This is a genomic window from Pseudomonas guangdongensis (genome assembly GCF_900105885.1).
GTDB lineage: Bacteria > Pseudomonadota > Gammaproteobacteria > Pseudomonadales > Pseudomonadaceae > Geopseudomonas > Geopseudomonas guangdongensis.
Map to the genome: position 1 here is coordinate 2,012,578 of NZ_LT629780.1, position 112,092 is coordinate 2,124,669.

96 protein-coding genes, 1 tRNA gene and 1 pseudogene (2 of these 98 cut by a window edge) are annotated in these 112,092 nt (G+C 69.7%); 54 read left to right on the forward strand and 44 right to left on the reverse strand.

Going from position 1 to position 112,092, the window contains the following annotated elements:
• A protein-coding gene (sbcB, locus tag BLU22_RS09535) for an exodeoxyribonuclease I (protein ID WP_090213927.1) crosses the window boundary here: on the forward strand, positions 1 to 1,307 show its 3' portion. 127 nt of this gene lie to the left of the window's left edge; the window shows 1,307 of its 1,434 coding nt (coding positions 128–1,434); the start codon falls outside the window, past its left edge; it ends in the stop codon at positions 1,305 to 1,307.
• 77 nt (positions 1,308 to 1,384) lie between these two features.
• Here sbcB and mvaT read toward each other — a convergent pair whose 3' ends face one another.
• On the reverse strand, positions 1,385 to 1,771 hold the full coding sequence (gene mvaT, locus BLU22_RS09540; protein WP_090213930.1) for a histone-like nucleoid-structuring protein MvaT: 387 nt from the start codon (positions 1,769 to 1,771) through the stop codon (positions 1,385 to 1,387).
• A gap of 239 nt (positions 1,772 to 2,010) precedes the next feature.
• Between mvaT and purU the strand changes: the two genes are divergently transcribed.
• The 5 genes from purU (at position 2,011) to BLU22_RS09565 (ending at position 6,912) form a co-directional block, all read left to right on the forward strand.
• The gene (purU, locus tag BLU22_RS09545) at positions 2,011 to 2,862 is read left to right on the forward strand and encodes a formyltetrahydrofolate deformylase (protein WP_090213931.1); all 852 of its coding nucleotides are present in this window, start codon (positions 2,011 to 2,013) and stop codon (positions 2,860 to 2,862) included.
• 49 nt (positions 2,863 to 2,911) lie between these two features.
• Entirely contained in the window at positions 2,912 to 3,331 is a 420-nt protein-coding gene (locus BLU22_RS09550; RefSeq protein ID WP_090213932.1) for a CBS domain-containing protein, read from the forward strand.
• A gap of 73 nt (positions 3,332 to 3,404) precedes the next feature.
• Entirely contained in the window at positions 3,405 to 4,877 is a 1,473-nt protein-coding gene (locus tag BLU22_RS09555; protein ID WP_090213934.1) for a helicase HerA-like domain-containing protein, read from the forward strand.
• 141 nt (positions 4,878 to 5,018) lie between these two features.
• Positions 5,019 to 5,093, forward strand: a tRNA-Gly gene (locus BLU22_RS09560).
• 430 nt (positions 5,094 to 5,523) lie between these two features.
• On the forward strand, positions 5,524 to 6,912 hold the full coding sequence (locus BLU22_RS09565; protein ID WP_090213936.1) for a PhoH family protein: 1,389 nt from the start codon (positions 5,524 to 5,526) through the stop codon (positions 6,910 to 6,912).
• 67 nt (positions 6,913 to 6,979) lie between these two features.
• Here BLU22_RS09565 and nadC read toward each other — a convergent pair whose 3' ends face one another.
• Positions 6,980 to 7,828, reverse strand: coding sequence for a carboxylating nicotinate-nucleotide diphosphorylase (nadC, locus tag BLU22_RS09570; RefSeq protein WP_090213938.1), 849 nt, complete (start codon positions 7,826 to 7,828; stop codon positions 6,980 to 6,982).
• Positions 7,829 to 8,038: 210 nt separating this feature from the next.
• On the opposite strand from nadC, the gene ampD reads away from it, so the two are divergent.
• On the forward strand, positions 8,039 to 8,599 hold the full coding sequence (gene ampD, locus BLU22_RS09575; RefSeq protein ID WP_090213939.1) for a 1,6-anhydro-N-acetylmuramyl-L-alanine amidase AmpD: 561 nt from the start codon (positions 8,039 to 8,041) through the stop codon (positions 8,597 to 8,599).
• Positions 8,596 to 9,435: a regulatory signaling modulator protein AmpE gene (ampE, locus tag BLU22_RS09580; RefSeq protein WP_090213941.1), complete on the forward strand. Its 840-nt coding sequence runs from the start codon at positions 8,596 to 8,598 to the stop codon at positions 9,433 to 9,435. The genes ampD and ampE overlap by 4 nt, the downstream gene beginning before the upstream one ends.
• On the opposite strand, the gene BLU22_RS09585 is transcribed toward ampE, so the two are convergent.
• The 9 genes from BLU22_RS09585 to BLU22_RS09625 form a co-directional block, all read right to left on the reverse strand.
• Positions 9,432 to 10,328 (reverse strand): ROK family protein, encoded by an 897-nt coding sequence (locus tag BLU22_RS09585; RefSeq protein ID WP_090213943.1) that lies wholly within the window; start codon positions 10,326 to 10,328, stop codon positions 9,432 to 9,434. The genes ampE and BLU22_RS09585 overlap by 4 nt on opposite strands.
• Before the next feature lie 58 nt (positions 10,329 to 10,386).
• Positions 10,387 to 11,172, reverse strand: a complete 786-nt coding sequence (locus BLU22_RS09590; RefSeq protein WP_090213945.1) for a TatD family hydrolase — start codon at positions 11,170 to 11,172, stop codon at positions 10,387 to 10,389.
• Positions 11,173 to 11,323: 151 nt separating this feature from the next.
• Positions 11,324 to 11,953: a CoA transferase subunit B gene (locus BLU22_RS09595; RefSeq protein ID WP_090213947.1), complete on the reverse strand. Its 630-nt coding sequence runs from the start codon at positions 11,951 to 11,953 to the stop codon at positions 11,324 to 11,326.
• Between the two features lie 3 nt (positions 11,954 to 11,956).
• Positions 11,957 to 12,667 (reverse strand): CoA transferase subunit A, encoded by a 711-nt coding sequence (locus BLU22_RS09600; protein ID WP_090213948.1) that lies wholly within the window; start codon positions 12,665 to 12,667, stop codon positions 11,957 to 11,959.
• 44 nt (positions 12,668 to 12,711) lie between these two features.
• On the reverse strand, positions 12,712 to 13,611 hold the full coding sequence (locus BLU22_RS09605; RefSeq protein ID WP_090213950.1) for a hydroxymethylglutaryl-CoA lyase: 900 nt from the start codon (positions 13,609 to 13,611) through the stop codon (positions 12,712 to 12,714).
• Between the two features lie 97 nt (positions 13,612 to 13,708).
• Entirely contained in the window at positions 13,709 to 15,661 is a 1,953-nt protein-coding gene (locus tag BLU22_RS09610; RefSeq protein ID WP_090213951.1) for an acetyl/propionyl/methylcrotonyl-CoA carboxylase subunit alpha, read from the reverse strand.
• Complete coding sequence (locus BLU22_RS09615; protein WP_090213953.1) at positions 15,658 to 16,458, reverse strand: gamma-carboxygeranoyl-CoA hydratase; 801 nt, start codon at positions 16,456 to 16,458, stop codon at positions 15,658 to 15,660. The genes BLU22_RS09610 and BLU22_RS09615 overlap by 4 nt, the downstream gene beginning before the upstream one ends.
• A gap of 11 nt (positions 16,459 to 16,469) precedes the next feature.
• Positions 16,470 to 18,077 (reverse strand): carboxyl transferase domain-containing protein, encoded by a 1,608-nt coding sequence (locus tag BLU22_RS09620; RefSeq protein WP_090213954.1) that lies wholly within the window; start codon positions 18,075 to 18,077, stop codon positions 16,470 to 16,472.
• 112 nt (positions 18,078 to 18,189) lie between these two features.
• On the reverse strand, positions 18,190 to 19,353 hold the full coding sequence (locus tag BLU22_RS09625; protein WP_090213956.1) for an isovaleryl-CoA dehydrogenase: 1,164 nt from the start codon (positions 19,351 to 19,353) through the stop codon (positions 18,190 to 18,192).
• A 273-nt stretch (positions 19,354 to 19,626) separates the two neighbouring features.
• On the opposite strand from BLU22_RS09625, the gene BLU22_RS09630 reads away from it, so the two are divergent.
• On the forward strand, positions 19,627 to 21,306 hold the full coding sequence (locus BLU22_RS09630) for an AMP-binding protein (protein WP_090213957.1): 1,680 nt from the start codon (positions 19,627 to 19,629) through the stop codon (positions 21,304 to 21,306).
• A gap of 105 nt (positions 21,307 to 21,411) precedes the next feature.
• Here BLU22_RS09630 and BLU22_RS09635 read toward each other — a convergent pair whose 3' ends face one another.
• Positions 21,412 to 22,995 (reverse strand): peptide chain release factor 3, encoded by a 1,584-nt coding sequence (locus BLU22_RS09635; protein ID WP_090213959.1) that lies wholly within the window; start codon positions 22,993 to 22,995, stop codon positions 21,412 to 21,414.
• Positions 22,996 to 23,359: 364 nt separating this feature from the next.
• Between BLU22_RS09635 and BLU22_RS09640 the strand changes: the two genes are divergently transcribed.
• The gene (locus BLU22_RS09640) at positions 23,360 to 24,523 is read left to right on the forward strand and encodes a type III PLP-dependent enzyme (protein WP_090213961.1); all 1,164 of its coding nucleotides are present in this window, start codon (positions 23,360 to 23,362) and stop codon (positions 24,521 to 24,523) included.
• Between the two features lie 91 nt (positions 24,524 to 24,614).
• Here BLU22_RS09640 and BLU22_RS09645 read toward each other — a convergent pair whose 3' ends face one another.
• From BLU22_RS09645 to BLU22_RS09665, 5 genes are all read right to left on the reverse strand, one after another.
• On the reverse strand, positions 24,615 to 26,105 hold the full coding sequence (locus BLU22_RS09645) for a sulfite reductase subunit alpha (RefSeq protein ID WP_090213963.1): 1,491 nt from the start codon (positions 26,103 to 26,105) through the stop codon (positions 24,615 to 24,617).
• A complete protein-coding gene (locus BLU22_RS09650) occupies positions 26,105 to 27,022 on the reverse strand; it encodes a DUF4198 domain-containing protein (RefSeq protein ID WP_090213964.1) in 918 nt (305 codons plus the stop codon). Before BLU22_RS09650 ends, BLU22_RS09645 begins: the two co-directional genes overlap by 1 nt.
• A gap of 15 nt (positions 27,023 to 27,037) precedes the next feature.
• Positions 27,038 to 27,550, reverse strand: coding sequence for a DUF2271 domain-containing protein (locus tag BLU22_RS09655; protein WP_090213966.1), 513 nt, complete (start codon positions 27,548 to 27,550; stop codon positions 27,038 to 27,040).
• An 11-nt stretch (positions 27,551 to 27,561) separates the two neighbouring features.
• A complete protein-coding gene (locus BLU22_RS09660) occupies positions 27,562 to 28,161 on the reverse strand; it encodes a PepSY-associated TM helix domain-containing protein (RefSeq protein ID WP_090213968.1) in 600 nt (199 codons plus the stop codon).
• A 140-nt stretch (positions 28,162 to 28,301) separates the two neighbouring features.
• Positions 28,302 to 30,527: a TonB-dependent receptor domain-containing protein gene (locus tag BLU22_RS09665; protein WP_090213970.1), complete on the reverse strand. Its 2,226-nt coding sequence runs from the start codon at positions 30,525 to 30,527 to the stop codon at positions 28,302 to 28,304.
• Between the two features lie 314 nt (positions 30,528 to 30,841).
• Here BLU22_RS09665 and BLU22_RS09670 point away from each other — a divergent pair, with 314 nt between their 5' ends.
• Positions 30,842 to 33,046 carry a TonB-dependent receptor gene (locus BLU22_RS09670; protein ID WP_090213972.1) on the forward strand — a complete coding sequence of 735 codons (2,205 nt, stop codon included), beginning with the start codon at positions 30,842 to 30,844 and terminating at the stop codon, positions 33,044 to 33,046.
• A gap of 63 nt (positions 33,047 to 33,109) precedes the next feature.
• Entirely contained in the window at positions 33,110 to 33,790 is a 681-nt protein-coding gene (locus tag BLU22_RS09675; RefSeq protein ID WP_090213973.1) for a Fe2+-dependent dioxygenase, read from the forward strand.
• 73 nt (positions 33,791 to 33,863) lie between these two features.
• Here the strand turns inward: BLU22_RS09675 and rhlB are convergent, their stop codons facing one another.
• The 3 genes from rhlB to BLU22_RS09690 form a co-directional block, all read right to left on the reverse strand.
• A complete protein-coding gene (gene rhlB, locus BLU22_RS09680; RefSeq protein ID WP_231975232.1) occupies positions 33,864 to 35,348 on the reverse strand; it encodes an ATP-dependent RNA helicase RhlB in 1,485 nt (494 codons plus the stop codon).
• 79 nt (positions 35,349 to 35,427) lie between these two features.
• Positions 35,428 to 36,093 (reverse strand): alpha/beta hydrolase, encoded by a 666-nt coding sequence (locus BLU22_RS09685; RefSeq protein WP_090213976.1) that lies wholly within the window; start codon positions 36,091 to 36,093, stop codon positions 35,428 to 35,430.
• Between the two features lie 78 nt (positions 36,094 to 36,171).
• Entirely contained in the window at positions 36,172 to 36,882 is a 711-nt protein-coding gene (locus BLU22_RS09690; RefSeq protein WP_090213978.1) for an SIMPL domain-containing protein, read from the reverse strand.
• A 147-nt stretch (positions 36,883 to 37,029) separates the two neighbouring features.
• Here BLU22_RS09690 and BLU22_RS09695 point away from each other — a divergent pair, with 147 nt between their 5' ends.
• Complete coding sequence (locus tag BLU22_RS09695; protein WP_090213979.1) at positions 37,030 to 38,289, forward strand: ATP-binding protein; 1,260 nt, start codon at positions 37,030 to 37,032, stop codon at positions 38,287 to 38,289.
• 40 nt (positions 38,290 to 38,329) lie between these two features.
• Positions 38,330 to 38,890, forward strand: coding sequence for a response regulator transcription factor (locus tag BLU22_RS09700; protein WP_090213981.1), 561 nt, complete (start codon positions 38,330 to 38,332; stop codon positions 38,888 to 38,890).
• A gap of 92 nt (positions 38,891 to 38,982) precedes the next feature.
• Here the strand turns inward: BLU22_RS09700 and BLU22_RS09705 are convergent, their stop codons facing one another.
• The 5 genes from BLU22_RS09705 to gatC all read right to left on the reverse strand — a co-directional run bounded on the left by BLU22_RS09705 (position 38,983) and on the right by gatC (position 43,870).
• Complete coding sequence (locus BLU22_RS09705; protein ID WP_090213982.1) at positions 38,983 to 40,068, reverse strand: calcium/sodium antiporter; 1,086 nt, start codon at positions 40,066 to 40,068, stop codon at positions 38,983 to 38,985.
• 102 nt (positions 40,069 to 40,170) lie between these two features.
• Positions 40,171 to 40,542, reverse strand: coding sequence for a septal ring lytic transglycosylase RlpA family protein (locus tag BLU22_RS09710; RefSeq protein ID WP_090213984.1), 372 nt, complete (start codon positions 40,540 to 40,542; stop codon positions 40,171 to 40,173).
• 128 nt (positions 40,543 to 40,670) lie between these two features.
• Positions 40,671 to 42,119: an Asp-tRNA(Asn)/Glu-tRNA(Gln) amidotransferase subunit GatB gene (gene gatB / locus BLU22_RS09715; RefSeq protein ID WP_090213985.1), complete on the reverse strand. Its 1,449-nt coding sequence runs from the start codon at positions 42,117 to 42,119 to the stop codon at positions 40,671 to 40,673.
• 12 nt (positions 42,120 to 42,131) lie between these two features.
• Positions 42,132 to 43,586 carry an Asp-tRNA(Asn)/Glu-tRNA(Gln) amidotransferase subunit GatA gene (gene gatA / locus BLU22_RS09720; RefSeq protein ID WP_173867175.1) on the reverse strand — a complete coding sequence of 485 codons (1,455 nt, stop codon included), beginning with the start codon at positions 43,584 to 43,586 and terminating at the stop codon, positions 42,132 to 42,134.
• Positions 43,583 to 43,870: an Asp-tRNA(Asn)/Glu-tRNA(Gln) amidotransferase subunit GatC gene (gatC, locus tag BLU22_RS09725; protein ID WP_090213987.1), complete on the reverse strand. Its 288-nt coding sequence runs from the start codon at positions 43,868 to 43,870 to the stop codon at positions 43,583 to 43,585. Before gatC ends, gatA begins: the two co-directional genes overlap by 4 nt.
• 207 nt (positions 43,871 to 44,077) lie before the next feature.
• Between gatC and mreB the strand changes: the two genes are divergently transcribed.
• The 8 genes from mreB (at position 44,078) to tldD (ending at position 55,113) form a co-directional block, all read left to right on the forward strand.
• The gene (mreB, locus tag BLU22_RS09730; RefSeq protein ID WP_090213989.1) at positions 44,078 to 45,115 is read left to right on the forward strand and encodes a rod shape-determining protein MreB; all 1,038 of its coding nucleotides are present in this window, start codon (positions 44,078 to 44,080) and stop codon (positions 45,113 to 45,115) included.
• A 130-nt stretch (positions 45,116 to 45,245) separates the two neighbouring features.
• On the forward strand, positions 45,246 to 46,190 hold the full coding sequence (gene mreC / locus BLU22_RS09735) for a rod shape-determining protein MreC (protein WP_231975234.1): 945 nt from the start codon (positions 45,246 to 45,248) through the stop codon (positions 46,188 to 46,190).
• Entirely contained in the window at positions 46,190 to 46,678 is a 489-nt protein-coding gene (gene mreD, locus BLU22_RS09740) for a rod shape-determining protein MreD (protein WP_090213991.1), read from the forward strand. The genes mreC and mreD overlap by 1 nt, the downstream gene beginning before the upstream one ends.
• Before the next feature lie 29 nt (positions 46,679 to 46,707).
• Positions 46,708 to 47,298: a Maf family protein gene (locus tag BLU22_RS09745; RefSeq protein ID WP_090213992.1), complete on the forward strand. Its 591-nt coding sequence runs from the start codon at positions 46,708 to 46,710 to the stop codon at positions 47,296 to 47,298.
• Between the two features lie 46 nt (positions 47,299 to 47,344).
• A complete protein-coding gene (gene rng / locus BLU22_RS09750; RefSeq protein WP_090213994.1) occupies positions 47,345 to 48,802 on the forward strand; it encodes a ribonuclease G in 1,458 nt (485 codons plus the stop codon).
• 20 nt (positions 48,803 to 48,822) lie between these two features.
• Positions 48,823 to 52,644 carry a YhdP family protein gene (locus tag BLU22_RS09755; RefSeq protein WP_090213995.1) on the forward strand — a complete coding sequence of 1,274 codons (3,822 nt, stop codon included), beginning with the start codon at positions 48,823 to 48,825 and terminating at the stop codon, positions 52,642 to 52,644.
• A 178-nt stretch (positions 52,645 to 52,822) separates the two neighbouring features.
• On the forward strand, positions 52,823 to 53,677 hold the full coding sequence (locus BLU22_RS09760) for a carbon-nitrogen hydrolase family protein (protein WP_090216379.1): 855 nt from the start codon (positions 52,823 to 52,825) through the stop codon (positions 53,675 to 53,677).
• Positions 53,674 to 55,113 carry a metalloprotease TldD gene (tldD, locus tag BLU22_RS09765; RefSeq protein WP_090213997.1) on the forward strand — a complete coding sequence of 480 codons (1,440 nt, stop codon included), beginning with the start codon at positions 53,674 to 53,676 and terminating at the stop codon, positions 55,111 to 55,113. The genes BLU22_RS09760 and tldD overlap by 4 nt, the downstream gene beginning before the upstream one ends.
• 146 nt (positions 55,114 to 55,259) lie before the next feature.
• Here the strand turns inward: tldD and yjgA are convergent, their stop codons facing one another.
• Positions 55,260 to 55,781 carry a ribosome biogenesis factor YjgA gene (yjgA, locus tag BLU22_RS09770; RefSeq protein WP_090213999.1) on the reverse strand — a complete coding sequence of 174 codons (522 nt, stop codon included), beginning with the start codon at positions 55,779 to 55,781 and terminating at the stop codon, positions 55,260 to 55,262.
• Between the two features lie 94 nt (positions 55,782 to 55,875).
• Here yjgA and pmbA point away from each other — a divergent pair, with 94 nt between their 5' ends.
• From pmbA to BLU22_RS09805, 7 genes are all read left to right on the forward strand, one after another.
• Complete coding sequence (gene pmbA, locus BLU22_RS09775) at positions 55,876 to 57,225, forward strand: metalloprotease PmbA (protein ID WP_090214001.1); 1,350 nt, start codon at positions 55,876 to 55,878, stop codon at positions 57,223 to 57,225.
• Between the two features lie 93 nt (positions 57,226 to 57,318).
• A complete protein-coding gene (locus BLU22_RS09780) occupies positions 57,319 to 57,582 on the forward strand; it encodes a YeaC family protein (protein WP_090214003.1) in 264 nt (87 codons plus the stop codon).
• Positions 57,582 to 58,415, forward strand: coding sequence for a DUF2797 domain-containing protein (locus tag BLU22_RS09785; RefSeq protein WP_090214004.1), 834 nt, complete (start codon positions 57,582 to 57,584; stop codon positions 58,413 to 58,415). Before BLU22_RS09780 ends, BLU22_RS09785 begins: the two co-directional genes overlap by 1 nt.
• A 147-nt stretch (positions 58,416 to 58,562) precedes the next feature.
• A complete protein-coding gene (pepN, locus tag BLU22_RS09790; RefSeq protein ID WP_090214006.1) occupies positions 58,563 to 61,220 on the forward strand; it encodes an aminopeptidase N in 2,658 nt (885 codons plus the stop codon).
• A gap of 54 nt (positions 61,221 to 61,274) precedes the next feature.
• Positions 61,275 to 61,484 carry a hypothetical protein gene (locus tag BLU22_RS09795; RefSeq protein WP_090214008.1) on the forward strand — a complete coding sequence of 70 codons (210 nt, stop codon included), beginning with the start codon at positions 61,275 to 61,277 and terminating at the stop codon, positions 61,482 to 61,484.
• A 113-nt stretch (positions 61,485 to 61,597) separates the two neighbouring features.
• Complete coding sequence (locus BLU22_RS09800) at positions 61,598 to 62,632, forward strand: WD40/YVTN/BNR-like repeat-containing protein (protein WP_090214009.1); 1,035 nt, start codon at positions 61,598 to 61,600, stop codon at positions 62,630 to 62,632.
• Entirely contained in the window at positions 62,629 to 65,052 is a 2,424-nt protein-coding gene (locus BLU22_RS09805; protein ID WP_090214011.1) for an efflux RND transporter permease subunit, read from the forward strand. Before BLU22_RS09800 ends, BLU22_RS09805 begins: the two co-directional genes overlap by 4 nt.
• On the opposite strand, the gene BLU22_RS14965 is transcribed toward BLU22_RS09805, so the two are convergent.
• The 7 genes from BLU22_RS14965 to BLU22_RS09845 all read right to left on the reverse strand — a co-directional run bounded on the left by BLU22_RS14965 (position 64,981) and on the right by BLU22_RS09845 (position 72,796).
• Positions 64,981 to 65,916 carry a hypothetical protein gene (locus BLU22_RS14965; protein ID WP_157718987.1) on the reverse strand — a complete coding sequence of 312 codons (936 nt, stop codon included), beginning with the start codon at positions 65,914 to 65,916 and terminating at the stop codon, positions 64,981 to 64,983. The two genes, BLU22_RS09805 and BLU22_RS14965, sit on opposite strands and share 72 nt — an antisense overlap.
• Positions 65,917 to 65,991: 75 nt before the next feature.
• Entirely contained in the window at positions 65,992 to 67,644 is a 1,653-nt protein-coding gene (locus tag BLU22_RS09820) for a BatD family protein (RefSeq protein ID WP_090214017.1), read from the reverse strand.
• A complete protein-coding gene (locus tag BLU22_RS09825; RefSeq protein WP_090214019.1) occupies positions 67,641 to 69,377 on the reverse strand; it encodes a tetratricopeptide repeat protein in 1,737 nt (578 codons plus the stop codon). Before BLU22_RS09825 ends, BLU22_RS09820 begins: the two co-directional genes overlap by 4 nt.
• Positions 69,374 to 70,384, reverse strand: a complete 1,011-nt coding sequence (locus BLU22_RS09830) for a vWA domain-containing protein (RefSeq protein WP_090214020.1) — start codon at positions 70,382 to 70,384, stop codon at positions 69,374 to 69,376. Before BLU22_RS09830 ends, BLU22_RS09825 begins: the two co-directional genes overlap by 4 nt.
• Positions 70,377 to 70,880, reverse strand: coding sequence for a DUF4381 domain-containing protein (locus BLU22_RS09835; protein ID WP_090214022.1), 504 nt, complete (start codon positions 70,878 to 70,880; stop codon positions 70,377 to 70,379). Before BLU22_RS09835 ends, BLU22_RS09830 begins: the two co-directional genes overlap by 8 nt.
• Positions 70,877 to 71,827 carry a DUF58 domain-containing protein gene (locus tag BLU22_RS09840; protein ID WP_090214024.1) on the reverse strand — a complete coding sequence of 317 codons (951 nt, stop codon included), beginning with the start codon at positions 71,825 to 71,827 and terminating at the stop codon, positions 70,877 to 70,879. Before BLU22_RS09840 ends, BLU22_RS09835 begins: the two co-directional genes overlap by 4 nt.
• 9 nt (positions 71,828 to 71,836) lie before the next feature.
• Positions 71,837 to 72,796 (reverse strand): AAA family ATPase, encoded by a 960-nt coding sequence (locus BLU22_RS09845; RefSeq protein ID WP_090214025.1) that lies wholly within the window; start codon positions 72,794 to 72,796, stop codon positions 71,837 to 71,839.
• 112 nt (positions 72,797 to 72,908) lie between these two features.
• On the opposite strand from BLU22_RS09845, the gene BLU22_RS09850 reads away from it, so the two are divergent.
• The 14 genes from BLU22_RS09850 (at position 72,909) to BLU22_RS09915 (ending at position 84,822) form a co-directional block, all read left to right on the forward strand.
• The gene (locus BLU22_RS09850) at positions 72,909 to 74,252 is read left to right on the forward strand and encodes a glutamine synthetase family protein (protein WP_090214027.1); all 1,344 of its coding nucleotides are present in this window, start codon (positions 72,909 to 72,911) and stop codon (positions 74,250 to 74,252) included.
• A 207-nt stretch (positions 74,253 to 74,459) separates the two neighbouring features.
• Entirely contained in the window at positions 74,460 to 75,926 is a 1,467-nt protein-coding gene (locus BLU22_RS09855; RefSeq protein ID WP_090214028.1) for a sigma-54-dependent transcriptional regulator, read from the forward strand.
• Positions 75,927 to 75,976: 50 nt separating this feature from the next.
• Complete coding sequence (locus tag BLU22_RS09860) at positions 75,977 to 76,813, forward strand: P-loop NTPase (RefSeq protein ID WP_090214030.1); 837 nt, start codon at positions 75,977 to 75,979, stop codon at positions 76,811 to 76,813.
• Between the two features lie 156 nt (positions 76,814 to 76,969).
• On the forward strand, positions 76,970 to 77,617 hold the full coding sequence (gene ccmA / locus BLU22_RS09865; protein WP_090214031.1) for a cytochrome c biogenesis heme-transporting ATPase CcmA: 648 nt from the start codon (positions 76,970 to 76,972) through the stop codon (positions 77,615 to 77,617).
• The gene (gene ccmB, locus BLU22_RS09870) at positions 77,610 to 78,281 is read left to right on the forward strand and encodes a heme exporter protein CcmB (protein WP_090214033.1); all 672 of its coding nucleotides are present in this window, start codon (positions 77,610 to 77,612) and stop codon (positions 78,279 to 78,281) included. The genes ccmA and ccmB overlap by 8 nt, the downstream gene beginning before the upstream one ends.
• 31 nt (positions 78,282 to 78,312) lie before the next feature.
• Entirely contained in the window at positions 78,313 to 79,056 is a 744-nt protein-coding gene (locus BLU22_RS09875; RefSeq protein ID WP_090214034.1) for a heme ABC transporter permease, read from the forward strand.
• A complete protein-coding gene (gene ccmD, locus BLU22_RS09880) occupies positions 79,053 to 79,229 on the forward strand; it encodes a heme exporter protein CcmD (protein WP_090214036.1) in 177 nt (58 codons plus the stop codon). Before BLU22_RS09875 ends, ccmD begins: the two co-directional genes overlap by 4 nt.
• Positions 79,226 to 79,705 (forward strand): cytochrome c maturation protein CcmE, encoded by a 480-nt coding sequence (gene ccmE / locus BLU22_RS09885; RefSeq protein WP_090214037.1) that lies wholly within the window; start codon positions 79,226 to 79,228, stop codon positions 79,703 to 79,705. The genes ccmD and ccmE overlap by 4 nt, the downstream gene beginning before the upstream one ends.
• Positions 79,702 to 81,675 (forward strand): heme lyase CcmF/NrfE family subunit, encoded by a 1,974-nt coding sequence (locus BLU22_RS09890; protein ID WP_090214039.1) that lies wholly within the window; start codon positions 79,702 to 79,704, stop codon positions 81,673 to 81,675. The genes ccmE and BLU22_RS09890 overlap by 4 nt, the downstream gene beginning before the upstream one ends.
• Positions 81,672 to 82,214 carry a DsbE family thiol:disulfide interchange protein gene (locus BLU22_RS09895; RefSeq protein ID WP_090214041.1) on the forward strand — a complete coding sequence of 181 codons (543 nt, stop codon included), beginning with the start codon at positions 81,672 to 81,674 and terminating at the stop codon, positions 82,212 to 82,214. The genes BLU22_RS09890 and BLU22_RS09895 overlap by 4 nt, the downstream gene beginning before the upstream one ends.
• On the forward strand, positions 82,211 to 82,720 hold the full coding sequence (locus BLU22_RS09900) for a cytochrome c-type biogenesis protein (protein ID WP_090214042.1): 510 nt from the start codon (positions 82,211 to 82,213) through the stop codon (positions 82,718 to 82,720). Before BLU22_RS09895 ends, BLU22_RS09900 begins: the two co-directional genes overlap by 4 nt.
• Entirely contained in the window at positions 82,720 to 83,922 is a 1,203-nt protein-coding gene (gene ccmI, locus BLU22_RS09905) for a c-type cytochrome biogenesis protein CcmI (protein ID WP_090214044.1), read from the forward strand. Before BLU22_RS09900 ends, ccmI begins: the two co-directional genes overlap by 1 nt.
• 116 nt (positions 83,923 to 84,038) lie before the next feature.
• The gene (locus BLU22_RS09910; protein WP_197676751.1) at positions 84,039 to 84,485 is read left to right on the forward strand and encodes a nucleotidyltransferase substrate binding protein; all 447 of its coding nucleotides are present in this window, start codon (positions 84,039 to 84,041) and stop codon (positions 84,483 to 84,485) included.
• On the forward strand, positions 84,472 to 84,822 hold the full coding sequence (locus BLU22_RS09915) for a nucleotidyltransferase family protein (protein WP_090214046.1): 351 nt from the start codon (positions 84,472 to 84,474) through the stop codon (positions 84,820 to 84,822). The genes BLU22_RS09910 and BLU22_RS09915 overlap by 14 nt, the downstream gene beginning before the upstream one ends.
• Positions 84,823 to 84,912: 90 nt before the next feature.
• Here BLU22_RS09915 and BLU22_RS09920 read toward each other — a convergent pair whose 3' ends face one another.
• From BLU22_RS09920 to guaD, 6 genes are all read right to left on the reverse strand, one after another.
• On the reverse strand, positions 84,913 to 85,821 hold the full coding sequence (locus BLU22_RS09920) for a LysR family transcriptional regulator (RefSeq protein ID WP_090214047.1): 909 nt from the start codon (positions 85,819 to 85,821) through the stop codon (positions 84,913 to 84,915).
• A 151-nt stretch (positions 85,822 to 85,972) separates the two neighbouring features.
• Positions 85,973 to 87,286, reverse strand: a complete 1,314-nt coding sequence (locus BLU22_RS09925; RefSeq protein ID WP_090214049.1) for an OprD family outer membrane porin — start codon at positions 87,284 to 87,286, stop codon at positions 85,973 to 85,975.
• Between the two features lie 160 nt (positions 87,287 to 87,446).
• Positions 87,447 to 89,912 (reverse strand): penicillin acylase family protein, encoded by a 2,466-nt coding sequence (locus BLU22_RS09930; RefSeq protein ID WP_090214050.1) that lies wholly within the window; start codon positions 89,910 to 89,912, stop codon positions 87,447 to 87,449.
• A 154-nt stretch (positions 89,913 to 90,066) separates the two neighbouring features.
• Positions 90,067 to 90,282: a hypothetical protein gene (locus BLU22_RS09935; protein WP_090214052.1), complete on the reverse strand. Its 216-nt coding sequence runs from the start codon at positions 90,280 to 90,282 to the stop codon at positions 90,067 to 90,069.
• On the reverse strand, positions 90,279 to 90,491 hold the full coding sequence (locus tag BLU22_RS09940) for a DUF4177 domain-containing protein (RefSeq protein WP_090214053.1): 213 nt from the start codon (positions 90,489 to 90,491) through the stop codon (positions 90,279 to 90,281). Before BLU22_RS09940 ends, BLU22_RS09935 begins: the two co-directional genes overlap by 4 nt.
• 69 nt (positions 90,492 to 90,560) lie before the next feature.
• Complete coding sequence (guaD, locus tag BLU22_RS09945; protein WP_090214054.1) at positions 90,561 to 91,862, reverse strand: guanine deaminase; 1,302 nt, start codon at positions 91,860 to 91,862, stop codon at positions 90,561 to 90,563.
• Positions 91,863 to 92,036: 174 nt separating this feature from the next.
• On the opposite strand from guaD, the gene BLU22_RS09950 reads away from it, so the two are divergent.
• A complete protein-coding gene (locus tag BLU22_RS09950; RefSeq protein ID WP_157718988.1) occupies positions 92,037 to 92,798 on the forward strand; it encodes a hypothetical protein in 762 nt (253 codons plus the stop codon).
• Here the strand turns inward: BLU22_RS09950 and BLU22_RS09955 are convergent, their stop codons facing one another.
• The 5 genes and pseudogenes from BLU22_RS09955 to BLU22_RS09975 all read right to left on the reverse strand — a co-directional run bounded on the left by BLU22_RS09955 (position 92,799) and on the right by BLU22_RS09975 (position 98,219).
• Positions 92,799 to 93,650, reverse strand: coding sequence for an ion transporter (locus tag BLU22_RS09955; RefSeq protein ID WP_090214057.1), 852 nt, complete (start codon positions 93,648 to 93,650; stop codon positions 92,799 to 92,801).
• A 34-nt stretch (positions 93,651 to 93,684) separates the two neighbouring features.
• Positions 93,685 to 94,889: pseudogene (gene chrA / locus BLU22_RS09960) on the reverse strand (chromate efflux transporter).
• Between the two features lie 285 nt (positions 94,890 to 95,174).
• Entirely contained in the window at positions 95,175 to 95,459 is a 285-nt protein-coding gene (locus BLU22_RS09965) for a hypothetical protein (protein WP_090214060.1), read from the reverse strand.
• Between the two features lie 163 nt (positions 95,460 to 95,622).
• Positions 95,623 to 96,345, reverse strand: coding sequence for a response regulator transcription factor (locus BLU22_RS09970; protein ID WP_090214062.1), 723 nt, complete (start codon positions 96,343 to 96,345; stop codon positions 95,623 to 95,625).
• On the reverse strand, positions 96,318 to 98,219 hold the full coding sequence (locus BLU22_RS09975; RefSeq protein WP_090214064.1) for a sensor histidine kinase: 1,902 nt from the start codon (positions 98,217 to 98,219) through the stop codon (positions 96,318 to 96,320). The genes BLU22_RS09970 and BLU22_RS09975 overlap by 28 nt, the downstream gene beginning before the upstream one ends.
• A gap of 412 nt (positions 98,220 to 98,631) precedes the next feature.
• Here BLU22_RS09975 and smc point away from each other — a divergent pair, with 412 nt between their 5' ends.
• From smc to BLU22_RS10025, 10 genes are all read left to right on the forward strand, one after another.
• Positions 98,632 to 102,120, forward strand: a complete 3,489-nt coding sequence (gene smc / locus BLU22_RS09980) for a chromosome segregation protein SMC (protein ID WP_090214065.1) — start codon at positions 98,632 to 98,634, stop codon at positions 102,118 to 102,120.
• Between the two features lie 150 nt (positions 102,121 to 102,270).
• Positions 102,271 to 103,098: a cell division protein ZipA gene (gene zipA, locus BLU22_RS09985; RefSeq protein ID WP_090214067.1), complete on the forward strand. Its 828-nt coding sequence runs from the start codon at positions 102,271 to 102,273 to the stop codon at positions 103,096 to 103,098.
• A 91-nt stretch (positions 103,099 to 103,189) separates the two neighbouring features.
• Complete coding sequence (ligA, locus tag BLU22_RS09990; protein ID WP_090214069.1) at positions 103,190 to 105,565, forward strand: NAD-dependent DNA ligase LigA; 2,376 nt, start codon at positions 103,190 to 103,192, stop codon at positions 105,563 to 105,565.
• Between the two features lie 310 nt (positions 105,566 to 105,875).
• Positions 105,876 to 106,971 (forward strand): peptide chain release factor 2 gene (prfB, locus tag BLU22_RS09995; RefSeq protein ID WP_157718989.1). Its coding sequence is split into 2 segments (ribosomal slippage): positions 105,876 to 105,947 and positions 105,949 to 106,971, totalling 1,095 coding nucleotides; the frame shifts between segments, so codons are not numbered across the junction.
• A gap of 94 nt (positions 106,972 to 107,065) precedes the next feature.
• A complete protein-coding gene (gene lysS, locus BLU22_RS10000) occupies positions 107,066 to 108,571 on the forward strand; it encodes a lysine--tRNA ligase (RefSeq protein WP_090214072.1) in 1,506 nt (501 codons plus the stop codon).
• Positions 108,572 to 108,670: 99 nt separating this feature from the next.
• Complete coding sequence (locus BLU22_RS10005; protein WP_090214074.1) at positions 108,671 to 109,237, forward strand: hypothetical protein; 567 nt, start codon at positions 108,671 to 108,673, stop codon at positions 109,235 to 109,237.
• Positions 109,234 to 110,526 (forward strand): flavohemoglobin expression-modulating QEGLA motif protein, encoded by a 1,293-nt coding sequence (locus BLU22_RS10010; protein ID WP_090214075.1) that lies wholly within the window; start codon positions 109,234 to 109,236, stop codon positions 110,524 to 110,526. The genes BLU22_RS10005 and BLU22_RS10010 overlap by 4 nt, the downstream gene beginning before the upstream one ends.
• A 68-nt stretch (positions 110,527 to 110,594) precedes the next feature.
• Positions 110,595 to 110,915, forward strand: a complete 321-nt coding sequence (locus BLU22_RS10015; protein ID WP_090214077.1) for a hypothetical protein — start codon at positions 110,595 to 110,597, stop codon at positions 110,913 to 110,915.
• A 51-nt stretch (positions 110,916 to 110,966) separates the two neighbouring features.
• Positions 110,967 to 111,344, forward strand: a complete 378-nt coding sequence (locus BLU22_RS10020; RefSeq protein ID WP_090214079.1) for a DUF488 domain-containing protein — start codon at positions 110,967 to 110,969, stop codon at positions 111,342 to 111,344.
• On the forward strand, positions 111,341 to 112,092 hold the 5' portion of the coding sequence (locus BLU22_RS10025) for a PQQ-dependent sugar dehydrogenase (protein WP_090214080.1). Its footprint extends 403 nt past the window's final position; the window shows 752 of its 1,155 coding nt (coding positions 1–752); it begins with the start codon at positions 111,341 to 111,343; the stop codon falls past the right edge of the window. The genes BLU22_RS10020 and BLU22_RS10025 overlap by 4 nt, the downstream gene beginning before the upstream one ends.

The following is a 112,092-nucleotide window of genomic DNA, read 5'->3' on the forward strand; positions in this document are numbered from 1 at the left end:
TCTATTGTCGTCCGGCCGACGACATCCTGCCGCATCCGCAGTCGTGCCTGATCACCGGCATCGGCCCGCAGCAGCTGCAGCGCGAGGGGCTGGTCGAGGCCGAGTTCGTCACCCGCCTGCACGCCGAACTGGCGCGTCCCGGCACCTGCAGCGCCGGGTACAACACCCTGCGTTTCGACGACGAGATGACCCGGCACAGCCTGTACCGCAACTTCTTCGATCCCTATGCCCGCGAATGGCAGGGCGGCAACAGCCGCTGGGATTTGATCGATCTGGTCCGCGCCGCCTATGCGCTGCGCCCCGAGGGCATCGAATGGCCGCAGGAGGACGGGCGGGTGAGCCTGCGCCTGGAGCGCCTGACCGCCGCCAACGGCATCGACCACGGCCAGGCCCACGACGCCCTGGCCGACGTGCGCGCTACCCTGGCGCTGGCGCGCCTGCTGCGCGCCCGCCAGCCGCGTCTCTACGACTGGTGCTACCGCCTGCGCAGCAAGGCGCAGGTGATGGAGCAGATCCGCCTGCTCGAACCGCTGCTGCATATTTCCGGACGGTTTGCCGCTGCCCGTCATTTCGCCGCGGTGGTATTGCCGCTGGCCTGGCACCCGCGCAATCGCAATGCGCTGATCGTCTGCGACCTGCAGGCCGATATTGCGCCCTTGCTGGAATTGCCCGCCGAGGTACTGGCCCGGCGCCTGTATACCCGCCGCGACGAACTGGCCGAAGGCGAGTTACCGGTGCCGCTGAAACTGGTGCAGATCAATCGCAGTCCGGTATTGGCGCCGCTCAAGGTATTGCGCGACAGCGACCGTCAGCGTCTGCAGTTGGACATGACGCTCTGCGAGGCGCGTGCCCGGCAACTGCGGGACAACCTGCCGGTATGGCAGGGCAAGTTGTCGTTGATCTATGCCGAGGGCGATTTCGCGACGACTATCGATCCGGAGCAGCGCCTGTATGACGGTTTTATCGGCGACCGCGATCGCGGCATCTGCGTGCGGGTGCGCGAGAGCGACCCGGCCAAGTTGCGCGAGTGGCATGGCCAGTTCAGCGACGAGCGTCTCGAGGAGTTGTTGTTCCGTTATCGGGCGCGCAACTTCCCGCAGCTGCTGGCGGCCGACGAACAATTGCGCTGGCAGGAATTCTGCCGCCTGCGCCTGAGCGATCCGGCGCAGGGCGCGCCCAATACCCTGGAGGCGTTCGCGGCGGCGACCGCCGAGTTGCTGGCCACCGCCGATCCCGCGCAGCAGACGCTGTTGCAGCAATGGCAGGCGCATGCCGACGATCTGCGCCGGCGCTATGTGCCGACCTGACGCCGCGGCTATCCCGATAAACAAAAAAAACGCCGAAAGTTTCGGCGTTTTTTTATGGCGTCATGCAGTTGCCGCGATCAACCGATAGTGGTCGACCAGCTTTCCACGGTATCGCTGCCCCACTGGGCTTTCCACTCTTTGAGGATCTTGTGGTTGCCGCCCTTGGTTTCGATGACTTCATGGTTATGCGGGTTGGTATAGACCTTGACGCGACGGGTGCGCTTGACCGGCGCCTCGGTCTTGGCGGCACGCACCTGACGGGCAGCCTTGCTCGCCTTGCCGTCGTTGTCGAGCAGGGCGAGGATATCCGGCAGCGACTTACCATATTGGGCGAGCAGTTCGCGGAGTTTGGTTTCGAATTCCAGCTCGTGCTGCAGTTTGCCGTCGTCCTGCAGGGCCTGCAGGCGGGCTTGCAACTCTTCGATGGCGGCCTTGGTGGCGCGGTACTCATTGATCAGGGACATGTGCATATACCTTGTAAGTCGTTAGGCAGAAAGTGCTGACGTGAAACAATAATAGGTAGTGCGCAATTGCAAGTAAATGCTCCGGACAAGCTCTTTTGGCAACTTGTGATAAATATTTCCAAGTATCGGCATGTTACTCCGGGGTGCCGCGGCGGATTCGCCGCGCCCGCAAGGTGTATGCAGTCTGGCGTCGCTGTGGATAGAATCGGCGCCTTCTGATGTTTGCGGAGTCAAACCCCATGCGCACCTTCCGCCTGGTCATCGCCTGCCCCGACCGCGTGGGCATCGTGGCCAAGGTCAGCAACCTGCTGGCGACCTACAACGGCTGGATCACCGAGGCGAGCCACCATTCGGACCTGGACAACGGCTGGTTCTTCATGCGCCACGAGATCCGCGCCGACTCGCTGCCGTTCGATCTCGACGGTTTCCGCCACGCCTTCGCGCCGATCGCCCGCGAGTTCGGCATGCGCTGGGAAGTCTACGATTCGGCGGTGAAGAAGCGCGTGGTGCTGATGGCCAGCCGCGAGTCGCACTGCCTGGCCGACCTGTTGCACCGCTGGCACAGCGGCGAGCTGGAGTGCGAGATTCCCTGCGTGATTTCCAACCACGACGACCTGCGCAGCATGGTCGAGTGGCACGGCATTCCCTACGTGCATGTGCCGGTCGATCCCAAGGACAAGGCGCCGGCCTTCGCCGAGGTCAACCGCCTGATCGCCGAGCACCGCGCCGACTGCGTGGTGCTGGCGCGCTACATGCAGATCCTGCCGCCGGAGCTGTGCCAGGAGTACGCCGGCCGGGTGATCAACATCCACCACAGCTTCCTGCCCTCGTTCGTCGGCGCCAAGCCCTACCACCAGGCGGCCAAGCGCGGCGTCAAGCTGATCGGCGCCACCTGCCACTACGTCACCGAGGAGCTGGACGCCGGCCCGATCATCGAGCAGGATGTGGCCCGCGTCACCCACCGCGAAGGTGCCGAGGACATGGTGCGCATCGGCAAGGATGTCGAGCGGAGGGTGCTGGCCCGTGGTCTACGCTATCACTTGGAAGATCGGGTGCTGGTCCACGACAACAAGACGGTGGTGTTCGACTGACGCACCGCCCGCGCACCCGGCCCGCGTCGACGACAGAGGAGGGGTGCGCATGCTCAAGTCGATCAAGGTACAGGCCTACATGACCCGGCGGCTGGTGACCTTCCGCCCGGAAATGGACCTGTTCACCGCCATCAACCGTCTGCTCGAACACGGCATTGCCAGTGCCCCGGTGATCGACTCCGAGGGCTATCTGATCGGCATGCTGTCGGAGAGCGACTGCCTGCGGGCGATCCTGTCCGGCGCCTATTTCGAGGACGCCCACGGCACGGTCGGCAACTACATGACCAGTGCCGTCGACACCATCGCCGGCGAAGCCGACATCATCGAGGCGGCGGAAACCTTCCTGCGCGGCCAGCGTCGCCGCCTGCCGGTGCTGGAGAGCGGCCGGCTGGTGGGCATGATCGCCCGCAGCGACGTGCTGCGCGCGGTCAAGGAGTTCGCCCAGCACGACGAAGGCCGGCGCAACTGAGCGTCCCGATGGCGGCCGCCGCGCTGCCTTTTTGACGGGCGCTAGCCCGTCCCAGCGTTTTCGGGGAGGCGCCATGCCCGTATCCGTACCCGCGCAACTGTTGCTCGGCGCCGATCCCGCCGGGCAGCCCGTCGGCCAGCGCTTGCGCCTGGCCAACCGTCACGGACTGATCGCCGGCGCCACCGGCACCGGCAAGACCGTCACCCTGCAGCGGCTGATCGAACAGTTCAGTGCGGCGGGCGTTGCGGTGTTCGCCGCCGACATCAAGGGCGACCTGTGCGGCCTCGGCGCGCCCGCCACGCCGAGCGGCAAGGTTGCCGAGCGCATCGCCGCCATGCCCTGGCTCGACTATCGCCCGCAGGCCTGGCCGCTGGTGCTCTGGGATGTGGCCGGGCAGAGCGGCCATCCGCTGCGCACCACCCTCAGCGAAATGGGCCCGTTGCTGCTCGGCGCGCTGCTGGTGCTGACCGACAGCCAGCAGGCGGCGCTGCATGCCGCCTTCCGGGTTGCCGACCGCGAGGGTCTGCTGCTGCTCGATCTCAAGGACCTCAAGGCGCTGCTCAACCACCTGCAGGCTCATCCCGAACTGCTCGGCGAAGAGCGCGCGCTGTTCACCGCGGCTTCCGCCCAGGCGCTGCAGCGCAAGCTGGCCGGCCTGGAGCAGCAGGGCGCCGAGGCGCTGTTCGGCGAGCCGGCACTGCAACTGGAAGACCTGCTGCGCCCGGCGGCGGACGGTCGGGGCGTCGTCCACCTGCTCGACGCCAGCCGGCTGGTCCACGCCGCGCCCAAGGTCTACGCCACCTTCCTGCTCTGGCTGCTGGCCGAGCTGTTCGAGCAACTGCCCGAGCGCGGCGATGCCGACAAGCCGCTGCTGGCGCTGTTCTTCGACGAGGCGCACCTGTTGTTCGCCGACACCCCCAAGGCGCTGCAGGAGCGCCTGGAGCAGGTGGTGCGGCTGATCCGCTCCAAGGGCGTCGGCGTCTACTTCGTCACCCAGTCGCCGGGCGACCTGCCCGATGCGGTACTGGCCCAGCTCGGCCTGCGCATCCAGCACGGTCTGCGTGCCTACACCGTGCGCGAGCAGAAGGCGCTGCGCGCGGTCGCCGACGGTTTCCGCGCCAATCCGGCCTTCGACAGCCTGGGTGTGCTCACCGAACTGGGCATCGGCGAAGCGCTGGTAGGCACCCTGGAGGACAAGGGCACACCGGCGCCAGTACAGCGGGTGAGCATCGCACCGCCACAGTCGCGCATCGGCCCGCTGGATGCGGCCGAGCGCGCGGCGCTGATCCGCCAGTCGCCGCTGGCCGGACGCTACGAGCGGGCGGTGGATCGCGAGTCGGCCTACGAGCTGCTTGGCGCCCGCGCGGCGCAGGCCGAGGCCGCCTCGGCTCCGGCCCAGTCTCCGGCGACGGGTGCGGTGGGCGAGCTGCTGGGTGGTGCGCTGGGTCAGGCGATGAAGAGCGCCGTGCGCCAGGCGGCCAGTCAGGTCGGGCGCGAACTGGTGCGTGGCCTGCTGGGCTCGCTGCTGGGCGGCCGCAAGCGCTGAGGACTGCGACACGATGCGGAGCACCAGGCTGTCAACCCGGTGCTGTCTATGCCGGGGACGCGAACAACGCCCCGCCGATGGCCATCCGGTGAAATCGGGCTTCACCTGGGCTGCATCTTCTGGTAAAAAGTCGCCCTGCAAGCGGGTGTCGTATAATGGCCATTACCTGGGCTTCCCAAGCCCATGACGTGGGTTCGATTCCCATCACCCGCTCCAGCTTTCTCCGCGCCGTCCGGCGCACCCGGCAGATACAGCCGTCTGCCTCTTTCTCCCCTTCAGGATCGGCCCTCCGAGCGAAGACTTCGCCGCGAAGGCCCTCGTTGCCCGATCCTGCGTCGCTACAGCGCCATCGTTCCTCGACAGCCAGCAGCCCATTCGGCAACGCGGTCGCGAGGCCGGTCCTGCGCGCCAGACGCTCGGGGCGACTAGACTGCACGACAGGAGGGGAGGAAAAAGCGCGGGCTCTGCGCCGGGCCTGTGCGAGGCGCGAGGACGACAATGCCGGGCATGTCTTCCAATCGTCACGGGTTTGGCGCTAAGTGGTTACCAGGTCGTCCGCGTTGATCGAGCAGCCAGGGCGGCCCTTGTTGGCGGAGCGCCTGCGGGCATTCCGTCGCCTGACCCACAGGATTCGAGGTAAGCGAACATGGACAAGAGCGGGCATGACGTCGCGCAGACCAAGCTGTACGTACTCGATACCAATGTCCTGATCCACGATCCGAACGCCTTGCTGAACTTCCAGGAACACATGGTGGCGATTCCGATGACCGTGCTGGAGGAGCTGGATCACCTCAAGACCGGCAAGCACAGCGTCGCCGCCGAATGCCGCCAGGCCATCCGCCTGATCGATCAGCTGCTCGGCGCCGCCACCCCCGAGCAGGTCGAGCGCGGGGTGCCGATCCAGCGCGGCAAGGGCGGGCCGCGCGGCAGCCTGTCGATCCTCATGAGCCGCTTGGACATGGTGCCCAGCGGCCTGCCGGAGCACCTCAACGACAACAAGATCATCAACCAACTGGTGGAGTTGCAGGGCCGGCGCCCCGAACTGCTGGTGGTGCTGGTCAGCAAGGACATCAACATGCGCCTGAAGGCGCGGGCCTGCGGGGTGGCCGCCGAGGACTACCACACCGACCAGCTGGTCGACGACGTGGCGCTGCTGCCGCGCGGCTATCACCACTTCCCCGGTTCTTTCTGGAACAAGGTCGGCAAGGTGGAGACCCGTCAGGAGATCGGTCGTACCCTGCACCGCGTGCTGCTCGGCGAGGGCATGCCGCAGGTGCACGTCAACGAGTTCATCGTCGACGAGCAGGGCTTCGTCGGCTGGGTCAAGCAGGTGGACAAGCGCCACATGCTGCTGCTCGACCTGCATCAGGAACCGCTACTGCACCAGGAGGCCTGGGGGCTGCGCCCGCGCGACATCTACCAGGCGCTGGCACTCTATGCGTTGCTCGACCCGGACATCCACCTGGTCAACCTGACCGGCGCGGCCGGTTCGGGCAAGACCATCCTCGCCCTGGCCGCGGCCATCGAGCAGACGGTGGTCAGCAAGCGCTACCGGCGCATCATCGCCACCCGCAGCGTGCAGGGGCTGGACGAGGACATCGGCTTTCTGCCCGGCACCGAGGCGGAGAAGATGGAGCCCTGGCTGGGCGCCATCACCGACAACCTGGAAGCGCTGCACATGGACGACGAGAACACCCACGGCAGCGTCGACTACATCCTGCAGAAAGTGCCGCTGCAGTTCAAATCCCTCAACTACATCCGCGGGCGCAGCTTCCAGCAGAGCCTGATCCTCATCGACGAGTGCCAGAACCTCACTCCGCACCAGATGAAGACCATCATCACCCGCGCCGGCAACGGCTCGAAGGTGGTCTGTCTGGGCAACCTGGCGCAGATCGACACGCCCTACCTGTCGGCGCCCAGCTCGGGTCTGACCTACCTGACCGAGCGCTTCAAGGACTTCCCGCAGGGCGTGCACATCACCCTGCAGGGCGTGCCGCGCTCGGTGCTGGCCGAGTACGCGGAGGCGCACCTGTAAGGGGCCGCAGGCACTCCCGCAGCGCGCGTGAGTCGGGTGCTGCGGGAGCCCTGCCGGCCTGCTGCGCTCAGAGGCTCAGGCGCATCGACAGGTCGATGGCCTTGACGTCCTTGGTCAGGGTGCCGATGGAGATGTAGTCGACGCCGGTCTCGGCATAGCTGCGCAGGGTGTCGCGGTTGATGCCGCCGGAGGCTTCCAGCTTGGCGCGGCCGGCGGTCAGGGCCACGGCGGTGCGCATGTCGTCGTGGTCGAGCTCGTCGAGCATGATGATGTCGGCGCCGGCGTCCAGTGCCTGGCGCAGCTCGTCGAGGTTCTCCACTTCCACTTCCACCGGCCGGCCGGGGGCGATCTGCCGTGCGCTGGCCACCGCCTGGGCGATGCCACCGCAGGCGGCGATGTGGTTTTCCTTGATCAGGAAGGCGTCGTACAGGCCGATGCGATGGTTGTGGCAGCCGCCGCAGGTGACCGCGTATTTCTGCGCCAGACGCAGGCCGGGCAGGGTCTTGCGGGTGTCGAGCAGCTGGACCGCGGTGCCCTCGACCAGGTCGGCGTATTCGCGGCAGCGGGTGGCGACTCCGGAGAGCAGCTGCAGGAAGTTCAGCGCGCTGCGCTCGCCGCTGAGCAGGGCACGCGCCGGGCCTTCGAGGCTGAACAGCGTCTGGTCCTGGATGACCCGCTCGCCGTCGGCGACCTGCCACTGCACCTGCACGCGCGGGTCGAGCTGGCGGAACACCTCGTCGACCCAGGCGGTGCCGCAGACGGTGGCGGCCTCGCGGGTGATGATCCGTGCCCGGGCCACGCGCTCGGCGGGGATCAGCTGGGCGGTGAGGTCGCCGCTGCCGATGTCCTCGGCGAGCGCGGTGCGCACGTTGGCGGTGATTTCGGCGCCGAGATCGGCAAGACGAAGATTGGGCATGGCAGGCTCCCTGGGCTGTGTGGCGGCGATTATAGGCGCTTTGCCGCCCGCGGGGCTGGCGCTGCGGCGGGCTGGCCGTGCCGTGCGCGGTCGCCGGCCAGCGGTCGCGGGCCGCGCCGGCGCCTTGGCCGTGGCGCCCGGCTGTTCTAGAGTGGCGACCGGTTTCCCGCGCGGCCTGACCCGCGCGCTGCGGTCTTTTCAGGAGTTGCGATGCAGATCGATCCCTCGACGGGCTGGTGCGCGGAAGCGCGCCGGCGCCCCTCGCCCAATTGCAATGCGCGGCCGGAAGGCGAGGTGTCGCTGCTGGTCATCCACAACATCAGCCTGCCGCCGGGGCAGTTCGGCACCGGCGAGGTGGAAAATCTGTTTCTCAACCGCCTCGATCCCCAGGCCCACCCGTACTTCGCCGGCATCGCCGGGCTGCGGGTGTCCGCGCACTTCCTGATCGAGCGCGACGGCCGGCTGACCCAGTTCGTGCCCTGTGGCGCGCGCGCCTGGCATGCCGGCGTGTCGTGCTTCGAGGGGCGCGAGCAGTGCAACGATTTCTCCCTCGGCATCGAGCTGGAGGGCACCGACGAGCTGCCCTACAGCGAGGCCCAGTACTGCGTGCTGGTGGCCCTGACCCGTGCGCTGCTGCGCGCCTATCCGGGGCTCGCGGCCGAGCGCATCTGCGGGCACAGCGACATCGCCCCCGGGCGCAAGAGCGATCCGGGGCCGGCCTTCGACTGGGCGCGCTATCGCCGGGCGCTGGCGGCGGAGGTGGTGCGATGAGTTTTCTGGTGATGCTGGTGGTCGTGCTGCTGGAGCGCTTCGGCCGCTGGCGCCTCGCCGTGCAGCGCGATGCCCTGGCGCTGCGCCTGCTCGACTGGCTCGGCGCGCGGCCCGGCGTCGCGGGGCGCGCGGGTCTGCAGCTGGCGCTGTGGTTGCTGCTGACGCTGCTGCCGGTAGCCGGGCTGCTGCTGGCGCTGGCGCCGCTGGCCTACGGCTGGCTGCTGCTGCCGCTGCATGTGCTGGCGTTACTGTGGAGCTTCGGGCGTGGCGACCTGCCCCGGGCGCTGGCGCCATTTCGCGCCAGCTGGCTGCGCGGCGATGCCGAAGCGGCCTGCCTGGACGCCGAGCGCGACCTGGGCGTGCAGGCCGAGGACGGCGGCAGCCTGCTCCGTCAGGTGCAGGGCTACCTGATCTGGCAGGCCTACCAGGGTTTCTTCGCCGTGGTGTTCTGGTACGTGCTGCTCGGCCCGCTGCCGGCGCTGGCCTACCGTCTGCTGGCGCTGGCCGGCGAGCGGGGCGGCGGCGACCCGCTGCAGCGCCGCGCCGTGCAGCTGCGCCATCTGCTCGACTGGCTGCCGGCCCGCGCGCTGGTGCTGACCCTGGCGCTGGCCGGCAACTTCGTCACTGTCGGCCGCGTGCTGTGGCCGCGGCTGCTGGATACCCAGACCGAGGCCAGCCGTCTGGTGGTGGAGGGCGGCCGGGCGGCGGCCGAGCTGGGCGCGCAGCCGGTCGCCGGCCGCGATGGGCTGGCCAGCCTGGATGCCTTGCAGAGCCTGCTGCTGCGCGCCGGGCTGGTCTGGTTCAGCGCCTGGGCGCTGTGGGTGCTGCTGGGCTAGTCGGGCTGCTCCGGCCAGAGCCAGGCCGCGCCGCGCACCCCGCTGGAGTCGCCGTGGCGGGCTGGCAGCAGCCGTGTGGCGAGCACGTCGGAGAACACGTGGCGGGCCAGCAGCGGCGGCAGTTCGCGGTACAGCGCGGTCATCTGCGACAGCCCGCCGCCGAGGACGACCACCTCCGGGTCGAGGATGTTGATCACGCTGGCCAGCGCTCGGGCCAGCTGCTCGCAATAGCGCGCGAAGGCCGCCTGCGCCGCCGGCTCGCCGGATTCGGCGGCGCGGTAGAGAGCACCGGCGTCCCGCTCCGGGTCGCTGCGCGCCGCCCAGCCGGGGCCGCTGAGAAAGGTTTCGATGCAGTCGTCGCGCCCGCAGTAGCAGCGCCGCACCGCGCCGTCGGCGGCGCTGCGGCCGGGCAGCGGGTTGTGGCCCCATTCGCCGGCGATGGCGTTAGGGCCGCCGAGCAAACGGCCGTCGACGACGATGCCGGCGCCGACCCCGGTGCCGAGGATCGCCCCGAACACGCTGCGCGCGCCAGCCCCAGCACCGTCGCTGGCCTCGGAGAGGGCGAAGCAGTCGGCATCGTTGGCCAGGCGCAGCGGACGCTCCAGCAGGCGTTCGAGGTCGCCCTGCAGGTCCCGGTCGATCAGGCACACCGAGTTGGCGTTGCGGATACGCCCGTGCAGCGGCGAGCGGCTGCCGGGAATCCCCACGCCGACGCTGCCCGCGCGGCCCAGGGTGCGCTCGGCCTGAACGACCAGTGCGGCGATGGCGGCGAGGGTGGCCGGGTAGTCGCCCTGGGGGGTGGGTACGCGCCGGCGCAGCACCTCGCGCGCGCCGTCGAGGGCGATGATCTCGATCTTGGTGCCGCCGAGGTCGATGCCGAAGCGCAGGGACATGGGGAAGGACTCGTGCCGGAGGAGGGCGGCGATTATGCCAGCCGCCAGTGCCGGAGCGTCAGTGCGGCGCGGGCCAGCCGAACAGGGCGCAGGCGTTGCGGCTGCTGGCGGCAGCCAGCGCCTCGGGCGTCATGCCGCGCAGTTCGGCCAGCACGGCGCAGATCTCGCCCAGGTATTCCGGGCTGTTGCGGCCGTAGGCGTGCATGCTCGGCGCCATGTCCGGGGCGTCGGTTTCCAGCACGATGGCCTCCTCCGGCAGCTGCGCGACCAGACGGCGCAGGCGTCTGGCCTGCGGCCAGGTGGCGGCGCCGCCAAGACCCAGGCGGAAGCCGAGCTTCAGGTATTCCCGGGCCTCTTCCAGGCTGCCGGAAAAAGCATGGACGATGCCGCCGCGTCCGGGCCGGTAGCGCTTGAGGGTGGCGATGCTTACCGCGTGGGCGCGGCGCACGTGCAGCAGCGCCGGCAGCTCGAACTCCACCGCCAGCTGCAGCTGCGCCTCGAACAGCGCCTGCTGGCGCAGCGGATCGAGCCCTGCGACGAAGCCGTCCAGGCCGAACTCGCCGAGGGCGCAGAGCTTGGGATGCCCGGCGAAACGGCTCAGCCAGTCGCGCAGTTCGGTCAGGTGCTCGGGGCGATGCTGGTCCAGGTAGACCGGGTGCAGGCCGAAGGCGGCGTACAGACCGTCCTCGGCCATGACCAGCTGCCACAGGCGCTGCCAGTTGTCGCGCTGCACGCCGAGCACCACCAGCCTCTCCACCCCCTGCGTCCGGCTGCGCGCCAGCACGGCGTCGCGGTCGGCGTCGAAGTCGGGGAAGTCCAGATGGGTGTGGGTGTCGATCAGCATGGGGCGTCTGCCGCTGGGGCCGGGGATGATCCCCAGCCTACTGGCGCCGGCGCTGGCCGTGAAGCCTGGCGTTCGCAGGCCGAGGCGGTGCCGGCGCGCGGCGCACCCTGCGAGCCGGCGGCTCGGGCAGGATGCGCCAGGGGCTGCACGCTCAGCGCTGGATCGGGCAGCCGGTGGCGGCCTGCAGTTCGTCGAAGTCGACGCCCTCGGCCAGCTCGACCAGCTTCAGGCCCTCTGCGGTGACGTCCAGCACGGCCAGGTCGGTGATGATGCGGTCGACCACGCCGACGCCGGTCAGCGGCAGATCGCAGCGCGCGAGGATCTTGTGCGCGCCGCCCTTGGCGGTGTGCTCCATCAGCACCACCACGCGCTTGACGCCGGCCACCAGGTCCATCGCCCCGCCCATGCCCTTGACCATCTTGCCGGGGATCATCCAGTTGGCCAGGTCGCCCTGCTCGGATACCTGCATGGCGCCGAGGATCGACAGGTTGATGTGGCCGCCGCGGATCATCGCGAAGGAGTCGGCGCTGTCGAAGAAGCTGCTGCCGGGCAGGGTGGTGATGGTCTGCTTGCCGGCGTTGATCAGGTCGGGGTCGACCTCGTCCTCAGTGGGGAACGGGCCGATGCCGAGCAGGCCGTTCTCGCTCTGCAGCCAGACGTCCATGCCTTCGGGAATGTAGTTGGCCACCAGGGTCGGCAGGCCTATGCCGAGGTTGACGTAGAAGCCGTCCTGCAGCTCGGCGGCGGCGCGCTGCGCCATCTGTTCGCGGGTCCAGGCCATGGTTCAGCTCCTCCCTGCTTTTGTAGAAAGTGTGCGTTGCTCGATGCGCTTCTCGGGCGTGGCGTTGACCACGATGCGCTGCACGTAGATGCCCGGCAGGTGGATCTGGTCGGCGTCCAGGGCGCCGGTCTCGACCAGCTCCTCGACCTCGACCACGCAGACCTTGCCGGCCATCGCGGCCAGCGGGTTGAAGTTGCGCGCGGTCTTGTTGAACACCAGGTTGCCGGCCTTGTCGGCCTTCCACGCCTTGACCAGCGCCACGTCGGCGGTCAGCGAACGCTCCATGACGTACCACTGCCCGTCGAACTGGCGGGTCTCCTTGCCCTCGGCGACCAGGGTGCCGTAGCCGGTCTTGGTGAAGAACGCCGGGATGCCGGCGCCGCCGGCGCGCAGCTTCTCGGCCAGGGTGCCCTGCGGGGTGAACTCCAGCTCCAGCTCGCCGGCCAGGTACTGGCGCTCGAACTCCTTGTTCTCGCCGACGTAGGAGGAAATCATCTTGCTGATCTGCCGGGTGGCGAGCAGCTGGCCGAGGCCGAAGCCGTCGACGCCGGCATTGTTGCTGATCGCGGTGAGGTTCTTGCGGCCGCTGTCGCGCAGGGCGGCGATCAGCGCCTCGGGGATGCCGCACAGGCCGAAGCCGCCGACGGCGATGGTCATGCCGTCTTCCACCAGCCCGTCGAGGGCAGCGTGGGCGTTGGGGTAGAGCTTGTTCATGGATGTGCCTCTCTTGTTGTTCTGGTTGGCGGTGTAGGAGCGAATCAGGCGCCGCGCCAGGCGCGCGCCACCCGCGAGCCGTTGTCGCGGCCGAGCACCTGGCAGATGCGCTCGCCGGCCTGAACCAGCGCCGCCAGCTCGATGCCGGTGTGGATGCCCAGGCCGTCGAGCAGATAGAGCACGTCCTCGCTGGCCACGTTGCCGCTGGCGCCCTTGGCGTAGGGGCAACCGCCGAGGCCGGCGACCGAGCTGTCGAACACGTGGATGCCTTCCAGCAGGCTGGCGTAGATGTTCGCCAGCGCCTGGCCGTAGGTGTCGTGGAAGTGACCGGCCAGCTTGTCGCGCGGAATGTCGCGGCCGACCGTCTCGAACAGCGCGCGGGTCTTGCCGGCGGTGCCGGTGCCGATGGTGTCGCCCAGGGAGATCTCGTAGCAGCCCATCTCGAACAGCTCGCGGGCCACCGCGGCGACCTGCTGCGCTGGTACCTCGCCCTCGTAGGGGCAGCCGAGCACGCAGGACACGTAGCCGCGCACGCGCACGCCCTGCTCGCGGGCGGCGTCCATCACCGGCACGAAGCGCTGCAGGCTCTCGCTGATCGAGCAGTTGATGTTCTTCTGCGAGAAGGCCTCGCTGGCGGCGGCGAACACCGCGACTTCCTTCACCCCGGCGAGCATGGCCGCTTCGAAGCCCTGCATGTTGGGAGTCAGCGCGGCGTAGGTGACGCCGGGTTTCTGCTGGATCTGTGCGAACACCTCGGCGGAGCCGGCCATCTGCGGCACCCACTTGGGCGACACGAAGCTGCCGACCTCGACGTATTCGACGCCGGCGGCGCTCAGGTCGTCGACCAGGCGCACCTTGTCGGCGACGCTGATCGGCTGTTTCTCGTTCTGCAGGCCGTCGCGCGGGCCGACTTCGACCAGGCGGACGTGGCGGGGCAGGTTCATGCAAATCTCCTTGGCTGGGGACGCGGTGTTGTAGGGTGCGCCGTGCGCACCAGCGGTGGCCAATGGTGCGCATGGCGCACCCTACGTTTCCAGAGGCTTACGCCTCCTCCAGCTCCACCAGCGCGGCGCCTTCGCTGACCAGCTCGCCCTCGCTGCAGTACAGGCCCTTGACCACCCCGGCCTGCGGCGCGCGGATGCTGTGCTCCATCTTCATCGCCTCCAGCACCACCAGGGCGGTGCCGGCCTCGACGTGCTGGCCAGCCTCGACCAGCACGCGGACGATGCTGCCGTTCATCGGCGCGGTCAGCCCGCCGTGGTGGGCGTGGCTGGCCTCGGCCTCGGCGATCGGGTCGACGCGCTGCACGCCGCGCAGCTCGCTGCCCCACTGCAGGTACAGGCTGTCGCCGCGGCGGATCGCCAGGTGCTGGCGGCGCAGGCCGTCCTGCTCGACCAGCAGCTGCTCGCCGACCAGCCGCGCCTGCGGCGCGCTGCCGGCGCGCAGGCGCACCACGCGCTGGGTGTCGCCGCAGCGCAGGGCGAGGTCGGTTTCCGCCGGCAGGCCGGCGCGCCAGCCGCAGCTGCCCTGCCAGGGCGAGTGCGGGTCGTCGCCGCGCACGCGCTCGGCCTCGCCCTGCACGAAGGCGCTGGCGGCCAGCTGCCAGAAGCTGTCCGGCAGCTCGCCCGGCGGCGGCAGCAGCTGCGCCTGGTGGCGCGGGATGAAGCCGGTGTCCAGCTCGGCATTGGCGAACGCCGGGTGGGCCAGCACGCGGCGCAGGAAGGCCAGGTTGGTCCTGACCCCGCCCACCGCGGTCTCGGCGAGCATGGCCAGAAGGCGCTGGCGCGCTTCCTCGCGGTTCTCGCCCCAGGCGATCAGCTTGCCGAGCATCGGGTCGTAGAAGGGGGAGACGGTGTCGCCCTCGGCCACGCCGCTGTCGACGCGGCGGCCGGGGCCGGTGCTCGGCTCGCGGTACAGCTCCAGGGTGCCGGTGGCCGGCAGGAAGTCGTGGTCCGGGTCCTCGGCGTACAGGCGCACCTCGATGGCGTGGCCGAGCAGCGGCACCTGCTCCTGGCTGATCGGCAGCGGTTCGCCGCGGGCGACGCGGATCTGCCAGGCGACCAGGTCGAGGCCGGTGATCGCCTCGGTGACCGGGTGCTCGACCTGCAGGCGGGTGTTCATCTCCATGAAGAAGAACTCGCCGCGCGCATCCAGCAGGAACTCCACGGTGCCGGCGCCGACGTAGCCGATGGCCTGGGCCGCCTTGACCGCCGCCTCGCCCATGGCGCGGCGCAGCGCCGGCGACAGGCCCGGGGCCGGGGCTTCCTCGACCACCTTCTGGTGGCGGCGCTGGATCGAGCAGTCGCGCTCGTTGAGGTACAGGCAGTTGCCGTGCTGGTCGGCGAACACCTGGATCTCCACGTGGCGCGGCTTGAGCACGTACTTTTCCACCAGCATGCGCGCGTCGCCGAAGGCGGCTTGCGCCTCGCGCTGGGCGGAGGCCAGCGCCTCGGCCAGCTCGCTCTCGCGCTCGACCACCTTCATGCCCTTGCCGCCGCCGCCGGCGGCGGCCTTGAGCAGCACCGGGTAGCCGATCACCTCGGCGGCGGTGCGGAAGGTCTCGTAGTCCTGGGCTTCGCCGTGGTAGCCGGGCACCAGCGGCACGCCGGCGGTCTCCATCAGCGCCTTGGCCGCCGACTTGCTGCCCATGGCGTCGATGGCGCTGGCCGGCGGGCCGAGGAAGATCAGCCCGGCCGCCTCGATGGCGCGGGCGAAGCCGGCGTTCTCGGAGAGGAAGCCGTAGCCGGGGTGGATGGCCTGGGCGCCGCTGGCCTTGGCGGCGGCGATCAGCTTGTCGACCAGCAGGTAGCTGTCGGCCGGCTTGGCGCCGCCGAGGTCGACGCGGATGTCGGCCTCGCGGGCGTGGCGGGCGTCGGCGTCGATGGCGCTGTGCACGGCCACGGTGGTCAGGCCCAGGGCCTTGGCGGTGCGCATCACCCGGCAGGCGATCTCGCCGCGGTTGGCCACCAGCAGGGTGTCGATGTGTCGGGTCATGCGTGCTTCTCCTGCCAGGCGGGGCTGCGTTTCTCGAGGAAGGCGCGCAGGCCCTCCTGGCCTTCCTGGCTGACGCGCAGGCGGGCGATGGCGCTTTCGGTGTGGCGGCGCAGGGCCGGCGACAGCTCGGCGCTGCCGACCTCGCCGAGCAGGTCCTTGGTCGCCTTCATCGCCTGCGGGCTGTTCAGCTGCAGGTCGGCGATCCAGCGCTCCAGCGCGGCGTCCAGCTCGGCGGCCGGGTAGCACTCGGCGAGCAGGCCCAGTTCGCGGGCGCGGGGGCCATTGAAGCGCTCGGCGGACAGCGCGTAGCGGCGCGCGGCGCGCTCGCCGATGGCCTTGACCACGAACGGGCTGATCACCGCCGGGGCCAGGCCGATGCGCACCTCGGACAGCGAGAACAGCGCGTCCTCGGCGCCGATGGCGATGTCGCAGCAGGCGGCCAGGCCCACCGCGCCGCCGAAGGCCGCGCCCTGCACCACGGCCAGGGTCGGCAGGGACAGGTGGTAGAGGTTGTACATCAGCTCGCCCAGCTCGTGGGCGTCCGTCAGGTTGGCGTCGTAGTCCAGCTCGGCGGCCTCGCGCATCCAGGCGAGATCGGCGCCGGCGGAAAAGTGCTTGCCGCGCCCGCGCAGGATCAGGAAGCGCAGTTCGGGGTGGTCCTTGACCCGGTCGAGGGCGTCGATCAGCTCGCGGATCATGGTGGCGTTGAAGGCGTTGTTCTTGTCGGCGCGGTCCAGCCACAGGGTGGCGAAGCCGCGCGGATCGAAGTCGAGCTGGATGGTCTGGAAGTCGCTCATCTCGGGGCCTCTTACATCCGGAACACGCCGAACGGGGTCGGCTCGATGGGGGCGTTCAGGCTGGCCGACAGCGCCAGCGCCAGTACCTGCCGAGTCTGCGCCGGGTCGATCACGCCGTCATCCCACAGCCGCGCGCTGGAGTAGTAGGGGTGGCCCTGGCGCTCGTACTGCTCGAGGATCGGCTGGCGGATGGCTTCCTCCTCGGCGGCGGAGAAGGTCTTGCCGCTGCGCTCGACCTGCTCGCGCTTGACCTGGGTGAGCACGCCGGCGGCCTGGGCCGCGCCCATCACGCCGATCCGCGCGTTCGGCCACATCCACAGGAAGCGCGGGTCGTAGGCGCGGCCGCACATGCCGTAGTTGCCGGCGCCGAAGCTGCCGCCGATGATCACGGTGAACTTCGGCACCTTGGCGCAGGCCACCGCGGTGACCAGCTTGGCGCCGTGCTTGGCGATGCCGCCGGCCTCGTACTTCTGGCCGACCATGAAGCCGGTGATGTTCTGCAGGAACAGCAGGGGGATGCCGCGCTGGCAGGCCAGCTCGATGAAGTGCGCGCCCTTCTGCGCCGCTTCGGCGAACAGGATGCCGTTGTTGGCGAGGATGGCTACGGGATAGCCGTGCAGGCGGGCGAAGCCGCACACCAGGGTGGTGCCGAACAGCGCCTTGAACTCGTCGAACTCGCTGCCGTCGACCAGCCGGGCGATCACCTCGCGCACGTCGAACGGCTGCTTGGCGTCGGCGGGGATGATGCCGTACAGCTCCTCGCCGGCGTACAGCGGCGCGCGCGGGGCGGCGCTCTGCACCTCGCCCAGCTTGCGCCAGTTGAGGTTGGCCACGCAGCGGCGGGCGATGGCCAGGGCGTGGGCGTCGTTCTCGGCGTAGTGGTCGGCCACCCCGGAGGTCTTGCAGTGCACGTCGGCGCCGCCCAGTTCCTCGGCGCTGACCACCTCGCCGGTGGCGGCCTTCACCAGCGGCGGGCCGGCGAGGAAGATGGTCGCCTGGTTGCGCACCATGATGGTCTCGTCGGCCATCGCCGGCACGTAGGCGCCGCCGGCGGTGCACGAGCCCATCACCACGGCGATCTGCGGGATGCCCTGGGCGCTCATGTTGGCCTGGTTGAAGAAGATGCGGCCGAAGTGCTCGCGGTCGGGGAACACCTCGTCCTGGCGCGGCAGGTTGGCGCCGCCGGAGTCGACCAGGTAGATGCACGGCAGGCGGTTCTGCTGGGCGATGGTCTGCGCGCGCAGGTGCTTCTTGACGGTCAGCGGGTAGTAGCTGCCGCCCTTCACGGTGGCGTCGTTGCCGATGATCATGCACTCGACGCCCTCGACCCGGCCGATGCCGGCGACCACGCCGGCGGCCGGCACGTCCTCGCCGTACACCTCATGGGCGGCCAGCGCGGAGACCTCGAGGAAGGCCGAGCCGGGGTCGAGCAGGGCGTTGATGCGCTCGCGCACCAGCAGCTTGCCGCGCGCGGTGTGACGCTGCTGGGCGGCGACGCCGCCGCCCTCGCTGATGCGCCCGAGCAGGGCGCGCAGGTTGTTCACCTGTTCGAGCATGGCCGCGCTGTTGGCGGCGAACTCCGGCGAACGGGTGTTGATCTGGGTATGCAGGATGGCCATGGGGCTCACTCCGTCGGGATCGATCGCTCCCACGCTCCGGCGTGGGAGTGCCGCTTGAGGACGCTGAGCGTCCGTTCGGGGTGCCCACGCCGGAGCGTGGGCACCATCATGCTCATTTCGACTCGTTGAACAGCTCGCGGCCGATCAGCATGCGGCGGATCTCGCTGGTGCCGGCGCCGATCTCGTAGAGCTTGGCGTCGCGCAGCAGGCGCCCGGTGGGGAACTCGTTGATGTAGCCGTTGCCGCCGAGGATCTGGATCGCCTGCAGGGCCATCTGGGTGGCGTTCTCGGCGGTGTAGAGGATCACCCCGGCGGCGTCCTTGCGGGTGGTCTCGCCGCGGTCGCAGGCCTGCGCCACGGTGTACAGGTAGGCGCGGCTGGCGTTGAGCTGGGTGTACATGTCGGCGACCTTGCCCTGGATGAACTGGAACTCGCCGATGGCCTGGCCGAACTGCTTGCGGTCGTGGATGTAGGGCACCACCACGTCCAGGCAGGCCTGCATGATGCCGGTCGGGCCGCCGGCCAGCACCACGCGTTCGTAGTCCAGGCCGCTCATCAGCACGCGCACGCCGCCGTTGAGCTGGCCGAGGACGTTCTCCTCCGGCACCTCGACGTCGTCGAAGAACAGCTCGCAGGTGTTGGAGCCGCGCATGCCCAGCTTGTCGAACTTGCTGCCGCGGGTGAAACCCTTCCAGTCGCGCTCGACGATGAACGCGGTGATGCCGTGCGGGCCCTTGTCCAGGTCGGTCTTGGCGTAGATCACGTAGGTGTTGGCGTCCGGGCCGTTGGTGATCCAGGTCTTGCTGCCGTTGAGGACGAAGCGGTCGCCCTTCTTCTCGGCGCGCAGCTTCATGGATACCACGTCGGAGCCGGCGTTCGGCTCGCTCATCGCCAGCGCGCCGACGTGCTCGCCGCTGATCAGCTTGGGCAGGTACTTCTGCTTCTGCGCCTCGCTGCCGTTGCGCTTGATCTGGTTGACGCACAGGTTGGAGTGCGCGCCGTAGGACAGCGCCACCGAGGCCGAGGCGCGGCTGATCTCCTCCATGGCCACCACGTGGGCCAGGTAGCCCATGCCGGCGCCGCCGTACTCCTCCGGCACGGTGATGCCGAGCAGGCCCATCTCGCCGAACTTCTTCCACATGTCCATGGGGAAGGTGTTGGTGGCGTCGATCTCGGCGGCACGCGGCGCCAGCTCGGCGTCCACGAAGGCGCGCACCTGGTCGCGCAGCATGTCGATGGTCTCGCCGAGAGCGAAGTTGAGGCTGGAGTAAGTCATGGAACCACCTTTTGTCTGTCTTGTAGTTGTGCGGTTTGCGGTGTACTAGGTTGCCGGAGCGCATGTTCCCGGCCTGCTCGCCCGCCGCTCCGGCACGCTGTTCCGGAGCCCCATTCCAGCGTAGCGCTTGCCGCTCTGGAGTGGGTTGCCAGGCTGTGACCTTTACGTTAACGTAAACAAACCCCGCGGCTACTGTCAACAACCCCAGTCGCCCCGGGACAGCAAGTCTCAGAAGTGGCAAACCTCATAACAAACATAAGACTGAGGGATTCTATGAATCTTCCGAGCTACACCTGCGGACCGCAGGAGAAACCGCTGCTGGCCATGACCATCGGTGCAGCCTTCGATCAGACGGTTTCCCGTTTCCCCGAGCGCGAGGCGCTGGTGGTGCGCGACCAGGGCCTGCGCTACAGCTGGGCCCAGCTGGGCGAGGCGGTCGACCGCTGCGCGCGTGCCTTCATCGCCCTCGGCCTGCAGCCGGGCGAGCGCCTCGGCATCTGGTCGCCGAACCGTGCCGAGTGGACCATCGCCCAGTTCGCCAGCGCCAAGGCCGGTGTCATCCTGGTCAACATCAACCCCGCCTACCGGCTCAACGAGCTGGAGTACGCGCTCAAGCAGTCCGGCTGCCGCTGGCTGATCTGCGCCGACACCTTCAAGACTTCCGACTACCACGCCATGCTCGGCGAGCTGCTGCCGGAACTGGAAACCTGCGCCATCGGCGCGCTGCAGAGCCACATGCTCCCCGAGCTGCGCGGGGTGATCAGCCTCGGCGCGCAGCCGGCCGGCGGCATGCTCGGCTGGCAGCAGCTGCAGGCGATGGCCGAGCAGGTCGGCCCCGAGCAGCTGCGCCAGTGCGGCGAGCAGCTGCAGTTCGACGAGCCGATCAACATCCAGTACACCTCCGGCACCACCGGCTTCCCCAAGGGCGCCACCCTCAGCCACTACAACATCCTCAACAACGGCTACATGGTCGGCGAGAGCCTCGGCCTGAGCGAGCACGACCGCCTGGTCATCCCGGTGCCGCTGTACCACTGCTTCGGCATGGTGATGGGCAACCTCGGCTGCCTGACCCACGGCAGCACCATGATCTACCCGAGCGCCGCCTTCGAGCCGCTGGCCGCCCTGCAGGCGGTGGCCGAGGAACGCGCTAGCGCGCTGTACGGTGTGCCGACCATGTTCATCGCCATGCTCGACCATCCCGAGCGCGACGGCTTCGACCTGTCCAGCCTGCGCACCGGCATCATGGCCGGCGCCACCTGTCCGATCGAGGTGATGAAGCGGGTGATCAATGAGATGCACATGAGCGAGGTGCAGATCGCCTACGGCATGACCGAGACCAGCCCGGTATCGACACAGACGGGACCTGCCGACGATTTGGAGCGTCGGGTCACCAGCGTCGGCCGCACCCAGCCGCACCTGGAGAGCAAGATCGTCGACGAGCAGGGGCGCATCGTGCCGCGCGGGCAGATCGGCGAGCTGTGCACCCGCGGCTACAGCGTTATGCTCGGCTACTGGAACAATCCCGAGGCGACCCGCGAGGCCATCGACGGCGCGCGCTGGATGCACACCGGCGACCTGGCGGTGATGGACGACGAGGGCTACGTGAAGATCGTCGGGCGCAACAAGGACATGATCATCCGCGGCGGCGAGAACGTGTACCCGCGCGAGATCGAGGAGTTCCTGTTCACCCACCCGGCGGTGGCCGACGTGCAGGTGATCGGCGTGCCGGACAGCAAGTTCGGCGAGGAGATCGTCGCCTGGGTCAAGCTGCACCCCGGCCACGAGGCCCAGCCCGAGGCGCTGCGCGAGTACTGCAAGGGGCGCATCGCCCACTTCAAGATCCCGCGCCACGTGAAGTTCGTCGAGGACTTCCCGATGACCATCAGCGGCAAGGTGCAGAAGTTCCGCATGCGCGAGATCAGCGTGGTGGAGCTGGGCATCAATCCGCACTGAGCGGCGGCAGGAAACCGGGGGAGGGCACGACGGCGCGGGGAGGGCGGGCGATGGCTGCGGCGAGGCAGCAGATCGCCCGCCGCTCCCTGCGCGGGAGCGGCGTGATCAGTGATGTTCGCGGGTGGCGCGGAATGTCACGTCCGGCCAGCGCTCTTCCATCAGGCCGAGGTTGACCCGGGTCGGCGCCAGGTAGGTGAGGTGGCCGCCGCCGTCGATGGCCAGGTTCTCGAAGGCCTTGTCCCTGAACTCCTTGAGCTTCTTCTCGTCGCTGCACTCGATCCAGCGCGCCGACCAGACGTTGATCGCCTCGTAGGCGCACTCGACCTTGTATTCCTCCTTGAGACGGCTGGCGACCACGTCGAACTGCAGCACGCCGACCGCGCCGAGGATGATGTCGTTGTTGCGCTCGGGGAAGAACACCTGGGTGGCGCCTTCCTCGGCCAGCTCCTGCAGGCCCTGGCGCAGTTGCTTGGACTTCAGCGGGTCCTTCAGGCGCACGCGGCGGAACAGCTCCGGAGCGAAGTGCGGGATGCCGGTGAAGCCCAGCAGCTCGCCTTCGCTGAAGGTGTCGCCGATCTGGATGGTGCCGTGGTTGTGCAGGCCGATGATGTCGCCGGCGTAGGCTTCCTCCAGCTGCTCGCGCTCGCTGGAGAAGAAGGTCAGCGCGTCGGCGATCTTCAGGTCCTTCTTCAGGCGCACGTGGCGCATCTTCATGCCCTTCTCGTACTTGCCCGAGCAGATGCGCATGAAGGCGATGCGGTCGCGGTGTTTCGGATCCATGTTCGCCTGGATCTTGAACACGAAGCCGCTGAACTTCTCCTCGGTCGGCTCCACCACCCGCTCGTGGGCGGCACGGGGCAGCGGCAGCGGCGCCCAGTCGACCACCGCATCGAGCACCTGGTCGACGCCGAAGTTGCCCAGCGCGGTGCCGAAGAACACCGGGGTCATCTCGCCCTTGAGGAAGGCGCCCTTGTCGAATTCGTGGCAGGCGCCCTGCACCAGTTCCAGTTCCTCGAGGAAGCGTTCGTACAGGTCGCCCAGGTGATCGCGGGCCTCGGGGGAGTCGAGCTTGTCGATGACCTTGGTGGCGATGCGCTCGTGGCCGTGGCCCGGCTGGTAGACGATGATCTTGTCTTCGCTGAGGTGGTAGACGCCCTTGAACTCGCGGTAGCAACCGATCGGCCAGGTGATCGGCGCGGCCTTGATCTTCAGCACCGCCTCGATCTCGTCGAGCAGCTCGATGGGGTCGCGGATGTCGCGGTCGAGCTTGTTGATGAAGCTGACGATGGGGGTGTCGCGCAGCCGGCAGACGTCCATCAGAGCGATGGTGCGCGGCTCGACGCCCTTGCCGCCGTCGAGGACCATCAGCGCCGAGTCCACTGCGGTCAGGGTGCGGTAGGTGTCCTCGGAGAAGTCCTCGTGGCCGGGGGTGTCGAGCAGGTTGATCATGTGCTCGCGGTAGGGGAACTGCATCACCGAGGTGGTGATCGAGATGCCGCGCTGCTTCTCCATCTCCATCCAGTCGGAGGTGGCATGGCGGTCGGACTTGCGCGATTTCACCGTGCCGGCGACGGCGATCGCCTGGCCCATCAGCAGGAGTTTTTCGGTGATGGTGGTCTTGCCGGCGTCGGGGTGGGAAATGATGGCGAAAGTGCGGCGTTTCGCCACTTCGGCGGCCTGGGTGGTCATACGGGGGGAACGCCTCGGCGTGTGGTCGGTCTGTCAAGAAAGGCGACGATTATAGCGGATGCGCCTCCCCTTCGGACCGCCTGTGACGAGCGGGGCGAAATCGGGGCAACTTTTGGTTGATTCTGCACCCCCTTGGTCCTAAAGTTCGCGCCCGAACGCTCATGCTGGAAACGATCCATCCGGCTCAAGTACTGACGACGAGACAGCAAGGTCAACCCGCCCCCCGATCACGACGCGCGGTTGGCCTTTTTGCTTTCGGCGACATGCCTTGGGAAGTAGGCGAACCAAAGTGGGGATACGGATTAGGCGTTCAGTTGCAGTCCCTTGAATCTTTTGTGTTTCTTGCCATTTGGAGCCCCCAAGCATGCCCATCAAGGTTGAAGACTATTACGACCGCGCGACCTTCCAGCGCATGAAGACGTTCGCCGATCAGAAGGAAACCCCCTTCGTGCTGATCGACACCGCGATCATCGACAAGGCCTACGACGACCTGCGCGCCGGCTTCGAGTTCGCCAGCGTCTACTACGCGGTCAAGGCCAACCCGGCGGTGGAGATCATCGACCTGCTCAAGGAGAAGGGCTCGAACTTCGACATCGCCTCGATCTACGAGCTGGACAAGGTGATGAGCCGCGGCGTCGGCCCGGAGCGCATCAGCTACGGCAACACCATCAAGAAGTCCAAGGACATCCGCTACTTCTACGACAAGGGCGTGCGCCTGTTCGCCACCGACTCGGAAGCCGACCTGCGCAACATCGCCAAGGCCGCGCCGGGCTCCAAGGTCTACGTGCGCATCCTCACCGAAGGCTCGACCACCGCCGACTGGCCGCTGTCGCGCAAGTTCGGCTGCCAGACCGACATGGCCATGGACCTGCTGATCCTCGCCCGCGACCTGGGCCTGGTGCCCTACGGCGTGTCCTTCCACGTCGGCAGCCAGCAGCGCGACATCTCCGTGTGGGACGCGGCCATCGCCAAGGTCAAGGTGATCTTCGAGCGCCTGAAGGAAGAAGACGGCATCGAGCTGAAGATGATCAACATGGGTGGTGGCTTCCCGGCCAACTACATCACCCGCACCAACAGCCTGGAAACCTACGCGGAAGAGATCATCCGCTTCCTCAAGGAAGACTTCGGCGACGACCTGCCGGAAATCATCCTTGAGCCCGGCCGCTCGCTGATCGCCAACGCCGGCATCCTGGTCAGCGAAGTGGTGCTGGTGGCGCGCAAGTCGCGCACCGCCGTGGAGCGCTGGGTGTACACCGACGTGGGCAAGTTCTCCGGCCTGATCGAAACCATGGACGAGTCGATCAAGTTCCCGATCTGGACCGAGAAGAAGGGCGAGATGGAAGAAGTCGTCATCGCCGGCCCGACCTGCGACAGCGCCGACATCATGTACGAGCACTACAAGTACGGCCTGCCGCTGAACCTGGCCATCGGCGACCGCCTGTACTGGCTGTCCACCGGCGCCTACACCACCAGCTACAGCGCGGTGGAGTTCAACGGCTTCCCGCCGCTGAAGGCCTACTACATCTAAGTCGCCCTGCGCCCTGGATGAAAAAACGCCGCGACCTGTCGCGGCGTTTTTGTCTGTGCCGTTCGGCCGTGGCTGGCGGGCGTGCCGCCGTTCAGTACAGGTCGCGGCGGTAGCGCCCGGCCTCGCGCAGGCGCTCCACCTCGGCCGCGCCGAGCAGGCCATGCAGCAGGGCGTCCACTTCGCGGCCCATGCCCCGCAGGCTGCCGCAGACCAGCAGGGTCGCGCCGCGCCCGATCCAGGCGCGCAGCTCGTCGGCGGCGTCGCGCAGCCGGTGCTGCACATAGACCGGCGTGTCGCCGTCGCGGGAGAAGGCCAGGTCGAGGCGGGCCAGATGGCCGCTGTCCCGCCAGCGTTCCAGTTCCTCGGCGAAAGGACGGTCGTGGGCGGCGTTGCGCTCGCCGAACAGCAGCCAGTGGCCGTGCTGGCCGAGCCGCTGGCGCTCGCGCAGGTGGGCGCGCAGGCTGGCCAGGCCGCTGCCGTTGCCGATCAGGATCAGCGGGCCGCAGTCGCCGGGCAGGCGGAAGGCCGGGTTGGCGCGGATGCGCAGGTCGATGGTCGCGCCCGGCGCGGCCTGCCGGCACAGCCAGCCGGAGGCGAGGCCGAGGCGTTCGTCGGTGTGCCGCACCTGGCGGACCAGCAGCTCCAGGCCGCCGTCGACGGGCAGCGAGGCGATGGAGTAGGCGCGGTGGGCGAGTCGCGGCAGACGCTCCAGCAGTTGCTCGTGGCTCAGGCCGTGCAGCTCGCCAGGCTCGTCCGGCAACTGGCGGCGGCTCAGCGCCTCGCTCAGCGTGCCGCCGTCGGCCAGCGGCGCGGCGCCCTCCAGCTGCAGGGCGGCGAGCAGGGCGGCGACCCGCTCGGCGGGCTGGCGCGGGCCGATCTCGGCGATGTCGCCGGCCTGCCAGTCCGGCGTGCCGCTGGCGGGTGTCAGGTGCAGGTGGAACAGGGGCGCGCCCTGGCTGCCGGGGTTCAGGCAGCGGCGCCGGGTCAGGCGCCAGGACTGGTAGTCGGCGCCCTGCCAGTCGCTGAACTCGGCGTGGCCGGCCAGCTGGCCGAGCTGCTGCTGCCAGTGGCGCAGCACCGCCGGATCGGCGCCGTCGGCTTCCAGGCGGTCGAACAGTGGCGTGGCGCCGCGTGCCCGCAGATGCCGGTCGAGCTGCCGGGCAAAGGCGCAGAACCGCGGGTACTGGCGGTCGCCCAGGCCGAGCAGGGCGTATTCCAGGCTGCGCAGGTCGAGGCCGGGCTGCTGCAGGCGCTGGGCGAAGCGCGCGGCATGGTCGGGCGCCTCGCCGTCGCCGTAGGTGCTGGCCACCAGCAGCAGGCGTGGCGGCGGGCTTGCCAGATCGAGCGCTTCCAGCGGCACGGCGCGGGCGGGCAGGCCGGCGCTGCTGAGCTGCGCGGCGCTGCGTTCGGCGATGGCCCGCGCCTGGCCGCCCTGGCTGGCATAGGCGACCGGCAGGTGGTCGGCGCCGGCAGCCGTGACCCGTCCGGCCCGCCAGCCGCGCCAGGCCTGCAGGCAGATGCCCAGCCAGGCCAGCACGACGAGTGCGGCCCAGACGGTGCGGGACGGTTCGGGCCAGGGCATCAGGGCGCCAGCACTTCCAGGGTCGCGCTATAGGTCGCGCGGCGCTCGGTGGCCGGCTGGGCGACGCCTTCCCGGCTGCTCAGTTCGGCTTCCAGCCAGTACATGCCGGCCGCCGGCCAGGTGATGGCGACCTTGCCGGCGGCATCGGTCTTCGCCTTGATCTCGCCGGTGGCGTCGCGGTAGCGGTTGCCGCCGGGGATCACGGTGACGTCCACGTCCCTGGCCGGCTTGCCGTCGATCAGGAAGGCGAACTCGGCGGCTTCGCCGGCGAACAGGTCGTTGGGGTGGGTGACCGGCACCAGCTCCAGGCCCTGGTTGCTGGGCTTGAGGACGGTGGCGGTGGGCTGGCCGGCGGTGACGAAGGTCTCCATGCGGTTGCTGGTCTGGATCACCCGCAGCTCCGCGGCGTCGGCCGGGACGGCCTTGTGCAGGTCCTCGGCCTTGCCCATCCAGCGCCGGCGCTCCTCGCCGTCCTTCCAGGTGGCCATCAGGCCGCCGCCGGCCACCGCCAGCTTGTAGGTGCCCTTCTGGGTCAGGTGCACATCGAAGGTGCTGCGGTAGCGGCCGACGCTGCCGTTCTCGGCCTTGATCTCGCTGCCGTCGGGGGCCAGCACCAGCAGTTTGTTGGCCGGGCGGCGCATCGGCGGCTGCGCCGGCTTGCCGTCGGCGCCGGCCTGCGGGGCGCGGGGGGCGAGCTGCAGCGGCTGGCCGATGCCTTCCAGTTGCAGCGGGAAGTGCTCGAAGTAGAACAGGTCGTTGGACACTGCGGCGTCCACGGTGACCCACGGGTCCTCGCCGGACAGCACGGTGGCCGAGGGCAGCATCCAGGCGCGATGGGCCTGGGCGGACAGCGGCAGGCAGACGGCGAGGGCCAGGGCGGCCCACTTGAACAGCGGTTTGTTGAGCAGCGGTTGCATGACGGCTTCCTTGGGTCAGGGGTTGAGCTGGAGGGTGACGGTGCCCAGTTCGGTCTTGCCCTGGGCCTGATGGTGCGCGCTCTGTTGCGGCGGCCAGCTGAACGGCACGCGCAGCAGTTCGCGGCCGCCGACTTCGCGGGCCGCCTCGACCACCAGGCGGTACTCTCCGGCCGGCAGATCCTGCAGGCGCGGATCGTCGCCGGCGAAGCTCAGGCGATGAGTGCCGACCGCGCGGGTTGCGCCGCTGATGCCGTCGGCCGGCAGCTCCAGGCCGCGGCCGCTGCGCCGCCACCACTGGCGCAGGTCCTTGAGCCACTTCTCGCCTTCCTTGTCCTTCATCTTCAGGTCGTACCAGACCGCCAGGTCGGCGACGTGCTGCTGGTCGGGCTTTTCCAGCCAGAGGGCGACGTAGGGGCGGTGGTACTCGGCGACGTCGAGGCGGGGAATCTCCACCTCGACGGTCAGGTCGGCGGCGAAGGCCGGCGCGGCGAGCAGCGAGCAGAGCGGGAGGAGCAGGCGTGGGCGCATGGGGCGATCCTTCAGTGGATGAACAGCAGGGCGAGCAGCACGGGCAGCAGCAGGCCCAGGCCGGTGAGCGGCCAGGTGGTCGGCCGGGCCTGGGCCTGGCGCTGGAGCAGCAGCAGTCCGGTGAGGCTGAAGATCACGCAGACCGCGGCGAAGATGTCGATGAACCCGCTCCAGGCCGTGCCGGTGTGGCGGCCCTTGTGCAGGTCGTTGAAGTAGGCGATCCAGCCACGGTCGGTGTCCTCGTATTCCAGCGCGCCGGACTCGATGTCCAGGCTCAGCCAGGCGTCGCCGCCGGGGCGCGGCAGGCCGATGTACAGCTCGCCGTCGCTCCATTCGGCCTCGCGGCCGTCCAGGCGGATGTCCAGTTGCTCCTCCAGCCAGGCCTGCAGCGCGTCCGGCAGGCCTGCCTCGTGGGCCTCGGCGAGCAGGGCGGCGTGCAGCGCCTCGGGTAGCTGCGCCGTGCGGTTTTCCACCTGCGGGCGGCTTTCGATTTGCGCGGCGTGGTTGAGGGTGATGCCGGTGACGGCGAACAGCAGCATGCCGGCCAGGCACAGCGCGGAGCTGATCCAGTGCCATTGGCGGAGGGTACCGAGCCGGGGAGTGCGAGGCATGGAGCGGTCCTGCACGGAGAGGGTGGGAGGGTCTGGCGGGGGATTCTATTGGCTCTTCGCGCTGTGTGCGAAAAATTTACCAATAATATACGTTCGCGTTTAAGGCCTGGCCCGCCGGGCGGCGGGCCAGGTGTTCAGGCTCAGAAGTCGACGGTGGCGGACAGCCAGAGGCGACGGCCTTCTTCCAGGGTGCCGGTGGTGGCGGCAGCGCTCTGGATGTAGTCGGAGGCCCAGTCGGTGCTGCCGGTGTTGGTGACGTAGCGCTTGCCTTCGAGGAAATCCTTGTCCAGCAGGTTGTAGATGCTGGCGTTCAGGGTCACGTTGTCGGCGGCCTTGAACGAGGCGCCGAGGTGGAACACCTCGTAGGCCTTGAGATCGCCGGCCGCATCCTGAAGGGCCTTGTTGGCGGCGGTCAGGTTGGCGTAGCGGTTGGTGAAGCGGGTGCGCTCGCTGCGGTACTCGCCCTTGAGCCACAGGGCCAGACGCTCGGTGGCCTGCCAGTCGAGGCTGGCGTTGAGCATGTGGCGCGGAGTGTTGGTCAGCGGGGCGCCCTTGTCGGCACCGCTCTGCTGCTCGCTGTCGCTGAAGGTGTAGTTGCCGCTCAGGCTCCAGCGCGGGGCGAACTGCCAGCGCCCGGCCACTTCGACGCCCTGGGTGACGGCCTCGCCGATATTCACGCTCTGGCCGAAGCTTTCCTGGGTGAAGCCGCTGCCGTAACTGACGCAGCCCGGTTGGTTGGGGTTGGCGGTGTAGAAGCAGTTGGGCAGCGGCGCGCCGTCGTCGATCTTGTCCTGGAACTTGTTGTGGAACAGGGTGACGTTGGCGTTGAAGCCGGCGAGGTTGTCGAAGTAGGCGCCGAACTCGGTGTTGGTGGTGGTTTCCGGCTCCAGGTGCGGACTGCCGATGGTCAGGGTGCGACCCTGGGCGGTCACGCCACTGATGCCGTCGTGCAACTGGTTGAGGCTCGGCGTCTTGTAGCCGCGGCTGACGCCGCCCTTGAGGGTCCAGTTGTCGTTGGTGTTCCACACCAGGTAGGCGCGCGGGCTGACGTGGCCGCCGAAGGCCTCGTGGTCTTCGTAGCGGGCGCCGAGGGTCAGGGCCAGGTCGTCGCGCAAGCGCCACTCGTCCTCGGCGAACAGGGCCCAGGAGGTCTGCTGGAACTTGTCCGAGGCGATGCCGTCGATCACTTCGGCGTCCCAGTACTGGCCGCCGAGGGTGGCGATATGGTGCTCGCCGAGCGGTGCGACCAGCTTGCTGTCGAAGATCAGGTCGGTGGACTTGAGCTCGCGGTCGGCGCCGCCGACGATCGATGGGTAACCGGTGTAAGCGCGGCCCACGGTGCCGGGGATGCTGCGGCCGATGGTTTCGGTGGTGTTGTGGGTCAGGCTGCTGTCCAGGGTGCCGACGGGCAGGCGTGCGGTATGACCGACCACGAACTGGTCGCGCTCGAAGCGCAGTTCGTCCTTGTAGCCGTTGGCCACGGTCGGTGCGTCCGTGGTGCAGCCGGCGGTGGCGCTGCCGCCGGTCTTGCCGTCGAGGTTGCCGAGCTGGCAGTCGTCGTTGTTGTAGACCTGGCGGCCGAGTTCGGCATCCAGATAGAAGTCGTGGTCTTCGTGCGGGGTCAGGCTCAGGCGTGCGCCGAAGGTGTTGTTGCGGCCCTCGACCGGGGCCGCGCCGCGCTTGCTCACGGTGCTGTCGTTGTCGAAGCTCAGGTCCGACTCGCCGCGGTCGTACAGGCTGCCGCGCACGGCCAGGCCGAGCAGGCCGTCAATCAGCGGGCCGCTGGCGTACAGACTGCTCTTGCTGGCTTCGCCGTAGTCGCGGTTTTCCTGGAAGGTGTGGTCGACACTGACCGAGCCGCTCCACTGGTCGGCGACCTTCTTGGTGATGATGTTGACCACCCCGCCCATGGCGTCGGAGCCATACAGGGTGGACATCGGCCCGCGGATCACCTCGATGCGTTCGATAGCCGACATCGGCGGCATGAAGCTGGTCGAGGTTTCGTTGAAGCCGTTGGGGGTGACGTTGCCGGCGGTGTTCTGCCGGCGGCCGTCGATGAGGATCAGGGTGTATTCGCTGGGCAGGCCGCGGATGCTGATGTTCAGGCCGCCGGTCTTGCCGGTGCCCTGGCGCACGTCCACGCCTTCGACGTCCTCCAGGGCCTGGGCCAGGTTGGCATAGCGCTTTTTGCGCAGGTCTTCCTGGCCGATCACGCTGATGCTGGCCGGCGCGTCGGTGACCTTCTGCTCGAAGCCGGCGGCGCTGACCACCACGTTGTCGAGCTGGACCGGAGCTTGCTCGGCCAGAGCGGCCTGGCTGCAGCAGGCAATGGCGATGGCAAGGGCGGAGCGGGAGGGCAGGGACATGGCGGGCTCGCTTCTTCCTGAAAGATGGTTGCGGATAGATGTGCAGGTGCCAATGGTATGGATTCTCAAATAAAAGTCACCTTTTTTACCTTTTGTTGACGTTGCGTGTGCTTTGGCGGGCTGGCGTATGACCCTGGCCATTGCCTATACCCCTCGGCAGATGGCCTGTAAATGGCTGATGTACAGGCGCGGTGGCGTCAGTGGGGATCGAGGTTCCCTGCTTTTTGTAAAGTTAATGTAAATTATGTGAGCGGCTATTTACTGATACTAATTCTCAAATAGAATCGCCTCCCATTAAAACGGGAGACATTCTCATGCGTGCATTCATCAAGTCCTCTCAGCATCAACCGCAACGCCTGCTGGCCTCGGCCGTCGGCCTGGCGGTGGCGTCGCTGGCCATGCCGGCACTGGCCGACGAGCCGGCGCAACTGGGCAGCGTGACCGTCAAGGGCGAGCAGAGCGGCTACAAGGTCGAGCGCTCGGCCTCGGCCAAGTACGCCGCGCCGCTGCTGGATACGCCGCAGACCGTCAGCGTGGTGCCGCAGGAGGTGATACGCGAGCAGCAGGCGCTGAGCCTGCGCCAGGTGCTGTCCAACGTCTCGGGGATCACCTTCAATGCCGGCGAAGGCGGCGGCGGCTCCGGCGACAGCATCAACATCCGCGGCTTCAGCGCCAACGCCAACATGCAGGTCGACGGTCTGCGCGACAGCAGCCAGAGCAACCGTACCGACACCTTCAACATCGAGCAGGTGGAGGTGATCAAGGGGCCGAACTCGGTGTTCGGCGGCGCCGGCACTACCGGCGGCAGCATCAACCAGATCAGCAAGACGCCGCGCCAGCGCGACTTCACCGAGATCGGCGCGAGCCTCGGCACCGACAGCTACCATCGCCTGACCCTGGACACCAACCAGACCCTTGACGGCGTCGGCGAAGACAGCGCGTTCCGCCTCAACCTGATGGCCCACGAAAACGACGTCCCGGGTCGCGACCAGATCGACCGCCAGCGCTGGGGCATCGCACCGTCCCTGGCCCTTGGGCTGAGCGAGGACACCCGCCTGACCCTCAGCTACTTCCACCAGAGCGACGACAACCTGCCCGACTACGGCGTGCCGGCCTTCGACGGCAAGCGTCTGACCGGGGTGGATCGCGACGGCTATTTCGGCTTCAGCAACATCGACAAGGAAGAGATCGAGAGCGACGCCTTCACCGCCAAGCTGGAGCATCGCTTCAACGACCGTCTGAGCCTGCAGAACCTCACCCGTTACAGCCGCATCGCCCGCGATACGGTGATCTCCGCGTCCCACGTCAACCTGGTCGGCAGCGCCGCCGATCCGGTGGCCCCCGGCCGCTATCGTCCGGCCGGCCCGCAGGGCTATGGCCGCGATGCGACCAGCGAGATGCTGATCAACCAGACCAACCTGAGCGCCGATTTCGACACCTTCGGCCTGGGGCACCGCCTGGTCGCCGGCGCCGAGTTCTCCCGCGAGGATTACGAGCGCATCACCTATGCCTACGGGCTCAACTTCGCCGGTCGCGACTTCGACCTCGGCAATCCGCCGGGTTACTACAGCGGTCCGCTCGACAAGGCGCGCTCGGCCGACACCTCGACCCGCCTGGACAATCAGGCTGTATATGTCTTCGATACCATCGCGCTTGATCCGCAGTGGGATCTGAGCCTGGGCCTGCGCTACGACTGGATCGACGGCGAGTCGAAGAACACCGCGCTGCCGGCCGGCACCGTCACCCGTCTGGACAGCCGCGACCGCGAATTCAGCGGGCGTGCCGGCCTGGTCTACAAGCCGACCGACAACGGGCGCATCTATGTTGCCTACGGCACCTCGTTCAACCCGGCCGCCGAGAACCTGGCCTCCAGCGGCGCGCTGAACGCCGCCGCCGCCGATCTGGCGCCGGAGAAGAACAAGACCTGGGAGCTGGGCAGCAAGTGGGAGCTGCTGGACGGACGTCTGCAGCTGGACGGTGCGCTGTTCCGCGTCGAGAAGACCAACGCCCGCGAAACCATGGCCGACGGCTCCACCCAGCTGGCCGGCGAGCAGCGGGTGCAGGGCGTCGAGCTGGGGGTGACCGGCAAGCTCAGCGCGCAATGGAACGTCTACGCCAACTACACCTTCCTCGACAGCGAAACCCTCAAGGCAGCCGACACCGCAGCCGGCATCGCCCGCGAGGGGCAGGCGCTGGGCAACACCCCGCCGCACTCCCTCAACCTGTGGACCACCTACGAGCTGCCGGCCGGCTGGCGTCTGGGCTACGGCGCCCGCTACGTCAGCGAGCGCAACGTGACCTCCAGCGACCGGGCCAAACTGGACGCCTACTGGCTGCACAACGCCATGGTCGGTTACAAGGTCAACGAGGAAATCGACCTGCAGCTGAACCTCAACAACCTGTTCGACGAGGAGTATGTGCAGAACGTGCGGCAGAACGTCGGCCTGAACACCCGTTCTTCGGCCGTCGAGTATGGCGATGCCCGTTCGGCGATCCTCTCGGCCACCTACGCCTTCTGATCCTTGTCACCCGACGAGCCCCGCCCTTCGGCGGGGCTTCGTCGTCAGCGGAGACCGCTTGCCATGATGCTGCACATTCCCCAGGTTCTCAGTCCCGAACAGGTCGCCGACTGCCGCCGTCTGCTGCAGCAGGCGCCCTGGGCGGACGGCCGGAGCACCGCCGGCTTCCAGTCGGCGATGGCCAAGGACAACCTGCAACTGCCCGAGGACTGCGCCGAGGCGCGGCAGATCGGTGCGCTGATCCTCCAGGCGCTGGAGCGCAATCCGCTGTTCATCGCCGCGGCCCTGCCGAGCCGGATCTTCCCGCCGCTGTTCAACTGCTACCAGGGCGGCCAGTCGTTCGGCATCCATGTCGACAACGCGATCCGCACCGAGCGCGGCAGCGGCGAGCGAATCCGCACCGACCTGTCGGCCACGCTGTTCTTCACCGCTCCCGACGAGTACGACGGCGGCGAGCTGGTGGTCGAGGACACCTACGGCGCGCACAGCGTCAAGCTGCCGGCCGGCGACATGATCCTCTACCCCTCGACCAGCCTGCACCAGGTCATGCCGGTCACCCGCGGTGCACGGGTCTGCTCGTTCTTCTGGATGCAGAGCATGGTGCGCGACGATGGCCAGCGCAGCCTGCTGTTCGATCTGGACACCGGCATCCAGCGGATCAACCAAGAACTCGGCGCCGAGCATGCCGCCAGCGTGCAGCTCACCGGCGTCTACCACAACCTGCTGCGGCGCTGGGCGCTGTAGCCGCGGGCCGCCGGCGCGGCAATAAAAAAGGCGAAACCCATGGGTTTCGCCTTTGCTCGTCGCCGCTGGCGGCTCAGTGCTTGCGCGGCACCGGCTTGAGCAGCTCGGCCGGGGGCATCTCGCACTGGATCTTGCGGCCGATCAGCGCCTCGATCGGCGGCAGGGCGAAGGCATCGTCCTCGCCGGCGAAGCTGATCGAGGTGCCGCTGGCGCCGGCACGGCCGGTACGACCGATGCGGTGCACGTAGTCGTCCGGATCTTCTGGCAGGGTGTAGTTGATCACATGGCTGACGCCGTCGACGTGAATGCCGCGACCGGCCACGTCGGTGGCCACCAGCACGCGGATCTTGCCTTCGCGGAAGCCTTCCAGGACCTTGATGCGCTTGTGCTGCGGCACGTCGCCGGACATCTGCGCGGCGCTGATGCCGTCGCGGGTCAGGCGCTCCTCGATGCGCCGCACTTCGTCCTTGCGGTTGGCGAAGACCATCACCCGGATCCAGTCGTTCTGCTCGATCAGGTTGTACAGCAGCTTGTACTTGTCGCTGCCGGCCACCGCGTAGACATGCTGTTCGACGGTGTCGCTGGCCACGTGCTCCGGCTCGATCTCGACGATGGCCGGGCTGGTGGTCCACTGCTTGGCCAGGTGCATCACGTCGTCGGTGAAGGTCGCCGAGAACAGCAGGGTCTGCCGTTCGCTCTTCGGCGGAGTCTGGCGGATGATCTGCCGCACCTGGGGGATGAAGCCCATGTCGAGCATGCGGTCGGCCTCATCCAGCACCATCACCTCGACCATGTCCAGGTGCACCTCGCCGCGCTGGTTGAAGTCCAGCAGGCGGCCGGGGGTGGCCACCAGGATGTCGCAGTAGCGCGCTTCCAGCTGCTTGAGCTGCTTGTCGAAGTCCATGCCGCCGACGAAGCTCATCACGTTGAGGCCGGTGTGGCGGGTCAGGTCGCGGGCGTCGTTGGCGATCTGCACCACCAGCTCGCGGGTCGGCGCGATGATCAGCGCGCGCGGCTCGCCCATGTAGCGCTCCTTGGGCGGCGGGGTGATCAGCAGCTGGGTGATGGTGGAGATCAGGAACGCGGCGGTCTTGCCGGTGCCGGTCTGCGCCTTGCCGATGGCGTCGCGGCCGCGCAGGGTGTGGCCGAGCACCTGGGCCTGGATCGGCGTGCAGTAGGTGAAGCCGAGGTCGTGGATGCCGTGCATCAGGCGCGCATCCAGGTTGAAGTCGTGGAAGCGGGTCTTGCCTTCCTGGGGCTCGACCACGAAGTCTTCCGGCTTCCAGGCGTCGACCGCCGGCTTGCGCGGGCCGCGTGCGCGCCGCGGGCCTTCGGTCTTGGGCTGGCGCGGCTTGTCGGCGTTCTTTTCGCCGCGCGGCTTGCGCGTGCGTTCGCCTTCCTCAGGCGCCGGGCGCTGCTCGTCGGCGCCGGGAGTGTTCGGGATGTTCTGGGCTGCGGCGTCTGCCGGACTTGCGCCCTGGCCGCTGGTCGGGCTGGCGTTCTGGGCCAACTGGGCCTCCGGGTCTTTGCTGAATGGGGTCGTGGGTGCCTTGAGCACGGGTGATCTCGATCTGGACTAAGAAAGAACGAACTGCAGTGTAAAGCAAGATGGGGGGCGGGGCGAAGCCGTGGGGCACTCAGGCGGCCAGGCGCTCGCTCAGCCACAGGGCGATGTCGCGGATTTCCGCGTTGCCGACCTCGTGGCCCATCGGGTAGCTGCGCCACTCGACCGCCACGCCGCGTTCGGCGAGCCAGTCGTGGGCGCGGCGGCCGAGGGCCGGGTCGACCACCGCATCCTCGCTGCCGTGCAGGCAGAGCACCGGGTGGGCCTGCTGGATGGCGCCGAGTGTCTGGCCTGGCTCGAAGGCGGGCGCGTAGGTGGACAGCGCCAGCACGCCGCCCAGCGCGCCGGCCCAGCGGCGGAAGGCGGCATGCAGGACCACGGCGCCGCCCTGGGAAAAGCCGGCGAGGAAGATCCGCTCGGCAGGGATGCCGCTGGCGCGTTGCGCCTCGATCAGTTCCAGCACCCGGCTGGCCGAGTCCTCCAGTTGCGCCAGGTCGAGGGCGCGCTCGGGTTCGAGGGCGACGATGTCGTACCAAGAGGGCATGCTCCAGCCGCCGTTGAGGGTCACCGGACGGGTCGGCGCCTGCGGCAGCACGAAGCGCACGCCGGGCAGCACGCGCTGCAGCGCTTCGGCCACCGGCTGGAAGTCGTAGCGGTCGGCGCCCAGGCCGTGCAGCCAGATCACGCAGGCGCTGGCGGGCTGGGCGGGTTCGAGGATCAGGGGGGCGACGCTGGACATGCGGGAAACTCCGGTGGCGGGACGGCGCGATTATCGCCCGTCGCGCGGCGCCGGCAACAGGGCGCCGCGCGCAGTCCTTCACGGGGCGGGCTGCACCTCGATCACGCCGTCGGCGCTGATGCGCAGCTCGCTGTTGCCGGCCTCGATTTCCGCGGCCGGGGCGCCGGTGGCCATCGCGCTGTCCTTCATCGCCATGGCGCGCAGCAGCGGCGGACGGGCGAAGCCGGTGCTGTTGAGGTCCAGGCGCACCAGTTGGTAGCGGCTGGCGCCCAATGCCTCGCTGAGCAGTCGGGCGCGGGCCTGGAAGGCCTGTACCGCCTCGCGCAGCAGTTCGTCCTCGTGGCGCTTGCGGCTGGCCTCGGAGAGGCTGAAGCTCATGTCGGCCATCTGCAGCTCCTCCTGCAGCTCGCCGGCCAGACGGGCGAGGGCGGCGAAGTCGGCGCTCTCCAGGCGCAGTTCGGCGCGTTCGCGCCAGCCGATGATCTTGCGCCCCTTGTCTTCGTAGACCGGGTAGCTGTGGCGGCTGCCCAGGCTGGCGCTGATCGCCTTGACCGTGCGGCTGCGCGCGACGGCGCGGTTGAGGGCTTCGGTGATGCGCCCGGCCAGCACCGCCGGGTCGCCGTGCTGCTCCTCGCGATAGAGGGTGACGTGCATGCGGTCGTGGGGCACTTCGCGGCTGACCTCGGCGCGCAGGCCGATCTGGTTGTAGCGCGGCTCCTCGGCCTGCGCCGGCAGGGCCAGCAGGCCGGCGGCGAGGGCGAGCAGGGAGAGGGTGGGGCGCAGCATCATGGGTGACTCCTGTCCGTAACGGGGCGATGGCGCTATGACCGGATGGCGGCCCTGGCGGTTCCCCATCATGCCCCAGGGCTGTGCAGTTTTGCCGCAGCCGTGGCCGTCGTGGCGCAGGTATACTCTGCCCAGTTTCCGGAATCCGCTATGCAAGCACCTGCCCAGCTCCTGTTTTCCGCCAGCCTGCAGAACCTCGGCCGGCTGGTCCTGATCCGTCTGCTCGTGCTGGCCGCCCAGGCCGGCTCGGTGGGTTTCGCCTGGCTGTCCGACCTGCTGCCGCTGCCGTGGACCCAGCTCGGCATCACCCTGGCGGTCTCCGCGCTGCTCTGTCTGGGCACCGCGCTGCGCCTGCGCGGGCCCTGGCCGGTCACCGAGCAGGAGTACGCGCTGCAGCTGGTCTGCGACCTGATCATCCACAGCGTGCTGCTCTACTACTCGGGCGGTTCGACCAACCCCTTCGTCTCCTACTATCTGGTGCCGCTGACCATCGCCGCGGCGACCCTGCCGTGGCTGTATTCCATGGTGCTCAGCGGCCTGGCGCTGACCGGCTACACCCTGCTGCTGATCTGGTACCACCCGCTGCACATGAGCAACGTGCAGCACGAGGCGATGCTGATCAACCTGCACCTGTTCGGCATGTGGCTGAACTTCGCCCTGTCGGCGGCGTTCATCACCTTCTTCGTGGTGAAGATGGCCGATGCGCTGCGCACCCAGGACCGCCTGCAGGCCGAGCGCCGCGAGGAGGGCATGCGCGACCAGCAGTTGCTGGCGGTGGCCACCCAGGCGGCCGGCGCGGCCCATGAGCTGGGCACCCCGCTGGCGACCATGAGCGTGCTGCTCAAGGAGCTGCGCCAGGAGTACCGCGACGAACCGGTGCTGCAGGAGGATCTGGCCCTGCTGCAGGAGCAGGTCAAGCTGTGCAAGGACAGCCTGCAGCAGCTGGTGCGCGCCGCCGAGGCCGAGCGGCGCCAGTCGATCAAGGAACAGACCGCCGGCGAGTGGCTGGAGAGCGTGCTGCGTCGCTGGCACCTGATGCGCCCGGAAGCCACCTACCGCTACCAGTGCCAGGGCATCGGCGCGGCGCCGCTGCTGATGCCGCCGGCCGATCTCAGCCAGGCGCTGCTCAACCTGCTCAACAACGCCGCCGATGCCTGTCCGGAGAACCTCGACATCCGTCTCGACTGGGATGCCCGCGAACTCTGCCTGAGCATCCGCGACCACGGCGCCGGCGTGCCGCTGGCGATCGCCGAGCAGCTCGGCAAGCCGTTCTTCACCACCAAGGGCAAGGGATTCGGCCTCGGCCTGTTCCTCAGCCAGGCCAGCGTCAGCCGCGCCGGTGGTACAGTGAAGCTCTACAACCACGAAGACGGCGGCACGCTCACCGAGCTGCGTCTGCCGCGTATCTGAGGCGTCGTTCGAGCGCCAGTTTCGCCTTGCGAGGTATTTGATGAGCGAAGAAGCGTTATTCGATGTGGAGGAGCAGCCCCACCTGCTGCTGGTGGATGACGACCAGACCTTCACCCGCGTGCTGGCGCGGGCGATGACCCGCCGCGGCCTGCGGGTGTCGGTGGCCTCCTCGGCCGAGGAAGGACTGGCGCTGGCCGAGCAGGACCTGCCCGACTATGCGGTGCTCGACCTGAAGATGGACGGCGACTCCGGGCTGGTGCTGCTGCCCAAGCTGCTGGAGCTGGACGGCGAGATGCGCGTGGTGATCCTCACCGGCTATTCGAGCATCGCCACCGCGGTGGAGGCGATCAAGCGCGGCGCCTGCAACTACCTGTGCAAGCCGGCCGACGCCGACGACGTGCTGGCCGCGCTGCTCTCCGAGCACGCCGACGTCGACAGCTTGGTGCCGGAAAACCCCATGTCGGTGGATCGCCTGCAGTGGGAGCACATCCAGCGCGTGCTGGCCGAGCACGACGGCAACATCTCCGCCACCGCCCGCGCCCTGGGCATGCACCGCCGCACCCTGCAGCGCAAGCTGCAGAAGCGCCCGGTACGCCGCTGAGCGCCCGCCCGGCGCCATGGTCGCCAGCAAAGCCAAACGCCGTTTCCCCGCAGGGGGAAACGGCGTTTTTCATGACGCGCGGCAGGCGGGTTTCAGCGCTGCAGTTTCCAGGCCCGGCCGCCGATCACCAGCAGGGTGATGGCGGTCAGCGGCAGCACGAACCACAGCATCGCCTGGCTGAACAGGCCCAGGCCCGGCGCGGCGGTGCTGTGCATGATCAGCCAGACGGTGTAGATCGCGTAGTAGGCGACGAACAGCGCACCTTCCCAGCGCTTGATGCAGTAGCCGGCGAAGAAGATCGGCAGGCAGGCCACGGCGACGGCGATCATCACCGGGAAGTCGAAGGCCAGCGCATTGGCCGACACGTTGATAGGCAGCGGCGAGACCAGCGAAGCCAGACCCAGCACGCAGAGTAGGTTGAACAGGTTGCTGCCCACCACGTTGCCGACGGCGATGTCGCGCTCGCCCTTGAAGGCGGCGATCATCGAGGTGGCCAGCTCCGGCAGCGAGGTGCCGACGGCGATGATGGTCAGGCCGATCACCAGCTCGGACAGCCCCAGCGCCTTGGCCAGGGTCACCGCGCCTTCCACCAGCAGGTTGGAGCCGCCGACCAGCAGCACCAGGCCGGCCACGACCAGCGCGAGGTTGAGCGCCCAGGCGTAGGGCTTGGGCGCCTCGTGCAGGCCGAACTCCTCGGCGAACTCGTCGCCGTTGCTGGCAGCCTTGTCCTTGCGGCTGCTGACGATCAGGAACGCGGTGTAGGCGACCACGCCGCCGAACAGCAGCGCGCCGTCCAGGCGGCCGAGCTGGCCGTCCATCGCCAGCGCCCAGGTGACCAGGCTGGCGCCGATCATCAGCGGCACGTCGAGACGGATCAGCTGGCGCGATACCAGCAGCGGCGCGACCAGCGCCGACAGGCCGAGGATCAGCAGCACGTTGGCGATGTTGCTGCCGACCACGTTGCCGATGGCGATGTCGCCGCTGCCGTCGAGGGCAGCCTGCACGCTCACCGCGGTTTCCGGCGCGCTGGTGCCGAAGGCCACCACGGTCAGGCCGATGATCAGCGGCGGAATGCCGAACTGCGCGGCCAGGCGCGCGGCGCCGCGCACCAGCACCTCGGCGCCGGCGACCAGCAGCACCAGGCCGGCGATCAGGTAGACGAAGGTCATCAGGGTCATGCTTGGAGGGCTCCGGGAAAAATTTGCGCAAGCTTAGCCGTTTGTCGGCGCCCTGGCAGCCTCGCAGCAGAGCCGATTGTTACCACGTGCTGCGCTGCGGTTTCAGTCGGCGATGCGCTCCACGCGCACCGGTGCCACGCCGCTGCGCAGCATGCCGAGGCGCTCGGCGGCGGCGCGCGACAGGTCGATGATCCGTCCGCGTCCGTAGGGGCCGCGGTCGTTGATGCGCACCACCACGCTGCGCTGGCTGCGCAGGTGGGTGACCTTGACCCGGCTGCCGAACGGCAGGCTGCGATGGGCGGCGGTCAGCGCGTGCTGGTCGAAGCGCTCGCCGCTGGCGGTACGCCGGCCATGATGGCGCTGGCCGTACCAGGAGGCCTGGCCTTCGGCGCGGTAGACGGGCGTGCCGGCGGGCGGCGGGCTGGCGCAGCCGGCCAGCAGGACGAGAATGGCGGTCAGGACAAGACGGTGCATCGCGAGGCTCCCCGTGGACGGCGCAACGCCGGGCGAACCCGGCGTTGCGTGGCGCTGTTTCGATTCGCCGGGCGGCGCGCGGTTCGCGACCGTCCGGCGGAAAGCCCGCGCCGCGCCGGCGCCGCGGTTCAGCCTTCGAGCTTCTTCTTCAGCAGCTCGTTGACCTGCCCCGGGTTGGCCTTGCCTTTGGAGGCCTTCATCGCCTGGCCGACGAAGAAGCCGAACATCTTGCCGCGCTTGGCCTCGTCGCTGGCGCGGTACTGCTCGACCTGGGCGGCGTTGGCGGCCAGTACCTCGTCCAGCATCGCCTCGATGGCACCGGAGTCGGTGACCTGCTTGAGGCCCTTGGCCTCGATGATCGCATCGGCGGACTCGCCTTCGCCGGCGGCCAGCGCCTCGAACACCATCTTGGCGATCTTGCCGCTGATGGTGTTGTCCTTGATGCGCAGGATCATCCCGCCCAGCTGGGCGGTGGACACCGGCGACTGCTCGATCTCCAGGCCTTCCTTGTTGAGCAGGCTGGACAGCTCGCCCATTACCCAGTTGGCGGCCAGCTTGGCATCGCCGCAGACCTGCTGGACGGCCTCGAAGTAGTCGGCCAGCTCGCGGCTGGCGGAGAGTACCGAGGCGTCGTAGGTGGACAGGCCGAACTGGCTCTCGAAGCGCGCGCGCTTTTCGCCCGGCAGCTCCGGCAGCTCGCTGCGGATCTGCTCGATGAAGTCGTCTTCCAGCACCACCGGCAGCAGGTCCGGGCAGGGGAAGTAGCGGTAGTCGTTGGCTTCCTCCTTGCTGCGCATCGAACGGGTCTCGTCCTTGTTCGGGTCGTACAGGCGGGTTTCCTGCACCACCTGGCCGCCGTCCTCGATCAGCTCGATCTGCCGCTGCACCTCGTGATTGATCGCCTTCTCGATGAAGCGGAACGAGTTGACGTTCTTGATCTCGGCGCGGGTGCCGAATTCGGCCTGACCCTTGGGGCGCACCGAGACGTTGCAGTCGCAGCGCAGCGAGCCTTCGGCCATGTTGCCGTCGCAGATGCCCAGGTAACGCACCAGCGCGTGGATCGCCTTGACGTAGGCCACCGCCTCCTTGGCCGAGCGGATGTCCGGTTCGGAAACGATCTCCAAGAGCGGCGTGCCGGCGCGGTTGAGGTCGATGCCGGACATGCCGTGGAAGTCCTCGTGCAGGCTCTTGCCGGCGTCCTCTTCCAGGTGCGCGCGGGTGATGCCGATGCGCTTGACCGTACCGTCTTCCAGGGTGATGTCCAGGTGACCCTTGCCGACCACCGGGTGGTCCATCTGGCTGGTCTGGTAGCCCTTGGGCAGGTCGGGGTAGAAGTAGTTCTTGCGCGCGAACACGTTGGTGCGGCCCAGCTCGGCGTCGATCGCCAGGCCGAACTTCACCGCCATGCGCACCGCCTGTTCATTCAGCACCGGCAGGGTGCCGGGCATGCCCAGATCGACCAGGCTGGCCTGGGTGTTCGGCTCGGCGCCGAAGGTGGTGGCGCTGCCGGAGAAGATCTTCGATTGGGTGCTGAGCTGGGCGTGGATTTCCAGCCCGATCACGGTTTCCCATTGCATTGTGCGTGTTCCTCAGAATCCGGCCGGGGTGCGGGTGTGCCAGTCGCTGACCTGCTGGTACTGGTGCGCCACGTTGAGCAGGCGTGCCTCCTGGAAGTACGGCGCCAAGAGCTGCACGCCCACCGGCAGGCCGTCGACGAAGCCGGCCGGCATGGACAGGCCGGGGATGCCGGCGAGGTTGGCGGTGATGGTGTAGATGTCTTCCAGATAGGCCGACACCGGATCGGCGCTCTTTTCGCCGAGCTTCCACGCCGGGTTCGGGGTGGTCGGGCCGAGGATCACGTCGACCTCGCCGAATGCCTGGACGAAGTCGTTCTTGATCAGGCGGCGGATCTTCTGCGCCTTCAGGTAGTAGGCGTCGTAGTAGCCGGCCGACAGCGCGTAGGTGCCGACCATGATGCGGCGCTTGACCTCGGCGCCGAAGCCCTCGCCGCGCGAGCGCTTGTACAGGTCTTCGAGGTTGACCGGGTTCTCGCAGCGGTAGCCGAAGCGCACGCCGTCGAAGCGCGACAGGTTGGAGCTGGCTTCGGCCGGGGCGATCACGTAGTAGGCCGGGATCGCGTGCTGCATGTTCGGCAGCGAGATGTCCTTGACCGTGGCGCCGAGCTTCTTCAGCTCCTCGACCACCGCCAGCACCGCCTCGGCGATGCGCGCGTCGAGGCCGGCGCCGAAGTATTCCTTCGGCAGGCCGATGCGCAGGCCGGCCAGCGGCTGGTTCAGCGCCGCCAGGTAGTCGTCCACCGGGGCGTCGACACAGGTGGAGTCCTTGGTGTCGAAGCCGGCCATGGCGCCGAGCAGCAGGGCACAGTCCTCGGCGGTGCGGGCGATGGGGCCGCCCTGGTCGAGGCTGGAGGCGTAGGCGATCATGCCCCAGCGCGATACCCGTCCATAGGTCGGCTTGAGACCGGTGAGGTTGGTCAGCGCCGCCGGCTGGCGGATCGAGCCGCCGGTGTCGGTGCCGGTGGCGGCCGGAATCAGTCCGGCGGCCACCGCGGCGGCCGAGCCGCCGCTGGAGCCGCCCGGCACGCGGGTCAGGTCCCAGGGGTTCTTCACCGCGCCGAAGTGGCTGGATTCGTTGGCCGAGCCCATGGCGAACTCGTCCATGTTCAGCTTGCCGAGGCTGACCGCGCCGGCCGCGGCGAGCTTCTCGACCACGGTGGCGTCGTAGGGCGCCTTGAAGTTGTGGAGGATCTTCGAGGCGCAGGTGGTCAGCACGTCTTTGGTGCAGAACAAGTCCTTGTGCGCGATCGGCGCGCCGAGCAGCGTGCCGTTCTCGCCGGCCGCGCGGCGTGCGTCGGCGGCGGCCGCCTGGGCGCGGGCCTGCTCGGCGGTGACGCTGATGAAGCTGTTGAGCTGCGGGTCGAGCGCTTCGATGCGCGCCAGCAGCGCCTCGCTCAGCTCGACGGAGGAAAAGTCCTTGGCGGCCAGGCCGCGGGCGATTTGCGCCAGAGTCAGTCGATGCATCACTCGATCACCTTGGGAACCAGATACAGGCCGTTTTCCACGGCCGGGGCGATGGCCTGGTAGGCGTCGCGCCGATTGCTTTCGGTCACCGCGTCGGCGCGCAGGCGCTGGGTGGTTTCCAGCGGGTGGGCCAGCGGTTCGATGCCGTCGGTGGCGACCGCCTGCATGTGGTCGATCAGGCCGAGGATGTTGTTGAGGGTCTCGGTGGTGCGCGGAATGTCCGCCTCCTCCAGCCCCAGGCGGGCCAGGTGGGCGATTTTTTCCACGTCGGAGCGTTCGAGCGCCATCGGGAGTCTCCAGCGGAAAGCGACGAGTGACCGCCAGGGCACGGGAGCGGAACTCATGGCGGAAAAGGCGGCCAAACGCAGCGATTGAGGGGCTTTCACAGCCCGGAAAGGGCAGCAATCTAACATATGTGCGCCTTGCCCAAAATCCCTGCCGTTGTTAGAGTCTGCCGCACTTTTACCCACGCGATCCCCCAGGGTTCCTGTCCCATGTTGAAAAAACTGCGCGGCATGTTTTCCAGCGATCTGTCGATCGACCTGGGCACTGCCAACACCCTTATTTATGTGCGTGAGCGCGGGATTGTGCTCAACGAACCGTCCGTGGTTGCCATCCGCAGCAGCGGCAACCAGAAGAGCGTGGTCGCCGTCGGTAGCGAGGCCAAGCGCATGCTCGGCCGTACCCCGGGCAATATCTCCGCCATTCGTCCGATGAAGGACGGCGTGATCGCCGACTTCAGCGTCTGCGAGAAGATGTTGCAGTACTTCATCAACCAGGTGCACGAGAGCAGCTTCCTGCAGCCTTCGCCGCGCGTGCTGATCTGCGTGCCGTGCAAGTCGACCCAGGTCGAGCGCCGGGCGATCCGCGAGTCGGCCCTCGGCGCCGGTGCGCGCGAGGTGTTCCTGATCGAGGAGCCGATGGCCGCGGCCATCGGCGCCGGCCTGCCGGTGGAAGAGGCGCGCGGCTCGATGGTGGTCGACATCGGCGGCGGCACCACCGAGATCGCGCTGATCTCCCTGAACGGTGTGGTGTATGCCGAGTCCGTGCGCGTCGGCGGCGATCGTTTCGACGAGGCCATCGTCACCTACGTGCGGCGCAACTACGGCAGCCTGATCGGCGAGGGCACCGCCGAGCGCATCAAGCAGGAAATCGGTACCGCCTATCCGGGCGGCGAAGTGCGCGAGCTGGACGTGCGCGGCCGCAACCTGGCCGAAGGCGTGCCGCGCAGCTTCACGCTGAACTCCGCCGAGGTGCTGGAAGCGCTGCAGGAGTCCCTGGCGACCATCGTCCAGGCGGTGAAGAGCGCCCTGGAGCAGTCGCCGCCGGAGCTGGCCTCGGATATCGCCGAGCGCGGCCTGGTGCTGACCGGCGGTGGCGCGCTGCTGCGCGATCTGGACAAGCTGCTGGCCCAGGAAACCGGCCTGCCGGTGATCGTCGCCGAGGATCCGCTGACCTGCGTCGCCCGTGGCGGTGGTCGCGCCCTAGAGATGATCGACCGTCACGCCATGGATCTGCTGTCCACCGAGTGACCGATCTGCGGTCGACCCGTCGCCCTCTGGCGTGCGGGTCGCTATCGCCGACCCGCTGCCTGATCCTGCGAGGGGGCTCGCCATCAAACCGCTTTTTGCCAAGGGGCCGTCGCTGGGTGTCCGTCTGCTGGTGCTCGCCGTGCTGTCGGTGGCGCTGATGGTGGTGGACGCGCGCTTCGACACCCTCAAGCCGCTGCGCAGCCATCTGGGCCAGGTGCTCACGCCCTTCTACTGGCTGGCCGAGCAGCCGGTACGCCTGTGGCGCGGGGTCAGCCAGCAGTTCAGCAGCCGCGACGAGCTGATCGCCGAGAACGAGAAGCTCAAGGCCGAGGCCCTGCTGCTGCAGCGCCGCCTGCAGAAGCTGGCCACCCTCACCGAGCAGAACGTGCGCCTGCGCGAACTGCTCAACTCCGCCGCGCTGGTCGACGACAAGGTGCTGGTCAGCGAGCTGATCGGCGTCGATCCCAATCCGTTCACCCACCGCATCCTGATCGACAAGGGCGAGAAGGACGGCGTGTTCCTCGGCCAGCCGGTGCTCGACGCCCTCGGCCTGATGGGCCAGGTGGTCGAGGTGATGCCCTATACCGCGCGGGTGCTGCTGCTCACCGACAGCACCCACAGCATCCCGGTGCAGGTCAACCGCAACGGTCTGCGCGCCATCGCCATCGGCACCGGCAACCCCGAAAGCCTCGAACTGCGCCATGTCGCCGATACCGCCGACATCAAGGAGGGCGACCTGCTGGTCAGCTCCGGCCTCGGCCAGCGTTTCCCGGCCGGTTACCCGGTGGCGACGGTCAGGGAAGTGATCCACGACCCGGCGCAGCCCTTCGCGGTGGTGCGCGTGCAGCCTACCGCCCGGCTCAATCGCAGCCGCCATCTGCTGCTGGTGTTCAGCGATCCGCGCAGCCCCGAGCAGCGCGCCGCCGAGGCGGCGCTGGCCCAGGAGGCGGCGGATCGCCAGGCTGCCGGCGCGCCCGCCCCCGAATCCGTGCCGCCGGCTCCCGTGCCGGATGCCGCCGAGTCGCCGGCGCCGGCCGCTGCGCCCGCCGGCCCGTCCACCCAAGGAGTCCGCTGATGGTCGAGGGTCGTTCGCGCAACGGCTGGTTCGTCTGGTTCAGCCTGGCCTGCGCCCTGTTGCTCAGCGTGGCGCCGATGCCCGAGTTCATGGCCATCGGCCGGCCGCTGTGGCTGGCGCTGCTGATCGCCTTCTGGCTGCTGGTGGCGCCGTCGCGGATCGGCATGACCCGGGTCTGGCTGCTCGGTCTGGCCGCCGACGTGCTGTACGGCACGCTGCTCGGCCAGAACGCCCTGGTCCTGAGTCTGCTGGTGTTCATGCTGCTGTCGCTGCACCAGCGCCTGCGGGTGTTCCCGGTGTGGCAGCAGAGCCTGGTGCTGCTGGTGGTGTTCGGTCTGGCCCAGCTGGTACAGCTGTGGCTCGACAGCCTGAGCGGCAACCGCCCGCCGACCCTGGCCTTCCTGCTCCCGGCGCTGGTCAGTGCGCTGCTCTGGCCCTGGGTATACACCATCATGCGCGGCTTCAGCCGGCGCCTGGGCGTGCGCTGAGGCGTCGCCCGTCTTCGGAGAATCGTCTCGTGACTACCCTCTATCTGGCCTCCGCCTCGCCGCGGCGCCGCGAACTGCTGCAGCAGATCGGCGTGGCCCACTGCCTGGTGGCGGCTTCCATCGACGAGCGCGTCCTGCCGGGCGAGGCGCCGGCCGCCTATGTCGAGCGCCTGGCCCGAGAGAAAGCCGCGGCCGGGCTGGCCGCGCTCGGCCACGGCAACGCCTGCGTGCTGGGCGCCGATACTTCGGTGGTGCTCGACGGGCGGATCCTCGGCAAACCCGAGGGTCGCGCCGATGCGCTGGCCACCCTGGCGGCGCTGTCCGGTCGCGCCCATGAGGTGTACACCGCAGTGGCGGTCTGCGACGGCAGCCGCAGCCGGGTCCGGGTGGTCTGCAGCCGGGTGCATTTCCGCGCCTTGAGCGCGGTCGAGCGCGAGGCCTACTGGGCCAGCGGCGAGCCGTGCGACAAGGCCGGCAGTTATGGCATCCAGGGCCTGGGCGCGGTGTTCGTCAGCCACCTCGAAGGCAGTTATTCGGCGGTGGTCGGTCTGCCGTTGTGCGAAACTTCCGAGCTATTGGCCGAGTTCGGCATCCCCTGTTGGCAAGCGCTGCCGGCCTGAGCGGGGCTGCCACCGGGCCACGGTTTCCCGTCTAGAGAAGTGGCAGATGAGCGAAGAGATCCTGATCAACATCACCCCGATGGAGTCGCGCGTCGCGGTGGTGGAAAACGGCGTGCTGCAGGAAGTCCATGTCGAGCGCACCCAGAAGCGCGGCATCGTCGGCAACATCTACAAGGGCAAGGTGGTGCGCGTGCTGCCGGGCATGCAGGCGGCCTTCGTCGATATCGGCCTGGAGCGCGCGGCGTTCATCCACGCCTCGGAAATCTCCACTCGCGAGGGCAGCGCGGTGGAGTCGATCAGCGCGCTGGTCCACGAAGGGCAGAGCCTGGTGGTGCAGGTCACCAAGGACCCCATCGCCAGCAAGGGCGCGCGGCTGACCACCCAGCTGTCGATTCCCTCGCGCTATCTGGTGTACATGCCGCGCACCCGCCATGTGGGCATCTCGCTGAAGATCGAGGGCGAGGGCGAGCGCGAGCGGCTCAAGCAGGTGGTCGCCGACTGCGTGGCCGCCGAGGGCGTCGAGGACCAGGGCGGGTTCATCCTGCGCACCGCCGCCGAGGGTGCCGGCGCCGACGAGATCCTCGCCGACATCCGCTACCTGCGCCGCCTGTGGGAGCAGATCGGCGCGCAGATGCAGAGCGCCCCGGCGCCCTCGGTGATCTACGAGGACCTGTCGCTGGCCCTGCGCACCCTGCGCGATCTGGTCAGCCTGCGCACCGAGAAGATCCGCATCGACTCGCGGGAAACCTTCCAGAAGGTCGGGCTGTTCGTCGCCGAGCTGATGCCCGAGGTCGCCGACCGCATCGAGCACTACCCCGGCGAGCGGCCGATCTTCGACCTCTACGGCGTCGAGGACGAGATCCAGAAGGCCCTGGAGCGCAAGGTGCTGCTCAAGTCCGGCGGCTACCTGATCGTCGATCCGGCCGAGGCGATGACCACCATCGACGTCAACACCGGCGCCTTCGTCGGCCACCGCAACCTCGAGGAAACCATCTTCAAGACCAACCTCGAGGCTGCCACCGCCATCGCCCGCCAGCTGCGCCTGCGCAACCTCGGCGGGATCATCATCATCGACTTCATCGACATGGAAGACGAGGAGCATCGCCGCCAGGTGCTGCGTACCCTGGAGAAGATGCTCGAACGCGACCACGCCAAGACCAACATCATCGGCATCACCGAACTGGGCCTGGTACAGATGACCCGCAAGCGCACCCGCGAGAGCCTGCAGCAGGTGCTCTGCGAGCCTTGCCCGAGCTGCCAGGGGCGCGGCCGGCTGAAGACCGCGGAAACCATCTGCTACGAGATCTTCCGCGAGATCCTCCGCGAGGCGCGCGCCTACCAGGCCGAGTCCTACCTTGTGCTGGCCAACCAGGGCGTGATCGACCGCCTGCTGGATGAGGAGTCGGGCAACGTCGCCGACCTGGAGGCCTTCATCGGCCGACCGATCCGCTTCCAGGTCGAGGCCAAGTACTCCCAGGAGCTCTACGACGTGGTGCCGCTCTGAAGACAGCTGACGCACCGGCCCTGCGCCGGACCGAACGCCTGCTGCGCGGCCTGTTCGCGCTGCTGGCGCTGGGCCTGCTGCTGGCCGCCGCCTGGGTCAGCCTCGGTCGTGCACTGGTGCCGCTGGTCGGCGAATACCGAGCCGAACTGGAGCGCCGCGCCGGCGCCGCGCTCGGCCAGCCGCTGCACCTCGGTGCGCTGGAAGGCCGCTGGCGCGGCTTCGCGCCGCTGCTGCTGCTGCGCGACATCGAACTGCGCGACGGCGACCAGGCCGTGCATCTCGACCAGCTGCGCCTGGTGCCCGACCTGTGGGCCAGCCTGCGCAGCCGCAGCCTGCGGATCGCCCGGGTCGAACTGGAGGGCCTGCAGCTGGGCCTGCGCCAGCAGGCCGACGGGCAGTGGCAGCTCAAGGGCCTGCGCGCCGCGCCGGCAGCGGCTGCGTTCGATCCGGCGCCGTGGCTGGCGCGGCTGGCCCAGCTGCGCCGGGTGGTGGTGCTGGATGCGCGGCTGAGCGTCGAGCCCTGGCAGCAGGCCGCGTTCAGCGTCGGCGACATCGACCTCGATCTCGACAGCACGCCGTCGGCGCAGCGCCTCGACGCCCGCCTGCGCCTGCCCGACGGTCAGCCGCTGGCCGCCCAGCTGCGCACTCAGGGGCTGGCCCAGGACTGGCGGCAGGCCTCGGCCAGCCTCTATCTCAGCCTGCCGCAGAGCGACTGGGCGCCCTGGCTGCCGGCGCGGTTGCTGCCCGAGGGCTGGCAGCTGCAGCGCCTCGACGCCGGCGGCGAGGTCTGGCTGGAATGGGCCGCCGGTGCCGCGCAGCGGGCCGCGCTGCGCCTGCACGCGCCGCAGCTGACCCTGGTCGGCAACGGCAGCAGCGAGGCGTTCAGCGATCTGGCGCTGAGCGCCTGGTTCAGCCGCGAGGCGCAGGGCTGGCGCCTGCAGGTCGGCGATCTGGCGGGCAACTTCGGCGCGGTACGGATCAACCCCGGGCAACTGGCGCTCGCCTGGCAGGACGGCGAGGCCTGGCCCCGGCAGCTGCGTGCCGAGCGACTCGACCTGGCGCCGCTGGCGCAGCTGGTCACCCGCCTGGCACCCCTGCCGCCGCTGGCCCGCGAGGTGCTCGCCAGCCTGGCGCCGCACGGCGAGATCCACGATCTCCGGGCGCGGCTGCAGCCGCGCGAGGGGCAGTTGCCCGCGCTCGACTACCGCATGCGCCTGCAGCGGGTCGGCGTGCAGGGCTGGCAGAACGTGCCGGCGCTGGACAACGTCAGCGGCAGCCTGAGCGGCAGTCTGGAAGGCGGCGAGCTGCGTCTGGATGCCGACGACTTCATGCTTCATCTGGCCACCCTGTTCCCCGAGCCCTGGCGCTACCGCAAGGCCCGCGCGCGGCTGAACTGGAGCCTCGACGCCGAGGCCTTCAGCCTATCCAGCGCGCTGATGCGCCTGTCCGGCGAGGAGGGCGAGCTGGCCGGCAACATGCTGATCCGCCTGCGCCGCGACCCCGCCGCCGAGGACTACATGGACCTGCAGGTCGGCCTGCGCGAGGGGCGCGCCCGCTACACCGCGCGCTACCTGCCGACCCGTTCGCCGGGGATGAGCCCGGCGCTGGCCGACTGGCTGAAGGCGGCGATCGGCGACGGCGCCATCGAGCAGGGCCTGTTCCTCTACCAGGGCTCGCTGAACAAGGGCAGCGCGCCGGAATCGCGGGCGCTGGGGCTGTACTTCAAGGTGCATGACGCCAGCCTGGCCTACCAGCCGGACTGGCCGCCGCTGCGCGAGGTACGCGGCGAGGTGTTCGTCGAGGATCGCGGCGTGCGGGTGATCGCGCCGCAGGCGCGGGTGCTGGGCAGCCGTCTGGAGCAGGTCAGCGCCGAGGTGGCGCTCGGCGGTGCGGTGCCGCAGCTCAAGGTGCGCGGACAGGTGCGCAGCAGCCTCGGCGACGGCCTGAAGATCCTTCAGGACAGCCCGCTGGGGCGCGACCGGCTGTTCGCCGGCTGGCAGGGCGAGGGTCCGCTGGACGGTGCCCTGCAGCTGGACATTCCGCTGGCGCGCGCCGGCGGTGCGCTGCGCGCGGTGGTGGACTTCGCCACCGAGGGTGCGCGGCTGCAGATCGCCGAGCCGGCGCTGCAGCTCCAGCAGTTGCAGGGCCGCTTCCGTTACGACAGCGCGCGCGGATTGAGCGCCGAGGCGGTGCGCGCGCAGCTGTTCGAGCAGCCGGTGCGCGGGCGGATTCGCGCCCTGGGCCGTCCCGGTCGCCCCCACAGCCAGCTGGAGTTCGGCGGCGCGGTGGCGGTCGAGCGCCTGGCCGGCTGGCTGGGCGCCACCCCGGCCAGCCTGCCGGTTCGCGGTATGTTGCCGTACCGGCTGTGGCTGGACCTGGACGGTGCGGACAGCCGCCTGCGGGTCGAGTCCGACCTGCGCGGCACCGCCATCGACCTGCCGGCGCCCTTCGGCAAGGCGGCCGAGGACCGCCGCGCCAGCCAGTGGCGCATGACCCTGGCCGGGCGCGAGCGCCGCTACTGGCTGGAGCATGCCGGGCTGGCCAGCCTGAGCCTGGCGATGCCGCCGGGCGAGCTGGCCCAGGCGCGCGGCGAGCTGCGTCTGGGCGGCGAGCCCGCACGGCTGCCGACGGCGCCGGGGTTGTACCTGCGCGGCCGCCTGGCGCAGGTCGAGGCCGCCGCCTGGCAGGCCTGGTGGGCCGGGCAGAGCGCGCTCGGCGCCGGCACCAGCGCATCGTTGTTGAGCGGGCTGCGGGCGGTGGAGCTGCAACTGGGCCGCCTGCAGCTGGGCAGCCTGCGTCTCGACGACCTGCGCCTCGACCTGCGCCCGGCCGACGCCGGCTGGCGCCTGCGTCTGGACGGTCCGCAGCTCGCGGGGCTGGTGTCCGTGCCGGCCGCCCGCGCCGCGCCGCTGCAGGTGGACCTGCAGGCGCTGCGCCTGCCAGCGCGGGAAAGCGCCGAGGACAAGGCGCGCCGCGAAGCCGCCGGGCAGCCGCCGGTCGATCCGCTGGCCGGCGTCGATCCGCGTACGCTGCCGGCCATGGACGTGAACGTCGCTGCGCTGTACTTCGGCAACGAGCGTATGGGTCGCTGGGCCTGGAGCGCCCGGCCCATCGAGGGCGGCACGCGCTTCGAGCGCCTGGCCCTCGACCTCAAGGGGCTGCGCCTGGACGGTCGCCTGGACTGGCAGGGCAGCGGTCTGCAGGCGCGCAGCCGCTACCGCGGGCGCCTGCAGGGCGAGGACCTGAGCGATGTGCTGCTGGCTTGGGGCTTCGCGCCGAGCCTGAGCAGTCGCGACTTCCGTCTCGACGTCGACGGCGACTGGCCCGGTTCGCCGGCCATGGCCGGCCTGCGCCGCTTCAGCGGCAGCCTGGCGGCGCGCGCGCGCCAGGGCCAGTTGCTGGAAGTGGAGGGCGGCGCCAATGCGCTGCGGGTGTTCGGCCTGCTCAACTTCAACGCCATCGGCCGGCGCCTGCGCCTGGACTTTTCCGATCTGCTCGGCCAGGGCCTGAGCTACGACCGTATCGAGGGGCGTCTGCAGGGCATCGACGGGGTGTTCCTGACCCGCGAGCCGCTGCTGCTGGAGGGGCCGTCGACCCGCCTGGAGCTGGACGGCCAGCTGGACATGGCGGTGGACCGCATCGCCGCGCGCCTGCGGGTGACCCTGCCGCTGTCCAACAACCTGCCGCTGGCGGCGCTGCTGGCCGGCGCCGTGCCGGTGGCCGGCGCACTACTGATCGTCGACCAGCTGGTGGGCGACCGCCTGTCGAAGGTGGCCAGCGTCGAATACCGTGTCGACGGTCCCTGGCAGGACCCGCAGATCAGCCTGTTCGGCAAGCCGTGAGCGCCCGGTCGCGGCATATAGACTGTGGAGAAGCGGCCCGCGCAGTGCCGCGCCTCGCCGCGTGCGAGCGGCTGCGCCGCGGGCTGGCGCGTGCCGCATCGGGCGCGGGCGATGTGCGCGGACGCGCCGGGCGAGGGCGTTCCGGGTTAGGATGGCGCGGTCTGCAAGGGGGATGTCGATGACGCGCGTAGCAGTGATCCAGATGGTCAGTCAGTCCGATGTCGCGGCCAATCTGGCCAGCGCGCGGGCCTTGCTCGCCCAGGCCGCCGCCGGTGGCGCGCGGCTGGCGGTGTTGCCGGAGAATTTCGCCGCCATGGGGCGCCGCGACCAGGCGCTGCTGGCGGCTGCCGAGGCGCGTGGCGAGGGTCCTTTGCTGCCCTGGCTGCGCGCGGCGGCCCGCGATCTCGGCTTGTGGATCGTCGCCGGCACCCTGCCGCTGCTGCCGCCGGGGCAGCAGGGCGGCAAGCCCTGCGCCAGTTCCCTGCTGGTCGACGACGAGGGGCGGATCGCCGCCCGTTACGACAAGCTGCACCTGTTCGACGCCGAGGTGGCCGACAGCCGCGGCCATTACCGCGAGTCCGACGATTTCGCCCATGGCGAGCGCATCGTGGTAGCCGACACCCCGGTCGGGCGCCTGGGGCTCACGGTCTGCTACGACCTGCGCTTCGCCGAGCTCTACGTGGCGTTGCGCGCGGCCGGCGCCGAGCTGATCAGCGCGCCGTCGGCCTTCACCGCGGCGACCGGCGCGGCGCACTGGGAGGTGCTGGTGCGCGCGCGGGCCATCGAGACCCAGTGCTACCTGCTGGCCGCCAACCAGGGCGGCCTGCATCCCGGGCCGCGGGAAACCTATGGCCACTCGCTGATCGTCGATCCCTGGGGCCTGCCCCTGGCTTGCCGGGCGAGTGGCGAGGCCGTGCTGCTGGCCGATCTCGATCGCTCGCAGCAGGCCGCGATTCGCCAGCGCATGCCGGTCGACGCGCACCGTCGCCTGCGTTCCGGCACGCTGCAACCCCTGTCCAAGGAGTACGCATGAATACCCTGTCATCCGTCAGCGCCCGTCTGCTCGAACCGGCGGGCCTGAGCCTTGAGCGCCTGCCGGTGCTGCTCGGCGAACTGGCCGGTCCGGGCATCGACGCCGCCGACCTGTATTTCCAGAACATCGTCTCCGAGTCGTGGCTGCTGGAGGACGGCATCGTCAAGGAAGGCAGCTTCCACCTCGACCAGGGGGTCGGCGTGCGCGCCCAGTCCGGCGAGAAAACCGGCTTCGCCTACAGCAACAGCCTAGAGGAGCAGGCCCTGCGCCAGGCCATCGGCGCCGCCCGCTCGATCGCCCGCGCGGGGCGCCAGGGCAGCGTGTGCGCCGCGCGCAGCTGCGTGCCGCCGCGCCTGTACGGCGCCGACAATCCGCTGGAAGTGCTCGACCGCGCCGAGAAGGTCGAACTGCTCAAGCGCATCGACCGTGCCACCCGCGCCCTCGATCCGCGCATCTCACGGGTCACCGTGAGCCTGGCCGGGGTCTGGGAGCAGGTGCTGGTGGCCGCCGCCGACGGCAGCCTGGGCGCCGACATCCGCCCGCTGGTGCGCTTCAGCGTCAGCGTGATCGTCGAGCAGGGCGGGCGTCGCGAGCGCGGCTCCCACGGCGGCGGCGGGCGCACCGACTACCGCTACTTCCTGGAGAACGACCGCGCCCTGGACTACGCACGCGAGGCGGTACGCCAGGCGCTGGTCAACCTGGAGGCCATGCCGGCGCCGGCCGGCAGCCTGCCGGTGGTGCTCGGCAACGGCTGGAGCGGCGTGCTGCTGCACGAGGCGGTCGGCCACGGTCTGGAGGGCGACTTCAACCGCAAGGGCAGCTCGGCCTACAGCGGCCGGATCGGCCAGCCGGTGGCTTCCAGCCTGTGCACCATCGTCGACGACGGCACCCTGGCCGGGCGCCGCGGCTCGCTGAGCATGGACGACGAGGGCATCCCGACCCAGTGCACCACGCTGATCGAGAACGGTGTGCTCAAGGGCTACATGCAGGACAAGCTGAACGCCCGCCTGATGGGCGTGGCGCCGACCGGCAACGGCCGCCGCGAGTCCTACGCGCACCTGCCGATGCCGCGCATGACCAATACCTACATGCTGGCCGGGCAGAGCGAGCCGGAGGAGATTATCCGCTCGGTGAAGCGCGGCCTGTACTGCGCCAGCCTCGGCGGCGGCCAGGTGGACATCACCAGCGGCAAGTTCGTGTTCTCCACCAGCGAGGCCTACCTGATCGAGGACGGCAAGATCACCGCGCCGGTCAAGGGCGCCACCCTGATCGGCAATGGTCCGGAGGCGATGAGCCGGGTGTCGATGGTCGGCAACGACCTGGCGCTGGACAGCGGCGTCGGCACCTGCGGCAAGGACGGCCAGTCGGTGCCGGTGGGTGTCGGCCAGCCGACCCTGAAGATCGAGGCGATCACCGTCGGCGGAACCGGCGGCTGAGAACGCGGGCGGGCGATTCGCGCAGCGATGGCCCGCCTGGTCTGCGGCACGGAAGACCGCTGAGCAGGCGTCGCGCGAGTGTGCTGGCGGCGCCAGAGGCAGGGAACGGGGTGGAAACGGCGATATCCCCGCCGGTGGTACGGGGCTCAGCGCAGGCCGCGGCGCAGCTCGTCCATTTCGCGCAGGTACTTGAACACCTTGCGTGCGGCTGCCGGCGGCTTGCCGCGGGCGGCTTCGAACTGGGCGTGGCGGATCAGCTGGCGCAGGTGCTGGATGTCGGCTTCGGGGTATTCGCCGAGCAGCGCTTCGAGATCGCTGTCGTTACCGCCGACCAAGCGGTCGCGCCAGCGCTCCAAAGCGTGGAAGCGCTCGTTGTACTGGCGGGTCGAGGAGTCCATCTGGTCGAGCAGCGCGACGATGGCCTCGATGTCCTGGTCGCGCATCAGCTTGCCGATGTACTGGATGTGGCGTTTGCGGGCGGCGTGCACCTTGTGCTTCGGCGCTTCGAGCAGTGCCTTGAGCAGCGCCTCGGAGAGCGGCAGGCGGGCGAGCATGTCCGCCTTGAGGGTGGTCAGGCGCTCGCCGAGATCCTGCAGGGCATGCAGCTCGCGCTTGACCTGGGATTTGCTCTTCTCTTCGGAGAAGTCGTGGTCGAATTGTTCAGACATGGGGCGGGTCCGCTGGGAAACGCCGCCATGATAACCAGTCAGGGGCCGCTTGTCCGGCCCGGCCGGCGTGCCGGCGGGAAAAGAGGAAAGTCGCATGAATTCAGCCGTGGAAAGCGTGGGGCCGCAGGCCCTGCCGGGGTTGCAGGAGCAGGTCGAGGCGATCCTCGCCGAGGCGCGCCGCCAGGGCGCCAGCGCCTGCGAGGTGGCGGTATCGCTGGAGCAGGGGTTGTCCACCAGCGTGCGCCAGGGCGAGGTGGAGACCGTGGAATTCAACCGCGACCGCGGTTTCGGCATCACCCTCTATCTGGGCCAGCGCAAGGGCTCGGCGAGCACCTCGGCGCAGGGGTCCGAAGCGATCCGCGAGACGGTGGCCGCCGCGCTGGCCATCGCCCGGCACGCCTCCGAGGACGACTGCGCCGGGCTGGCCGACGCGGACCTGATGGCTCGCGAGCTGCCCGACCTGGATCTCTGGCATCCCTGGGCGATCGGCCCGGAGCAGGCCATCGAGCAGGCGCTGGCCTGCGAGGCGGCAGCCTTTGCCTGCGATCCGCGAGTCACCCGCGCCGACGGTACTACCCTCAATACCCACCTGGGTTGCCGGGTCTACGGCAACAGCCACGGTTTTGTCGGCGGCTACGCCTCCAGCCGGCACAGCCTGAGCTGCGTGATGATCGCCGAGGGCGAGGGGCAGATGCAGCGCGACTACTGGTACGACGCCCAGCGCATCGGCAGCCAGCTGGCCAGTGCCGAGTCGATCGGCCGGCGCGCCGCCGAGCGCGCCGTGGCGCGCCTCGGCGCACGGCCGGTGCCGACCTGCGAGGTGCCCGTGCTGTTCGCCGCGGAGCTGGCTGGCGGGCTGTTCGGCCACCTGCTGGCGGCGATTTCCGGCGGCAGCCTGTACCGCAAGGCGTCCTTCCTCGAAGGTGCGCTGGGCGAGCAGATCTGCCCGGACTGGCTGACCCTCGACGAGCGTCCGCGCCTGCCGCGCGGCATGGGCAGCGCCAGCTTCGACGGCGACGGGCTGGCCACCTATGCCAAGCCGTTCGTCGAGAACGGTCGGCTGGTGTCCTATGCGCTGGGCACCTACTCCGGCCGCAAGCTGGGCATGCCCAGCACCGCCAATGCCGGCGGGGTGCATAACCTTTTCGTCAGCCACGGCGCGGACGATCAGGCGGCGCTGATCCGGCGTATGGGGCGAGGCCTGCTGGTCACCGAGCTGATGGGGCAGGGCGTCAATCTGGTCACCGGCGACTACTCGCGCGGTGCGGCGGGCTTCTGGGTGGAGAACGGGGTGATCCAGTTCCCGGTGCAGGAGGTGACTATCGCCGGCAACCTGCGCGACCTGCTGCGCGGTATCGTCGCCGTCGGCAGCGATGTGGAAACCCGCGGCAACGTGCGCAGCGGCTCGGTGTTGATCGAGAAGATGACGGTTGGCGGCAGCTGAGGAGGCCAGGCGCGGCGCCTGCCAAGTGAGGCGGCTCGCCCTTGACTGGGCCGCCCCGCTAGAATCATCACTCTTTTCCCTGGAGGCACCCCCATGACGTCCTTCGTCGAAATGATCGAGAACATCACCCCCGAGATCTACCAGAACCTCAAGCTGGCCGTGGAGATCGGCAAGTGGCCCGATGGCCGCAAGCTGAGCCAGGAGCAGAAGGAGCTGTGCCTGCAGGCGATGATCGCCTGGGAGCAGGAGAACCTGCCTGAGGAGGAGCGCACCGGCTACATGGGCCCGCAGGAGTGCAAGTCCAAGTCCTTCGAGGTGCCGAACATCCTGTTCAAGAGCTCGGACACCCTGCACTGATGAACGAACTCGCACGCGGCGCACTGACCAAGATGACCGTGCGCCTGGGCGCCCCGGCGCAGTACAGCCTTCGCCTGGGCGAGGCCGAGGTGGCGGTCAACCCGCTGCTCGGCCAGCGCCTGCGCCTGGAGTTCCTCGGCGCCATCCACTGCAGCCATTGCGGCCGTAAGACCAAGAAGAGCTACGCCCAGGGTTACTGCTACCCGTGCATGACCCGGCTGGCGCAGTGCGACAGCTGCATCATGAGTCCGGAGAAGTGCCACTACGACGCCGGCACCTGCCGCGAGCCGGGCTGGGGCGAGCAGTTCTGCATGACCGACCATGTGGTCTATCTGGCCAATTCCAGCGGTGTGAAGGTCGGCATCACCCGCGCCACCCAGATGCCGACCCGCTGGCTCGACCAGGGCGCGCGTCAGGCCCTGCCGATCCTGCGCGTGGCCACCCGCCAGCAGTCCGGACTGGTCGAGGACCTGCTGCGCAGCCAGGTTGCCGACAAGACCAACTGGCGCGCGCTGCTCAAGGGCGATGCCGAGCCGGTGGATCTTGTCGCGGTACGCGAGCGGCTGTTCGACAGCTGCCGCGAGGGGCTCGAAGTGCTGCAGCAGCGTTTCGGTCTGCAGGCGATCCAGCCGCTGGCGGATGCCGAGGTGCTGGAGATCGACTATCCGGTCGAGCGCTATCCGACGAAGATCGCCAGTCTCGACCTGGACAAGACCCCGGTGGTCGAGGGCACCCTGCAGGGCATCAAGGGCCAGTACCTGATCCTCGATTGCGGGGTGATCAACATCCGCAAGTACACCGCCTACCAGGTGGCCATCGCCGCCGACGCCTGAGCGTGCCTGCCGCCCCGCCGCACTTGAGTTGCACGTCGCGTGCAGGCAGTCTGGAGCCACGAATCGTCACGGCCGGCGTCTGCGCCGGCCCTTTCCCCTTGCGTGCTTGAAGCCCGCCGCTTGAAGCCGATGCCGAGAGGTCGCCCCATGCGCAGCGAACAACCCCAGACCATCCACCTCAAGGACTACCGGGCTCCCGACTACCTGATCGACGAGACCCACCTGACCTTCGAGCTGTTCGAGGATCACACCCTGGTCCATGCGCAACTGGTCATGCGCCGCAACCCCGCAGCCGGCGACGGGCTGCCGCCGCTGGTGCTCGACGGCCAGCAGCTCGAACTGCTCGACCTGCACCTCGACGACGTGCCGCTGGCCGCAGGCGACTACCAGCTGACCGATAGCCACCTGAGCCTGCAGCCGACCCAGGCGCGCTTCGTCATCGACAGCACGGTGCGCATCCATCCGGAGAGCAACACCGCGCTGGAGGGGCTGTACAAGTCCGGCGGGATGTTCTGCACCCAGTGCGAGGCGGAGGGTTTCCGCAAGATCACCTTCTACCTCGATCGTCCCGACGTGATGAGCGTGTTCACCACCACCCTCAGCGCGGACAAGCAGGCTTATCCGATCCTGCTCTCCAACGGCAACCCGATCGCCAGCGGCGAGGAAGAAGACGGCCGCCACTGGGCCACCTGGCAGGACCCGTTCAAGAAACCGGCCTACCTGTTCGCCCTGGTCGCCGGCGACCTGTGGTGCATCGAGGACAGCTTCCGCACCCTGAGCGGCCGCGACGTCGCCCTGCGCATCTACGTCGAGCCGGAGAACATCGGCAAGCTGCAGCACGCCATGGACAGCTTGAAGAAGTCGATGAAGTGGGACGAGGAGGTCTACGGCCGCGAGTACGACCTGGACATCTTCATGATCGTCGCGGTCAACGATTTCAACATGGGCGCCATGGAGAACAAGGGCCTCAACATCTTCAACTCCAGCTGCGTGCTGGCCCACCCGGACACCGCCACCGACGCCGCCCACCAGCGCGTCGAGGCGGTGGTCGCCCACGAGTACTTCCACAACTGGTCGGGCAACCGCGTCACCTGCCGCGACTGGTTCCAGCTCTCCTTGAAGGAAGGCTTCACCGTGTTCCGCGACGCCGAGTTCTCGGCCGACATGAACTCGCGCACGGTCAAGCGCATCGAGGACGTGGCCTTCCTGCGCACCCACCAGTTCGCCGAGGACGCCGGCCCCATGGCCCATCCGGTGCGCCCGGATTCCTACATGGAAATCTCCAACTTCTACACCCTGACCATCTACGAGAAGGGCGCGGAAGTGCTGCGCATGATCCACACCCTGCTCGGCGCCGAGGCGTTCCGCAAGGGTTCGGATCTGTACTTCGAGCGCCACGACGGCCAGGCGGTGACCTGCGACGACTTCGTCCAGGCCATGGAGGACGCCAGCGGCCAGGATCTCACCCAGTTCAAACGCTGGTACACCCAGTCCGGCACCCCGCGTCTGGCCGTCGAGGACTGCTACGACGCCCACGCCAAGACCTACACCCTGACCTTCCGCCAGAGCTGCCCGGCCACTCCCGGCCAGGAGCGCAAGGAGCCCTTCGTCATCCCGGTGGCCATGGGTCTGCTCGACAGCCATGGCCGCGAACTGCCGCTGCGTCTGGCCGGCGAGGCCGAAACGGCCGGCACCTCGCGGGTGCTGGCGGTGACCGAGGCGGTGCAGAGCTTCACCTTCGTCGAGGTGCCGGTCCAGCCGCTGCCGTCGCTGCTGCGCGGCTTCAGTGCGCCGGTGAAGCTGCATTACCCCTACGGCCGCGACCAGCTGATGTTCCTCATGCAGCACGACAGCGACGGCTTCAACCGCTGGGAGGCCGGCCAGCAGCTCGCCGTGCAGGTGCTGCAGGCGCTGGTCGAGCAGCAGCAGCGCGGCGAGCCGCTGCACCTCGACGGCCGGCTGATCGAGGCGCTGCGCGCGGTGCTGGCCGACGAGACGCTGGATCAGGCCATGGTCGCCGAGATGCTCTCGCTGCCGGCCGAGGCCTATCTGGCCGAGCTGAGCGAGATGGCCGATGTCGACGCCATCCATATCGCCCGCGAATTCGCCCGCGAGGCCATCGCCCGCGAGCTGTTCGACCTGCTGTGGGCGCGCTACCAGCGTTGCCGCGAGGCCTCGCGCAGCACCCCCTACGCCGCCGATGCCGCACAGATCGCCCGGCGCAGCCTGCAGAACATTGCCCTGTCCTACCTGATGCTGGCGCGCAGCGAGGAAGCGCTGGACGTCTGCGTCGAGCAGTTCGAGCACGCCGACAACATGACCGAGCGCCTCGCCGCCCTGGCGGTGCTGGTCAACTCGCCGTTCGACGCCGACAAGGCCAACGCCCTGGCCAAGTTCGCCGAGCACTTCAAGGACGATGCCCTGGTGATGGACCAGTGGTTCGCCGTGCAGGCCGCCTGCTCGCTGCCGGGCGGTCTGGAACGGGTGCAGGCGCTGATGCATCACGGCGCCTTCACTTTGAAGAACCCCAACAAGGTGCGTGCGCTGATCGGCGCCTTCGCCAACCAGAACCACGTCAACTTCCACCGCATCGACGGCGCCGGCTACCGCTTCCTCGCCGATCAGGTGATCGCCCTCAACGCCCTCAACCCGCAGATCGCCTCCCGCCAGCTGACTCCGCTGACCCGCTGGCGCAAGTTCGACCAGACCCGTCAGGTGCTGATGCGCGCCGAGCTGGAGCGCATCCTGGCCAGCGGCGAGCTGTCCGGCGATGTCTACGAGGTGCTCAGCAAGAGCCTGGCCTGACCCTGCCCCCGGCCCGTCCGGCGGGCCGGGCGGCACCTGTCCCGGGAGGTTGCCATGTCCCATTCGGCGCCGCGCCTGTCGCGCGCGGCCTTCCACGCCCTCAACGCCCCGCGGGCGCGTGCCGAGGCGCAGCGCCTGCTGGCCGAGCGCGAGCGCCTGCAGGGGCGCTGGCTCGACTGGGTCGCCGCCGAGCTGTACGCCCTCGGCCCGCCGCCTTTCGTCGCCATGGTGCGCCGCGAGCTGCAGGCCGCCCTGGCGCAGTGAGCGTCCGCCGCTGGGCTATGCTGCGCTGAAGGCCTGAGCGACGGCCGGCGGTGTCGCGCGCAGCGACAGGTGCGGCGCGGGCCCGCAGCTCACAAGGACAAGGGAGGGGCGCTATGGACGGGTCCGTCTGGCGTTTGGGCAGCCCGGCTGGACGGGCATCGCGAGCGGGGCGCGCGCTGCTGCAAGGCTTCTGCCTCGCCGCCGCGCTGTGGCTGGCGGCGGCGCAGGCCGAGCCGGCGCTGCCCTCGGCGCTGGCCAGCCGCAGCCTGCTGCTGGACATCGCCCAGGCCGGCACGCGGCTGGTGGCGGTCGGCGAGCGCGGGCACATCCTCTATTCCGACGACCGCGGGGCGAGCTGGCAGCAGGCCGAGGTGCCGAGCCGCCAGCTGCTCACCGCGCTGTTCTTCGTCGACGCCCGCCACGGCTGGGCGGTCGGCCATGACACGCAGATCCTGCACAGCGCCGACGGCGGCGCCCATTGGCAGTTGCAGCACGAGGACCCGCCGCGCGAGGCGCCGCTGCTCGACGTCTGGTTCGCCGATGCCCGCCGCGGCCTGGCGGTCGGCGCCTACGGGACCCTGCTGGCCACCGAGGACGGCGGGGCACACTGGGCGGATGCCGGCGCGCGGCTGGACAACCCCGACGGCCTGCACCTCAACGCCATCGCCGCGATTCCCGGCGCCGGGCTGCTGGTGGTCGGCGAGGCCGGGCTAGCGCTGCGCTCGGCCGACGGCGGAGCCACCTGGGAGCGCCTGCCGGCGTTCTACGAAGGCTCGCTGTTCGGCGTGCTGGGCAGCGGCGAGCCCGGCGTGGCGCTGGCCTTCGGTCTGCGCGGCCATCTGTTCCGCTCCACGGACGGCGGCGCCAGCTGGACGCCGCTGGCCTTGCCGGTGCCCGGCAACGGCCCGCTGCAGGCCGGGCTGTCCGGCGGTACGCGGCTGGCCGACGGCAGCCTGCTGATCGTCGGCCACGGCGGCACGCTGCTGCACAGCCGCGACGGCGGTGATCACTTCGCACTGCGCATCCGCCCCGACCGGCTGTCCCTGTCGGCCGTCGCCGAGGCCGGCGACGGGCGCCTGCTGCTGGTCGGCCAGGGCGGGGTACACGAGGAGTCGATGGTTCGGGAACTGCGGGGAGGGCCGCCATGAAGCGTCATCCGCTCAGTGTCGCCTTCATGGAGCGGCTGGTGTTCGCCCATCGCCCGCAGGTGCTGCTGCTCGGCCTGCTGGTCACCCTGCTGCTGGGCTGGCAGGCCGCACAGCTGCGCCCGGCGACCAGCTTCGAGAAGATGATCCCGCTCGGCCACCCCTACATTCGCACCCTGCTGGAGCACCGCGACGACCTGGCCAACCTGGGCAACAGCCTGCGCATCGCGGTGGCGGTGCGCGAGGGCGACATCTTCAGCCCCGCCTACCTGGAAACCCTGCGGCAGATCCACGACGAGCTGTTCTACCTGCCCGGCGTCGAGCGCGCCGCGCTCCGCTCGCTGTGGAGCGCCAGCGTGCGCTGGACCGAGGTCACCGAGGAGGGCTTCGACGGCGGCACGGTGATCCCCGACGATTACGACGGCTCGCCGCAGAGCCTGGAAGCGCTGCGTGACAACCTGCTCAAGTCCGGGCAGATCGGCCGGCTGGTGGCCAACGACTTCCGCTCCAGCATCGTCGAGGTGCCGCTGCTCGACCGCTATCCCGATCCCGACGATCCCGGCCGCCTGCGGCCCCTCGACTACCGCGAGTTCTCCCACCAGCTCGAAGCGCGGATCCGCGACAAGTACCAGGCCCAGGACCCCAACCTGAGCATCCACATCGTCGGCTTCGCCAAGAAGGTCGGCGACCTGATCGACGGGCTGATCGAGGTGGCGGGCTTCTTCGTGGCCGCCGTCCTCGTCACCCTGGCGCTGCTCTACGCCTTCACCCGCTGCATCCGCGGCAGCCTGGCGGTGCTGCTGACCACCCTGATGGCGGTGCTCTGGCAGCTCGGCCTGCTGCATCTGCTGGGCTTCGGCCTCGATCCCTACTCGATGCTGGTGCCCTTCCTGGTGTTCGCCATCGGCATCTCCCACGGGGTGCAGAAGATCAACGGCATCGCCATCGAGGCGCTGAGCGCCGCCGACGTGCTGCTGGCCAGCCGGCGCGCCTTCCGCCAGCTGTTCCGCCCCGGCATGGTGGCGCTGCTCTCCGATGCGGTGGGCTTCCTCACCCTGCTGCTGATCGATATCGGGGTGATCCGCGAGCTGGCCATCGGCGCCTCCCTCGGCGTGGCGGTGATCATCCTCAGCAACCTGATCGTGCTGCCGGTGGTGGTCAGCTACATCGGGATCGGTGCCGGCGCGCTGCGGCGCTGCCGCGCCTATGCCACGCGCGAGCATCCGCTGTGGCGACGCTGCAGCGCCTTCGCCACGCCCAGGGTGGCGGCGCTGTCGCTGGGGCTGGCCGTGCTGGCCCTGCTCGGCGGGCTCTGGTACGGCCAGCGCCTGCAGATCGGCGACCTCGACCAGGGCGCCCCGGAGCTGCGCCCAGACTCGCGCTACAACCGCGACAACGCCTTCATCATCGAGCACTACTCGACCAGCTCCGACGTGCTGGTGGTGATGGTGCGCACCCCGCCCGAGGGCTGCGCCAGCCATGCCGCGCTGAGCGCCATGGACGAGCTGGGCTGGCGCCTGCAGAACACCGAGGGGGTGCAGTCGGCGCTGTCGATGGCCACGCTGTCCAAGCAGGTGATCAAGGGCATGAACGAGGGCAGCCTGAAATGGGAGGCGCTGTCGCGCAACCCGGATGTGCTCAACCACTCCATCGCCCGCGCCGAGGGGCTGTACAACGCCGACTGCTCGCTGGCGCCGCTGCTGGTGTTCCTCGAAGACCACCGGGCGGCGACCCTGGCCCGCGCCGTCGCGGTGGTCGAGGCCTTCGACGCCGAGCGCGGCAGCCCGCAGCTGCGCTTTTTGCTCGCCGCCGGCAACGCCGGGATCGAGGCGGCCACCAACCAGGTGATCGCCGCCGCCGAGCGCAGCATGCTGCTGGCGGTGTACGCGGCGGTGATCGCCATGTGCCTGCTGACCTTCCGCTCGCTGGCCGCCACCGCCTGCGTGATCCTGCCGCTGGTGCTCACCTCGGTGCTCGGCAATGCGCTGATGGCGGCGCTGGGCATCGGCGTCAAGGTCGCCACTCTGCCGGTGATCGCCCTGGGCGTGGGGATCGGCGTGGACTACGGGATCTACATCTACAGCCGGCTGGAGAGCTACCTGCGCCAGGGGCTGGCGCTGCGCGAGGCCTACTACCTGACCCTCAAGTCGACCGGTCGGGCGGTGCTGTTCACCGGCGTGTGCCTGGCCATCGGCGTGGCCACCTGGATCTTCTCGGCGATCAAGTTCCAGGCCGACATGGGCCTGATGCTGACCTTCATGTTCCTCTGGAACATGCTCGGCGCGCTCTGGCTGCTGCCGGCGCTGGCCTGTTTCCTGATCCGCCGGCCGCCGCCGGGCGCGGCGCGCGCCTCAGGCGTTCACGTCGACGTGGTTGCCGAGCGGCGTGCTCAGGCTGGGCAGCCCCCGGGCCTCGGCGACTAGCGCCGGCAACGCTCCGGCGCCGTCGCCGGCCAGTTGCCGGTCGAGCTTGTGCAGCTGCGCCTCGGCCTTGCGGATGTCGCGACGGGTTTCCTCGTCGGCTTCGCGCAGCTTGGCCTTGAAGGCGCCCAGGGTTTCCGCCAGTTGGCGCCGCGCCTCGGCCAGTGCCGCGCGCAGCGAACCGCGCTGATTGCCGGCGGTGCCGGAGGCGGCGGGGGCAGCGCTCGGGGCGAGGGCGCCGAGCGCCTTGCCGAGGGCGGCGAGAATGCCGCTGCGCACGCTGCCCCGCTCGTGCCGGGCCGCCGGGTCCTCGCCCGGCGGCGTCGCGGCGCCGGTGGTGGGCGTGGAGTCTGGCGTCGTGGCGCTGTCGCTCGTCGCCGCATCCGCCGGCACACTGGCCACCGAAGCCGAAGCCGAAGCCGAAGCCGAAGCCGAAGCCGAAGCCGAAGCCGAAGCCGAAGCCGAAGCCGAAGCCGAAGCCGAACCAGCCGCGCCGGACAGGGCGAGGCCGCCTCCGGGTGTGGCGGGGGTGCCCGAGCCGCTGCCGCCTTCCAGGCTCTTGCCCAGTTCGCCCAGCTCGCTGGCGATCTGCTTGAGTTCGCTGGCGAAGGCCTTGAGCTGCTTGGGCGAGGCGAACATCAGCAGTTGCTTGAGGGTTTCCAGGCGCTGCTTGAGCAGGGCGACGCGCTCCTCCTCGACCTGGCGCGCGCTGTCCTCCAGCGCGCTGGGGATTGCCTTGAGGCGCTGCAGGTTTTCCGACATCCGCTCCAGACGCTTGAGGGTGCTGTCCTCGCGGCTGGCGCGCGGGCCGCTGGAGGCGATCGGCAGGCCGGGCAGGCCGCCCGTGCTGTTCAGGGGCGTTGGCATGGGGGCACTCCTTGTGCGCAAGCGACGATATCCGGATATCGGCCCGCTCGGCGCCGGGCTTGAGCGCCCGCTGGCTCAGCGCGGGTAGAGCGGCGGCAGCGGGTTGCCGTCGGCGGCGAGCGCAGTGTCGGACGGTGCCGGCAGCCGGCCGATGGCCTGCCAGAGCGCCTCGCCCTGCCAGTGCTGGCCGCTCTCGCTGTACAGGGCGCCGTTGAGGTCGTCGAGGGCGGCCGACAGCGGTACATAGCGGGCGGCCATGGCCGCCAGGGTTTCCGGCTGCTGGCGCGCCCAGGCGTCGAGCGCCTGGCGGGTGGCGTGCGGGTCGTTGCTCTGGCAGGCGCGGCGCAGGTCGTCCTGCAGGGTGCGCGGGCTGGGGCCGCTGCTGGCGGCGCGGATCACCGCCGGCTGGCGGCGGGCGCGCCACCAGAGGACCAGGGTCAGCAGGTTGCCGGCCAGCAGCAGCATGCAGGCCAGCTGCCAGGGCCACAGGGGCGAAGGCGCCTGCGCCGCGCCGCGTGGCATGTCGGCCGGCACCGGCATCTCGGCCAGGGGCGCGGCCTGCACCTCGATGCGCCGCGCCGGCAGGCTGGCGCGCTCCAGGCGCTCCTCGCGGGTGTTCCACCACACCACTTCCAGGGCCGGCAGCTCGATGGTGCCGGCGGCGGTGGGCACCAGGGCGATGCTTTCCTCGCGGCTGCCGACCAGCCCGCCGGCGTTGCTGCGGCTGCGCAGGCGCGGCTGGTCGGGGTAGCTGCGCAGCCCCGGATGGGCGAGCGGCCGGCTCAGGTCGGGCAGCTGCGCGCCGCCCAGTCCCTCGGCGCGCAGCAGCAGGTTGCGGGTCAGCGAGTCGCCGACCTGCGGCCGTTGCGGCTCGGGCGTCCAGGTTTCGCTGAGGCTCAGGCTGTGCGCCGGCAGCCAGGGCGCGTCGGCCGGATAGCTGGCCGGGCGCGGCTTGACCTGCAGGGCCAGGGCCGGCGAGCGCACCTGCAGCGGTCGCCCGCTGCGCGGGCCGAACGGCTGGCCGGCCGCGTCCTGGCTGGCCAGCGCGGTGGCGCTGAACAGCTGCGCGGGAATCTGCAGGGTGCCGCTGCGCTGCGGGAAGATCGCGTAGCGCACTTCCTGCACGCCGTGCCGCACGCCGTCGATCTCCTGCTCGTAGGTGCGCCGTGCGCCGAGCGGCTCGACCCGGGCGTCCTCCATCTCCAGCGGGCTGAGCTGGCTGTCGTCGTACAGCGCCACCGAATGGAACACCCGCAGAGTGAGCACCGCCTGGGCCTGCACATAGACGCTGTCCTGATCGAGGCTGGCGTCGATGAACACCGGCGCCAGGGCGTTGTCGGCGGCGACCGGGCGCGGTTCGTGGACCTGCAGGACGATGGCCTGGGAGCGCTCGGCGCCGAGACTCAGCGGCGGGATGGTCAGGCGTCCGGCCAGCCGCGGCTGCAGGGCGATGACCAGCCGGTCGTGGCGCTGCGTCTCGCCGTCGGCGAGCACCTGACGGCTGAGCAGGCGGGTGTCGAGGATCTCGAACTGCGCCGCGAGCGGGGTCAGGTCGGGCCGCCCCTCCAGGGTCGGTGCGCTGCTTTCCAGGCTCAGCTCGACGATCTCGCCGAGGTTCAGGCTGCTGCGGTCGACGCTGGCGGTGAGGCCGGCGGCCTGGGCGGCGCCGCACAGCAGGGCGAGCAGGCCGGCCAGCAGCGGCAGGCGGCGGAGCGGAAAACGGATCATCGCGGGGATTCCTGCTGTTGTTGCAGCTCGTTCCAGAATTTGCGTCGCAGCAGCTCGGCCGGGTCGTCGGGAATCTGCCGCAGCCAGTGCTCCAGCGCCTGCTGGCGTTCGTCTGGTGCGCGCGCGGGTCGCGGGGGCGGCGGCGCCGGCTCGTCGCGGGCGCGCTGCGCCTCGGCCGGGGCGCTGGGTGGCGAGTCGCCGGCGCTGTGCTCGACCGCGCTGGCGGCGGGCGGGCGTGGCGGCTGGGGCGTGGCGGGGCGCGGCGCCTCGGCCTGTGCGCTGCTGGCCGGGGTGTCGGGAGGGCGTTGCTCGGTGTCGGCGGCATCGCTGCGCTCGGCCGGCGGCGCTGCGGCGGCGCGGGCGGCCTGTTCGCGTTGCTGCTGCAGGCGCTGCTCGACGCGGGCGCGGTTGTCGCGGGCGACGTGCAGCTGCGGGTCGCGCTGCAGGGCCTGGTCGTAGGCCTTGAGCGCTTCCTCCAGCTCGCCGCCCATGGCCAGGGCGTTGCCGCGGTTGTAGTGGGCGGCGGCGTCGTGGCCGGCGGCGAAGGCGCGGGCCGCCGCCGCATAGTCGCCGGCCTGGTAGTGGGCGATGCCGCGCCACTGCGGATCGACGAAGCGCTGCGCGGCCTGCTCCGGCTGGCCGGCAGCGAGCAGGCGGCGGCCCTGCTGGTCGGCGCGCCACCAGAGGTCGGCCAGTTCGAAGGCCATGGCCGGCGGCGGCACGACCAGCAGCAGGGCGAAGGCGAACAGCCAGCCGCGCCGGGCGGCGCAGGCGGCCAGCAGGAGCAGCGGCAGCAGCAGCCAGTGGCCCTGGTCGGCCCAGCGCTCCAGCGTGCGTGGCGCGCCCGTGCTGCGCTGCACGGCGGCGGGACGCAGCAGGCCGAGGGCGTCGAGGTCGCCGTCGTCGAGGCCGAGCGGGCGGTAGGCGCCGCCCGACTCGGCGGCGCTGGCGGCGAGGGCCTCGGCCTGCAGGCGCGGCAGCAGGATGGCGCCGTCGGCGTCGCGCAGGAAACCGCCGCCTGCGCGGGGCACCGGCGCGCCGGCGGGGGTGCCGACGCCGAGCACCGCCAGGGGCAGCTGCCGGCCCTGCAGGGCGGCGCGGATGCCGGCCTGCTCGCTGGCGCTCAGGCTGCCGGTGAGCAGCAGCAGGCGGCCGCGGCCGTTGGCGCCTTGGTCGAGCAGCTGCACGGCGCGCTGCACGGCGAGGTCGGCGCGGCGGCCGGGCAGCGGCATCAGTTCGGGGCTGAGCGCGCCGAGCAGGTTGTGGGCGGTCAGCGGGTCGTCGGACAGCGGCACCAGCACGTGGGCGCTGCCGGCGTAGACGACGATGGCGGTCGGCGCGTTGCCGCGCGCGTCGAGCAGATCGAGCAGCTTGCGCCGCGCGGCTTCCAGGCGGTTGGGCGGCAGGTCGCCGGCGAGCATCGCCGGGGTCAGGTCGAGGATCGCCACCAGCGGATCGCTGCGCTGCTGCGGCGGCTGTTCCAGACGCTGCCAGCCGGGGCCGACCAGCACCAGGATGGCGAGCAGCCAGGCCAGGCCGAGCAGCAGCCAGGGCAAGCGGCTGCGCCGTCCGCGGCCGCCGACCAGCAGCCAGGGCTGGAAGGCCGCGGGAAGGATCTGCTGCCAGCGGCCGAGGCGCTGGCGGCGGTGCCAGAGGCGCCACAGCAGCCAGCCGAGCAGCGGCAGCAGGAGCAGCCAGAGGGGGCGGGCGAGGTGCGGCAGCAGCGCGTTCATCGCTGCCTCCGCAGGCGCAGCGCCAGCCCGTGGGGCCACAGCTCGCGGCTCGCCAGCAGCACGCTGAGCAGCAGCGCGGCGGCCAGCAGCCAGGGGTGCAGCGCGGTGGCCTGGAAGGCCTGGGTCGGCGCCTGGCTGACCGGCTCCAGGTGGTCGAGGACCTCGGAGATGGCGGCCAGTTCGTCCGCCGAGCGGGCGCGGAAGTAGCTGCCGCCGCTGAGTTCGGCGATCTCGCGCAGCAGCGGTTCGTCGAGGTCGAGGCCGGGGTTGAGGCCGTACAGGCCGATGGCGCCGGCCTGCTCGGCGTCGGCGCCGATGCCGATGGTGTAGATGCGCACGCCCTCGCCGGCGGCCAGCCGCGCGGCGGTCAGCGGCGGCACTTCGCCGGCGGTGTTGGCGCCGTCGGTGACCAGGATCAGCACCCGGCTGTCGGCCGGGCGCTGGCGCAGGCGCTTGAGGGCCAGGCCGATGGCGTCGCCCAGCGCGGTGTCCTTGCCGGCGATGCCGATCTGTGCCTGCGCCAGCCAGGTGCGCACGGTCTGCCGGTCGAAGGTCAGCGGGGCCTGCAGGTAGGCGCGGCTGCCGAACAGGATCAGCCCGAGGCGGTCGCCCTGGCGGCTGGCGATGAAGTCGCCGAGCAGCGTCTGGACCAGGCTCAGGCGGCTGACGGTCTGCCCCTGCCAGCGCATGTCGGGGTAGTCCATGGAGCCGGAGACATCCACCGCCAGCAGCAGGTCGCGGCCGCTGGAGGGCAGCGGCAGCGGCTCGCCGAGCCACTGCGGGCGGGCCGCGGCGAGCACCAGCAGCAGCCAGAGCAGGACGAACGGCAGCTGCCGGCGCCAGTCCGGCAGGCGCGGCCGCGCGCGGCGCCCGGCGAGGTTTTCCAGTTCGGCGAGAAAGCTCACCTTGAGCGCCGCCTCGCCGCTGGCGGCGGGCGGCAGCAGGCGGCGCAGCAGCCAGGGCAGCGGCAGGAGCAGGAAGACCCACGGCCAGGCGAACTCAAACATGCTTGCGTACCCAGGTTTCCACCGCTTGCTGGAGGCCGTCGATGGCCTTGTCGTCCAGCCGGCAGTCGGCGCGGTAGGTGCCTTCGACGAGGATCATCCAGCGGGTCAGGCCGGCGGCCGGGCAGCGGTTGTCGAGAAACGCCAGCCAGGCGCGACCGCTCAGGGTGTGGCTGGCGCTGTCCGGATAGCGCGCCCGGCACAGGCGCTTGAGCAGGGCGTTGAGGGCCTGCAGCCAGGGGCCGGCGGGAGCGCCGTCGTAGGGTCGCGGCAGGCGCGCCAGCTCCTCCAGCGCGGCCTGGCGCTGCGGCTCCAGGCCGGTTTCGGCCGGCGGCGCAGCGTGCAGCCGGCGCCAGTGCTCCAGTAGCGCGGCGCGCCAGTGCCAGAGCGCGGCGCACAGACCCAGCAGCAGGGCGGCGAGCAGCCACCAGCCGGGCGCCGGCGGCCACCAGCCGGGTTCGGCCGGCAGCAGCGGCGCGGCGAGGTCGAGGCCGTTCATGGCTGGCGGCTCCGCTGCGCCGGCTGTACCTGTTCGCGCAGCTGGGCGAGCAGCTCGTGCTGGGTACTCAGCGGCAGCAGTAGGATGCCCAGGCGCTGGGCCAGGCGTTGCCAGCGCTCGGCGCGCTCCGCGCCGCGCGCATGCCAGGCCTGGCGCAGGGCGGCATCGCCGCTGTCCAGCTCCAGACGCGCGTGACGGTCGGCGAAGCGCAGCAGGCCGGCGGCCGGCAGGGCGTGGTCGAGGGGGTCGCTGACCGGCAGCAGGATCAGGTCGCAATGGCGGGCGAGCAGGCCGAGCTGCAGCTCGGCGCCGTCGTCGAGGCTGCGCTCGTCGCAGACCGCCAGCGCCAGGCTACCCGGGCGCAGCACCTCGCGGGCGCGGCGCAGGGCCAGGGCCAGGCCGCTGCCAGCGGACTCGGTGCTGGCCGGTGTGCCGGCCAGCGCCTGGTTGGCGCGCACCAGCAGGCCGAGCAGCTGCAGCAGGCTCTGCTTGCTGCGTCGCGGGCGCACCTCGCTGCACTGTGCGGCGTTGAACACTAGGCCGCCGATGCGGTCGTTGTGGGCCAGCGCGGCCCAGCCGAACAGCGCGGCGACCTGGGCGGCGAGCACCGACTTGAAGCACAGGCCGCTGCCGAAGAACAGTTGCGGGCTCTGTTCGACCAGCAGGAACACCGGGCGCTCGCGCTCCTCGTGGAACAGCTTGGTGTGCGGTTCCTGGGTGCGTGCGGTGACCCGCCAGTCGATGTTGCGCACGTCGTCGCCGGCCTGGTAGACGCGCACCTGGTCGAAGTCCACGCCGCGTCCGCGCAGCTTGGAGTGGTGCAGGCCGACCAGCGGGCTGCGCCGTCCCGGCGCGGAGAACAGCTGCAGCTCGGCGAGGCGGTGACGCATCTCCAGCAGCGCGTTGAGGCCGACGGTGACGCCGGGGACCAGCAGTTCGGCATGCATGGCGGCGCCTCAGGCCACGGCGACCACGTCGAGGATGCGCTGCACCACGCGGTCCTGGTCGACGCCGGCGGCCTCCGCCTCGAAGGACAGGATGACCCGGTGGCGCAGCACGTCGAACAGCACCGCCTGGATGTCCTCGGGACTGACGAAGTCGCGCCCGGCCAGCCAGGCGTGGGCGCGCGCGCAGCGGTCCAGGGCGATCGAGCCGCGCGGGCTGGCGCCCCAGGCGATCCACTCGCCCAGCTCGGCGTCGAAGCGCGCCGGGTGGCGGGTGGCCATGATCAGCTGCACCAGGTATTCCTCCACGGCGTCGGCCATGTACAGGCCGAGGATATCTCGGCGCGCGGCGAAGATCGCCTGCTGGCTGACCCGCTGCTCGGGCTGCGCCTCGCCGGACAGCGCCTCGCCGCGTGCCTGCTGGAGGATGCGCCGCTCCACCGAGGCGTCCGGGTAGCCGATCTTCACGTGCATCAGGAAACGGTCCAGCTGCGCCTCGGGCAGCGGGTAGGTGCCTTCCTGCTCGATGGGGTTCTGGGTGGCCATCACCAGGAACAGCGGCGGCAGCGCGTAGGTGCTGCGGCCGATGCTCACCTGGCGCTCGGCCATGGCTTCGAGCAGCGCCGACTGCACCTTGGCCGGGGCGCGGTTGATCTCGTCGGCCAGCACCAGGTGGTGGAAGATCGGCCCGCGCTGGAACACGAAGCTGCCGTCCTCGGGACGGTATATCTCGGTGCCGGTGATGTCCGCCGGCAGCAGGTCGGGGGTGAACTGGATGCGGTGGAATTCGGCTTCCAGGCCGGCGGCCAGGTCCTTGATCGCCTTGGTCTTGGCCAGTCCGGGGGCGCCCTCGACCAGCAGGTGGCCGTCGGCGAGCAGGGCGATCAGCAGCCGGTCGACCAGCCGCTCCTGACCGAGGATCTGGGTGGTGAGGTACTGGCGCAGGGCGAGCAGGGCGTCACGATGGGGCATGGCGAACTCGGCAGGGATGAGGAAACGGCGGGTCGGCAGTGCTCACTTTAATGCATCCGCCCCGCCGGCGACTAACCTGAGCACAGGGCGCGCAGGGGAGGAGGGGATGGCGATGCGCAGTGCGGAACAGTTGCTGGCCTTTGCCGAACGGCTGGCCAGCGTGGAGGAGGTCGAGTGCGTGACGCCGGATCTCAACGGCATCGCCCGCGGCAAGACCATGACCGCCGAGAGCTTTCTCGCCGGCCGGCGCCTGCAGATGGCGCGCGGCGTGCTGCTGCAGTGCGTGATGGGCGGCTATCCGCCGCCGCGCTTCTACGGCGGCGACGACGGCGATCTGCTGCTGTGCAGCGATCCCTGCCAGGTGCATGTGCTGCCCTGGGGCACGCCGGGGCGGGCGCTGGCGATCTGCGATGCCCTCGAACTGGACGGCCGTCCCTGCGCGCTGTCGACCCGCGGGCTGCTGCGCGGGGTGCTGGAGCAATACGCGCAGCTCGGCCTGACGCCGGTGGTGGCCACCGAGCTGGAGTTCTTCGTGTTCGCCGCCAACCCCGACCCCCATCAGCCGTTCCAGCCGCCGGTGGGCCTCGACGGGCGCCGCGAGATCGGCACCTCGGCGTTCGGCGTCGGCTCGGCCCATGGCCTGCGGCCGTTCTTCGCCGCGGTCTATCGCTGCATGGCGGCGCTGGGCCTGCCGCGCGACACCTTCATGCACGAGATGGGCATCAGCCAGTTCGAGATTAACTTTCCCCACGGCGACGCCCTGCGCCTGGCCGACCAGACCTTCCTGTTCAAGCACCTGCTGCGCGAGGTGGCCCTCGAACACGGGCTGCTCGCGGTGTGCATGGCCAAGCCGCTGGGCGGCGTGCCGGGCAGCTCGATGCACATCCACCAGAGCGTGCTGGATGCCGACGGGCGCAACATCTTCAGCGATGCCCGGGGCGCGCCGAGCGCCGCCTTCGGCCACTTCATCGCCGGCCTGCAGGCCACCCTGGCCGAGTTCACCGCGCTGCTGGCGCCCAACGTCAACGCCTACCAGCGCCTGGCGCAGCCCTGCGCCTCGCCCAACAACGCCTGCTGGGCCTACGACAATCGCGCCGCCGGGCTGCGCATCCCGGCCAGCGCGCCGGTCGACCGGCGGGTCGAGAACCGCCTGCCGGGCGCCGACGCCAATCCCTATCTGGCGCTGGCCGCCAGCCTCGGCGCCGGCCTGCACGGCCTGCTCGTCGGCCGGCCGCCCGGCCCGCCGGTGCAGGGGCAGTTCGCCGTGCCGGAAGCGCTGCGTCTGCCGACCGGAATGGGCGAGGCGCTGCACCGCCTGGCGCACAGCCAGGTGGCCGAGGCGCTGTTCGGGCGCGAGTTCATCGACGGCTACCTGGCCTGCAAGCAGCTGGAGCTGGCGGACTTCCTCGCCGAGATCACCCCCTGGGAGCGTCGCGTTCTCGCCGCTCAGGTCTGAACGCCTGTGCCCGACATAGCCCCGGCCGGCTCTGCACTGGGCATCAGCGCGGGCCGGCTTGTTGGCGCACGGCATGGCGCGACTGCGCCATAAATTTGACTGTGGCGGCGCTTTTGGGTTTACTGCGCGCACTTTCGGGCTGCGCCATTTTTGTGCGCCGGTCCTTCCGGCCTTCCGAGGCCCTCCCTTCCAGCCGAATGACTGAACATGTGGCGCGAATCCCGACTGCTACTGATAGACGACAACCCGCAACGCCGTCACGACATGACGGTGATCCTCGACTTCCTCGGTGAGGAATACACCGCCTGCGCGAGCCAGGACTGGGCCGCCGAACTGGCCGCCATCGAGTCGCCGCAGCTGGTCTGCATCCTGCTCGGTCAGGTGGACGGCCGTGGCGGCGCGCTGCGCCTGTTCAAGCAGCTCAGCGCGCAGTTCGAGCGCGTGCCGCTGCTGCTGCTCGACGACCAGGACACCGCCGCCTGGCCCGACGAGCTGCGCCGCCGGGTGCTGGCGCGCCTGGACATGCCGCCCAGCTACAACCAGCTGATCGACTCGCTGCACCGCGCGCAGGTCTACCAGCAGGTGTTCGATGCCGCCCGCGAGCGCGGCCAGCAGCGCGAGTCCAACCTGTTCCGCAGCCTGGTCGGCACCAGCCGGGCGATCCAGCAGGTGCGCCAGCTGATGCAGCAGGTCGCCGAGACCGAAGTCGGCGTGCTGCTGCTCGGCGAGGCCGGCAGCGGCAAGGAAGTGGCCGCGCGCAATCTGCACTACCATTCCTCGCGCCGCGAGCGGCCGTTCGTGCCGGTCAGCTGCACCGCCATCGAGGCCGAGCTGCTCGAAGGCGAGCTGTTCGGTTACGAGCAGGGCGCCTTCCCCGGCGCGCTGACCAGCCGCAAGGGGCGTCTGGAGCTGGCGGCCGGAGGCACGCTGTTCCTCGACGAGGTGGCGCACCTGCCGCTGGCCCTGCAGGGCCGCCTGCTGCGCGTGCTGCAGGAAGGCTGCTTCGAGCGTCAGGGCGGACAGGAAGCGCTGCCCATCGACGTGCGGGTGATCGCCGCCAGCCAGGAAGACCTGGAGTGCCTGGTCGCCGAGGGGCGCTTCCGCGACGACCTCTACTACCGCCTCAACCAGTTCTCCATCGAGCTGCCGCCGCTGCGCGAGCGGGTCGAGGACATTCCGCTGCTGATCAACGAACTGATCGCGCGGATGGAAAACGAGAAGCGCGGCTCGATCCGCTTCAGCTCGGCGGCGCTGATGTCGCTGTGCCGCCACGACTGGCGCGGCAACGTGCGCGAGCTGGCCAACCTGGTCGAGCGTCTGGCGATCATGCACCCCTACGGGGTGATAGGCGTCGGCGAGCTGCCGAAGAAGTTCCGCCACCTGGCCGACGACAGCGGCCAGGCGGTCGAGGCGCTGCGCAACGAGCTGGAGGAGCGCGCGGTGCGCCACAGCGCGCTGCCCGGCCTGGACATGCCGGCGCTGCTGCCGGTCGGCGGGCTGGACCTCAAGGACTACCTGGGCAACCTGGAGCGCTCGCTGATCCAGCAGGCCCTCGACGATGCCGGCGGAGTGGTGGCGCGCGCCGCCGAGCGCCTGCGCGTGCGCCGCACTACGCTGGTGGAGAAGATGCGCAAGTACGGCATGAGCCGTCGCGACGAAGATGGCGACGAGTGATGGCGCGCAGCGATCGTGGAATGCCCCGCAGGGCCGGTGAGGAAGACAACATGGGTGCGCCAGCTCCGGTACAGGTGATCGCCATCGCCAGCGGCAAGGGCGGTGTCGGCAAGACGCAGGCGGCGATTAACCTCGCCTGGACGCTGGCCGCGCGCGGCCGGCGGGTGATGTTGCTGGACGCCAGTTTCGCGCTGCCCGGCGTCGATGTCGCGCTCGGCCTGACCCCGCAGCTGACCTTGGTGGATGTGCTGGAAGGCCGCTGCCGGCTGGCCGAGGCGGTATTCACCGTGGCGGGCGGCTTCCAGGTGCTGGCCGGCTCGGCCGGGCGCCTGCCGGGCCAGTTGCCGGCGCTGCAGCTGGCCGGCCTGATCCAGGCGTTCAGCGAGCTGCCGGCGCCGCCGGAGGTGCTGCTGATCGACTGCGCGCCCGGCATCGGCAGCGACGTGCTGGGGCTGCTGCGCGCCTCCAGCGAGGCGCTGTTGGTGGTCAACGACGAGCCGGCGGCCGCCGCCGACGCGCTGACCCTGCTGCGCCGACTCAACCAGGACTTCGCCATGAGCCGTTTCCGCCTGCTGGCCAGCATGACCCTGTCGGCGGCCGAGGGGCGCGCCCTGCACGAGCGCCTGCTGCGCCAGAGCGAGAGCCTCGGCGGGGTGTCGCTGGACTACGTCGGGGCGATTCCACTCGACGATTCGCTGCGCCGCGCGGTACAGCGCCAGCGCACGGTATGCGAGGTGTTGCCGCGCAGCCGGGCGGCCAACGCCTACCGCGAGCTGGCCGAGAAGGTCGACGCCTGGCCGCTGCCGGCCAATCCGCGCGGGCATCTGGAATTCTTCGTCGAGCGGCTGATCTTCGCCCAGGCCGCGCCGCGCCCGGCGCGTCCCTGAGGCGCGGCGGCGCTTGCGCCGCCTCCTCCTCAAGCCGGTCATAACCTGTCGAAAATACGATCTCCGGCCCTTCGGGGGCGCATGTATAATGCCGCCCGATTCGGCCGGGATAGACCGGCTGCGCCCTGAATCGGATTGCCGACGGATAGCCATGCTGTGACCAGTCCCTTCCTCGAAGCCGTTGCGCTCGCCTGCGAGCGGGACCTGCGCGTGCTGTTCGAGCGGCTCGACTTCGCCCTGCACCCCGGGCAGATGCTGCAGATCGCCGGGCCCAACGGCAGCGGCAAGACCAGCCTGCTGCGCCTGCTGGCCGGGCTGATGCAGCCGACCGAGGGGGAAATCCGCCTGGCCGGCAGGCCCCTGGCCGAGCAGCGCGGCGAGTTGACCCGCAATCTGCTGTGGATCGGCCATGCCGCCGGCATCAAGGGCCTGCTCAGCCCCGAGGAGAACCTCGCCTGGCTGTGCGCCCTGCACACTCCCGAACCGCGCACCGCGCTCTGGACCGCGCTGGAGGCCGTCGGCCTGCGCGGTTTCGAGGACGTCCCCTGCCATACCCTGTCCGCCGGTCAGCAGCGCCGCGTGGCGCTGGCGCGCCTGTACCTGGATGCGCCGCCGCTGTGGGTGCTCGACGAGCCCTTCACCGCCCTCGACAAGCACGGCGTGGCCCAGCTCGAGGAGCATCTGGCCCGCCACTGCGAGAGCGGCGGCATGGTGGTGCTGACCACCCACCACAGCCTGACCCGCAAGCCAGCCGGCTACCGCGAGCTGGACCTCGCCCGCGCCGGGAGCCTGGCCGATGAGTAACCTGTTCACCCAGTTGCTGGCACGCGAGGCGCGCCTGCTGTGCCGCCGTCCGGCCGAGCTGCTCAATCCGCTGGTGTTCTTCGCCATCGTGGTGGCGCTGTTCCCGCTGGCCGTCGGTCCGGAGAGCAAGCTGCTGGAAACCCTGTCGCCGGGTCTGGTGTGGGTCGCCGCGCTGCTCGCCGTGCTGCTGTCGCTGGACGGCCTGTTCCGCAGCGACTTCGAGGACGGCTCGCTGGAGCAGTGGGTCCTTTCGCCGCACCCGCTGCCCCTTCTGGTGCTCTCCAAGGTACTGGCACACTGGCTGTTCTCCGGCCTGGCGCTGGTGCTGCTGGCGCCGCTGCTGGCGTTGATGCTCGGCCTGCCGGCGCGCTGCCTGCCGGTGCTGCTCGGCTCGCTGCTGCTCGGCACGCCGATCCTCAGCCTGCTCGGCGCGGTCGGCGCGGCGCTCACCGTGGGGCTCAAGCGCGGCGGCCTGCTGCTGGCGCTGCTGATCCTGCCGCTGTACATCCCGGTGCTGATCCTCGGCAGCGGCGCCCTGCAGGCGTCCCTGCAGGGTCTGCCGGCCGCCGGCCAGTTGCTCTGGCTGGCCAGCCTCACCGCCCTGACGGTGACCCTGACTCCCTTTGCCATCGCCGCCGGTCTGAAGATCAGCGTCGGCGAATGATTGAACACGCAGCAGTTTCGAGGCGGTTTGCATGAACTGGACATGGTTTCACAAGCTGGGCTCGCCCAAGTGGTTCTACGAGATCAGCGGTCGCTGGCTGCCCTGGCTGGCCGCCGCCGCGGCATTGCTGCTGACCGTCGGCACGGTCTGGGGACTGGCCTTCGCCCCGGCCGACTACCAGCAAGGCAACAGCTTCCGGATCATCTACATCCATGTGCCGGCGGCGATCCTCGCCCAGTCCTGCTACATCATGCTGGCGGTCGCCGGGGTGGTCGGCCTGGTGTGGAAGATGAAGCTGGCCGACGTCGCCCTGCAGTGCGCCGCGCCGATCGGCGCCTGGATGACCTTCGTCGCGCTGTTCACCGGCGCGGTATGGGGCAAGCCGACCTGGGGCGCCTGGTGGGTGTGGGACGCGCGACTGACCGCCATGCTGATCCTGCTGTTCCTCTACTTCGGGGTGATCGCCCTCGGCCAGTCGATCAGCAACCGCGACAGCGCCGCCAAGGCCTGCGCGGTGCTGGCCATCGTCGGGGTGATCAACATCCCGATCATCAAGTACTCGGTGGAGTGGTGGAACACCCTGCACCAGCCGGCCACCTTCAAGCTCACCGAGAAGCCGGCGATGCCGCCGGAAATGTGGGTGCCGCTGCTGATCATGGTGCTCGGTTTCTACTGTTTCTTCGCCGTCAGCCTGCTGCTGCGCATGCGCCTGGAAGTGCTCAAGCGCGAATCGCGGGCCAGCTGGGTCAAGGCCGAAGTGGAGCGCAGCCTGTGAGTTTCGAGTCCTTCAGCGATTTCCTGGCCATGGGCAAGCATGGTCTCTACGTGTGGACCGCCTTCGGCGTCAGCCTGGCGGTTCTCGCCCTGAATGTGGTGCTGCCGATCCTGGCGCGCCGGCGTTACCTGCAAGACGAGGCGCGCCGTCTGCGCCGGGAGGGCAAGCAATGAATCCGCAACGCAAGAAACGCCTGTTGATCATCCTCGGCCTGCTGGCCGGGGTCGCGGTGGCGGTGGGCCTGGCCCTCAGCGCCCTGCAGCAGAACATCAACCTGTTCTACAACCCGACGCAGATCGCTGCCGGCGAGGCGCCGCAGGATGCGCGGATCCGCGCCGGCGGGATGGTCAAGGAAGGTTCGGTCAAGCGCACCGGCGACTCGCTGGACGTCGAGTTCGTGGTCACCGACTACGCCGCCGACGTGACCATCCGCTACCGCGGCATCCTCCCCGACCTGTTCCGCGAAGGGCAGGGCATCGTCGCGCTCGGCCGGCTCAACGCCGACGGCGTGCTGGTCGCCGACGAGGTACTGGCCAAGCACGACGAGAACTACATGCCGCCGGAAGTCACCCAGGCGCTGGAGAAGAGCGGCAAGCTGCCGGGCGGCATGCCGGCCGGTGCCATGAGCGGCGCGGAGGCCAAGCAATGATCCCCGAACTCGGCCATCTGGCCATGATCCTCGCCCTGTGCCTGGCTGCGGTGCAGGCGACCCTGCCGATGATCGGCGCCTGGCGCGGCGACCGCCTGTGGATGGGCCTGGCGGCGCCTGCGGCCTGGGGGCAGTTCCTGTTCCTGCTGTTCTCCTTCGCCTGCCTGACCCACGCTTTCCTGATCGACGACTTCTCGGTGGCCTACGTGGCCAACAACTCCAACAGCGCGCTGCCCTGGTTCTACAAGTTCAGCGCGGTGTGGGGCGCCCACGAGGGCTCGCTGCTGCTGTGGGCGCTGATCCTCGCCGGCTGGACCTTCGCCGTGGCGGTGTTCTCCCGCCAGCTGCCGGAAGTGATGCTGGCCCGCGTGCTCGGCGTGATGGGCATGATCAGTGTCGGCTTCCTGCTGTTTTTGATCGTCACCTCCAACCCCTTCGAGCGCCTGCTGCCCAACGCGCCGATGGACGGCCGCGACCTCAACCCGCTGCTGCAGGACTTCGGCCTGATCGTCCACCCGCCGATGCTCTACATGGGCTACGTCGGTTTCTCGGTGGCCTTCGCCTTCGCCATCGCCGCACTGCTCGGCGGGCGCCTCGACGCCGCCTGGGCGCGCTGGTCGCGGCCCTGGACCATCGTCGCCTGGGCCTTCCTCGGCATCGGCATCGTGCTCGGCTCCTGGTGGGCCTACTACGAACTGGGCTGGGGCGGCTGGTGGTTCTGGGACCCGGTGGAGAACGCCTCGTTCATGCCCTGGCTGGTCGGCACCGCACTGATCCATTCGCTGGCGGTCACCGAGAAGCGTGGCGTGTTCAAGAGCTGGACGGTGCTGCTGGCCATCGCCGCCTTCTCCCTGAGCCTGCTCGGCACCTTCCTGGTGCGCTCGGGCGTGCTGACCTCGGTGCACGCCTTCGCCGCCGACCCCGAGCGCGGCACCTTCATCCTGATCTTCCTGCTCTGCGTGGTGGGCAGCTCGCTGACCCTGTTCGCCCTGCGTGCGCCGGTGGTCAAGAGCAAGGTCGGTTTCGCCTTGTGGTCGCGCGAGACCCTGCTGCTGGCCAACAACCTGATCCTGGTGGTGTCCTGCGCCACCATCCTGCTCGGCACCCTCTACCCGCTGGTGCTCGACGCGCTGAGCGGCGCCAAGCTGTCGGTCGGCCCGCCGTACTTCAACGCGCTGTTCCTGCCGCTGATGGCGATCCTCATGGCGGCGCTGGGCGTCGGCGTGCTGGTGCGCTGGAAGGACACCCCGCTCAAGTGGCTGTCCGGCATGCTGCTGCCGGTGCTGGTCGCCGCCGGCGCGCTCGGCCTGCTCGCCGCCTTCCTGTTCGGCGACTTCCACTGGGCGGTGCTGGCCACCTGCGTGCTGGCCGCCTGGGTGGTGCTCACCGGCCTGCGCGACCTGCTCGACAAGACCCGCCACAAGGGCCTGCTCAAGGGCATCGCCGGCCTGTCGCGCAGCTACTGGGGCATGCAGGTCGCCCACCTGGGCATCGCCGTGTGCGCCCTGGGCGTGGTGCTGTCCAGCCAGTACGCGCTGGAGCGCGACCTGCGCATGGCTCCGGGCGAGTCGGTGGAGCTGGGCGGCTACCAGTTCGTCTTCGACGGCGCCAGGCACCATGAGGGGCCCAACTACAGCTCCGACAAGGCCACCGTGCGGGTCCTCGACGACGGTCGCGAGATCGCCGTGCTGCACCCCGAGAAGCGTCTGTACACCGTGCAGCAGATGCCGATGACCGAGGCCGGCATCGATCCGGGCTTCACCCGCGACCTCTACGTGGCCCTCGGCGAGCCGCTGGAAGACGGCGCCTGGGCCGTGCGTCTGCACGTCAAGCCCTACGTGCGCTGGATCTGGCTGGGCGGCCTGCTGATGGCCTTCGGCGGCTTCCTCGCCGCCCTCGACCGTCGCTACCGGGTCAAGGTGACCGGCAAGGTCCGCGACGCCCTCGGCATGACTGGAGCGCAAGCATGAATCGACGTCTGTTGCTGTTGCTGCCGCTGGCCGGCTTCCTGGTGCTAGCCGGCTTCCTCTACAAGGGGCTGTTCCTCGACCCGCGCGACATCGGTTCGACGATGATCGGCAAGCCGCTGCCGGCGTTCTCCCTGCCGTCGCTGGAAGACCCGGCGCGCAGCCTGAGCGCCGAGGACTTCAAGGGCCGGCCGGCGCTGCTCAATGTCTGGGCCACCTGGTGCCCGACCTGCAAGGCCGAGCACGAAATGCTCAACCGTTTGGCGGCGCAGGGCGTGCTGGTCTACGGGGTCAACTACAAGGACAACGGTGACGCCGCCCGCCAGTGGCTGGACAAGCTGGGCAATCCCTACCGCGCCAACGTCGAGGACCCGCAGGGCAGCCTGGGCATCAACCTCGGCGTCTACGGCGCGCCGGAAACCTTCCTTCTCGACAAGGACGGCATCGTCCGCCACAAGCACGTCGGCGCCATCGACGAGCGCGTCTGGCGCGAGCAACTGGCGCCGCTGTACCGCGAGCTGCTCGACGAGGCCGGCCTATGAAGCGTCTGCTGAGCGCGGGCCTGCTGGGCCTGGCCCTGTCGCTGGGCGCCCAGGCGGCCGTCGACACCTACGAGTTCAAGGACGACGCCGAGCGTGCCCGCTACCGGGTGCTGATCGAGGAACTGCGCTGCCCGAAGTGCCAGAACCAGAACATCGCCGACTCCGACGCGCCGATCGCCATGGACCTGCGCCGCGAGATCTATCGCATGCTCGGCGAAGGCAAGAGCAACGAGGAGATCGTCGACTTCCTGGTCGACCGCTACGGCGACTTCGTGCGCTACAACCCGCCGGTCAACGCGCGCACCTGGCTGCTCTGGTACGGCCCCTGGCTGATGCTCGGCGGTGGCGTCGGCGTGTTGGCGCTGATCGTCCTGCGTCGCCGTCGTCCGGCCGGCGCCGAGGCGTCCGCCCTGCCGGGCGAAGGGGACGACCTCACCCGCGAGGAGCGCGAGCGCCTCGACCAACTGCTCAAGCACCCCACCGACCAAAGCAAGGCTGACCGTTGATGACCGCTTTCTGGCTTGGCGCCGGCGCGCTGCTGCTCGCCGCACTCGTTCTCCTGCTGGTTCCCGTGCTGCGTGGCCGTCGCGCCCAGGCCGAGGAAGACCGCACCGCCCTCAACGTCGCGCTCTATCAGGAGCGTATCGCCGAACTGGCCGTCCAGCACGCCGCCGGCAGCCTCGACGCCGCGCAGCTAGAAGCCGGCCGCAGCGAGGCGGCTCGCGAGCTGCTCGCCGACGCCGAACAGGCCGAGGCCGCGCCGCGCAACCTGGGCCGCGCCCTGCCGCTGGTCGCCGCCCTGCTGGTGCCGGCCGCGGCGCTGGGCCTGTACCTGCACTGGGGCGCCAGCGGCGCCCTACAGCTGAGCCAGGAGCTGGCCACCGCGCCGCAGAGCGTCGAGGAAATGACCGCGCGCCTGGAAGCCACGGTCAAGGCCCAGCCGGATGCGGCCGAGGCCTGGTACTTCCTCGGCCGCACCTACATGAACCAGCAGCGCCCGCAGGACGCCGCCAAGGCCTTCGAGCGCGCCGTCGCGCTGGCCGGGCGGCATCCGGAACTGCTCGGCCAGTGGGCGCAGGCGCAGTACTTCGCCGGCCAGCGGCAGTTCAGCGACGAGATCCGCAAGCTCGGCGAGGAGGCCCTGGCCGCCGACCCGCAGGACGTCACCACCCTCGGCCTGTTCGGCATCGCCGCCTTCGAGGAGCAGCGCTACGCCGACGCGGTGCGCTACTGGGAGCGTCTGGTCGGCCAGCTCGACGCCGCCGACCCGTCGCGCCAGGCCATCGAGGGCGGCATCGCCCGCGCCCGCGAGCAACTGGCCGCGCGCGGCGAGCTGCTGCCCGAGCCGGCGCTCGCCGCCGCGCCGGTGGAGCTGAAGGTCAGGGTCAGCCTGGCGGCGGAACTCGCCGACAAGGTGCAGCCGAGCGACAGCGTGTTCGTCTTCGCCCGCGCCGCCTCCGGCCCGCCGATGCCGCTGGCGGCCAAGCGCCTGACCGTCGCCGACCTGCCGGCCGAGGTCAGCCTGTCCGACAGCGACGCGATGATGCCGCAGCTCAAGCTGTCCAACTTCCCCGAAGTGCAGCTGGTGGCGCGCATCTCCCGCGCCGGCAGCCCCACCGACGGCGAGTGGTTCGGCGACCTGCCGCCGCTGGCCACCGGCGAGCGCGGCGTACAGACGCTGGTGATCGATACGCCGGAAGTGCAGTAGGTTCACTAGCGCGGCGATTACTCTTGGCACCGACAGACCGTTCAGCCATTGATCGGTCTGGTCGGTGTGCTAACGGGGCAAGACTTGCAGGCAGGCCTTTCTGGAGGAGTCCAGCGGTGATCTATCTGAATACCGAACACCTTGAGCGCTGTATCTGCACCTTGCGCTCCTCTCTCGATCTGTATGTCCGGGCCGAACCGGACAGCATCGAGCAGGAAGTTTTCCGCAACGCCATCGTCAAGGGCTACGAGCTGGTCCAGGAAGCGGCCTTCAAATTGTTACGCAAGGCACTGCGCGAGTTCGGTCACGGTGCCCGCAAGCTCAACGACCTGCCGATCAAGGACGTGTTGCGACTGGCCGCCAGCCATGGCCTGATGAGTATCGAGGCGGTGGAGCGCTGGTTCGCCTACCGCGACAATCGCAACAATACCGCCCACGACTACGGCGAAGGTTTCGCCAAGGAAACCCTGGTGCTGCTGCCGGCGTTCCTCGACGATGTCAGCGGACTGGCCGGAGTACTGGCAAGCCGGCTCGGCAAGGACAGCGATCATGCCCAGACTTGAGTCCGAGCGGTTGCAGCTGCTGCCCCGCCATCTGGAAATGGTGCGGCAGATCCTTGGCCGGCACGTTGCGGATGCCGAGGTCTGGGCTTACGGCAGTCGGGTGGCCGGTGACAGCTACGAAGCCAGCGATCTCGATCTGGTGCTGCGCACCCCGACGGCGCCCGAGCAGCCCGATCTACGCCTCGGCGCCCTGAGAGAAGCCTTCGTCGACAGCAACCTGCCGATCATCGTTCAGGTGGTCGACTGGGCGCGGATTCCCGAGGCTTTTCGCCGCGAGATCGAGGCAGGTTATGTGGTGGTGCAGGGAGCGATTGCCGAGACTCCGCACCGAGCCTGAGCGGACTGCCGCCGGAAATCCTGTTCTTTGGCCACCCCCGCTACACCCTGCCCGAGCCCGGCTCCGGCAGGGTGTTTTGCATCTGGCGGCTCAGCTGACCAGCGATTGCGGCTCGGCCAGGGCTTCCAGCAGTTGCTGGCGCAGCCAGCGGTGGCTGGTCTGGCGGTGGGTGCGTTCATGCCAGAGCATCTGGTAGTGCAGCTCGGGCAGGGCGAGGGGCAGCGGTTTGCTCACCAGGCCGAACTCGGCGCAGACCCGTTCGGCGATGGGCGCGGCGATGGTCAGCAGCAGGTCGCTGCCGGGCAGCATGCGCAGCGCGGTCTGGTACAGCGGTACCTCCAGGCGGATCTGTCGCTGCCGGCCGAGGCCGGCGAGTGCGGTATTGATCCGTGCGCCGCGCTCCACGCTGTTGACAACATGGGGGTGGGCCAGGTAGCCGTCCAGGTCCAGCGCGTGATCGGCCAGCGGATGGTCGGCACTCATCACGCAGACCATGTCGATGCGCGCCAGCACCCGGCAGTGCAGGTTGGCCGGCAGTTGCCCCTGGTAGCTGAGGCTCAGGTCGAGCTTGCCGGCGTTGAGGTTGTCCAGCGAATGCTGGTCGAAATGCACCAGACGCAGGTGGATGCCGGGAGCCTGGCGGTGGATGCGTTCGAGGATGCCCGACAGCGGCGCCAGCGACTCGTAGTCGACGATGGCGATGGTGAAGCTGTGGTGGCATTGCGCGGGGTCGAACTGGCTGCTGAGCAGCAGGCCTTCCAGTTCGCCGAGCAGGCGGTCGAGGCGTTCCTTGAGCTCCTCGGCCAGTGGGGTGAGGTGCAGCTGGTTTTCCACCCGTACCAGCAGCGGGTCGTCGAACAGCTGGCGCAGCTGGGCGAGGGACTTGCTCAGCGCCGACTGGGTGACGTGCAGGTGCTGGGCGGCGCGGGTGACGTTGCGCTCTTCCAGCAGGGCCTGCAGGGCGATCAGCAGGTTGAGGTTGATCTTGGCAAGGTTCATCTTCGGCTCGGTATGTCGCGATGGCGGCCGGCGAAATTCCCTGTTGCGCGATGGCTCTGCACGGTAAGACAAAATCCCGGTGACCGAGGTCACCGGGCAAAGGGTCGATGAAGTTGTCCTGTGAAGCACGGGTTGTGGGTGGCTGACCTCCTCAGAAATCGTAGGTGTAGTTGAGATACAGACGGTCGGCGTCGTAGTCCACCGGGGCGGCGGGGCCGAAGCCGGTGCTGGTGCGGCGCACGCCGTCCGGGGTGCCGGCGGTGCGGTGCTCGGTGTGCAGCCAGATCAGGTGCAGGCCCTTGAGGGCGCCGTCGAAGCGGTACTGGAACATGCTCTGCCATTCGCGGCGGGCGAAGCCGTCCATCCCGGCGGCGCCGTCGGACACCGCGTAGTGGCCGTCCCAGCGCAGCTGCGGCAGGCCGAAGGGGGCGAAGTCGAGGCCGCCGCGCAGCTTGAGCATGCGCTCGTCCTCCAGGCCGTACCAGAAGAACAGCTGGCCGCTGTTGGCCCAGGTGCCGTGGTCCTTGGCGAAGAACAGCCGGTCGAAGTCGTCGCCGCGCACCTGGTTGAGGTTCAGCCCGGCGTACCAGTTGCCGTCGCGGTAGGTGGCGCCGAGGTCGACGAAGCGCGCGTGGTGGCGGTCGCTCGCCTCGTAGAGGCCGGGCACTCCGGCGTAGTCGAACAGCTCGCCGGCGTCGCGCTGGCTGCCGTGGCTGGCATACAGCTCGACGCGGCGCTGGGCGTCGAGGGGGCTGTTGTGCTCCAGGCGCAGCAGGCGCGACTCCAGGTAGTCCTTGGCCTCGGCGTGCTCGGCGACCAGCCGGGTGTTGGGAGTGAGGGCGTAGCTGGCGCCGAGGATGCGCAGGTGGTCGATCTTCTCGCCGGCGAAGTTGGTCAGCTCGTCGCCCCAGCCGTTGTCGTTGCGCGGAGTGAACTGCTCGATCTGGCTCAGGCGCAGGTTCAGCGGGCCGCGCCGGTAGTCCAGGTCGTAGCCCAGGGTGGCCGCCGGCAGCACGCGGGTCACGCTGTCGACGTATTGCTCGAAGACGCGGGCCTTCTTGCCGGCGCCGAAGCGCAGTTCCTGCCGGTCGTCGGCGAAGCGGGTCTTGAGGTAGGCCTCCAGCGGCTTGCCCAGGCCGTGGGGGTTCTGCACGTCGCGCTGGTCGGCGACCAGGTTGCCGAGGCTGTTGGCCTTGTCGCCGATGTGCAGGTCGTTGGCCAGGCCGTAGCCGAAGTCGAAGCCGATCAGGTCGTTGAAGTAGCCGGACTTGAAGCTGAACTGGGCGCCCTGCACCCACTCGTCGCGCTGGGCGTCCGGTGCGCCGCGGGTGCCTTCGTTCCAGTAGAACTGGCTGTAGCGCAGCGAGGTCTTGCTGTCGTCGAGGAAGCCGGCGGCCTGGGCGTTGCCGGCGGCGGCCAGCAGCAGGGCGAGGGGTGTCAGGCGTAACAGGGTCTTGGCAGTCATGCTGGGTTCGCTTTTGTTGTTATTGGGCGGGGTTGCAGCACTGATCGCCGGACGGCCGGGCGCGCATCCGCGGCGTGGGCCGCGCAAGGCGTCGGGATGTCGGGCGGGAACTTCGCCGGCCCGGAGGCGGGCCGGCGAAGGCTTGCGGCGGGGCCGCGGCTCAGTAGCTCAGGCGCGTCTCGCTGACGGCGTGAGCCTTGACGTCCTCGGCGGACAGCCAGGTCGGCTTGTGGCCGAGGTCGCCGAACAGCTCAAGCTGGTCGTCGTAGTGCGGCGCGCGGCTGCCGTCGGGGGCGATGAAGCCGGACTGGCCGGGCGCGGCGACCTCGTAACCCTTGACGCCGTCTGCGGCGAACACCGTCATGTTGTTCTCGGTACCGCGGTTCATCGCCAGGTGGTTCTGCTGCTGCTCGTCGGCGCCGGCCTGGGGGATCTTCAGGAAGTTCTGCGGCGCGTAGAGGGTATGGCTGACCGGGGTGCGCCAGCGGCTGCTGTCGCTGCCCTGGGCCTTGCCCAGCTCGTCGACGGCCAGGCTCAGCGCCTGGCGCATCAGCGCGTCGACGTCCTTGCCGGCGAGCAGCGGGAAGGGCGTCGGCCGGCCGGCCTCGGCGTCGACGATGGCCTGGTGGATGACCTTGGTGGCGATCTCGATGTTCTGGCTGCCCGGGGTGCCCTTGCCCGGCTCGTAGTGGCCGGTGCGCAGGAACCAGGCGGCCTGCTGCTCGGGGAGCAGGTCGGCGAGCAGCAGCTTCTGCAGGTGGGCCAGCCAGCTGCGGAAGATCGGCGTGGCCGGCAGGTCGTAGTGGCCGTCGCGGTCGGCGTCGCGCTCCAGGTAGTCCCAGGCGCCCAGATGGCGGGCGGCCTGGACCAGGCGCGGGTCGTCGCCCTTGCGCACGGCGTCGAGCAGGCGCGGCACCAGGAAGCGCGCGTTGGGGTCCTCGAAGGAGGATTCCATCATCAGCGCCCAGGCCTCGTCCGGGGTGAAGGTCTTCTGCGCCTCGATGCGGCTGAGCATGGTCTCGACGCGGTCGGCGGCGTTCCACGAGTACCAGAACTGGTCGGGGTTGGGGAAACCCTCGGCCGGGCGATTGTTCCAGTTGGCGAGGTAGCCGGTGCTCGGGTTGTAGACCTGCGGGTTGCTGGAGAACGGCAGGAAGCCCTGCCAGTCCAGCTCGCCGCTGCCGGAGGTCGGCAGGCGGTTGTCCTGGCCCTGGGTGCGGATCGGGTAGCGCCCGCCCAGGGCGTAGCCGATGTTGCCGTTGCGGTCGGCGTAGTACCAGTTGACGTTGATCGCCGAGTGCTGCACCTGATCCATCCAGCCCTGGTGGTCGCGGGCCTTGCCGACCTTGTTCCAGGCCATCAGGGTGGCGACTTCCTGGCCTTCCCAGCCGCGGCGCTTGCTGAAGGCCAGCGCCTTGTCCGGCTGGTGGTCGATCACCGGGCCGTGGACGCTGCGGTAGACGACGATCTGGCGGTCCGCCTCGCCCTTGACGCGGACGGTCTCGGTGCGTTTTTCCAGGTTGCGCCAGGCGCCCTGGTGGCGGTACTGCTCGGGGTTGGCCGGGTTGAGGTCGAGGCGGAAGATGTCGACGTTGTCGCCGGCGCCCCAGGTGCTGCCCCAGCTGATGTCCTTGTTGTAGCCGAACTGCACCATCGGGTAGCCGAACGGGCTGTTGCCCACCGCGTCGTAGCCGGCGCCGTGCAGGCCGATGGAGTAGGTGTAGGCCGGCTGGAAGAAGCCGAACTGCGGGCCGTTGATGAGGATCGCGCGCGCCTCGCGGCTCTTCTTCGCGCCGAGCACCAGCATGTTGCTGAACGCCTTGTCCTCCAGGGCCGGCGGCGCGCTGGCCGGGTCGAGGCTGGCCAGCAGCGGCGCGGTCTGCGCATCGGCGCCGGCGACCTTGGCAGCAGCGGCCTTGGGCGGAGCCCAGGCGGCGGCGCGCTTGGCCGGATCCCACTCGCCCTTGGGCACGGTGGTCGGGCTGTTCGGGTTGTCGTTGGCCAGCAGCAGGTCGAACAGCCGGCGGCCCTGATCGGCGCCGTGTTTGGCGATCAGGCCGTCGAGCAGTTGCTGGTTCTGCAGCTCGGTGTTGTAGTCGCCGAAGCGGTTGATCATCGAGCCGATGAACACCATGGCCACGTCGAAGCCGGTCCAGGGCTCGGGTTTGAAGCCGTTGTCGAGGAACTGCTTGGGCATCAGCTTGCCCGGCTGGCGCTCGATCTCCGCGAGCCACTGGTTGATGCCCGCGGCATAGCCGTCGAGGATGTCCATGTCGGCCTTGGGCAGCGCCGCCAGCTGCTGGCGGATGGTGGCCGGCGAGTAGTTGCGGCGGATGCCGATGTCGAAGTCCAGGTAGTCCTTGCCCAGCACCTCGGCGACGCGGCCCTGGGTGCTGCGCTTGGCGATCTCCAGCTGGTACAGGCGGTCCTGGGCGATGGCGTAGCCGTAGCCGTAGAACAGGCCGTAGGTGTCGTCGGCGTAGATGTGCGGGGTGCCGTAGGCGTCGCGCTTGATGGTCAGCTCGGCGGCTTCGAGGGTGCCATGGGGCAGGGCGAGGGGCAGGGCGATGCCAAGGGCGGCGGCGGCCACGAACAGCGCGCACGGACGGCGGAGCAGAAGAGGCATGGGTGTCTCCAAAGCGATACGTTGTTGTTGTTTTTTGCTTTGGCGAAAGTATCAATTGGTCGAGGTCGGGCAGAAATGACTTTGCCGACTAGCGACTAGTCGCGGCGGGAACGCGCGTGGGGCAGCCGGCCGCGCTGCCGGCTGCCCCGCGGTGTCAGTCGTCCAGGTAGCCGCGCTGGCGCAGGCGCCGGTCGCTGGCCTGCTCGCGCAGCACCAGGCTGATGCCGAGGACGACGCCGAACAGCGCCGCGGCGGTGAGGCTCAGCTTGAGGAACAGCACGCCGTCGAAGGGGGCGAACCACAGCTGCAGCAGGGCCAGGGCGACCCAGGCGACGAAGATCGCCAGGCAGAGCAGGGCGCCGATCCTCACGCCTCGCGCTCCATGATCACCAGGTAGCTCTCGCGGCTCCAGAACAACAGCATGCGGCGGATGTCCTTCTCCATGGTGATCACCTTCCAGCCCTCGCGGGCGTTGCGGTTGAGGAAGGCGCTGAATTTTTCCGGATCGACCTTGGAGGCGCCGAGCAGCAGCGAGCCGAGCATGCCCTCCTGGTAGAGGGTGACCTTGTATTCCTTCATCGGGATTCCTTGTGGGGTGGCATGAGCAGCCGGGGGCTGCGCCGCGATCATAACGGCGCGCGGCGCCCTTCAGCCATCGCGGCGATGGCGCGACACCCCGGCGACGAAGGTCTCGCGCACCACCCGGTCGTCGCCCAGGGTCAGCAGCACCGCCAGGCGTTCGGCCAGATCCGTGCATTCCTCCAGGCGAAAGCGCAGCAGCGGCGTGGCCTGCGGGTCGAGTACCACGAAGTCGGCCTCGTGGCCGGGCGCCAGGCTGCCGATGCGGCCCTCCAGCCCCAGCGCACGGGCACCGCCCAGGGTGGCCAGGTACAGCGCCTTGAACGGGTCGAGACTGCGCCCCTGCAGCTGCTCGACCTTGTAGGCCTCGCCGAGGGTGCGCAGCAGCGAGAAGCTGGTGCCGGCGCCGATGTCGCTGCCGATGCCGACCTTGAGGCCCAGGCGCTCGGCGCGGGCGAGGTCGAACAGGCCGCTGCCGAGGAACAGGTTGGAGCTGGGGCAGAAGGCCACCGCCGCGCCGCAGCGGCTCAGGCGCCGGCAGTCGCCGTCGTCGAGATGGATGGCGTGGGCGAACAGCGCGCGCGGGCCGAGCAGGCCGTGGCGGGCGTAGACGTCCAGGTAGCTGGCGCAGTCGGGGAACAGGCTCTCGATCCAGGCGATTTCCGCGCGGTTCTCCGCCAGGTGGGTGTGCAGGCGCACCGTGGGGAATTCGTCGAGCAACTGCGCGGCGCGGCGCAGCTGGGCGCTGCTGCAGCTGCCGGCGAAGCGCGGGGTGACGGCGTAGCCGAGGCGGCCGTGGCCGTGCCAGCGCTCGATCAGCGCGCGGCTCTGTGCGTAGCCGCTGTCGGCGCTATCGCACAGCTCGGGCGGCGCGTTGCGGTCCATCAGCACCTTGCCGCAGAGCATGCGCAGGTCCAGCTCGGCGGCGACGGTGAAGAAGGCGTCCACCGATGCGGGATGCACGCTGGCGAACACCTGCGCGGTGGTAGTGCCGTTGCGCAGCAGTTCGGCGACGAAGATCCGCGCCACCCGCTCGGCGTAGGCTGAGTCGGCGAAACGTCGCTCGGCGGGGTAGGTGTAGCGCGCCAGCCAGTCGAGCAACTGCTCGCCGGCGGCACCGATCATGCCGGTCTGCGGGTAGTGGATGTGGGTGTCGACGAAGCCCGGCACGATCAGGGCGTCCGGCCAGTGCCGCAGCGGCGTGCCGGCGGGCAGACCCGGCAGCAGCTCGCCGGCCGGGCCGCAGGCGCGGATCAGGCCGTCCTCCACCAGCAGCAGGCCGTCTTCGTGATGGCGGTAGCTGGCCGCGGCACCGACCGTGGCCGGATCGTCGAGGCTGTAGAGCAGGGCGCTGCGGTAGGCGGTCGGCATGTCGGCGGATCTCCGATGGACGGTCTCCGGCAGTGTGGGCGGCGAGCGTGGCGTCCTGCAACCTGTGGACGGCGCCGCTGTCGAACCCAGTGGCGCCGATCCGCCCGCGGGCGGCGGGGAGGGCGCCACCGTTCAATGCATCGGGCAGGCCGGGCCTGCCGTGGAGGTTCGTTCATGAGGCGTCTTGCCGTGGGTGTCCTGCTGGCGCTGCTGCTGCCCCTGGCTGCCTGCTCCATCTCGGCGGGCGACCGCGACTATCGCGGCTACCGCTACGATTCCGGCCATCGGGGTCACTACCCGCCGCCGCATGAGGGCCGCTGGCGCTGGGACGACGACGTGCGCGCCTACGTCAGCCTCGGTTATCCCTCGGTCTACTACGGTCCCGACCGGCATTACCTGCGCTGGCACGACAACCGCTGGGTGCGCTCCTCGCACTGGCGCGGGCCGTGGCGTGCCGTCGATTACCGGCAGGTGCCGGCACCGCTGATCCATCGCCATCGCCCGGATGCGCGCTGGCACCACGATGGTCGCCGCGACTACCGCGAACAGTGGCGCCAGCCCCACGAGGGCAACTGGCAGCGCGACCGCCACGACGGGCACGCCGACTGGCAGCGTCGGGAGTTCGAGCGTCAGCAGCTGGAGCGCCGGCAGTTCGAGCGCCAGCGCGCCCGCGAGGAGGCGGCGCGCCGCGAGCACGAACGGCGCATGGAGTCCCTGCACGAGCGCCAGCGCTGGCAGCGCGAGCACGAGGCGCAGCAGCGTCGCTACGAAGCCCAGGAACGGCGCGCCGCCGAGCGCCGCGAGCGTCAGGAGCAGTGGCGGCAGCAGCGCCGCGAGGAAACCGCCCAGCGCCATGAGCGCCGCGAGCACCAGGAGCGCCACGCCGAGCGGCGGCAGGATTGGCGGCGCGGCGAGGGCGGGCACCGCGACGACTGACTAGTCGCCCCCGCGGCGCGGAAACAGCGGATTGCCGCAGCGGCTGCAGAAGCTGGCGCCGGCCTCGTGGCGAGGCTTGGCGCAGCTCGGGCAGTCGTGCAGCAGCGGCCCGTCGCCGCCGCCGGTACGCATCGCGCTGGCCAGCTCGGCGGTGAAGATGCCGGTGGGCACGGCGATGATCGAGTAGCCGGTGATCATGATCAGGGTGGCCAGGCCCTGGCCCAGCGGGGTCTTCGGGGTGATGTCGCCGAAGCCCACGGTGGTCAGGGTCACCACCGCCCAGTAGATGCTGGTGGGAATGCTGCTGAAGCCGTGGGCCGGGCCTTCGATCACGTACATCAGGGTGCCGAACACGGTGACCAGGGTGCTGACGGTGAGCAGGAAGACGATGATCTTCTGCCGGCTGCCGCGCAGCGCCACCAGCAGGAAGTTGGCCTGGGTCAGGTAGGGGGTCAGCTTGAGTACGCGGAACACCCGCAGCATGCGCAGCACGCGGACGATGAGCAGGTACTGGGCGTCGGCGTAGACCAGGGCGAGGATGCCCGGCAGCACCGCGAGCAGATCGATCAGTCCGTAGAAGCTGAAGGCGTAGCGCAGCGGCCTGGGCGAGCAGTACAGGCGCAGCAGGTACTCGGCGGCGAACAGCGCGGTGAAGCCCCATTCCAGCACCGTCAGCGGCACGCCGTAGAGGCGGTTGACCGCCGCGATGCTGTCGAGCATCACCACCAGCAGGCTGGCGCCGATGGCCAGCAACAGCAGCTCGTCGAAGCGCCGTCCGGCGGGGGTGTCGGTGTGGAACACGACGACGTACAGCCGTTCGCGCCAGCCGGGGGGATGCGGTGTGCTGCTCATGCGCGGCTCCTGGGGGCCTGGACTGTGCGTCGAGCTATAGCACAAGCGCGCCGCCCAGCGCGGCGAGCAGCACCACCAGCCAAGGCGGCAGCTTCCAGACGCCGAGGGCGAGGAAGGCGAGCAGCAGCAGGACGAAGTCGCCGGCGCCGCGGATGCTGCCGGTCCAGACCTGCTGGTACAGCGCGGCCAGCAGCAGGCCGACCACCGCGGCGTTGATGCCGGCCAGCGCCGCCTGCATGCGCGCGTTGCGGCGCAGCGCTTCCCAGAACGGCAGCGCGCCGCTCACCAGCAGGAACGACGGGGCGAAGATCGCCAGCAGGCACAGCAGCCCCCCGACCAGCCGCCCATGCCGCCCTCCAGCGCCGCGCCGAGGAAGGCGGCGAAGGTGAACAGCGGGCCGGGCACCGCCTGCGCCGCGCCGTAGCCGGCGAGGAAGGTATCGGCGGACAGCCAGTCCGGGACCATCTCCGCCTGCAGCAGCGGCAGCACCACATGGCCGCCGCCGAACACCAGCGCGCCGGCGCGGTAGAAGGCGTCCAGCAGCCGGACCTGCGGCCCCGTCGCCCATTCGGCGAGCAGCGGCAGGCCGAACAGCAGGGCCGCGAACAGGCCCAGGCAGACCAGCGCGCTGCGCCGGCCGATGCGGATCGGCAGCGGCGGGTGGGCGCCCTCCGCCGCGTGGCGCGGCAGCCACAGGCCACACAGCGCGGCGCCGAGGATCACCGCGATCTGCCCCGCCGGAGTCGGCCACAGCAGCGCCACGGCGCAGGCCGCGACCATCAGGGTCAGGCGCGGCGCATCCGGGCACAGGCTGCGGCCCATGCCCCAGACCGCCTGCGCCACCACGGCCACGGCGACCACCTTGAGGCCGTGCAGCAGCCCCCCCGGCAGGGCCTCGCCCCAAGCCGCCAGCCCCTGGGCGAAGAGGATCAGCGCCAGCGCCGAGGGCAGGGTGAAACCGGCCCAGGCGGCCAGCGCGCCGGCCTGCCCGGCGCGCGACAGGCCGATGGCGATACCCACCTGGCTGCTCGCCGGGCCGGGCAGGAACTGGCACAGGGCGACCAGATCGGCATAGCTGCGTTCGTCGAGCCAGCGCCGCCGTTCGACGAACTCGGCGCGGAAATAGCCCAGATGGGCCAGCGGTCCGCCGAAGGAGGTCAGGCCCAGGCGCAGGAAGACCAGAAAGATCGCCCAGACCTGGCGGGGAGTGTGAGTGGGCTCGGTGGGCGGGCTGGACATGGAGCGGCTCCTCGGCTGGACACGAACGCGGCCGCGCCGGCGGGGCGCTGCGCGGCGGCGATTCTAGGCGAATTATGTTGCAGTCCGCCCGCCATGCGCGGCGTGCCGCATGGCCCGTGCGCGAAGGCCCCGCACCGCCGTGAGTCCCGGGCGAGCGGAGCCCGCGGCGCGACCGTGCGTCTGCCCTCGTCGTGCGCCTGCCCCGGCATGGCGCCTGTGCCCGAGGTCGCTGGCACTGTGCAGGAGCGCCAGTCCCCGGGCCACAGGCCGGTGCGGCGCGCCGGTCTAGCCGAAGACGCTCCAGGTGAAGTGGTAGAAGGCGCCGATGACGCCCAGGCAGAGCAGCAGGGCGAGGATGCAGCCGATGATTTCCCCGCGCTCCTCGCGCGCGCCATTGTGGCGGGTTGCCTGCGTGCGCGGCGACCGCGCGGTATCGCGCAGCGGGCGAGCGGCATGCGGGGCCGTCGGTGCGGCAGACGGCGCGCTAGCGCCCGGCGCCGCCAGGGCTGAAGAGGGGCAGAAGCCGAGGGGGCGATCCCCTTCGAGTGTCGTGGTGTGGAGCCTGTGCATCGCAAACCTCTCGACGAGGTGGTTTGGTACATCCGAAAGGTGTCGGCAGCACTCAACGACAGTGCGGCGTCTTTAGCCGCGCTTGAACCCTGCCTTGCGACTCTTTTAACAATTTTCTGGCGCGCGAAACTTACAGAAGCTTGCCGTGCCCCTGCGGCCAGGTTCAGCGCACCTGCAGGGCCAGGTTCAGGCGGTAGCCCTTGCCGCGCTCTGCGCGAATCGGGTTGCTCTGCGAGCCGTGCGCCCGCAGCCTGCCGCGCAGCCGCGAGATCAGCACTTCGAGCTGGGCCTTGCCATAGATGTCGAGCGGCTTGCCCAGGCGTTCGAGCAGTTGCCAGCTTTCCAGGAAGTGCTCCGGCGCCAGCGCCAGGGCATACAGCGCCTCGGCCTCCAGAGGGCGCAGGCTGAGCATGCCGTCGGGGGTGTGCAGCAGGGCGCCGGCGCGTTCGAGCACGAAGTCCGTGGTGCATGCCGGGGCCGGCGGCGTCAGGCGGCGCGCCAGGGCGTCGATGGCGGCGCAGAGTTCGGCCGGTGCGGTGGGCTTGTTGAGGTAGAGGTCGGCGCCCTGCCGATAGCCGGCGAGCCGGGCGTCGAGGCTGTGGCGGGCGCTGAGGATCACGATGCCGATGCCGGGCTGGATATGGCGCAGGCGCGCGGTCAGGCTCAGGCCGTCCTCGCCCGGCAGGTTGAGATCGACCAGGGCAATGTCGAAATGGCTGCCGCTGGGCAGCTCGTAGACGGCCTCGGCGCTGTCGACCCCTTGCGCCCGGTAGCCATGGCTGCACAGGGCCTCCACGGTGACTTCGCGCAGGGCCAGATGATCCTCGACCACCAGGACGCGCAGCGGCGTGGCGGGGTTCACGATGGGGGTGTGACGGGCAACCATAGCTCGAAACAGGCCTCCGACGGGGTGGGCAGATAGCGCACGCGACCGCCCAGCAGGGCGCTCAGCTCGCGGACGATGTACAGCCCCAGCCCGGAGCCGGCGTAGGCGTGGGCTCCGGGGGCGCGGTAATACTTGTCGAACAGCCGCTCGGGATCGGGCGCGCCGGCGGCGCCGAGGCGGTTGCGGCAGCGCAGCAGCAGGCCGGCCTGGCCGTCCTCCCGCCGCGGCGCGAGGCTCAGGTGCAGGCGGGTGTCGGCGGGGGCGTACTTGAGGCCGTTGTCGATCAGGTTGTTGAGCAGGGTGCGCAGCAGCAGCGGCTCGCTGAGCAGGCCGGGGGTCGGCTGCAGGTCCAGTTCGATGCGCTCGGGCTGCGGCTGGCGCTCGCGCAGTTCGCCGAGCAGGGTGTCGAGCCGGCAGGGTTCGGGGCTGCGCAGCAACTGGCGGTCCTCGATGCGGCTGGTCAGGGCGCAACGCTCGATCAGCGCGTTGATCTCGTCGATGGCCTGCTCGGCGTGGCGCTGCATGGCCGGCGAAGGGCTGGGCGTGCCCAGGTGCATGCGCAGCACCGCCAGCGGCGTCTTCAGTTCGTGGGTGAGCATGGCGAGGAAGCGGCGCTGCTGTTCGCGCTCCGCGCGCTCGTGGTCGGCCCGCGCCTGGGCGCGCTCGGCGGCGATGCAGGCGCCGACCTGGTCCTGCTCGATCTGGCGGATGCGCTGGCTGAGCAGCCACTGCATGGCCAGGAGGGTGCCGGCGCGGCCCAACTGGTAGCCGTGAATCAGCCAGAGCTGTCCGGGCAGCACGCCGAGCATGGTCAGCATGGCCGACAGGGTGCCGAGGATGGCCAGCAGATGGGCGGCGAGCAGCGGGTAGGCGCTGGGCCGCTGCTCGCGCCAGAGTTGCAGGCTGCGCCGCAGGCCGATGCCGAGCAGGACGAGGGCCAGCGGCATCAGCAGGTTCATGGCTTCCGCGTAGAGATCGAGGAAGGGCGCCGGCAGGGCCAGCAGGGCGAGGAGCGTGACGCTGCGATAGAGGCGCTCCATCCAGCGCGGCGCCTGATCCAGGTCGAGCGCCAGGCGGTAGAAGTGGGTGCCCGAGGCGAACACCAGCAACATGCCGATCGAGGTCCAGTGATGGCTCCAGAGCGGATCGGGGAGGAACGCGAACTCGCCGGGCAGGCCGTTGCTGCCGAGCAGCATGAACAGGGTGGCGCTCAGGTGCAGCAGGTAGGCGCGATAGAGCGGCTGGGTCTTCCACAGCCCGCTCCACAGATTGCCCAGCAGGCAGGCCAGCAGCAGCCCGAAGAACAGGCCCAGCCAGGCGTATTCGTGCCCGGAGGCTTCGAGGAAGCGCTCCGGCTCCCAGGCGTCGAGCGCGACCACCGAACTGCTGCTGGTCTGCAGGCGCAGGTAGAGGGTGAGCGGGCGGTCGTCGCGCAGGGTCAGGCGGTGGACGAAGGCGCGGTGGCGCAGTTCGCGGCTGGCGTATGGCTGCAGGTCGCCGCTGTGGCGGACGTTGTAGCCGCCGCTGTCGGCGTTCGGCCAGTACAGCTGCAGGCTGTCCAGATAGGGCGGATTGATCTCCAGCAGCACGGGCCGCAGGCCTTCGGGGTTCGGCGCCGGCGGGATCAGGGTGAAGCGTAGCCAGTGTACCTGGCGGGTGTAGCCGGCCGAGAAGCCATGGGGAGCCGGGCGGAAGTCGCCGGCGCGGGCCGGGTCGGCGACGCTGTCGATGGTTTCGCGACCGTCCGGATCGGCCAGTACCGCGAGATCGACGATGGCCGGCGCGGCGGCGGCCGGGAGCACGCCGGCCAGCCACAGGCAGAGCATCAGGCCGCAGAGCGCCAGGGGGCGCCAGGCGGGCGGGCGCCGGCTCATGTGCCGCCGGTCCGGCGCCCGCGCAGCCGGCGCCTGGACGGGTGGCTGTCGGGCAGGACGCGGGCGGAAGGTGTGCGGTGGGGAGCGGAATGTGGCATGAGAAAGGGTGCGGGAGTGCCCATGTCAAGATTCCGTAGTCTGTGCGTTATTCGCTTTTGTTTTTATGTCTGGCGTCAAAGTAGCGTTTTTACATTACAAGCGCAGGTGCACGATGTCACGCCGATATCGCCGCGGCGGCCGCTCCCGATCCGCGCCGCGGCGCACAGGTCGGCCGCCGAGGGCTGTGCTAGACTGCCGCGCCCGCAAAACCCCTGACCGACGACCTCCGACGACCTCCGATGATCCCGCAGTCCGCCCCCGGCGCCTTCCTGCTGCCCCTCGTCCTCTGCCGCCTGTCGCGGAGCCTGTCGTCATGCGCCTGAAATGCATCCGCCTGGCCGGGTTCAAGTCCTTCGTCGACCCCACCACGGTCAGCTTCCCGAGCAACATGGCGGCGGTGGTCGGCCCCAACGGTTGCGGCAAATCCAACATCATCGACGCCGTGCGCTGGGTGATGGGCGAGAGTTCGGCGAAGAACCTTCGCGGCGAGTCGATGACCGACGTGATCTTCAACGGCTCCAACACCCGCAAGCCGGTCGGCCAGGCCTCCATCGAGCTGGTGTTCGACAATAGCGATGCCAGCCTGCTCGGCGAGTACGCCGCCTACGGCGAAATCTCCATCCGCCGCCGGGTGACCCGCGACGGGCAGAACACCTATTTCCTCAACGGCACCAAGTGCCGTCGGCGCGACATCACCGACATCTTCCTCGGCACCGGCCTGGGGCCGCGTAGCTACTCGATCATCGAGCAGGGGATGATCTCCAAGCTGATCGAGGCCAAGCCCGAGGACCTGCGGAACTTCATCGAGGAAGCCGCGGGCATCTCCAAGTACAAGGAGCGCCGCCGCGAGACCGAGAACCGCATCCGCCGCACCCAGGAAAACCTCGAACGCCTGGCCGATCTGCGCCAGGAGCTGGAGCGCCAGCTCGAACGCCTGCAGCGCCAGGCCCAGGCCGCGGAGAAGTACCGCCAGTACAAGGCTGAGGAACGCCAGCTCAAGGCCGAGCTGGCGGCCCTGCGCTGGCTGGCGCTGGACGAACAGGCGCGCGCGCGGCAGGGTGTGATCGGCGATCAGGAAGTGGCCCTGGAGGCGCTGGTCGCCGAGCAGCGCAACGCCGACGCCAGCATCGAGCGCCTGCGCGACGGCCATCACGAGCTGGCGGAAACCTTCAACCAGGTGCAGGCGCGCTTCTATTCGGTGGGCGGCGACATCGCCCGCATCGAGCAGAGCATCCAGCATGGCCAGCAGCGCCTACGCCAGCTGCAGGACGACCTGCGCGAGGCCGAACAGGCCCGCGAGGAAACCGCCCGGCACCTGCTAGGCGACCGCGACCTGCTGGCCAGCCTGGCCGAGGAGCTGGCCCAGCTCGACCCCGAGCAGGCGCTGGCCCAGGCTGCCGCCGAAGAGGGCGCTAGCGCGCTGGAAGAGGCGGAAACCGCCATGCACGCCTGGCAGGAGCAGTGGGACGCCTTCAACCAGCACAGCGCCGCGCCGCGCCGCCAGGCCGAGGTGCAGCAGGCACGCATCCAGCAGCTGGAGCAGAGCCTGGAGCGGCTGGTCGAGCGTCAGCGCCGGCTGGACGAGGAGCGCGGCCAGCTCGGCGCCGATCCGGCGGCGGCAGAAATGGAGCAGCTCGCCGAGCAGCTGGCCGAGGGCGAGCTGGCACTGGAAGAGCGTCAGGCCGCCGAGGGCCTGCGGGCCGAGCGCCTGCAGCAGCTGCGCGAGGCGCTGCAGCAGGCCGGTGGCGAGCAGCAGCAGGCTCAGGGCGAACTGCAGCGTCTGGCCGGACGTCTGGCCTCGCTGGAGGCGCTGCAGCAGGCGGCGCTCGATCCGGGCAGCGGCGCCGGCGAGTGGCTGCAGGCCCAGGGCCTGCAGGGTCGTCCGCGGCTGGCCGAGGGCCTGCGCGTCGAGCCGGGCTGGGAGCTGGCGGTGGAGACCGTGCTGGGCGCCGACCTGCAGGCGGTGCTGCTCGACGACTTCGCCGGCCTCGACTTGGCTGCCTTCGCGCAGGGCGAACTGCGCCTGGCCTGCCTGTCCGGGCGCGGCGACAGGGCGAGCGGCAGTCTGCTCGACAAGGTGCAGGCCGGCTGCGATCTGTCCCCCTGGCTGGCGCGGGTCTACCCGGCCGAGTCGCTGGAGGCCGCGCTGGCCGCCCGCGCGCGGCTGGGCGACGGCGAGAGCCTGATCAGCCGCGACGGTTACTGGGTCGGCCGGCATTTCCTGCGCGTGCGGCGCGGCGGCGAGGCGGACAGCGGCCTGCTGGCGCGCGCCCAGGAACTGGAGCGCCTCGGCGTCGAGCGCGAGGCGCGCGAAACCGCGCTGGCAGCGCTGGAGGAGCGACTGCAGGCGCTGCGCGACGAGCAGCAGGCCGAGGAACAGGCGCGCGAACTGCTGCGCCGGCAGATCCACGACGACGGCCGGGCACTGGGCGAGCTGCGCGCCCGGCTTTCGGCCCTGCAGGCCCGCCACGAACAACTGGCCCTGCGCCGCCGCCGGCTCGACGAGGAGCTGGCCGAACTGGCCGAGCAGCGCGCCCTGGAAGTCGAGCAGCTCGGCGAGGCGCGCCTGTACCTGCAGGACGCGCTGGACGCCATGGCCAGCGACAACGAGCGCCGCGAGGCGCTGCTGGCCGGGCGCGACGGCCTGCGCGAGCGCCTCGAACGGGTGCGCCAGGACAGTCGCCAGCACAAGGACCAGGCCCACCAGCTGGCGCTGCGCGTCGGCGCGCTGCGCGCCCAGCACGACTCCACCCGCCAGGCGCTGGAGCGCCTCGAACTGCAGGGCGCGCGGCTGGCCGAGCGCTGCGAACAGCTCAGCCTCAACCTGGAGGAGGGCGACGAGCCGCTGCAGGAACTGCGCCTGCGCCTGGAGGAGCTGCTGGAGCGGCGTCTGGCGGTCGATGAGGAAATGCGCCTGGCGCGCCTCGCCCTCGACGATGCCGACCGCGAGCTGCGCGACGCCGAGAAGCGCCGCGGCAGCGCCGAGCAGCAGGCGCAGCTGCTGCGTGGCCAGCTCGAACAGCAGCGCCTCGACTGGCAGACCCTCAGCGTGCGGCGCAAGACCCTCGAAGACCAGCTCGCCGAGGAGCAGCACGACCTGTCGGCGCTGCTCGCCAGCCTGGACCCGGCGGCCGGCGAGCGCGAGTGGGAAGCGCAGCTCGAACAGCTCGCCGTGCGCATCCAGCGTCTGGGGCCGATCAACCTGGCGGCCATCGACGAATACCAGCAGCAGTCCGAGCGCAAGCGCTACCTGGATGCGCAGAACGACGATCTGGTCGAGGCGCTGGAAACCCTGGAAAACGTCATCCGCAAGATCGACAAGGAAACCCGCGCGCGCTTCAAGGACACCTTCGAGCAGATCAACGGCGGCCTGCAGGCGCTGTTCCCCAAGGTGTTCGGCGGCGGCCAGGCCTATCTGGAGCTGACCGGCGAGGACCTGCTCGATACCGGGGTGGCGATCATGGCCCGCCCGCCGGGCAAGAAGAACAGCACCATCCACTTGCTCTCCGGCGGCGAGAAGGCGCTGACCGCGCTGGCTCTGGTGTTCGCGATCTTCCAGCTCAACCCGGCGCCGTTCTGCATGCTCGACGAGGTGGATGCGCCGCTGGACGACGCCAACGTCGGCCGCTATGCGCGGCTCGTCAAGGAAATGTCGCAGAAGGTGCAGTTCATCTATATCACCCACAACAAGATCGCCATGGAAATGGCCGATCAGTTGATGGGGGTAACCATGCACGAACCCGGGTGTTCGCGTCTGGTTGCCGTCAATGTCGAGGAAGCTGTGGCACTGGCGGAAGCTTGACGTCGCGGGCCGTGTATAGTTTGTGACGGCATGTTAATTTATGCGCCATTGCCAGCCTCATCGGTATATAAAAACCGGCACTTGCCGAGCAAAGTGGCTGAACCAGTAATTGCTGTGCCCGGATTCTGAAATTAGGGGAAAGTGTCTTCCATGGACATCGGTTTGCGCGAATGGCTGATCGTCGCCGGCATCATCGTGATCGGCGGCATCCTGTTTGACGGTTGGCGCCGCATGCGCGGCAGCAAGAACCGTTTGAAGTTGCGGCTCGACCGCTCGGCGGCCAACCTGCCCGACGACGACGGCGATCCGGAACTGCTCGGCCCGGCCCGGGTGGTCGACAAGCACCGCGAACCCTCGCTGGACGAGGGCGATCTGCCGGAGCTCACCGCCGAGCCTGCCGTACGCGGCAAGCGCCGCGAAGCCGAGGCGCCGGCCGTCGAGAGCGCGCCGGCCGAGCCGCCGCGCAAGTCTAGGTCGCGTGAGGCCGAGGCCGCTGCGCCGGTCGAAAAAGCCGACAAGCCCGAACCGCGCAAGCCGGTCGCGCTGCCGGACGTGGTGCTGGTGATCAACGTGGTGGCCCGCGATCCGGCCGGCTTCAAGGGCCCGGCGCTGCTGCAGAGCCTGCTGGAAAGCGGCCTGCGCTTCGGCGACATGGACATCTTCCATCGCCACGAGAGCATGGCCGGCAACGGCGAAGTGCTGTTCTCCATGGCCAATGCCCTCAATCCCGGCACCTTCGACCTCGACGACATCGACAACTGCAGCACCCGTGCGGTGTGCTTCTTCCTCAGTCTGCCCGGTCCGCGCCATCCCAAGCAGGCCTTCGACCTGATGGTGGCGGCGGCGCGCAAGCTGGCCCACGAGCTGGGCGGCGACCTCAAGGACGAGCAGCGCAGCGTGCTGACCGCGCAGACCATCGAGCATTACCGTCAGCGCATCGTCGACTTCGAGCGGCGGGCGCTGATGAACAAGCGCTGACCCCGCGTCTCCTCGCGCCGATGTCGTTCCCCGAAAGCAGTCCTTCGCCCGTCGAAGGGCTGCTTTCTCGTTTCACGGAAAAAACCAGCCCATGACCCAGACCGCCGCCCAGCGGATCGCCGCCCTGCGCGAGCAGATCGACCAGCACAACCACCGTTACTACGTGCTCGACGCGCCCAGCGTGCCGGATGCCGAGTACGACCGCCTGTTCCACGAACTCAAGGCGCTGGAGGCCGCGCATCCCGAGCTGGTCAGCGCCGACTCGCCGACCCAGCGGGTCGGCGGTCAGGCGCTGGCCGAGTTCGGCCAGGTGCGTCACGAAGTGCCGATGCTCAGCCTCGGCAACGCCTTCGCCGAGGACGACCTGCGCGACTTCGATCGCCGGGTGCGCGAGGGGCTCGGCGAGCTGCTGCCGGCCGGCGACCTGTTCGGCGCCGGCGCCGAGGTGGTCTACGCCTGCGAGCCCAAGCTCGACGGTCTGGCGGTCAGCCTGCTGTACGTCGACGGTCTGCTGGTGCGCGGCGCCACCCGCGGCGACGGCAGCACCGGCGAGGACATCAGCAGCAACGTGCGCACCATCCGCAGTATCCCGCTGCGCCTGCTCGGCACGGGCTGGCCGCGGGTGCTGGAGGTGCGCGGCGAGGTGTACATGAGCCGCGCCGGCTTCGAGGCGCTCAACGCACGGGCCATCGAAACGGGCGGCAAGACCTTCGCCAACCCGCGCAACGCCGCCGCCGGCAGCCTGCGCCAGCTCGATCCGAAGATCACCGCCAGCCGGCCGCTGGAGTTCTGCGCCTACGGCATCGGCCAGGTGGACGGCGAGCTGCCGGCCACCCAGAGCGGCGTCCTTGCCGCGCTCCGGGGCTGGGGCGTGCCGGTCAGCGCCGAGCTGCGTCTGGCCGAGGGTGTCGAGGCGGCGCTGGCCTACTACCGCGAGATCGGTGCGCGCCGCGCCGCACTGGCCTACGAGATCGACGGCGTGGTGTTCAAGGTCGATCGCCTGGACTGGCAGCGCGAGCTGGGCTTCCGCGCCCGCGAGCCGCGCTGGGCCATCGCTCACAAGTTCCCCGCCCAGGAGGAGCTGACCGAGCTGCTGGATGTCGAGTTCCAGGTCGGCCGCACCGGCGCGGTGACCCCGGTGGCGCGCCTGAAACCGGTGCAGGTGGCCGGGGTCACGGTGTCCAACGCCACCCTGCACAACATGGACGAGGTGGCGCGCCTCGGTCTGATGATCGGTGACACTGTGATCGTCCGCCGCGCCGGCGACGTGATCCCCCAGGTGGTGCAGGTGGTGGTCGAGCGCCGCCCCGCCGATGCGCGGCCGGTCGAGACGCCGCGCAACTGTCCGGTGTGCGGCTCGCACGTCGAGCGCACCCAACTGGTCAAGCGCGGCAAAGGCAAGGCCTCGCTCAGCGAGGGCTCGATCTACCGCTGCGTCGGCCGTCTGAGCTGTCGGGCGCAGCTCAAGCAGGCGATCATCCACTTCGTCTCGCGCCGCGCCATGGACATCGACGGCCTGGGCGAGCGGATCGTCGAACAGCTGGTGGACGTCGGGCTGGTGCGCTCGCCGGCCGACCTGTACGCCCTGGGCTTCGACCAGGTGGTGGCGCTGGAAGGTTTCGCCGAGCTGTCGACCCGCAACCTGCTGGCGGCCATCGCCGCCAGCCGCCAGCCGAGCCTGGCGCGCTTCATCTATGCCCTGGGCATTCCCGACGTCGGCGAGGAGACCGCCAAGCTGCTGGCCCGCGCCCTGGGTGCGCTGGCGCGCATCGAGGCGGCGCTGCCCGAGGTGCTGACCTGGCTGCCGGATGTCGGTCTGGAAGTGGCCCACGAGATCCGCAGCTTCTTCGACGACGATCACAACCGCACGGTGATCGCCCAACTGCTTGAGCGTGGTGTCGCGCTGCAGGAGGAGGGCGAGCTGCACGCCGAGTTCGCCGCCTGCGCGAGCCTCGCCGAGCTGATCGCCAAGCTGGAGATCCCCGGCATCGCCGCCACCGGTGCGAAGCACCTCGCCGCCGCGGCGGGCGACAGCCTGGAGGGCGTGGTCGCCCTCAGTCAGGACTGGTTGAGCCTCAAGGCCACCAAGGGCCTGACCGAGAAGGCCCGCGCGGGCCTGCGCGAATTCTTCGCCGCGCCGGGCAATGTGGCGCGGGCGCGCGCCATCGAGGCGCAGCTGCGCGCCTTCGGCATGCACTGGCAGAGCGAGAAGAAGCGGGTCGCCGACCTGCCGCTGGCCGGCCAGACCTGGGTGCTCACCGGCACCCTGGAGGCGATGAGCCGCGACGAGGGCAAGGCGCGCCTGGAGGCGCTCGGCGCCAAGGTGGCCGGCTCGGTGTCGGCGAAGACCCACTGCGTGGTCGCCGGCCCCGGCGCCGGCTCCAAGCTGGCCAGGGCCGGCGAGCTGGGCGTCGCGGTGCTGGACGAGGCGGCGTTCCTCGCCCGCCTGGCGCAGCTCGGCGGCTGAGTACGGGGGCCGGGCGGACGACGCGCGCAGCGCTCCTCCGCCAGAGGCGTGGGCCAGGCACCGGCGAGGTCGCCCACCCGACAGGTGGGGTGCGCGCACTGAGGCCCTGTCCGGCGATGCCGGCGCGGCGCGCGACGCCCTCGCCGCGATGGTTCGCGCCCATGGGCGCGCTCCGGTCCGGTAGACAAGGCCGCGCCCTTGTCTACCCTTCGCTCTACCCCGTGGGCCATCACCCGCAAGATGCCAGCCCGCCCGGACCCGCGTATAATCGCGCGCTTTTCCCACGTTCTTCCCGCGAGTGACGCCTGCCATGGAAATCAATCCGATCCTGAACGCCATCAAGGACCTGACCGAACGCACCCAGGCCATCAGGGGGTATCTTTGACTACGATCAGAAAGCTGATCGTCTGGTTGAAGTGAACCGCGAACTCGAAGACCCCAACGTCTGGAGCAATCCCGAGTACGCGCAGAACCTGGGGCGCGAGCGTTCGATGCTGGCGCAGATCGTCGAGACCCTGGACGAGCTGACCGGCGGTCTGGCCGATGCCGGCGACCTGCTCGACATGGCGGTCGAGGAGAACGACCAGGGCGCGGTGGACGACGTATCCGCCGAGGTCCAGCGCCTGCGCGAGAGCCTCGAAAAGCTCGAGTTCCGCCGCATGTTCAGCGGCGAGATGGACGCCAGCAACGCCTACCTGGACATCCAGGCCGGCTCCGGCGGCACCGAGGCCCAGGACTGGGCCAACATGCTGCTGCGCATGTACCTGCGCTGGGCCGGCAAGCACGGTTTCGATGCCGAGATCGTCGAACTGACCGAGGGCGAAGTGGCCGGCATCAAGAGCGCCACCGTGCACGTGCGCGGCGAGTACGCCTTCGGCTGGCTGCGCACCGAGATCGGCGTGCACCGCCTGGTGCGCAAGAGTCCGTTCGACTCCGGCAACCGTCGCCACACCTCGTTCACCGCGGTGTTCGTCTCGCCGGAAATCGACGACAACATCGACATCGAGATCAACCCGGCCGACCTGCGCATCGACACCTACCGCTCCTCCGGCGCCGGTGGTCAGCACGTCAACACCACCGACTCGGCGGTGCGGATCACCCACATTCCCACCAACACCGTGGTGAGCTGCCAGAACGAGCGCTCCCAGCACGCCAACAAGGACCGCGCCTTCAAGATGCTGCGTGCCAAGCTGTACGAGCTGGAAATGCAGAAGCGCCGCGAGGCCTCCCAGGCGCTGGAAGACACCAAGTCGGACATCGGCTGGGGTCACCAGATCCGCTCCTACGTGCTCGACCAGTCGCGGATCAAGGATCTGCGCACCGGCATCGAGGAAAGCAACTGCGACGCGGTGCTTGACGGCGATCTCGACGAATTCATCGAGGCCAGCCTGAAGCAGGGTCTGTAATGCATGGCGCTCCCGCCGCGGGCGGGAGCGCCGGGTTCACCGCGCACATCCCGGATGTGGCGCAAGCCACGCCAAATTTGGAAAAACGACGACCATGAGCGAACAACCGCTGAACGAGCACGCCCTTCACGAGGAAGAGAACAAGCTGATTGCCCAGCGCAAGGAAAAGCTTGCTGCCGTGCGCGAAAGCCAGGCGATTGCCTTCCCCAACGACTTCCGCCGCGACAGCCAGGCGGGCGAACTGCAGAAACAGTACGCCGAGGCCGGCAAGGAAGACCTGGAAGCGCAGCAGATCAAGGTCAGCGTGGCCGGGCGCATCATGCTCAATCGCGGCGCCTTCATGGTCATCCAGGACGGCAGCGGGCGCATCCAGCTGTACGTCAACCGCAAGACCCTGCCGGCCGAGACCCTCGAAGCGATCAAGCACTGGGACCTGGGCGATATCGTCGGCGTCAGCGGCGTGCTGGCCCGCTCCGGCAAGGGCGACCTGTACGTCGACATGCAGGACGCGCGCCTGCTGACCAAGGCGCTGCGTCCGCTGCCGGACAAGTTCCACGGCCTGACCGACACCGAGACCCGCTATCGCCAGCGCTACGTCGACCTGATCGTCAATGAGGAGGTGCGCGACACCTTCCGCGTGCGCTCCCAGGTGATCGCCCACATCCGCCGCTTCCTCAGCGAGCGCGGTTTCCTCGAAGTGGAGACCCCGATGCTGCAGACCATCCCCGGCGGCGCGGCGGCCAAGCCCTTCGAGACCCACCACAACGCCCTGGACATGCAGATGTTCCTGCGCATCGCCCCGGAGCTGTACCTCAAGCGCCTGGTGGTCGGCGGCTTCGAGAAGGTCTTCGAGATCAACCGCAACTTCCGCAACGAAGGCGTGTCGACCCGGCACAACCCCGAGTTCACCATGCTCGAGTTCTACCACGCCTACGCCGACTACGAAGACAACATGGACCTCACCGAGGAGCTGTTCCGCGAGCTGGCCCAGGCGGTGCTCGGCACTACCGACGTGCCCTACGGCGACAAGGTGTTCCACTTCGGCGAGCCGTTCGCGCGCCTGTCGGTGTTCGACTCGATCCTCAAGTACAACCCGCAGATCAGCGCCGCCGACCTGCAGGACGTGGACAAGTGCCGCGAGCTGGCCAAGGCCGCCGGCGCCAAGGTGCTTGGCCACGAGGGCCTGGGCAAGTTGCAGGTGATGATTTTCGAGGAGCTGGTCGAGCACAAGCTGGAGCAGCCGACCTTCATCACCCGCTATCCCTTCGAGGTGTCGCCGCTGGCGCGGCGCAACGACGAGGACCCGAGCGTCACCGACCGCTTCGAGCTGTTCATCGGCGGCCGCGAGATCGCCAACGCCTACTCCGAGCTGAACGATGCCGAGGACCAGGCCGAGCGCTTCCACGCCCAGGTGGCCGAGAAGGACGCCGGCGACGACGAGGCCATGCACTTCGACGCCGACTTCGTGCGCGCCCTGGAATACGGCATGCCGCCGACTGCCGGCGAGGGCATCGGCATCGACCGTCTGGTCATGCTGCTGACCGATTCGCCGTCGATCCGCGACGTGATCCTGTTCCCGCACATGCGCCCGCAACACTAAGCTGAGGCAAGGCCCGCGTCCTGCGCGGGCCGTTCGACGCTGCCGGGGATGGCACGGGCTCGGCAGCCGGATCGTCGCTGGAGTCAAGGAGCCTTTTCCATGCAAGCGCTGCGTCTGTTGGTCCTTCTGCCTTTGCTGCTGCTGGCCGGCTGTCTGGCCACCTTCCGCGAACCCATTCCGCTCGGCGAGTCGGCGCCGGCGCACCTGCTCGGCGCCTGGGCTGGCAACGACGAATGGGGCGAGCGGCGCTTCCTCGACATCGTGCGCCAGGCCGACGGCCGCTACCGCGCGCTGGCCTGGCGCGAGTCGGCGGACAACCGTGCCCAGGCACGCGGCTACGACTTCACCGTGGCGCGCCACGGGCGGCGCTGGTATCTCTCGGTGGCGGCGCCGGCGCGGCTGGGCGGTCATTTCGCCTTTGGCGGCTTCGAGCTGACCGATGACGACGAGCTGGTGCTCTACAGCCTGGACATCGACAGCGTCGGTCGCGCCCTGGAAGAGGGCAGCCTGCGTGGCTTGGTGGTCGGCACCGAGGAGGGCGAGGGCGTGCTGATCGAGAGCACCCTGCCCGAGGTGTATGCCTTCCTCGACGATCCGGCCAACAGCGACGTGTTCGTCGAGGTCGCCCGCTTCCAGCGCAGCGCGCCGCGGGAGCCGGCCCGATGAGTCGCAGCAAGGCCAATACCGAATACCGGCAGACCATCCGCGCGCTGTCCGACCGCCTGGTCGAGGCGCAGACGCCGATCCGCGTGCTGGATGCGATCAAGTGGGACGACAACATCCGCCAGGGCTTTCTCAAGGCCCGCGGGCAGAAGCTGCCGGCGGTGGACCGGGCCTACTACCAGAGCCGGCCGCTGTCCTTCGATGCCGACGAGAAGAAGCAGCAGTTCCAGCAGATCGAGCGCGACATCACCCGCCAGCTCGGCCAGTTCAGCCCGGTCGGGCAGATCATGCGGCGCATGTGCAAGGAATACCGCATGGTGATCCGTATGCTCGAAGCGCGCGGCACCGCGGATTTCGGGCTGATCTCCCAGGAGCTGTACGGCTCGGCCTCCGACGCCTTCCACGCCGGCGACCCGACTCTGGCCGACCTCGGCGTGATGTTCTCCACCTACCTGGACAACATCGCCGACCGCAGCGACCTCAAGGACGAGCCCAAGACCCTCACCGCCAGCGAGGCGGTGGCCCTGCTGCAGGGCCAGCTCAACGGGGTGTTCGGCGACGAGGCGGTGGTGCGGGTGTTCGAGTCCGACGGCATTCTCGCCGATGCCGCCGCCGGCGCCGACTACATCAAGATCCGCGCCGACGCGCTGTTCAATCCGCGCGACATCCGCGCCCTGGCGGTGCACGAGGGCCTGGTGCATGTCGGCACCACCCTCAACGGCCAGAACCAGCCGGTCTGCACCTTCCTGGCCAAGGGCCCGCCGTCCTCGACCATCACCCAGGAAGGCCTGGCGATCCTCATGGAGGTGATCGCCTTCGCCTCCTACCCGACCCGGCTGCGCAAGCTGACCAACCGCACCCGCGCCATCCACATGGCCGAGGAGGGCGCCGACTTCCTGCAGATCTTCGACTTCTACCGCGAGCAGGGCTACAGCGCCGAGGACGGCTACTCCAACACCATCCGCGTGTTCCGGGGCTCGACCCCGGACGGGCTGCCGTTCACCAAGGACCTGTCGTATCTCAAGGGCTTCATCCTGATCTACAACTACATCCAGCTCGCCGTGCGCAAGGGGCGGCTGGAGCAGATCCCGCTGCTGTTCTGCGGCAAGGCGACCCTGGAGGACATGCGCACCCTGCGCCAGCTGGTCGACGAGGGGCTGGTGGTGCCGCCCAAGTACCTGCCGCCGCAGTTCAGCGACCTCAACGCGCTGTCGGCGTGGATGTGCTTCTCCAACTTCCTCAACCACCTGAGCCTGGACCGGGTCGAAGCCGACTACGCCAACATCCTCTGACCGTTTTCCGCGGCGGGCCGCCATGGCCCGTTGCGTCCTTTCCCACGACTGTTCCGGGTCCATCCATCATGAGCGAACGCAACCCCATTCCCCTGATCCTCACCGCCATCGGCAGCGTCGCCGGCACCATCGCGGTGCTCGGCTACTACGGCTATCTGCACTTCGCCAAGCCCGAGGACGCCCTGCTGCTCAGCGACTACACCATGCTCAAGACCGTGCCCGGCGAGGACTACAAGGTTTCCCTCAAGCCGGCCGACCAGGTCGCCCACTGCATCGACGGCGTGCTGGTGCTGTTCGACGTCAATCAGAAGGGCCTGACCGGCGTACTGGTCGACAACAAGAAGCGCGCGGTGCGCTGCATGGGCCAGGAGACGCCGGCGGCCGAGTAGGCCGTGACCGGGCTACGCTGATCCGCAGCGGCGGGCGGGGAGGGCGGCGCAGTGATCGTCTGCAAGCGGGTCTATCGGCCGGCAGTGCCGGAAGACGGTTATCGGGTGCTGGTGGACCGGCTGTGGCCGCGCGGTTGCAGCCGCGAGACGCTGCGGCTGGATGCCTGGCTGCGCGAGCTGGCGCCGTCTGAGGCGATCCGCCGGGCCTTCGCGCACCAGCCCGAGCGCTTCGCCGCGTTCCGCACGGCCTACCGCGACGAGCTGGCGGCGGCCCCGGCGCTCTGGCAGCCGCTGCTGGAGCGGGCCTGCGGCGGCGCGCTGACCCTGCTGTACGCCGCCCACGACGAGACACACAACAATGCGCGGGTGCTGGCCGAGTTTCTCGACGAGCAACTGGCCGCCGCGCCGCCCCGGGAGGAGTGTCGATGAGGAGTCTGGCGATGAAACTGCGCCATGCCGGCGCCATGGCGCTGCTGCTCGGCCTGCTGGCGACGGCGCAGGCCGCCCCCCGGCTTGACAGTGTGCATGGGCCGCTGGTGCTGCAGGAGGTCGCCGGTGGCCTCGAACATCCCTGGGCGCTGGCCTTCCTGCCGCAAGGGCAGGGCCTGCTGGTCAGCGAGCGCGCCGGCCGGCTGCGCCGGGTGCTGGACGACGGGCGCGTGCTGGCGCCGCTGCGCGGGGTGCCCGCGGTGTTCGCCCGCGGTCAAGGCGGCCTGCTGGATATCGCCTTGTCGCCGCGTTTCCCGACCGACCGCCTGCTGTATCTGGCCTACGCCGAGCAGGGCGCGGACGGCCTGGCCGGCACCGTGGTCGGGCGCGGCCGGCTGTCGGCCGATCTGACGGCGCTGGAGGCCTTCCAGGTGATCTTCCGCCAGCAGCCGCGGCTGTCCAACGGCATCCACTTCGGCGCCCGTCTGGCCTTCGATCCGGCGGGCGACCTGTTCGTCGCGCTGGGCGAGAACAACCAGCGCGCCACCGCTCAGGATCTCGACAAGCTGCAGGGCAAGGTGGTGCGCCTGCGGGCGGACGGGGGGATTCCCGCGGACAATCCCTTCGTCGGCCGCTCCGGCGCGCGCGGCGAAATCTGGACTTACGGCCATCGCAATCCGCAGGGGCTGGCGTTCAACCCCTGGAGCGGGCAGCTGTGGAGCCACGAGCACGGCCCGCGCGGCGGCGA

What these genes read in the sequence shown, in the direction of transcription:
- BLU22_RS09705 (WP_090213982.1), bottom strand. Translation starts at nt 40,068, where the DNA reads ATGACCCTGATGACCTTCGTCTACCTGATCGCCGGCCTGGTGCTGCTG.
- nadC (WP_090213938.1), bottom strand. Translation starts at nt 7,828, where the DNA reads ATGCCCAATCTTCGTCTTGCCGATCTCGGCGCCGAAATCACCGCCAAC.
- mreB (WP_090213989.1), top strand. Translation starts at nt 44,078, where the DNA reads ATGTTGAAAAAACTGCGCGGCATGTTTTCCAGCGATCTGTCGATCGAC.
- ligA (WP_090214069.1), top strand. Translation starts at nt 103,190, where the DNA reads ATGACCCAGACCGCCGCCCAGCGGATCGCCGCCCTGCGCGAGCAGATC.
- BLU22_RS09655 (WP_090213966.1), bottom strand. Translation starts at nt 27,550, where the DNA reads ATGCGCCCACGCCTGCTCCTCCCGCTCTGCTCGCTGCTCGCCGCGCCG.
- zipA (WP_090214067.1), top strand. Translation starts at nt 102,271, where the DNA reads ATGGACATCGGTTTGCGCGAATGGCTGATCGTCGCCGGCATCATCGTG.
- guaD (WP_090214054.1), bottom strand. Translation starts at nt 91,862, where the DNA reads ATGCCGACCGCCTACCGCAGCGCCCTGCTCTACAGCCTCGACGATCCG.
- ccmE (WP_090214037.1), top strand. Translation starts at nt 79,226, where the DNA reads ATGAATCCGCAACGCAAGAAACGCCTGTTGATCATCCTCGGCCTGCTG.
- pepN (WP_090214006.1), top strand. Translation starts at nt 58,563, where the DNA reads ATGCGCAGCGAACAACCCCAGACCATCCACCTCAAGGACTACCGGGCT.
- BLU22_RS09825 (WP_090214019.1), bottom strand. Translation starts at nt 69,377, where the DNA reads ATGAACGCGCTGCTGCCGCACCTCGCCCGCCCCCTCTGGCTGCTCCTG.
- BLU22_RS09595 (WP_090213947.1), bottom strand. Translation starts at nt 11,953, where the DNA reads ATGGCCTGGACCCGCGAACAGATGGCGCAGCGCGCCGCCGCCGAGCTG.
- BLU22_RS09660 (WP_090213968.1), bottom strand. Translation starts at nt 28,161, where the DNA reads ATGCCTCGCACTCCCCGGCTCGGTACCCTCCGCCAATGGCACTGGATC.
- purU (WP_090213931.1), top strand. Translation starts at nt 2,011, where the DNA reads ATGCGCACCTTCCGCCTGGTCATCGCCTGCCCCGACCGCGTGGGCATC.
- BLU22_RS09850 (WP_090214027.1), top strand. Translation starts at nt 72,909, where the DNA reads ATGCGCAGTGCGGAACAGTTGCTGGCCTTTGCCGAACGGCTGGCCAGC.
- mreD (WP_090213991.1), top strand. Translation starts at nt 46,190, where the DNA reads ATGGTCGAGGGTCGTTCGCGCAACGGCTGGTTCGTCTGGTTCAGCCTG.
- BLU22_RS09940 (WP_090214053.1), bottom strand. Translation starts at nt 90,491, where the DNA reads ATGAAGGAATACAAGGTCACCCTCTACCAGGAGGGCATGCTCGGCTCG.
- BLU22_RS09690 (WP_090213978.1), bottom strand. Translation starts at nt 36,882, where the DNA reads ATGATGCTGCGCCCCACCCTCTCCCTGCTCGCCCTCGCCGCCGGCCTG.
- BLU22_RS09975 (WP_090214064.1), bottom strand. Translation starts at nt 98,219, where the DNA reads ATGAGCCGGCGCCCGCCCGCCTGGCGCCCCCTGGCGCTCTGCGGCCTG.
- BLU22_RS09920 (WP_090214047.1), bottom strand. Translation starts at nt 85,821, where the DNA reads ATGAACCTTGCCAAGATCAACCTCAACCTGCTGATCGCCCTGCAGGCC.
- BLU22_RS10005 (WP_090214074.1), top strand. Translation starts at nt 108,671, where the DNA reads ATGCAAGCGCTGCGTCTGTTGGTCCTTCTGCCTTTGCTGCTGCTGGCC.
- BLU22_RS09800 (WP_090214009.1), top strand. Translation starts at nt 61,598, where the DNA reads ATGGACGGGTCCGTCTGGCGTTTGGGCAGCCCGGCTGGACGGGCATCG.
- BLU22_RS09565 (WP_090213936.1), top strand. Translation starts at nt 5,524, where the DNA reads ATGGACAAGAGCGGGCATGACGTCGCGCAGACCAAGCTGTACGTACTC.
- BLU22_RS09555 (WP_090213934.1), top strand. Translation starts at nt 3,405, where the DNA reads ATGCCCGTATCCGTACCCGCGCAACTGTTGCTCGGCGCCGATCCCGCC.
- BLU22_RS09915 (WP_090214046.1), top strand. Translation starts at nt 84,472, where the DNA reads ATGCCCAGACTTGAGTCCGAGCGGTTGCAGCTGCTGCCCCGCCATCTG.
- ampD (WP_090213939.1), top strand. Translation starts at nt 8,039, where the DNA reads ATGCAGATCGATCCCTCGACGGGCTGGTGCGCGGAAGCGCGCCGGCGC.
- BLU22_RS09670 (WP_090213972.1), top strand. Translation starts at nt 30,842, where the DNA reads ATGCGTGCATTCATCAAGTCCTCTCAGCATCAACCGCAACGCCTGCTG.
- yjgA (WP_090213999.1), bottom strand. Translation starts at nt 55,781, where the DNA reads ATGTCTGAACAATTCGACCACGACTTCTCCGAAGAGAAGAGCAAATCC.
- BLU22_RS09615 (WP_090213953.1), bottom strand. Translation starts at nt 16,458, where the DNA reads ATGAGCGACTTCCAGACCATCCAGCTCGACTTCGATCCGCGCGGCTTC.
- BLU22_RS09925 (WP_090214049.1), bottom strand. Translation starts at nt 87,286, where the DNA reads ATGACTGCCAAGACCCTGTTACGCCTGACACCCCTCGCCCTGCTGCTG.
- BLU22_RS09860 (WP_090214030.1), top strand. Translation starts at nt 75,977, where the DNA reads ATGGGTGCGCCAGCTCCGGTACAGGTGATCGCCATCGCCAGCGGCAAG.
- BLU22_RS09950 (WP_157718988.1), top strand. Translation starts at nt 92,037, where the DNA reads ATGAGGCGTCTTGCCGTGGGTGTCCTGCTGGCGCTGCTGCTGCCCCTG.
- BLU22_RS10010 (WP_090214075.1), top strand. Translation starts at nt 109,234, where the DNA reads ATGAGTCGCAGCAAGGCCAATACCGAATACCGGCAGACCATCCGCGCG.
- BLU22_RS09645 (WP_090213963.1), bottom strand. Translation starts at nt 26,105, where the DNA reads ATGCCCTGGCCCGAACCGTCCCGCACCGTCTGGGCCGCACTCGTCGTG.
- BLU22_RS09835 (WP_090214022.1), bottom strand. Translation starts at nt 70,880, where the DNA reads ATGAACGGCCTCGACCTCGCCGCGCCGCTGCTGCCGGCCGAACCCGGC.
- BLU22_RS09640 (WP_090213961.1), top strand. Translation starts at nt 23,360, where the DNA reads ATGCCCATCAAGGTTGAAGACTATTACGACCGCGCGACCTTCCAGCGC.
- BLU22_RS09635 (WP_090213959.1), bottom strand. Translation starts at nt 22,995, where the DNA reads ATGACCACCCAGGCCGCCGAAGTGGCGAAACGCCGCACTTTCGCCATC.
- BLU22_RS09630 (WP_090213957.1), top strand. Translation starts at nt 19,627, where the DNA reads ATGAATCTTCCGAGCTACACCTGCGGACCGCAGGAGAAACCGCTGCTG.
- BLU22_RS09685 (WP_090213976.1), bottom strand. Translation starts at nt 36,093, where the DNA reads ATGTCCAGCGTCGCCCCCCTGATCCTCGAACCCGCCCAGCCCGCCAGC.
- BLU22_RS09955 (WP_090214057.1), bottom strand. Translation starts at nt 93,650, where the DNA reads ATGAGCAGCACACCGCATCCCCCCGGCTGGCGCGAACGGCTGTACGTC.
- BLU22_RS09665 (WP_090213970.1), bottom strand. Translation starts at nt 30,527, where the DNA reads ATGTCCCTGCCCTCCCGCTCCGCCCTTGCCATCGCCATTGCCTGCTGC.
- BLU22_RS09620 (WP_090213954.1), bottom strand. Translation starts at nt 18,077, where the DNA reads ATGGCCATCCTGCATACCCAGATCAACACCCGTTCGCCGGAGTTCGCC.
- BLU22_RS09590 (WP_090213945.1), bottom strand. Translation starts at nt 11,172, where the DNA reads ATGCTGATCGACACCCACACCCATCTGGACTTCCCCGACTTCGACGCC.
- mvaT (WP_090213930.1), bottom strand. Translation starts at nt 1,771, where the DNA reads ATGTCCCTGATCAATGAGTACCGCGCCACCAAGGCCGCCATCGAAGAG.
- BLU22_RS09585 (WP_090213943.1), bottom strand. Translation starts at nt 10,328, where the DNA reads ATGTCCCTGCGCTTCGGCATCGACCTCGGCGGCACCAAGATCGAGATC.
- BLU22_RS09700 (WP_090213981.1), top strand. Translation starts at nt 38,330, where the DNA reads ATGAGCGAAGAAGCGTTATTCGATGTGGAGGAGCAGCCCCACCTGCTG.
- tldD (WP_090213997.1), top strand. Translation starts at nt 53,674, where the DNA reads ATGAATACCCTGTCATCCGTCAGCGCCCGTCTGCTCGAACCGGCGGGC.
- BLU22_RS09970 (WP_090214062.1), bottom strand. Translation starts at nt 96,345, where the DNA reads ATGGTTGCCCGTCACACCCCCATCGTGAACCCCGCCACGCCGCTGCGC.
- BLU22_RS09625 (WP_090213956.1), bottom strand. Translation starts at nt 19,353, where the DNA reads ATGACTTACTCCAGCCTCAACTTCGCTCTCGGCGAGACCATCGACATG.
- BLU22_RS09840 (WP_090214024.1), bottom strand. Translation starts at nt 71,827, where the DNA reads ATGCATGCCGAACTGCTGGTCCCCGGCGTCACCGTCGGCCTCAACGCG.
- BLU22_RS09675 (WP_090213973.1), top strand. Translation starts at nt 33,110, where the DNA reads ATGATGCTGCACATTCCCCAGGTTCTCAGTCCCGAACAGGTCGCCGAC.
- BLU22_RS09855 (WP_090214028.1), top strand. Translation starts at nt 74,460, where the DNA reads ATGTGGCGCGAATCCCGACTGCTACTGATAGACGACAACCCGCAACGC.
- BLU22_RS09550 (WP_090213932.1), top strand. Translation starts at nt 2,912, where the DNA reads ATGCTCAAGTCGATCAAGGTACAGGCCTACATGACCCGGCGGCTGGTG.
- BLU22_RS09785 (WP_090214004.1), top strand. Translation starts at nt 57,582, where the DNA reads ATGAACGAACTCGCACGCGGCGCACTGACCAAGATGACCGTGCGCCTG.
- pmbA (WP_090214001.1), top strand. Translation starts at nt 55,876, where the DNA reads ATGAATTCAGCCGTGGAAAGCGTGGGGCCGCAGGCCCTGCCGGGGTTG.
- BLU22_RS09875 (WP_090214034.1), top strand. Translation starts at nt 78,313, where the DNA reads ATGAACTGGACATGGTTTCACAAGCTGGGCTCGCCCAAGTGGTTCTAC.
- BLU22_RS09650 (WP_090213964.1), bottom strand. Translation starts at nt 27,022, where the DNA reads ATGCAACCGCTGCTCAACAAACCGCTGTTCAAGTGGGCCGCCCTGGCC.
- BLU22_RS14965 (WP_157718987.1), bottom strand. Translation starts at nt 65,916, where the DNA reads ATGCCAACGCCCCTGAACAGCACGGGCGGCCTGCCCGGCCTGCCGATC.
- BLU22_RS09930 (WP_090214050.1), bottom strand. Translation starts at nt 89,912, where the DNA reads ATGCCTCTTCTGCTCCGCCGTCCGTGCGCGCTGTTCGTGGCCGCCGCC.
- BLU22_RS09805 (WP_090214011.1), top strand. Translation starts at nt 62,629, where the DNA reads ATGAAGCGTCATCCGCTCAGTGTCGCCTTCATGGAGCGGCTGGTGTTC.
- BLU22_RS09890 (WP_090214039.1), top strand. Translation starts at nt 79,702, where the DNA reads ATGATCCCCGAACTCGGCCATCTGGCCATGATCCTCGCCCTGTGCCTG.
- BLU22_RS09900 (WP_090214042.1), top strand. Translation starts at nt 82,211, where the DNA reads ATGAAGCGTCTGCTGAGCGCGGGCCTGCTGGGCCTGGCCCTGTCGCTG.
- smc (WP_090214065.1), top strand. Translation starts at nt 98,632, where the DNA reads ATGCGCCTGAAATGCATCCGCCTGGCCGGGTTCAAGTCCTTCGTCGAC.
- BLU22_RS09820 (WP_090214017.1), bottom strand. Translation starts at nt 67,644, where the DNA reads ATGATCCGTTTTCCGCTCCGCCGCCTGCCGCTGCTGGCCGGCCTGCTC.
- BLU22_RS09710 (WP_090213984.1), bottom strand. Translation starts at nt 40,542, where the DNA reads ATGCACCGTCTTGTCCTGACCGCCATTCTCGTCCTGCTGGCCGGCTGC.
- BLU22_RS09605 (WP_090213950.1), bottom strand. Translation starts at nt 13,611, where the DNA reads ATGAACCTGCCCCGCCACGTCCGCCTGGTCGAAGTCGGCCCGCGCGAC.
- BLU22_RS09610 (WP_090213951.1), bottom strand. Translation starts at nt 15,661, where the DNA reads ATGACCCGACACATCGACACCCTGCTGGTGGCCAACCGCGGCGAGATC.
- BLU22_RS10015 (WP_090214077.1), top strand. Translation starts at nt 110,595, where the DNA reads ATGAGCGAACGCAACCCCATTCCCCTGATCCTCACCGCCATCGGCAGC.
- lysS (WP_090214072.1), top strand. Translation starts at nt 107,066, where the DNA reads ATGAGCGAACAACCGCTGAACGAGCACGCCCTTCACGAGGAAGAGAAC.
- BLU22_RS09795 (WP_090214008.1), top strand. Translation starts at nt 61,275, where the DNA reads ATGTCCCATTCGGCGCCGCGCCTGTCGCGCGCGGCCTTCCACGCCCTC.
- BLU22_RS09845 (WP_090214025.1), bottom strand. Translation starts at nt 72,796, where the DNA reads ATGCCCCATCGTGACGCCCTGCTCGCCCTGCGCCAGTACCTCACCACC.
- BLU22_RS09965 (WP_090214060.1), bottom strand. Translation starts at nt 95,459, where the DNA reads ATGCACAGGCTCCACACCACGACACTCGAAGGGGATCGCCCCCTCGGC.
- ampE (WP_090213941.1), top strand. Translation starts at nt 8,596, where the DNA reads ATGAGTTTTCTGGTGATGCTGGTGGTCGTGCTGCTGGAGCGCTTCGGC.
- BLU22_RS09780 (WP_090214003.1), top strand. Translation starts at nt 57,319, where the DNA reads ATGACGTCCTTCGTCGAAATGATCGAGAACATCACCCCCGAGATCTAC.
- gatB (WP_090213985.1), bottom strand. Translation starts at nt 42,119, where the DNA reads ATGCAATGGGAAACCGTGATCGGGCTGGAAATCCACGCCCAGCTCAGC.
- gatC (WP_090213987.1), bottom strand. Translation starts at nt 43,870, where the DNA reads ATGGCGCTCGAACGCTCCGACGTGGAAAAAATCGCCCACCTGGCCCGC.
- BLU22_RS09830 (WP_090214020.1), bottom strand. Translation starts at nt 70,384, where the DNA reads ATGTTTGAGTTCGCCTGGCCGTGGGTCTTCCTGCTCCTGCCGCTGCCC.
- BLU22_RS09895 (WP_090214041.1), top strand. Translation starts at nt 81,672, where the DNA reads ATGAATCGACGTCTGTTGCTGTTGCTGCCGCTGGCCGGCTTCCTGGTG.
- rng (WP_090213994.1), top strand. Translation starts at nt 47,345, where the DNA reads ATGAGCGAAGAGATCCTGATCAACATCACCCCGATGGAGTCGCGCGTC.
- ccmB (WP_090214033.1), top strand. Translation starts at nt 77,610, where the DNA reads ATGAGTAACCTGTTCACCCAGTTGCTGGCACGCGAGGCGCGCCTGCTG.
- ccmI (WP_090214044.1), top strand. Translation starts at nt 82,720, where the DNA reads ATGACCGCTTTCTGGCTTGGCGCCGGCGCGCTGCTGCTCGCCGCACTC.
- BLU22_RS09695 (WP_090213979.1), top strand. Translation starts at nt 37,030, where the DNA reads ATGCAAGCACCTGCCCAGCTCCTGTTTTCCGCCAGCCTGCAGAACCTC.
- BLU22_RS09600 (WP_090213948.1), bottom strand. Translation starts at nt 12,667, where the DNA reads ATGAACAAGCTCTACCCCAACGCCCACGCTGCCCTCGACGGGCTGGTG.
- BLU22_RS09760 (WP_090216379.1), top strand. Translation starts at nt 52,823, where the DNA reads ATGACGCGCGTAGCAGTGATCCAGATGGTCAGTCAGTCCGATGTCGCG.